The sequence below is a fragment of the Microbacterium hydrothermale genome (assembly GCF_004854025.1).
GTDB classification, from domain to species: domain Bacteria; phylum Actinomycetota; class Actinomycetes; order Actinomycetales; family Microbacteriaceae; genus Microbacterium; species Microbacterium hydrothermale.
Map to the genome: position 1 here is coordinate 565402 of NZ_STGM01000001.1, position 115343 is coordinate 680744.

The 115343-nt window shown below is 71.6% G+C and carries 105 protein-coding genes and 2 tRNA genes (1 of these 107 running past the window's edge); 68 read left to right on the forward strand and 39 right to left on the reverse strand.

Features of this window, described 5'->3' with window-relative positions; genetic code table 11:
- From aroC to FB047_RS02760, 4 genes are all read left to right on the forward strand, one after another.
- Positions 1-836: the 3' portion of a chorismate synthase gene (gene aroC, locus FB047_RS02745; protein ID WP_136585673.1), read on the forward strand. It extends 391 nt beyond the left edge of the window; 836 of the gene's 1227 nt are visible here — the last part of the coding sequence; its start codon lies beyond the left edge, outside the window; the stop codon is at positions 834-836.
- An 82-nt stretch (positions 837-918) separates the two neighbouring features.
- A complete protein-coding gene (locus FB047_RS02750) occupies positions 919-1407 on the forward strand; it encodes a shikimate kinase (protein WP_240752568.1) in 489 nt (162 codons plus the stop codon).
- The gene (gene aroB, locus FB047_RS02755) at positions 1404-2480 is read left to right on the forward strand and encodes a 3-dehydroquinate synthase (protein WP_136585675.1); all 1077 of its coding nucleotides are present in this window, start codon (positions 1404-1406) and stop codon (positions 2478-2480) included. The genes FB047_RS02750 and aroB overlap by 4 nt, the downstream gene beginning before the upstream one ends.
- A 13-nt stretch (positions 2481-2493) precedes the next feature.
- Positions 2494-3048, forward strand: a complete 555-nt coding sequence (locus FB047_RS02760; protein ID WP_205822597.1) for a GNAT family N-acetyltransferase — start codon at positions 2494-2496, stop codon at positions 3046-3048.
- Between the two features lie 136 nt (positions 3049-3184).
- Here the strand turns inward: FB047_RS02760 and FB047_RS02765 are convergent, their stop codons facing one another.
- The 3 genes from FB047_RS02765 to FB047_RS02775 all read right to left on the reverse strand — a co-directional run bounded on the left by FB047_RS02765 (position 3185) and on the right by FB047_RS02775 (position 6264).
- Positions 3185-4504: an MFS transporter gene (locus FB047_RS02765; protein ID WP_136585676.1), complete on the reverse strand. Its 1320-nt coding sequence runs from the start codon at positions 4502-4504 to the stop codon at positions 3185-3187.
- A gap of 14 nt (positions 4505-4518) precedes the next feature.
- Complete coding sequence (locus FB047_RS02770) at positions 4519-5412, reverse strand: shikimate dehydrogenase (protein WP_136585677.1); 894 nt, start codon at positions 5410-5412, stop codon at positions 4519-4521.
- A 219-nt stretch (positions 5413-5631) separates the two neighbouring features.
- A complete protein-coding gene (locus FB047_RS02775; RefSeq protein ID WP_136585678.1) occupies positions 5632-6264 on the reverse strand; it encodes a TetR/AcrR family transcriptional regulator in 633 nt (210 codons plus the stop codon).
- A gap of 63 nt (positions 6265-6327) precedes the next feature.
- Here FB047_RS02775 and FB047_RS02780 point away from each other — a divergent pair, with 63 nt between their 5' ends.
- From FB047_RS02780 to FB047_RS02810, 7 genes are all read left to right on the forward strand, one after another.
- Entirely contained in the window at positions 6328-8133 is a 1806-nt protein-coding gene (locus FB047_RS02780) for a sugar phosphate isomerase/epimerase and 4-hydroxyphenylpyruvate domain-containing protein (protein ID WP_136585679.1), read from the forward strand.
- A 13-nt stretch (positions 8134-8146) separates the two neighbouring features.
- The gene (locus FB047_RS02785) at positions 8147-8605 is read left to right on the forward strand and encodes a type II 3-dehydroquinate dehydratase (protein ID WP_136585680.1); all 459 of its coding nucleotides are present in this window, start codon (positions 8147-8149) and stop codon (positions 8603-8605) included.
- A gap of 72 nt (positions 8606-8677) precedes the next feature.
- On the forward strand, positions 8678-9238 hold the full coding sequence (gene efp / locus FB047_RS02790) for an elongation factor P (protein ID WP_076675522.1): 561 nt from the start codon (positions 8678-8680) through the stop codon (positions 9236-9238).
- Between the two features lie 2 nt (positions 9239-9240).
- Positions 9241-9651 carry a transcription antitermination factor NusB gene (nusB, locus tag FB047_RS02795; protein ID WP_136585681.1) on the forward strand — a complete coding sequence of 137 codons (411 nt, stop codon included), beginning with the start codon at positions 9241-9243 and terminating at the stop codon, positions 9649-9651.
- Positions 9652-9898: 247 nt separating this feature from the next.
- Complete coding sequence (locus FB047_RS02800; RefSeq protein WP_136585682.1) at positions 9899-12859, forward strand: DEAD/DEAH box helicase; 2961 nt, start codon at positions 9899-9901, stop codon at positions 12857-12859.
- A gap of 64 nt (positions 12860-12923) precedes the next feature.
- The gene (locus FB047_RS02805) at positions 12924-13469 is read left to right on the forward strand and encodes a hypothetical protein (protein ID WP_136585683.1); all 546 of its coding nucleotides are present in this window, start codon (positions 12924-12926) and stop codon (positions 13467-13469) included.
- A 91-nt stretch (positions 13470-13560) separates the two neighbouring features.
- Positions 13561-14364: an aspartyl protease family protein gene (locus FB047_RS02810; RefSeq protein ID WP_136585684.1), complete on the forward strand. Its 804-nt coding sequence runs from the start codon at positions 13561-13563 to the stop codon at positions 14362-14364.
- A 22-nt stretch (positions 14365-14386) separates the two neighbouring features.
- On the opposite strand, the gene FB047_RS02815 is transcribed toward FB047_RS02810, so the two are convergent.
- On the reverse strand, positions 14387-14782 hold the full coding sequence (locus FB047_RS02815; protein ID WP_136585685.1) for a tautomerase family protein: 396 nt from the start codon (positions 14780-14782) through the stop codon (positions 14387-14389).
- A 142-nt stretch (positions 14783-14924) separates the two neighbouring features.
- Between FB047_RS02815 and FB047_RS02820 the strand changes: the two genes are divergently transcribed.
- Both FB047_RS02820 and FB047_RS02825 read left to right on the forward strand, forming a co-directional pair.
- Complete coding sequence (locus tag FB047_RS02820) at positions 14925-16508, forward strand: Rieske 2Fe-2S domain-containing protein (RefSeq protein WP_136585686.1); 1584 nt, start codon at positions 14925-14927, stop codon at positions 16506-16508.
- Positions 16509-16511: 3 nt separating this feature from the next.
- Entirely contained in the window at positions 16512-16907 is a 396-nt protein-coding gene (locus FB047_RS02825) for a VOC family protein (protein ID WP_136585687.1), read from the forward strand.
- 336 nt (positions 16908-17243) lie between these two features.
- Here FB047_RS02825 and FB047_RS02830 read toward each other — a convergent pair whose 3' ends face one another.
- Positions 17244-18776: an HNH endonuclease signature motif containing protein gene (locus FB047_RS02830; protein ID WP_136585688.1), complete on the reverse strand. Its 1533-nt coding sequence runs from the start codon at positions 18774-18776 to the stop codon at positions 17244-17246.
- A gap of 155 nt (positions 18777-18931) precedes the next feature.
- Between FB047_RS02830 and pyrR the strand changes: the two genes are divergently transcribed.
- The 29 genes from pyrR (at position 18932) to FB047_RS02975 (ending at position 51221) form a co-directional block, all read left to right on the forward strand.
- Positions 18932-19462, forward strand: coding sequence for a bifunctional pyr operon transcriptional regulator/uracil phosphoribosyltransferase PyrR (pyrR, locus tag FB047_RS02835; RefSeq protein ID WP_136585689.1), 531 nt, complete (start codon positions 18932-18934; stop codon positions 19460-19462).
- Complete coding sequence (locus FB047_RS02840) at positions 19459-20427, forward strand: aspartate carbamoyltransferase catalytic subunit (RefSeq protein ID WP_136585690.1); 969 nt, start codon at positions 19459-19461, stop codon at positions 20425-20427. The genes pyrR and FB047_RS02840 overlap by 4 nt, the downstream gene beginning before the upstream one ends.
- Positions 20424-21746 carry a dihydroorotase gene (locus FB047_RS02845; RefSeq protein ID WP_136585691.1) on the forward strand — a complete coding sequence of 441 codons (1323 nt, stop codon included), beginning with the start codon at positions 20424-20426 and terminating at the stop codon, positions 21744-21746. Before FB047_RS02840 ends, FB047_RS02845 begins: the two co-directional genes overlap by 4 nt.
- Positions 21743-22243 (forward strand): PH-like domain-containing protein, encoded by a 501-nt coding sequence (locus FB047_RS02850; RefSeq protein ID WP_136585692.1) that lies wholly within the window; start codon positions 21743-21745, stop codon positions 22241-22243. The genes FB047_RS02845 and FB047_RS02850 overlap by 4 nt, the downstream gene beginning before the upstream one ends.
- Complete coding sequence (carA, locus tag FB047_RS02855) at positions 22240-23412, forward strand: glutamine-hydrolyzing carbamoyl-phosphate synthase small subunit (protein WP_136585693.1); 1173 nt, start codon at positions 22240-22242, stop codon at positions 23410-23412. Before FB047_RS02850 ends, carA begins: the two co-directional genes overlap by 4 nt.
- A complete protein-coding gene (carB, locus tag FB047_RS02860; protein WP_136585694.1) occupies positions 23405-26692 on the forward strand; it encodes a carbamoyl-phosphate synthase large subunit in 3288 nt (1095 codons plus the stop codon). The genes carA and carB overlap by 8 nt, the downstream gene beginning before the upstream one ends.
- The gene (gene pyrF, locus FB047_RS02865; protein WP_136585695.1) at positions 26689-27549 is read left to right on the forward strand and encodes an orotidine-5'-phosphate decarboxylase; all 861 of its coding nucleotides are present in this window, start codon (positions 26689-26691) and stop codon (positions 27547-27549) included. The genes carB and pyrF overlap by 4 nt, the downstream gene beginning before the upstream one ends.
- Positions 27542-28447 carry a guanylate kinase gene (gene gmk / locus FB047_RS02870; RefSeq protein ID WP_136585696.1) on the forward strand — a complete coding sequence of 302 codons (906 nt, stop codon included), beginning with the start codon at positions 27542-27544 and terminating at the stop codon, positions 28445-28447. Before pyrF ends, gmk begins: the two co-directional genes overlap by 8 nt.
- 202 nt (positions 28448-28649) lie before the next feature.
- Entirely contained in the window at positions 28650-28904 is a 255-nt protein-coding gene (gene rpoZ, locus FB047_RS02875; protein ID WP_055837405.1) for a DNA-directed RNA polymerase subunit omega, read from the forward strand.
- Positions 28905-28997: 93 nt separating this feature from the next.
- Entirely contained in the window at positions 28998-30191 is a 1194-nt protein-coding gene (metK, locus tag FB047_RS02880; protein WP_136585697.1) for a methionine adenosyltransferase, read from the forward strand.
- A 106-nt stretch (positions 30192-30297) separates the two neighbouring features.
- Positions 30298-32280, forward strand: coding sequence for a primosomal protein N' family DNA-binding protein (locus FB047_RS02885; protein WP_136585698.1), 1983 nt, complete (start codon positions 30298-30300; stop codon positions 32278-32280).
- Positions 32281-32326: 46 nt separating this feature from the next.
- A complete protein-coding gene (fmt, locus tag FB047_RS02890) occupies positions 32327-33244 on the forward strand; it encodes a methionyl-tRNA formyltransferase (RefSeq protein ID WP_136585699.1) in 918 nt (305 codons plus the stop codon).
- The gene (locus tag FB047_RS02895; protein ID WP_205822599.1) at positions 33241-34611 is read left to right on the forward strand and encodes an RsmB/NOP family class I SAM-dependent RNA methyltransferase; all 1371 of its coding nucleotides are present in this window, start codon (positions 33241-33243) and stop codon (positions 34609-34611) included. Before fmt ends, FB047_RS02895 begins: the two co-directional genes overlap by 4 nt.
- A 128-nt stretch (positions 34612-34739) precedes the next feature.
- A complete protein-coding gene (rpe, locus tag FB047_RS02900) occupies positions 34740-35411 on the forward strand; it encodes a ribulose-phosphate 3-epimerase (protein WP_136585700.1) in 672 nt (223 codons plus the stop codon).
- Positions 35412-35548: 137 nt separating this feature from the next.
- Positions 35549-35812 carry a phosphoribosyl-ATP diphosphatase gene (locus FB047_RS02905; protein ID WP_094732978.1) on the forward strand — a complete coding sequence of 88 codons (264 nt, stop codon included), beginning with the start codon at positions 35549-35551 and terminating at the stop codon, positions 35810-35812.
- A 79-nt stretch (positions 35813-35891) separates the two neighbouring features.
- Positions 35892-36734, forward strand: a complete 843-nt coding sequence (gene hisG / locus FB047_RS02910) for an ATP phosphoribosyltransferase (RefSeq protein WP_136585701.1) — start codon at positions 35892-35894, stop codon at positions 36732-36734.
- On the forward strand, positions 36734-37498 hold the full coding sequence (gene hisF / locus FB047_RS02915; protein ID WP_136585702.1) for an imidazole glycerol phosphate synthase subunit HisF: 765 nt from the start codon (positions 36734-36736) through the stop codon (positions 37496-37498). Before hisG ends, hisF begins: the two co-directional genes overlap by 1 nt.
- Positions 37495-37833, forward strand: coding sequence for a phosphoribosyl-AMP cyclohydrolase (gene hisI, locus FB047_RS02920; RefSeq protein WP_136585703.1), 339 nt, complete (start codon positions 37495-37497; stop codon positions 37831-37833). The genes hisF and hisI overlap by 4 nt, the downstream gene beginning before the upstream one ends.
- On the forward strand, positions 37833-38420 hold the full coding sequence (locus tag FB047_RS02925; RefSeq protein WP_136585704.1) for a Trp biosynthesis-associated membrane protein: 588 nt from the start codon (positions 37833-37835) through the stop codon (positions 38418-38420). Before hisI ends, FB047_RS02925 begins: the two co-directional genes overlap by 1 nt.
- Positions 38421-38640: 220 nt before the next feature.
- Positions 38641-38871, forward strand: a complete 231-nt coding sequence (locus FB047_RS02930) for a DUF6704 family protein (RefSeq protein WP_136585705.1) — start codon at positions 38641-38643, stop codon at positions 38869-38871.
- 2 nt (positions 38872-38873) lie between these two features.
- Positions 38874-39650: an indole-3-glycerol phosphate synthase TrpC gene (gene trpC / locus FB047_RS02935; RefSeq protein ID WP_136585706.1), complete on the forward strand. Its 777-nt coding sequence runs from the start codon at positions 38874-38876 to the stop codon at positions 39648-39650.
- The gene (trpB, locus tag FB047_RS02940; RefSeq protein ID WP_136585707.1) at positions 39647-40990 is read left to right on the forward strand and encodes a tryptophan synthase subunit beta; all 1344 of its coding nucleotides are present in this window, start codon (positions 39647-39649) and stop codon (positions 40988-40990) included. The genes trpC and trpB overlap by 4 nt, the downstream gene beginning before the upstream one ends.
- Positions 40987-41778, forward strand: a complete 792-nt coding sequence (trpA, locus tag FB047_RS02945; protein ID WP_136585708.1) for a tryptophan synthase subunit alpha — start codon at positions 40987-40989, stop codon at positions 41776-41778. The genes trpB and trpA overlap by 4 nt, the downstream gene beginning before the upstream one ends.
- 10 nt (positions 41779-41788) lie before the next feature.
- On the forward strand, positions 41789-42793 hold the full coding sequence (lgt, locus tag FB047_RS02950) for a prolipoprotein diacylglyceryl transferase (protein WP_136585709.1): 1005 nt from the start codon (positions 41789-41791) through the stop codon (positions 42791-42793).
- Positions 42794-42845: 52 nt separating this feature from the next.
- Positions 42846-47423: a glutamate synthase large subunit gene (gene gltB / locus FB047_RS02955; RefSeq protein ID WP_136585710.1), complete on the forward strand. Its 4578-nt coding sequence runs from the start codon at positions 42846-42848 to the stop codon at positions 47421-47423.
- A complete protein-coding gene (locus tag FB047_RS02960) occupies positions 47416-48882 on the forward strand; it encodes a glutamate synthase subunit beta (RefSeq protein WP_136585711.1) in 1467 nt (488 codons plus the stop codon). The genes gltB and FB047_RS02960 overlap by 8 nt, the downstream gene beginning before the upstream one ends.
- Positions 48883-48937: 55 nt before the next feature.
- Positions 48938-50383, forward strand: coding sequence for a pyruvate kinase (pyk, locus tag FB047_RS02965; RefSeq protein ID WP_136585712.1), 1446 nt, complete (start codon positions 48938-48940; stop codon positions 50381-50383).
- Positions 50384-50460: 77 nt separating this feature from the next.
- Positions 50461-50541 (forward strand) — tRNA-Leu (locus FB047_RS02970).
- A gap of 59 nt (positions 50542-50600) precedes the next feature.
- A complete protein-coding gene (locus tag FB047_RS02975; protein WP_076675473.1) occupies positions 50601-51221 on the forward strand; it encodes an ANTAR domain-containing response regulator in 621 nt (206 codons plus the stop codon).
- 107 nt (positions 51222-51328) lie between these two features.
- On the opposite strand, the gene FB047_RS02980 is transcribed toward FB047_RS02975, so the two are convergent.
- The gene (locus tag FB047_RS02980; protein WP_136585713.1) at positions 51329-51763 is read right to left on the reverse strand and encodes a hotdog fold thioesterase; all 435 of its coding nucleotides are present in this window, start codon (positions 51761-51763) and stop codon (positions 51329-51331) included.
- Between the two features lie 81 nt (positions 51764-51844).
- Between FB047_RS02980 and polA the strand changes: the two genes are divergently transcribed.
- From polA to FB047_RS03005, 5 genes are all read left to right on the forward strand, one after another.
- Positions 51845-54481 carry a DNA polymerase I gene (polA, locus tag FB047_RS02985; protein ID WP_136585714.1) on the forward strand — a complete coding sequence of 879 codons (2637 nt, stop codon included), beginning with the start codon at positions 51845-51847 and terminating at the stop codon, positions 54479-54481.
- A 78-nt stretch (positions 54482-54559) separates the two neighbouring features.
- Entirely contained in the window at positions 54560-56236 is a 1677-nt protein-coding gene (locus tag FB047_RS02990) for a DUF885 domain-containing protein (RefSeq protein WP_136585715.1), read from the forward strand.
- Between the two features lie 98 nt (positions 56237-56334).
- Positions 56335-57405, forward strand: a complete 1071-nt coding sequence (locus FB047_RS02995; RefSeq protein ID WP_136585716.1) for an LLM class flavin-dependent oxidoreductase — start codon at positions 56335-56337, stop codon at positions 57403-57405.
- A complete protein-coding gene (locus FB047_RS03000; RefSeq protein ID WP_136585717.1) occupies positions 57402-58736 on the forward strand; it encodes an MFS transporter in 1335 nt (444 codons plus the stop codon). Before FB047_RS02995 ends, FB047_RS03000 begins: the two co-directional genes overlap by 4 nt.
- Positions 58737-58879: 143 nt before the next feature.
- On the forward strand, positions 58880-59644 hold the full coding sequence (locus FB047_RS03005) for an SGNH/GDSL hydrolase family protein (protein ID WP_205822602.1): 765 nt from the start codon (positions 58880-58882) through the stop codon (positions 59642-59644).
- 4 nt (positions 59645-59648) lie between these two features.
- Here FB047_RS03005 and FB047_RS03010 read toward each other — a convergent pair whose 3' ends face one another.
- Positions 59649-60698, reverse strand: coding sequence for a hypothetical protein (locus tag FB047_RS03010; RefSeq protein ID WP_136585718.1), 1050 nt, complete (start codon positions 60696-60698; stop codon positions 59649-59651).
- A gap of 73 nt (positions 60699-60771) precedes the next feature.
- Here FB047_RS03010 and FB047_RS03015 point away from each other — a divergent pair, with 73 nt between their 5' ends.
- From FB047_RS03015 to FB047_RS03025, 3 genes are read left to right on the forward strand one after another with little or no spacing between them, the layout of a single operon-like run.
- On the forward strand, positions 60772-61575 hold the full coding sequence (locus FB047_RS03015) for an SDR family NAD(P)-dependent oxidoreductase (protein WP_136585719.1): 804 nt from the start codon (positions 60772-60774) through the stop codon (positions 61573-61575).
- Between the two features lie 2 nt (positions 61576-61577).
- Complete coding sequence (locus tag FB047_RS03020; protein ID WP_167494126.1) at positions 61578-62243, forward strand: DUF6578 domain-containing protein; 666 nt, start codon at positions 61578-61580, stop codon at positions 62241-62243.
- Between the two features lie 14 nt (positions 62244-62257).
- Positions 62258-62578 carry a hypothetical protein gene (locus tag FB047_RS03025; RefSeq protein ID WP_136585721.1) on the forward strand — a complete coding sequence of 107 codons (321 nt, stop codon included), beginning with the start codon at positions 62258-62260 and terminating at the stop codon, positions 62576-62578.
- Between the two features lie 46 nt (positions 62579-62624).
- Here FB047_RS03025 and FB047_RS03030 read toward each other — a convergent pair whose 3' ends face one another.
- Genes FB047_RS03030 through FB047_RS03045 form a run of 4 tightly spaced genes read right to left on the reverse strand, consistent with a single transcriptional unit; the run spans position 62625 to position 65081 of the window.
- Positions 62625-63383, reverse strand: coding sequence for an ABC transporter (locus FB047_RS03030; protein ID WP_136585722.1), 759 nt, complete (start codon positions 63381-63383; stop codon positions 62625-62627).
- The gene (locus FB047_RS03035) at positions 63380-64294 is read right to left on the reverse strand and encodes an ABC transporter ATP-binding protein (RefSeq protein ID WP_136585723.1); all 915 of its coding nucleotides are present in this window, start codon (positions 64292-64294) and stop codon (positions 63380-63382) included. Before FB047_RS03035 ends, FB047_RS03030 begins: the two co-directional genes overlap by 4 nt.
- Entirely contained in the window at positions 64291-64518 is a 228-nt protein-coding gene (locus FB047_RS03040) for a PLD nuclease N-terminal domain-containing protein (RefSeq protein ID WP_136585724.1), read from the reverse strand. The genes FB047_RS03035 and FB047_RS03040 overlap by 4 nt, the downstream gene beginning before the upstream one ends.
- Positions 64515-65081 (reverse strand): helix-turn-helix domain-containing protein, encoded by a 567-nt coding sequence (locus FB047_RS03045; RefSeq protein WP_136585725.1) that lies wholly within the window; start codon positions 65079-65081, stop codon positions 64515-64517. Before FB047_RS03045 ends, FB047_RS03040 begins: the two co-directional genes overlap by 4 nt.
- A 495-nt stretch (positions 65082-65576) precedes the next feature.
- Here FB047_RS03045 and FB047_RS03050 point away from each other — a divergent pair, with 495 nt between their 5' ends.
- A complete protein-coding gene (locus FB047_RS03050) occupies positions 65577-66995 on the forward strand; it encodes a ferredoxin reductase family protein (protein WP_136585726.1) in 1419 nt (472 codons plus the stop codon).
- A gap of 176 nt (positions 66996-67171) precedes the next feature.
- On the opposite strand, the gene FB047_RS03055 is transcribed toward FB047_RS03050, so the two are convergent.
- Complete coding sequence (locus FB047_RS03055) at positions 67172-68044, reverse strand: helix-turn-helix transcriptional regulator (protein WP_240752519.1); 873 nt, start codon at positions 68042-68044, stop codon at positions 67172-67174.
- Between the two features lie 143 nt (positions 68045-68187).
- On the opposite strand from FB047_RS03055, the gene FB047_RS03060 reads away from it, so the two are divergent.
- Together FB047_RS03060 and FB047_RS03065 are read left to right on the forward strand one after the other, a co-directional pair.
- Positions 68188-69108 (forward strand): SDR family NAD(P)-dependent oxidoreductase, encoded by a 921-nt coding sequence (locus FB047_RS03060; protein WP_205822611.1) that lies wholly within the window; start codon positions 68188-68190, stop codon positions 69106-69108.
- Positions 69109-69156: 48 nt separating this feature from the next.
- The gene (locus FB047_RS03065) at positions 69157-69588 is read left to right on the forward strand and encodes a hypothetical protein (RefSeq protein WP_136585728.1); all 432 of its coding nucleotides are present in this window, start codon (positions 69157-69159) and stop codon (positions 69586-69588) included.
- A 45-nt stretch (positions 69589-69633) separates the two neighbouring features.
- On the opposite strand, the gene FB047_RS03070 is transcribed toward FB047_RS03065, so the two are convergent.
- Entirely contained in the window at positions 69634-70440 is an 807-nt protein-coding gene (locus tag FB047_RS03070) for a dienelactone hydrolase family protein (RefSeq protein WP_240752521.1), read from the reverse strand.
- A gap of 199 nt (positions 70441-70639) precedes the next feature.
- Between FB047_RS03070 and FB047_RS03075 the strand changes: the two genes are divergently transcribed.
- Positions 70640-71569 carry an AEC family transporter gene (locus FB047_RS03075; RefSeq protein WP_136585730.1) on the forward strand — a complete coding sequence of 310 codons (930 nt, stop codon included), beginning with the start codon at positions 70640-70642 and terminating at the stop codon, positions 71567-71569.
- Between the two features lie 85 nt (positions 71570-71654).
- A complete protein-coding gene (locus FB047_RS03080; protein WP_136585731.1) occupies positions 71655-72206 on the forward strand; it encodes an HdeD family acid-resistance protein in 552 nt (183 codons plus the stop codon).
- A 52-nt stretch (positions 72207-72258) separates the two neighbouring features.
- On the opposite strand, the gene FB047_RS03085 is transcribed toward FB047_RS03080, so the two are convergent.
- Both FB047_RS03085 and FB047_RS03090 read right to left on the reverse strand, forming a co-directional pair.
- Positions 72259-74229 (reverse strand): S9 family peptidase, encoded by a 1971-nt coding sequence (locus FB047_RS03085; RefSeq protein ID WP_136585732.1) that lies wholly within the window; start codon positions 74227-74229, stop codon positions 72259-72261.
- A gap of 2 nt (positions 74230-74231) precedes the next feature.
- Positions 74232-74996 (reverse strand): SDR family oxidoreductase, encoded by a 765-nt coding sequence (locus FB047_RS03090; protein WP_136585733.1) that lies wholly within the window; start codon positions 74994-74996, stop codon positions 74232-74234.
- A gap of 167 nt (positions 74997-75163) precedes the next feature.
- Between FB047_RS03090 and FB047_RS03095 the strand changes: the two genes are divergently transcribed.
- The 4 genes from FB047_RS03095 to FB047_RS03110 all read left to right on the forward strand — a co-directional run bounded on the left by FB047_RS03095 (position 75164) and on the right by FB047_RS03110 (position 77843).
- Positions 75164-75640 carry an NfeD family protein gene (locus tag FB047_RS03095; RefSeq protein WP_136585734.1) on the forward strand — a complete coding sequence of 159 codons (477 nt, stop codon included), beginning with the start codon at positions 75164-75166 and terminating at the stop codon, positions 75638-75640.
- Positions 75637-76584 (forward strand): SPFH domain-containing protein, encoded by a 948-nt coding sequence (locus FB047_RS03100; RefSeq protein WP_136585735.1) that lies wholly within the window; start codon positions 75637-75639, stop codon positions 76582-76584. The genes FB047_RS03095 and FB047_RS03100 overlap by 4 nt, the downstream gene beginning before the upstream one ends.
- On the forward strand, positions 76581-77378 hold the full coding sequence (locus FB047_RS03105) for a glycerophosphodiester phosphodiesterase family protein (RefSeq protein ID WP_136585736.1): 798 nt from the start codon (positions 76581-76583) through the stop codon (positions 77376-77378). Before FB047_RS03100 ends, FB047_RS03105 begins: the two co-directional genes overlap by 4 nt.
- Positions 77379-77471: 93 nt before the next feature.
- Positions 77472-77843, forward strand: a complete 372-nt coding sequence (locus FB047_RS03110) for an RNA polymerase-binding protein RbpA (protein WP_136585737.1) — start codon at positions 77472-77474, stop codon at positions 77841-77843.
- Between the two features lie 26 nt (positions 77844-77869).
- On the opposite strand, the gene lnt is transcribed toward FB047_RS03110, so the two are convergent.
- The 9 genes from lnt to FB047_RS03155 form a co-directional block, all read right to left on the reverse strand.
- Positions 77870-79438, reverse strand: a complete 1569-nt coding sequence (gene lnt / locus FB047_RS03115; protein WP_136585738.1) for an apolipoprotein N-acyltransferase — start codon at positions 79436-79438, stop codon at positions 77870-77872.
- On the reverse strand, positions 79435-81918 hold the full coding sequence (locus tag FB047_RS03120; protein ID WP_136585739.1) for a DEAD/DEAH box helicase: 2484 nt from the start codon (positions 81916-81918) through the stop codon (positions 79435-79437). Before FB047_RS03120 ends, lnt begins: the two co-directional genes overlap by 4 nt.
- On the reverse strand, positions 81915-82676 hold the full coding sequence (tatC, locus tag FB047_RS03125; protein WP_136585867.1) for a twin-arginine translocase subunit TatC: 762 nt from the start codon (positions 82674-82676) through the stop codon (positions 81915-81917). The genes FB047_RS03120 and tatC overlap by 4 nt, the downstream gene beginning before the upstream one ends.
- 63 nt (positions 82677-82739) lie before the next feature.
- The gene (gene tatA / locus FB047_RS03130) at positions 82740-82991 is read right to left on the reverse strand and encodes a twin-arginine translocase TatA/TatE family subunit (RefSeq protein ID WP_136585740.1); all 252 of its coding nucleotides are present in this window, start codon (positions 82989-82991) and stop codon (positions 82740-82742) included.
- Between the two features lie 93 nt (positions 82992-83084).
- Entirely contained in the window at positions 83085-84050 is a 966-nt protein-coding gene (locus FB047_RS03135) for a helix-turn-helix transcriptional regulator (RefSeq protein WP_136585741.1), read from the reverse strand.
- Complete coding sequence (locus FB047_RS03140) at positions 84047-84988, reverse strand: helix-turn-helix transcriptional regulator (RefSeq protein ID WP_136585868.1); 942 nt, start codon at positions 84986-84988, stop codon at positions 84047-84049. Before FB047_RS03140 ends, FB047_RS03135 begins: the two co-directional genes overlap by 4 nt.
- A 173-nt stretch (positions 84989-85161) precedes the next feature.
- On the reverse strand, positions 85162-86109 hold the full coding sequence (locus FB047_RS03145) for an FKBP-type peptidyl-prolyl cis-trans isomerase (RefSeq protein WP_136585742.1): 948 nt from the start codon (positions 86107-86109) through the stop codon (positions 85162-85164).
- 58 nt (positions 86110-86167) lie between these two features.
- On the reverse strand, positions 86168-87187 hold the full coding sequence (locus FB047_RS03150) for a tRNA (adenine-N1)-methyltransferase (protein ID WP_136585743.1): 1020 nt from the start codon (positions 87185-87187) through the stop codon (positions 86168-86170).
- The gene (locus FB047_RS03155) at positions 87184-87882 is read right to left on the reverse strand and encodes an HAD family hydrolase (RefSeq protein ID WP_136585744.1); all 699 of its coding nucleotides are present in this window, start codon (positions 87880-87882) and stop codon (positions 87184-87186) included. Before FB047_RS03155 ends, FB047_RS03150 begins: the two co-directional genes overlap by 4 nt.
- A gap of 142 nt (positions 87883-88024) precedes the next feature.
- Here FB047_RS03155 and FB047_RS03160 point away from each other — a divergent pair, with 142 nt between their 5' ends.
- Complete coding sequence (locus FB047_RS03160) at positions 88025-88891, forward strand: PAC2 family protein (protein WP_136585745.1); 867 nt, start codon at positions 88025-88027, stop codon at positions 88889-88891.
- A gap of 182 nt (positions 88892-89073) precedes the next feature.
- On the opposite strand, the gene FB047_RS03165 is transcribed toward FB047_RS03160, so the two are convergent.
- Both FB047_RS03165 and FB047_RS03170 read right to left on the reverse strand, forming a co-directional pair.
- The gene (locus FB047_RS03165) at positions 89074-89922 is read right to left on the reverse strand and encodes an undecaprenyl-diphosphate phosphatase (protein WP_136585746.1); all 849 of its coding nucleotides are present in this window, start codon (positions 89920-89922) and stop codon (positions 89074-89076) included.
- Between the two features lie 8 nt (positions 89923-89930).
- The gene (locus FB047_RS03170; protein WP_136585747.1) at positions 89931-91232 is read right to left on the reverse strand and encodes a M20/M25/M40 family metallo-hydrolase; all 1302 of its coding nucleotides are present in this window, start codon (positions 91230-91232) and stop codon (positions 89931-89933) included.
- A 163-nt stretch (positions 91233-91395) separates the two neighbouring features.
- Here FB047_RS03170 and FB047_RS03175 point away from each other — a divergent pair.
- Positions 91396-91480, forward strand: a tRNA-Leu gene (locus tag FB047_RS03175).
- A gap of 221 nt (positions 91481-91701) precedes the next feature.
- A complete protein-coding gene (locus FB047_RS03180) occupies positions 91702-92748 on the forward strand; it encodes an isopenicillin N synthase family dioxygenase (RefSeq protein WP_136585748.1) in 1047 nt (348 codons plus the stop codon).
- A 102-nt stretch (positions 92749-92850) separates the two neighbouring features.
- Here FB047_RS03180 and FB047_RS03185 read toward each other — a convergent pair whose 3' ends face one another.
- Both FB047_RS03185 and FB047_RS03190 read right to left on the reverse strand, forming a co-directional pair.
- Complete coding sequence (locus tag FB047_RS03185; protein ID WP_136585749.1) at positions 92851-93930, reverse strand: VIT1/CCC1 transporter family protein; 1080 nt, start codon at positions 93928-93930, stop codon at positions 92851-92853.
- Positions 93931-94267: 337 nt separating this feature from the next.
- Positions 94268-96436, reverse strand: coding sequence for a DEAD/DEAH box helicase family protein (locus FB047_RS03190; protein WP_240752523.1), 2169 nt, complete (start codon positions 96434-96436; stop codon positions 94268-94270).
- Between the two features lie 268 nt (positions 96437-96704).
- Between FB047_RS03190 and FB047_RS03195 the strand changes: the two genes are divergently transcribed.
- Positions 96705-97565 (forward strand): SGNH/GDSL hydrolase family protein, encoded by an 861-nt coding sequence (locus FB047_RS03195; protein ID WP_136585750.1) that lies wholly within the window; start codon positions 96705-96707, stop codon positions 97563-97565.
- A gap of 322 nt (positions 97566-97887) precedes the next feature.
- On the opposite strand, the gene FB047_RS03200 is transcribed toward FB047_RS03195, so the two are convergent.
- Both FB047_RS03200 and FB047_RS03205 read right to left on the reverse strand, forming a co-directional pair.
- Positions 97888-98694 (reverse strand): TrmH family RNA methyltransferase, encoded by an 807-nt coding sequence (locus FB047_RS03200; RefSeq protein ID WP_136585751.1) that lies wholly within the window; start codon positions 98692-98694, stop codon positions 97888-97890.
- A 157-nt stretch (positions 98695-98851) separates the two neighbouring features.
- Positions 98852-100054, reverse strand: coding sequence for an amidohydrolase family protein (locus tag FB047_RS03205; RefSeq protein WP_240752525.1), 1203 nt, complete (start codon positions 100052-100054; stop codon positions 98852-98854).
- 186 nt (positions 100055-100240) lie between these two features.
- Here FB047_RS03205 and FB047_RS03210 point away from each other — a divergent pair, with 186 nt between their 5' ends.
- From FB047_RS03210 to FB047_RS03220, 3 genes are read left to right on the forward strand one after another with little or no spacing between them, the layout of a single operon-like run.
- Positions 100241-101089 (forward strand): Sir2 family NAD-dependent protein deacetylase, encoded by an 849-nt coding sequence (locus FB047_RS03210; RefSeq protein WP_136585752.1) that lies wholly within the window; start codon positions 100241-100243, stop codon positions 101087-101089.
- Positions 101090-101097: 8 nt separating this feature from the next.
- The gene (locus FB047_RS03215) at positions 101098-101586 is read left to right on the forward strand and encodes a hypothetical protein (protein WP_136585753.1); all 489 of its coding nucleotides are present in this window, start codon (positions 101098-101100) and stop codon (positions 101584-101586) included.
- 41 nt (positions 101587-101627) lie between these two features.
- A complete protein-coding gene (locus FB047_RS03220; protein ID WP_136585754.1) occupies positions 101628-102215 on the forward strand; it encodes a histidine phosphatase family protein in 588 nt (195 codons plus the stop codon).
- 66 nt (positions 102216-102281) lie between these two features.
- Here the strand turns inward: FB047_RS03220 and FB047_RS03225 are convergent, their stop codons facing one another.
- From FB047_RS03225 to FB047_RS03245, 5 genes are read right to left on the reverse strand one after another with little or no spacing between them, the layout of a single operon-like run.
- Complete coding sequence (locus FB047_RS03225; protein WP_136585755.1) at positions 102282-103133, reverse strand: HpcH/HpaI aldolase/citrate lyase family protein; 852 nt, start codon at positions 103131-103133, stop codon at positions 102282-102284.
- A 46-nt stretch (positions 103134-103179) separates the two neighbouring features.
- On the reverse strand, positions 103180-103647 hold the full coding sequence (locus FB047_RS03230) for a MaoC family dehydratase (RefSeq protein ID WP_136585756.1): 468 nt from the start codon (positions 103645-103647) through the stop codon (positions 103180-103182).
- A complete protein-coding gene (locus FB047_RS03235) occupies positions 103644-104822 on the reverse strand; it encodes an acyl-CoA dehydrogenase family protein (protein ID WP_136585757.1) in 1179 nt (392 codons plus the stop codon). The genes FB047_RS03230 and FB047_RS03235 overlap by 4 nt, the downstream gene beginning before the upstream one ends.
- Positions 104819-106945: an ATP-binding protein gene (locus FB047_RS03240; protein WP_136585758.1), complete on the reverse strand. Its 2127-nt coding sequence runs from the start codon at positions 106943-106945 to the stop codon at positions 104819-104821. The genes FB047_RS03235 and FB047_RS03240 overlap by 4 nt, the downstream gene beginning before the upstream one ends.
- Positions 106946-106947: 2 nt before the next feature.
- A complete protein-coding gene (locus tag FB047_RS03245) occupies positions 106948-108642 on the reverse strand; it encodes a carboxyl transferase domain-containing protein (protein ID WP_136585759.1) in 1695 nt (564 codons plus the stop codon).
- Positions 108643-108766: 124 nt separating this feature from the next.
- On the opposite strand from FB047_RS03245, the gene FB047_RS03250 reads away from it, so the two are divergent.
- On the forward strand, positions 108767-109624 hold the full coding sequence (locus FB047_RS03250) for a TetR/AcrR family transcriptional regulator (protein ID WP_136585760.1): 858 nt from the start codon (positions 108767-108769) through the stop codon (positions 109622-109624).
- Positions 109625-109763: 139 nt separating this feature from the next.
- Here FB047_RS03250 and FB047_RS03255 read toward each other — a convergent pair whose 3' ends face one another.
- The 3 genes from FB047_RS03255 to pdhA are packed head-to-tail and all read right to left on the reverse strand — an operon-like array spanning position 109764 to position 113490.
- A complete protein-coding gene (locus tag FB047_RS03255; protein WP_136585761.1) occupies positions 109764-111320 on the reverse strand; it encodes a dihydrolipoamide acetyltransferase family protein in 1557 nt (518 codons plus the stop codon).
- Positions 111317-112357: an alpha-ketoacid dehydrogenase subunit beta gene (locus FB047_RS03260; protein WP_136585762.1), complete on the reverse strand. Its 1041-nt coding sequence runs from the start codon at positions 112355-112357 to the stop codon at positions 111317-111319. The genes FB047_RS03255 and FB047_RS03260 overlap by 4 nt, the downstream gene beginning before the upstream one ends.
- Positions 112354-113490 (reverse strand): pyruvate dehydrogenase (acetyl-transferring) E1 component subunit alpha, encoded by a 1137-nt coding sequence (gene pdhA, locus FB047_RS03265; RefSeq protein ID WP_240752534.1) that lies wholly within the window; start codon positions 113488-113490, stop codon positions 112354-112356. Before pdhA ends, FB047_RS03260 begins: the two co-directional genes overlap by 4 nt.
- 176 nt (positions 113491-113666) lie before the next feature.
- Between pdhA and FB047_RS03270 the strand changes: the two genes are divergently transcribed.
- Positions 113667-114140, forward strand: a complete 474-nt coding sequence (locus FB047_RS03270) for an Lrp/AsnC family transcriptional regulator (protein ID WP_136585763.1) — start codon at positions 113667-113669, stop codon at positions 114138-114140.
- A 154-nt stretch (positions 114141-114294) separates the two neighbouring features.
- On the opposite strand, the gene FB047_RS03275 is transcribed toward FB047_RS03270, so the two are convergent.
- Entirely contained in the window at positions 114295-115287 is a 993-nt protein-coding gene (locus tag FB047_RS03275; RefSeq protein ID WP_136585764.1) for an EamA family transporter, read from the reverse strand.
- Between the last annotated feature and the right edge of the window lie 56 nt (positions 115288-115343).

The following is a 115343-nucleotide window of genomic DNA, read 5'->3' on the forward strand; positions in this document are numbered from 1 at the left end:
TCCTCGAGCGCGCCTCGGCCCGCGAGACGGCCGCGCGCGTCGCGCTCGGTGCGGTGGCCCGCTCGTTCCTCGGCGAGCTCGGCATCCGCCTCGTCAGCCACACGCTCTCCATCGGGCCCCTGCGCGTTCCCGACGACGCGGATCTGCCCACGCCCGACGACGTCGACCGCCTCGACGCCGACCCGCTGCGGTGCTTCCACGCCGAGACCAGCGCGGCGATGGTCGCCGAGGTCGACGACGCGAAGAAGGCGGGCGACACGCTCGGCGGCATCGTCGAGGTGCTCGCGTACGGTCTGCCCCCGGGGCTCGGCTCCCACGTGCAGTGGGACCGGCGCCTCGACGCCCGCCTCGCGCAGGCGCTCATGAGCATCCAGGCGATCAAGGGCGTCGAGGTCGGCGACGGCTTCCTCACCACGACGCGCCGCGGTTCGCAGGCGCACGACGAGCTGTTCGCCACCGAGGACGGCATCACGCGCTCCTCCGACCGCGCGGGTGGCACCGAGGGCGGGATGTCCACCGGCACCGTCCTGCGCGTGCGCGCCGGCATGAAGCCGATCGCGACGATCCCCAAGGCCCTGCGCACCGTCGACGTCGCGACGGGCGACACCGCCGCGGCGCACCACCAGCGCTCCGACGTGTGCGCCGTCCCGGCATCCGGAGTGGTCGCCGAGGCCATGGTCGCGGTGACCCTCGCCGACGCCGTGCTCGAGAAGTTCGGCGGCGACAACGTCGCCGAGACGCGCCGCAACCTCGAGACGTACCTCGCGAACCTGCCCCGGACGCTGCGCACGACCGACGCGTCGGATGCCGCGTTGCTCGCGCATGACCTCGCCTGAGCGGGCGTCCGCGCCTGCCGCCGCCGGCGATCCCGTGACCGAGAGCGGTGAGGCGGGTCCCGCCGTCGTGCTGATCGGCCCGATGGGCGCCGGCAAGACGAGCGTGGGGCGACGCGTCGCGCGTGCCCTCGGAGCGTCGTTCAGCGACACCGACAAGATCGTCGTGCGCGACCACGGCCCGATCCGCGACCTCTTCCTCGCGCACGGCGAAGCGCACTTCCGCGCGCTCGAACGCGACGCGGTGGTCGAGGCGCTCGGCCGCGGGGGCGTCGTCGCCCTCGGCGGGGGAGCGGTCCTCGACCCGCTCACGCGGGAGCGGCTCGGCGCCCACCGCGTCGTGCTGCTGACCGTGTCGCCGCAGGTCGTGGCCTCCCGCATCCACGGCGACGACCGGCCGCTCCTGGGGGGAGAGGACCCCGCGCAGCGGTGGCTGCGCATCTATGAAGAACGGCGGCCGATCTACGAGGCCGCCGCCGACATCGCCTTCGACACGTCGTCGGGGCCGCTGTCCCGCGTCGTCGACGACATCGTGACCTGGGCGCGACGCCCCCAGGTCGAGGAGACATCATGACCGACATCACCACCATCAGCGTCGCCGGCGACCCCGGCTACGACATCACCGTCGGGCGCGGCCTGCTGGCGACCCTCGGCGAGAAGCTGCCCCCCGCGGCGCAGAAGGTGCTCATCGTGCACCCGCCGACCCTGGCCGCCCAGGCCGAGGCGCTGCGCGCGCAGCTCATGGGCGACCGCCAGGTGCTGCTCGCCGAGATCCCGGATGCCGAGCAGGGAAAGCGCGTCGAAGTGGCGGCCTTCTGCTGGCAGGTCATGGGCCAGGCCGACTTCACCCGCACGGACGCGGTCATCGGTTTCGGCGGGGGAGCGGTCACCGACCTCGCCGGTTTCGTCGCCGCGACGTGGCTGCGCGGAGTCGCCCTCGTGCAGGTGCCCACGACGGTGCTGGGAATGGTGGATGCCGCGGTCGGCGGCAAGACCGGCATCAACACCGCCGAGGGGAAGAACCTCGTCGGAGCCTTCTGGCCCCCGGTGGCCGTGGTGTGCGATCTCGACCTGCTCGACACGCTGTCGAAGAACGAGGCGACCGCGGGCTTCGCCGAGGTGGTGAAGGCCGGATTCATCTGGCATCCCGAGATCCTCGATCTGATCGAGGCCGACCCGACCGGGATCGTCGACCCCCGCGGCGACGCGTTCCGCCGCTGCGTCGAGCTCGCGATCGACATGAAGGCGCGCGTCGTCGGAGAAGACCTGCGCGAGGCGGGGCTTCGCGAAGTGCTCAACTACGGCCACACGCTCGGGCACGCCATCGAGCACGCCGAGCGCTACCGCTGGCGTCACGGCGCGGCGATCTCGGTCGGCATGGTCTTCGCGGCGGAGCTGTCGCGCCTCGCCGGGCGCCTCCCGGACGACGTCGCCCAGCGTCACCGCACGGTGCTCGAGGCGCTCGGGCTCCCCACGACCTACCGCGCCGGGGCGTTCCAGACGCTGAAGGCGACCATGCAGCGCGACAAGAAGAGCCGCGGCAGCATGCTGCGCTTCATCGTGCTCGACGACCTCGCCCGTCCCACCGTGCTGCAGGCACCCGACGAGTCGCTGCTGTTCGCGGCCTACCAGGAGGTCGGTGCGTGACGCGGAGCGCCTCGTGACGCACGGTCGCGCCGGCGCCCCGACCGTGCGGCGCGTGCGCGCCGGGGAGGGCGCCCGGGTGCGCGAGTTGCGCCTGCGCGCCGTGAGCGACCCCGCGGCATCCATCGCCTTCCTCACCACCTTCGAGCAGGAGCTCGAGCGCGACCAGGCGTTCTGGGACGAGCGCGCGGCGGGAGGAGCGGACGGCGACTCCGCGGCGATGTTCGTGGCCGAGAGCGGAGACGACTGGATCGGCACCTGCACGGTGCTGGTGCGACGCGCGGGCGACCTCGACCACACCGGGCGGCGGTCGACGGCGGACCGCGCGGACGTCGTCGGCGTCTACGTCGACCCGGCGCACCGCGGCAGCGGAGCGATCGACGCGCTCCTCGACGCAGCGGCGCGGTGGTGCGCCGCCCGGGGCTTCGAGACGCTCTCTCTCGACGTCCACGTCGACAACGCCCGAGCCCAGGCGGTGTACCGACGCGCCGGTTTCGTGGCGACGGGGGAGACCTTCACGGGCCCGATCGGCGACGAACTCGCGATGAGCCGGTCGCTGCGCGCTCTCTGAGCGGTCGGCGACGTCACCGCTCGCGCGGCCTCGCGTCCAGCTCGCGCACCCCTCTGCCAGCATCGCCCGCCCGAGGACCTCTCCGAGAACGGAGAAGCCCCGCCTCCCGGAAGAGGCGGGGCTTCTCGGGTACCGGTCAGACCGACACGGGCACGCGGCGTTCGGCGGCCAGACCGAGCTGATCGGTCGGGACGTCCTTGGTCTCGCGCGCCGTCAACGCGCTCACCGAGGCGATCACCGCGATCACCGCGGTGAAGACGCTGATGACGACCCACCCGCCCGCGGCGCCCCCGCCGAGGGCGGCGACGATGCTGGGGGCGAAACCGGCCATCAGGAAGCCGAGCTGCGTCCCGATCGCCATGCCCGAGAAACGCACGCGGGTGCTGAACATCTCGCCGTAGAACGAGGGCCACACGGCGTTGGCGGCGGCGTATCCGCACGAGAAGGTGAGGACGGCGAGGCCGAAGGTCACCAGGTCGTTCCCCGCGCCCATCGACAGCATGTAGAAGGGCATGAACGCCGCCGACGAGAGCGCGCCGTAGATGAACACCGGCTTGCGTCCGACGCGGTCCGCGAGCTTGCCGAAGAGCGGCTGCGTGAACAGCGCCACGACGTTGGCGACCACCACGAGCCACAGCGTGACGCTCGCGGCCAGACCCTGCTCCTTGCCGTAGGCGATGGCGAGTGTGCCGAACACCGTCGAGACGGCCGCGATGAACGCGCAGCAGATGACGCGGAGGACATCGCGCCAGTGGTTCTTCAGCAGCGGGAGCAGCGGCATCCGGGCGATCTGTCCGGTCGCCTTCGCCTGCTCGAATTCGGGGGTCTCGTGCAGGCTCCGTCGGATGAAGAACGCGACGACGACCACGACGGCGCTCAGCCAGAACGGCACGCGCCAGCCCCACGAGAACTTGATCTCGTCGGGCAGGGCGACGACCGGGATGAAGATGAGGGCCGCGAGGATCTGTCCGCCCTGGGTTCCGGTGAGGGTCCACGAGGTGAAGAACGAACGACGCCCGTCCGGGGCGTGCTCGAGGGTGAGCGAGGAGGCGCCCGCCTGCTCGCCGGCGGCCGACAGGCCCTGAGCGAGACGGCACAGCACCAGCAGGGCCGGGGCGAACCAGCCGATCTGCGCGAAACCGGGGAGGCAGCCGATGATGAACGTCGACAGTCCCATCAGGACCAGCGTGAACATCAACACCTTCTGCCGCCCGATGCGGTCGCCGAAGTGACCGAGGATCACGGCGCCGACGGGACGCGCGATGTAGGCGAAGCCGAAGGTGGCGAACGACATCACGAGGGCCGCCTGATCGCCGGACGGGAAGAACACCGTCGGGAAGATGAGGGCCGCGGCCGAGCCGAACAGGAAGAAGTCGTAGTACTCCACGGCGCTGCCCATGAAGCTGGCCGTGGCCGCCTTCACGGGAGTCTTCCGCGTCGTTGCGGGGGTGGACATGGGGTGTCTGCTCCTTAGAGGGGGAGGGCGGGGCTGAGCGGCGCGTCCGCCGCGACCAGGTCGAGGAAATGGGCGGTCATGCGGTCGGGATCGGGTCGCGTCCCGGTGATCAGGGCGAACGCGTCGACGGCCTGGTGGACCGCCATGCGCCCGCCGCTGAGGGTCCGGCATCCGCGCTCGCGCGCGGCGAGGAGGAGTTCGGTGTCGAGGGGGCGGTAGACGATGTCGGCGACCCACAGCTCGGGGCGCAGCAGCTGCGCGTCGAGCGGCAGGCCGGGGTGCTCCGCCATGCCGACCGGCGTGCAGTGCACGAGTCCGTCCGCGTCGCTCAGCACGGCCGCGAGGTCGGTGGGGGAGGCGGTGTCGACGACGGACAGCGGATGCCGCGCCCCCAGGTCGTCGGCGAGGGTGCGGGCGCGCGCGGCGTCGAGGTCGACGACGGTGAGGCGGGCGGTCCCGAGACGAAGCAGGGCATCGGCCACGGCGGAGCCCGCGCCACCGGCGCCGAGCTGGACGACGTGCCGGGTCGCGGCATCCGGAAGCCCGTCGGTGAAGGCGGCGGCGAAGCCGGTGGTGTCGGTGTTGTGGCCGACGCGCCCCGTCGGGGTGAAGAGCACGGTGTTGACCGCTCCGAGGGCGGCCGCGACGGGGTCGATGCGATCGAGGTGCGCCAGCACGCTCTGCTTGCAGGGGTGGGTGACGTTGACGGCGTCGTAGCCGAGACGCTCGGCCCACGCGAGCACCTCGCCGATGCGCGCGGGGTCGATGCCGAGCGCGGTGAGGTCGAGCGGCCGGTAGACGTAGGCGAGCCCGAGGGCGCGCGCCTCGGCCATGTGCATCGGCGGCGTGAGGGAGGGGAGCACACCCGTGCCGATGAGGCCCACGAGGTAGGGGTGCGAGTCGTTCACGGTACTCCTTCGTCTCCGCGCGACCGGGTTATGTACTAACCGGTACGTTCAGAGGAAACCACGGTCGCGCCGCGGTGTCAACGACGGATTCCGGATGCCGGGGACCCCGAGCCCGACGACGGGCCCGGCACCCGCGACGACCCGGCGGCCTCGACAGGCTCAGCCACCTCGGACGCGAGGACCCTGAGCCCGCCGAAGGGTCCGGGGCCGGGTGCGCGGTCAGAGCGCCGGGGCCGTGAGCCACCCCACGACGACGTCGCCGATGACGGAGCGCAGGTGCGAGCGGCGGTCGGGGGCGGAGAGGTCGACGTCGAACAGGTAGCCGAAGGTGTACTGGTTGGCGACCTGGAACACGCAGTAGGAGCTGATCACGAGGTGCACGTCGATGGCATCCACGTCGGCGCGGAAGAGGCCGGCCGCGCGCCCCCGCTCGAGGATCTCGTCGAGCAGTCCCTTCGCGGGCTGCGACTGCGTGCGCAGCCCCTCGATCTGGCGGATGAAGACCCCGCGGTGGATGTTCTCGATCGCGACGAGACGGATGAAGGCGTCGTGGCCGACGTGGTGGTCGAAGGTGAGCTCGGCGAGGGCGCGGATGGCATCCACGGGGTCGGCATGGTCGACGTCGATCGCCCGCTCGGCCTCGCGGATGCCGCGGTACGCCTCCTCGAGCACGGCCCGGTAGAGCCCCTCTTTGCCGCCGAAGTAGTAGTAGATCATCCGCTTCGTCGTGCGCGTGCGGGCGGCGATCTCGTCGACCCGCGCCCCGGAGAAGCCGTCTTCGGCGAACACCTCGGTCGCCACCGCGAGCAGTTCGGAACGCGTGCGCTCGGCGTCTCGACGTGCCTCGACCATGGGCCCAACCTACTGGACCGCCGGGGTGGACCCGGTTTGTACTAACTGGTACATTCGGCCGCCATGAAGACCTCGATGGCGACCGTCTGCATCAGCGGCACCCTGGCCGACAAGCTCCACGCGTGCGCGGCGGCCGGATTCGACGGCGTCGAGATCTTCGAGCCCGACCTGCTCGCCGCCCCCGAGAGCCCCGAGGAGATCGCGGCCCTCGCCGCCCGCCTCGGCCTCACGCTCGACCTGTACCAGCCGATGCGCGACGTCGAAGGTGTCGACGACGAGGCGTTCGCCGCCGTCCTGCGCCGCGCGGAGGCGAAGTTCCGGCTCATGAACCGCCTCGGCATCGACCTGGTGCTGTGCTGCAGCAACGTCGCCACGGCGACGATCGACGACGACGACGTCAGCGCCGCGCAGCTGCGGCGTCTGGGAGACCTCGCCGAGGGATTCGGCATCCGCATCGCCTTCGAAGCCCTCGCGTGGGGCCGTTTCGTCGACGACTACCGCCGCGCGTGGCGCATCGTCGAGCTCGCCGACCACCCGGCGGTGGGGGTGTGCCTCGACTCGTTCCACATCCTCTCGCGCGGACACGACCCCGCCGCGATCTCCGGCATCCCGGGGGAGAAGATCTTCTTCGTGCAGCTCGCCGACGCCCCGCGCCTCAGCATGGACGTGCTGTCGTGGAGTCGCCATCACCGTCTCTTCCCCGGCGAGGGCGAGTTCGACCTCGCCGACTTCACCGCGCGCATCGTGGATGCCGGCCACACCGGGCCGTGGTCGCTCGAGGTGTTCAACGACACCTTCCGCCAGACCGACCCGCGCCGCACGGCCCTGCACGCGCGCCGCTCGCTGCGCTGGCTCGAGGACGCGGTCTCGCGCACCCTCTCCGACGCCCCGGACGCGTTGCAGATGCTCCCCGACTCCGCCGCTCCGTCGGCCGTCGACTTCGTCGAGATCAAGGCGGAGGACACCTCCGCGGTCGAGGAACTGCTCGGCCAGCTCGGCTTCACCCCGCGCGGCCGCCACCGCACCAAGCCCGTGACGCTGTGGACGGCCGGACGCGCCCGCGTGGTTCTGAACGAGCAGCACGCGAGGGGGTGGGAGCCGCGGCTGGCCGCGATCGGCCTCGAGGTCGACGACGCCGAGGCCGTCGACCTCCGCATGCACGAGCTGCGCGTGCCGCGGGCGTACCGCCGCACCTACGCCACCGAGGAGCGTCTCGACGGCGCCGTCGCCCCCGACGGGACCGAGGTGTACTGGGCGCAGGCCGCCGACGAGGGCGAACCGGTCTGGGTGGCCGAGTTCGAGCACGGGGAGGCCGAGACCCCGACCGTCGTCGAGGGCGTCGACCACGTCAGCCTGTCGCAGCCCTGGCAGGCGATCGAGGAGGCGACACTGTTCTACACCGCCGGTTTCGCGCTGCGCGTCGACAGCAGCACCGAGGTGCCGGGGCCCCAGGGCCTGGTGGCCAGTCGCGTGCTCGGCTCGCCCGGCGGCGAGGTGCGCCTGCCGCTGAACGTCGCACCCCCGATCCTCGCCGGCGAGAGGGCCGCCCTGCCCCAGCACGTCGCCTTCCACTGCGCCGACGTGCGCGCGCTCGCCCGCGCGGCGCGCGAGCGGGGCTTCGTCCCGCTGTCGATGCCCGGCAACTACTACGACGACATCGCGGCGCGCTTCGACCTGCCCGCCGAGGCCGTCGCCGAGCTGCGCGAGCTGCACCTCGGATACGACCAGGATGCCGCGGGCACCTACCTGCACTTCTACACGCGCACCATCGGCGAGGTGTTCCTGGAGTTCGTCGAGCGCGTCGACGCCTACGCCGGCTACGGGGCGGGCACGGCTCCCGTGCGACTGAGCGCGCAGGGGCGGCGCTGATAGCGTGCGGGACATGACCACGCCCCGCCGCCTGTTGCTCGTGAACGGCCCCAACCTCAACCTGCTGGGGACCCGCCAGCCCGAGATCTACGGGCGCGACACGCTCGCCGACGTCGAGCGCGTCACGGCCGAGGCGGCGGGCCGTCACGGCATCGACGTCCGGGCGATCCAGAGCAACCACGAGGGCGTTCTCATCGACGCGATCCACGCCGCCCGCCTCGACTGCGCCGGCATCGTGATCAACGCCGGGGGACTCACACACACCTCCGTCGCGCTGCGCGACGCCCTGGCATCCGTCGACCTCCCCGTCGCCGAGGTGCACATCTCGAACATCAAGGAGCGGGAAGCGTTCCGGCACTTCTCGTACATCGAGGACGTCGCCGTCGTGCACGTCATCGGCGAGGGCGTGCCCGGCTACGCGCGCGCCGTCGACCTGCTCGTCGAGGTGATCTCGGGCCGCGCCGACGGCTGAGGGCGCGGATCACGTAGACTTTGACGTCGGGCTCTCGCCCACTTCGACTCACGAAACGGAATATCGGCACTCATGGCATCCACCGCAGACATCAAGAACGGCGTCGTCCTGAACATCGACGGTCAGCTCTGGAGCGTCGTGGAGTTCCAGCACGTCAAGCCCGGCAAGGGCGGCGCGTTCGTGCGCACCAAGCTCAAGAACGTCATGAGCGGCAAGGTCGTCGACCGCACGTTCAACGCCGGAGCCAAGGTCGACCTCGAGAACGTCGACCGCCGCGACTTCACCTACCTCTACAACGACGGCGAGGGCTTCGTCTTCATGGACGTCGCCGACTACGACCAGATCACCGTGGGTGCCGCCACCGTCGGCGACGCGGCGAACTTCCTGCTCGAGAACCAGCAGGTGCAGATCGCGCTGAACAACGGCAACCCGCTCTACATCGAGCTCCCGCCGTCGGTCATCCTCGAGGTCACCTACACCGAGCCGGGCCTGCAGGGCGACCGCTCGTCGGCCGGCACCAAGCCCGCCACCGTCGAGACCGGGTACGAGATGCAGGTTCCCCTGTTCCTCGAGACCGGCACCAAGATCAAGGTCGACACTCGCACGGGCGAGTACCTCGGCCGCATCAGCTGATCTTGAGCGCCCGTACCAAGGCGCGCAAGCGCGCCCTCGACATCCTCTTCCAGGCCGACGTGCGCGGTGAGGACCTGCCCGTCATGCTGGCCACCGAGGCCAAGCGCGCGGCATCCGAGCCCGACCGCCAGGCCTCGTGGCTGTACGCCCGTGACATCGTCGACGGGGTGATCGACAACCGCGACGCGATCGACGAGCAGATCACCACCTTCGCGAAGGACTGGTCGCTGCAGCGCATGCCCGCGGTCGACCGCGCCCTGCTGCGCATCGGCACGTGGGAGATCCTCTACAACGACGAGGTGCCCACGGCCGTCGCGATCGACGAGGCCGTCGAGCTGGCGAAGGAGTTCTCGACCGACGACTCCGGTTCGTTCGTGCACGGCGTGCTCGCGCGCATCGCCCGCTCGTCCTGAAGGCGCTCGACCCCGTGCGACGCGGCCCCGGCCCTCGGCCGGCGGCCGCGTCGCCGCGTTCGCGGGCGGGATGCCGTCACCGGGGGAGCCGTTCGCGGCCGGAGGGCGGCGCGAGAGACGCTCTTCGCGTCGAGAAACACGACGTCGCCGCGTTTCTCAGCAGAGAGGGCGTTCATCGGCGTGCGGGGCACGGCCCCGCGTGCGCGGCGCACCGGCCGATGTCGGAGGCCCGGGTCAGGATGCTGCCGTGACCTCGTGGCGCGACCTCCTCCCCGGCACCCCGCCGCGGACGTTCGACGCGCTCGCCCTCGGCATCGAACTGCGTCAGCGCGAGGCGTACGACCCCGCCCGATGGGAGGCCCGCGCGGTCGTCCCCGTGACGCCCCGCCTGCTCGCCCGCCGACAGGACGACCTGCAGCTCGTCGCCCGTCCCCTCGTGCGCGGCGCCCGCGACGCCTGGATCCGCGCGGATGCCACGTGGGACACGGTCCGTCGCAGCGCCGGCCGATTCGAGCCCGCGCAGGTGCGCTGGTTCGCCGAGCTGCACGCCCTCGCCCAGGCGCTGCGCACGAGCGGACCCTTCGCCCCGTCCGGCGACACCGTCGCCCTCGACGCCGTCGACTCGCCCCTGCTGTGGCCCCACCTGGCGGCCGCCGAGGCGCTCGGCATCCCTCTCGTCGCCATGAACGCCCAGCAGCGCGTGCGTCTCGCGCGGGGCGCGACCGCGCGCGTGACCCTCGACGCGGTCGGCGGGGGAGCCCTGCGCGTCTCGGCCGACCTCGAGATCGACGGGCAGCCGACGGATGCCGCCCACGCACGCGCCCTCGGAGACGCAGGGCTCTTCGCGTTCGCGATCGAGGTCGATCCCGTGCCGATCGTGCTCGCTCCGGTCGCCCTGCCCGACCCCCTGCCGTCGCTGCTGGGGACGCCCCCGGTCGAGGTGCCCCCGGCGGAGGCGGCGGAGTTCGTCGCCGAGGTGTACCCGCGTCTCGCTCGACGCGCCCCGCTGTCGGTGGGGGCGGGGGTCCCCGCTCCGCCGCCCGCCCGCCCCACCCTCGAGGTGGCCGTGACCTACGCCGACGACGACGTGGACTACGCCCTGACCTGGGTCTACCCGGGTGGACTCCGCCTCGCGTACGACGCCGATGACACGGGCGGCCACGGGGGAGTCGACCGCGACACGCGCGCCGAGGCGCAGATCGGCGAGCGCGTCGAGACGGCGTGGTCGGCGGCATCCGATCTGCCGGTCGCGGCGCGCGCGACCCTGCGCGACGCCGATGCCGCGGTGTTCGCCACCCGTGTGCTTCCGGCGCTCGACGTGCTCGACGAGGTGCGCGTGCGCACGAGCGGAACCGCTCCGTCGTTCCGCGAGTTGCGGGGCGATCCTCGACTGCGCATCACCGCCGTCGAATCCGCCGACCGCGACTGGTTCGACCTCGGGATCGTCGTCACCATCGACGGGCGCACGATCCCGTTCGGGACGCTGTTCTCCGCCCTGTCCCGGGGACGCACGCGCATCAAGCTGTCGGACGGCGCGTGGTTCTCGCTCGCCCACCCGGCGCTGCAGCGGCTGCGCGAGCTGCTCGACGAGGCGGCGGGCCTCGACGAGTGGGAGACCGGTCCGCGCCTGCCGCGCACCCACCTCGCCCTGTGGGCGGAGTTCGAAGACCTCGCCGACCAGTCCGAGGCCGCCGTCGAGTGGCGCGGTCTCGCCCGGGCACTGCGCGAGGTCGGCGAGATTCCCGAGGTGGCGCCCCCGCCCGGATTCCTCGCCGACCTGCGTCCGTACCAGCGCGAGGGCCTGTCGTGGCTCGCCCTCCTGCACGCGCACCGGCTCGGCGGCATCCTGGCCGATGACATGGGGCTCGGCAAGACGCTCCAGCTGCTCGCCCTCATCGCGCACGCGCGCTCGCGCGGCGACACCCGTCCGTGGCTGGTCGTCGCCCCCACCTCCGTGCTGCCGACGTGGCGCGACGAAGCCGCCCGGTTCGTCCCCGACCTGCGGGTGCGGGTGGTCGAGGCCACCGCGGTGCGTCGGACGACGTCGATCGCCGAGGTCGCCGCGGAAGCCGACGTCGTGGTCGCCCCCTACGGAGTGGTGCGGACGGATGCCGCGGAGTTCGCGGTGCCGCACTGGGCGGGCGTGGTCCTCGACGAGGCGCAGTTCGTGAAGAACCCGGCGACGCGCATCCACCGGGCGATCGCGGCGCTGCGCACCGACGCGGTGTTCGCGGCGACGGGCACGCCGCTCGAGAACGGACTCGACGACCTCTGGGCGTTGCTGTCGCTCACGGCGCCGGGACTGTTCCCCTCGATCCGGCAGTTCCGCGAGGACTACACCCGCGCGATCGAGCAGGTGCCCTCCGATGCGCCGACCGCCCTGTCCGCGGCCGCGGCGAGCGCGCACCGCGACAAGATGCTCGACCGCCTGCGCCGGCGGGTGCGGCCGTTCCTGCTGCGGCGCACGAAGGACGTCGTGGCATCCGATCTTCCTCCCAAGCAGGAGCAGGAGCTCGTCGTCGCCCTCGGGCCCGCTCATCAGGAGCTCTACGACCGGGTCCTGCAGCGCGAGCGGCAGAAGGTGCTGGGGCTTCTCGACGACCTCGACCGGCAGCGGTTCATCGTGTTCCGCTCGCTCACGCTGCTGCGCATGCTGGCGCTGGCCCCGGGGCTCGTCGACGAGCGCGACGCGCACCTGGGGTCCGCGAAGCTCGACGCACTGCTGGAGCGCCTCGTCGAGGTCGCGGCGGAGGGGCATCGCGCCCTGGTGTTCAGTCAGTTCACGTCGTTCCTCGATCTTGCGGCCGAGCGATTGGATGCCGCGGGCCTGGCGTACGCGCACCTCGACGGTTCGACGGCCCGGCGGGGAGAGGTGATCGAGGGTTTCCGTGGGGGAGAGGCTCCGGTCTTCCTCATCAGCCTGAAGGCGGGCGGGTTCGGCCTGACCCTCACCGAAGCGGAGTACGTGTTCGTGCTCGACCCCTGGTGGAACCCCGCGGCCGAGAATCAGGCGATCGATCGGGCGCACCGCATCGGACAGACCCGGAGCGTCTTCGTCTACCGACTGATCGCCGCCGGAACGGTGGAGGAGAAGGTGCGCGAGCTGCAGCACCGCAAGGCCGCGCTGTTCGATGCGGTGATCGACGACGGCGAGGCGTTCGCGTCAGCGCTGGATGCCGACGACATCCGGCAGTTGCTGGGGCCGTGACACGCACCCGGATAGGGTCGGAGCTCCGTCACCGGTCGACGGGAGGGAAGAGGCGGACGACGTCATGACGCGAACCGAGGGGCCCGAGCCCGGCTACCATCCGCCCACCTTCGTCCTGTACGAGGCGGTGTTCGGCGAAGGGGGAGTGCGGCGGTGGCTGCGCGGATGGAACGGGCTGGTGACCGCACCCGCCACCGATGTGACGCTCGCCGCCCGGACCGAGCGCGGCGCCGCGCTGGTGACCTCGGCTCGATTCAGCAAGGCGACGGAGGCCCGCGCCACGGCGGCCTTGCTGCTCTCGGCGTTCCGCGTCTTCGCCCCGTCGACCCCCGTCGTCGAGATCCTGAGGATCGCCGACGATGACACCCGATGGGAGGCCGCGACCCTGATCGTCGACGGTCGACCGTCGCCGGCCGAGACCGCGGTCGTCGGCGGGGTGACGCTCATGTGCTGCGTCGATCGCTCCGCGGGCGTGCACGTCGCCGTCGCCGCGACCGGCGCGGTCGGCGTGCGCCGCCTGATCGAGGGCCGGAACGACGCCTATCCGGCCGATCCGTTCGTCGCGCACGCGTACGCCGACCTGCCGCCGGTCGACGACATCGTCGACTGACGACCGCGGACCGGTGCGGGTATGCTCACGGCTCACCTCCGCTCGCCCGTGACGAACGGGACCGTGGTGCGATGATCCCCGGGGAGGGACGATGACGGCATCCGTGGCGATCGAGGTGATCCCGGATGCCGAGATCTCCGACGCGGCGAGCGTCCAGGTCCTGATCGACGTCGACGGGACGGCGCGACGCCTGGTCCTGGACACGGGCGGCGCGACCAGCGGTCTTCGCGCCGTCGATCTTCCGCCGACCTCGTCCACGGTGGCGCGGAGCAGCCCGGGTGGGCGCGGCGCGTTCGCCCCGGGCGGCGCGAGCCGCCAGGTCGAGGTCGAGGTGTTGACGCTCGGCGACCTGCGCGTGCGCGGCCTGCTGCTCGACGTCGAGGACGACCCTCGAGCGCGCTCGATCCTCGGCCTCGACGTGCTCGGGGGCCACCGCCTGGACATCCGCTTCGGGCGGGGCACCCTGACCCTCGACGGCGACGCGGCGGTCGCTCACCGGCATCCGCTCATCCGATCGGCCCACGGTCACCCGTTCGTCCGCGCGTCGTGGGGCAGCGTCGAGACCGACGTGCTCTGGGACTCCGGCGCCGAGGTCACCGTCATCGACGAGACGTTCGCCGACCGGCACGCGCACCTGCTCCACCCCCTCGGCGCGGCGGACGCGGGAGACGCCCGCGGGGCGAGCCGTCGCGTGGACCTCGTCCGCATGGCGGCGGTGACGATCGGCGGACGCTCCTTTCCGCCGAGCACGGCCGTCGTCACCCCGCTCGCGGGGATGCGACGCCCCGGCGAGCCGCCCCTGGACGTCATCCTGGGGATGCCGGTGCTGCGCCGGGCGGACTGGACGCTGCACCTCGCCGAAGGCTGGTGGGGCTACCCGTCGGCATCCGCGTGAACGGTCGAGGTGCCTCGCCGGGTCAGCCCAGCTCGCCGCTGAGGAACTGCGCCGTGCCGTGCCCGAACGACCAGTCGGCGTCGCCGTTCTCGGTGATGCTGACGACGAGGTCGTTCCCCTCCACTCCGACGCGGTCGTTCAGGTTCTCCGCCAGCAGCCGGTACAGCTGGACCTTGGCGTCCTGCGTGCGCTGCTTCGACGCAAGGCGCACGATGACGAGGCGCTCGCTGCGCTCGATCCCCAGACCCGTGTCGAGAGCGACGAGCTCGAACGGCTCGTGCTGCGTGAGGATCTGGTAGCGGTCGGTCTCGGGGACGCCGAACGCCTCGACGACGGCATCCTGCACGGCATCCATGATCGTGCGCAGTTCGGTCTCGTCGTAGCGTCCGCGGATCGTGTCGATCATCACCAGGGGCATGGCAATCCTTTCGTGGGGGTCCGCACGTTACCCGCGCCGATGGTGCGGGCGGGCGGCTTGACGCGGACACCCCCGCCGCTCCCAGGCCTCTCGCCGGAGCCCCGCGTAGACTCGTCTGGTTCGCCAACGACACAGGAGCGGCATGAAGATCACCGGCCTCGGCCACGCGGGAATGTTCATCGAGACGCGCGGCGGCAGCATCATCTGCGACCCCGTCCTCGGTCCGAGCTTCTTCGGGTCGTGGTTCCCGTTCCCCGACAACCGTGCTCTCGACTGGGAGCGCTTCGGTAAGGCGGACTTCCTCTACATCTCGCACCGGCACCGCGATCACTTCGACCCGGCGCTGCTCGAGCGGTACGTGTCCAAGGACATCAAGGTCCTGCTGCCCGAGTACCCGACCGACGACCTCGAGCAGGATCTGATCGCCCTCGGCTACACGAACCTCGTCCGCACCGAGGCGGGCGTCCCCCTGCAGTTCGGCGACCTCAAGCTCATGGTCACTCCGCTGCGAGCCCCCTCCGACGGGCCGATCGGCGATTCGTCGCTGTCGCTCGACGACGGCACGGCATCCGTTCTCAACCAGAACGACTCCCACCCCCTCGATCTCGAGAAGCTGTTCGCCTTCGGCAAGCCCGACGCGTACTTCACGCAGGTGTCCGGGGCGATCTGGTGGCCCATGGTCTACGACCTGCCCCAGGATGCCAAGCAGAACTTCGCCCAGCTCAAGCGCGACGCGCAGAACAAGCGCGCGATGTACTACATCGACAAGGTCGACGCGGAGCACGTCTTCCCGATGGCCGGTCCGCCGATGTTCCTGCGCGAGGAGCTGTTCCGGTACAACGGCACGGGTCTCGAGGGCGACTCGATCTTCACCGACCAGCGCGAGTTCCTCGCGCACATGGCGGAGCAGCGCCCCGACCAGAAGGGCTACCTGTTCCTCCCGGGCACCGAGGTCGAGGTGCAGGGGTCGGACGTCACCGTGACGCAGACGCTGTACACCGACGCCGAGATCGAGCGGGTCTTCGGCGACAAGTGGAACTACCTCGCCGAGCAGCGCGACAGCCGCCAGGACGAGATCCGCGCCGAAGAGGCGACCCGCGCCGAGGTCATCCCCCCGGCCGAGATGCTCGCCGCGCTGAAAGAGTGGTGGGAGCCGCTGCTGCGCCGCGCCCGCACGATCCGCAACGGCGTCGGCGGCATGGTGCGCTTCCGCATCGGCGAGCTCGACATGGTCGTGGACTTCCCCAAGGCGAAGCTGCGCGAGTACGCGGGGGAGGAGTGCATCTACTGGTACACGATCCCCGCCGATCTCGTATCGACGAACATTCGCGACCACGAGATCGACTGGTCGAACTCGATCTTCCTGTCGATGCAGTTCGAGGTCGGCCGCTCGGGCAAGTTCAACGAGTTCCTCACAACGTTCCTCAAGTGCCTCTCGCGCGACCGCATCGAGTACGTCGAGAACTGGTACGCCGAGCAGAGCGATCAGACCGAGGATGCCGAGATCGAGGGCTGGACCGTGCAGCGTCGCTGTCCGCACCTTCGCGCCGACCTCACCAAGACCGGAAAAATCGAGGACGGCGTGCTGACCTGCTCGCTCCACGACTGGAAGTGGGACCTGGAGACGGGTCGCTGCCTGACGACGACGGGTCACCCGATCCGGTCGTCGCGCGTGCGCACCACCCCGAGCGGAGAGCGCGCCGCCGCTGAGGTCGCCGCGGGCTGACCCGTGCCCGGCTTCCATCACGTCGAGGTGTGGGTCGCCGACCTGACAGCGGCGCAGTCCGAGTGGGGCTGGCTGCTCTCCGCGGTCGGTTTCGAGCGAACCGCTCACTGGGCGGACGGCGAGACGTGGAGCGCGGGTGACGGTCCGTACCTGACGCTGACGACCTCGCCGAACCTGTCGCGGCTCGACCACGACCGGCGCGCTCCGGGCGTGAACCATCTCGCTTTGCTCGGCGGCTCTCGCGGGCAGGTGGATGCCGTGATGGCCGCGGCGAGCGCCCACGGGTGGCGCCCGCTGTATCAGGATCGGTACCCGTTCGCCGGCGGCCCGTCGCACTATGCCGGGTGGCTGGAGAACTCCGCGGGCTTCAAGGCGGAGATCGTCGCGGACGCGGACTGACCCGACACGGGCGTTCCGGCGGCCCCGCGGTGGTGCGCGCAGCGGATGCCGCGGGGCTCACGAAGCAATCCTCCGGGACCCGCCCGCGCGCGCGCGGTAACGCGCAGCGGATGCCGCGGGGCTCACGAAGCAATCCTCCGGGGCCCGCCCGCGCGCGCTCGGTAGCGCAGCCGTGCGCGAGCCACGGATGCCGCGGGGGCTCACGACGCGATCCTCCGGAAACCGACCGTGCGCCTACGGTTGCGCAGCGGTGCGCGAGCAGCGGATGCCGCGGGGCTCACGGTGCGCCCTGCACGGCACCATTCCCCGGGATCATCCGCATCCACCCGTGCCCCTTCACGCCGCGCCGAAGCGACGCGGGGATCTCGACCGCAGCAGCACCGGCGGCCTCACCTCGCCGGTGAGCGGGTCGGGCGGCGCATGCAACCAGTACGCGTCCCGCCCGGTCACGGGATCTCGCTCGCGCACGATCTTCTCGCCCCGATTGTGGAGTCCGAGGTGGTGATTCCGGCAGAGCGGAACGCCGTCGTCGACGTCGGTTCTGCCGCGATCCGCCGCCCAGTGGTCGATGTGGTGCATCTCGCACTGCGAGATCGGGGCACGGCATCCGATCCCGACGCACCCTCCATCGCGCACCGCGATCGCGATCCGCTGGGCACGGGTGAACAGACGCTGATGTCGGCCGACGTCGAGTGGCCGACCCGCGTCACCGAGAGTCACCCGCACCGCACCCGCATCGCACAGGTAGCTCTCGACCACCCCGCCGGGGAGGGCTCCGCCACCGTCTTCGAGGTGCCCGACCCCGCACACTTCGGTCTCCACATGCGTCGCCCCGCCGGCATCGGCGGCCAGGCGCGGAACCCCGACGGCCGGGCTACCGCCGGCGCTTCCGCTCCCGGCAGTCCCCAGCGCTGACGCCCCCACCACGATCCGCACCCCGGGTTGCCGGTCGCCGAACGCCTGCGCCGGATCCGCGGCGGCGCCCGTCCGCAGGACGGCCATCAGCGTGTCGTAGGCGATCTGCTCACCCGACCGCTCGTCGGAGGTCTCGGCGACCAGGGCGGCGGGGTCCACGAACCGCGGGCCCCGCCGCGGACGCAACGCCGCCTGCAGCACGGCGTCGACCCACGCCGCCGCATCGTCGTCGAAGACGAACCGTCCGTGCCTCTGCCCGTGCTCGTCGATCCACGACCGGAACGACCGGGCCGCGAAGCGCTCCTCGAACCGCAGCGTCACGCCGACGGGATCGAGGCGATCCCGGGCGATCCGAGCGGACGCCCGCAACTCCTCGACCGGCAGGTGGGGCGCCTCGTCGATCAGCCGCTCGACGGCGGCCTCCCAGGCCCGGGGGAGGAAATCCGGATCGAGCTCGGGATACCTCTGCACCGGCGGCTCACCGAGACCGACGCGGATCGCCTGGAACTGCGCGTGACCGAGCACCCCGTCGCGAAGCGCCCCGCTCATGCGGTCGAGCCACGCCCCGCCGGCATCCTGGGTCACGACGACGGACACGGCCGGAGAACCTTCGCCATCGGGCCTGACCGCGGGGAGCAGATCGCCCCCGGTCTTCACGGACCGGATCACCTCCCTTCGCGGCAGCCCCGTCAGCGACTGCAGCAACTCGGTCGCATTGCGGTGACCCGTCTTCTGCGCCAGGCCCGCACCGCCCCACTCGCGCGAAGAACGCTCGTCGATCACACGCGCCGCGCAGGCCGCCAGCACGTCGAGCGCATTCCGCGCCGCCGTGATCTCGCTCATCAGCCCCACGAGCTCTCGATCATCGAGCGCCTCGACTGCCCGCCCCGTCAGCAGCTCGACGACACGCGCCGTCGCCACCCGCAGGCGGTCGGTCGGCGCTCTCATATCCATAGAACAAATGTACGAATGATCCGATCCCCCCGCCAGCCGCGGAGCACGACACCATCCGCCGTCGCCCAGAATTCACCCCGCCCCACCCGCTAGACTCGACGGAGAACCACAGCAACCTTTAACCCCGTCCCGTGAGGCGGAGAAGGGAGCGGCGGATGAATACGCGCACCGTCATGCACGATGCCGATATCGCCCGCGCTTTGACGCGCATCTCGCACGAGATCCTGGAGTCCAACAAGGGACCGGAAGGACTCGTCCTCCTCGGCATCCCGACCCGCGGCGTCACGCTCGCGAATCGGATCGCCCCGATGATCAGCGAGTTCGGCGGCGCACAAGTCCCGGTCGGCTCCCTCGACGTGACGATGTACCGCGACGATCTGCACCGCAACCCCACCCGGGCCCCGCGCCGCACCGAGATCCCCGCCGGCGGCATCGACGGCAAGACCGTCGTGCTCATCGACGATGTGCTGTTCTCGGGTCGCAGCATCCGCGCCGCCCTCGACGCCCTGCAGGACATCGGGCGCCCCGCGGCCGTCCGCCTGGCGACGCTGATCGACCGCGGTCACCGCGAGCTGCCGATCCGCCCCGACTTCGTGGGCAAGAACCTCCCCAGCGCGCGCGACGAGCGCGTCAACGTGCGCCTCGCCGAGATCGACGGCGTCGAGGAGGTGACGATCGAGTCATGAGGCACCTCCTCGACACCCAGCACCTCTCGCGCGCCGAGGCCCTCGAGATCCTCGACGTGGCCGAAGACATGGCAGACACCCAGCGCCGCGAGGTCAAGAAGCTCCCGACGTTGCGCGGCAAAACGGTCGTCAACCTCTTCTTCGAGGACTCCACGCGCACGCGCATCTCCTTCGAGGCCGCCGCGAAGCGCCTGAGCGCCGATGTCATCAACTTCTCGGCGAAGGGCTCGAGCGTCAGCAAGGGCGAGTCGCTGCAGGACACCGCGCAGACGATCCAGGCGATGGGCGCGGATGCCGTGGTCATCCGCCACGGCGCATCCGGCGCCCCGCGCACCCTCGCCACCAGCGGCTGGATCAGCGCGGGCGTGGTCAACGCGGGCGACGGCACGCACGAGCACCCCACGCAGGCCCTGCTCGACGCCTTCACGATCCGCAAGCGCCTGCACGGCGACGCCAGCCGCGGGCGCGACCTCGACGGCATCCGGGTGACGATCGTCGGCGACGTGCTGCACTCGCGCGTCGCCCGCTCGAACGTGTGGCTGCTGCACGCGCTCGGGGCGCACGTCACCCTGGTCGCCCCGCCCACCCTCGTCCCGCAGGACGTCAGCGGCTGGCCGGTCGAGGTGGACTACGACCTCGACCACGCGATCGCGGCCGGACCCGACGCGCTCATGATGCTCCGCATCCAGCTCGAGCGCATGTCGGCCGCGTATTTCCCCACTGAGCGGGAGTATTCCCGCCGGTACGGCCTCGACGCGCGGCGTTTGCAGGCCCTGCCGGGCGGTAGCATCGTTCTACACCCCGGTCCGATGAACCGGGGCCTGGAGATCTCCGCCGAAGCCGCCGATTCCCCGCGCTCGACGGTGCTCGAGCAGGTCACGAACGGTGTCTCCGTGCGGATGGCCGTGCTGTACCTGCTGCTGGCGGGCGAGCGGCCCGACAGCGAGAGAGAGGACCTCCGATGAGCGACGCCACCCCCCAGACCCTTCTGGTGCGCGGCGCGCGCGTCGAGGGGCGGGATGCCACCGACCTCCTCGTCCGCGACGGCGTCATCGCCGAGACCGGGTCGGGCCTGTCTCACGCCGGCGCGACCGTCGTCGACGCCGACGGGTTGATCGCCCTCCCGGGCCTGGTCGACCTGCACGTGCACCTGCGCGAGCCCGGCTACGAGGCATCCGAGACGATCCTCACCGGCTCGCGCGCCGCCGCGGCGGGCGGCTTCACCACCGTCTTCGCGATGCCGAACACCTCGCCCGTCGCCGACACCGCCGGCGTGGTCGAACAGGAGCTCGCGCTGGGCGAGGCGGCGGGGTACGTGCACGTGCAGCCGATCGGCGCCGTCACGGTCGGGCAGAAGGGCGAGCGGCTCGCCGAGCTCGGGGCGATGGCCGACTCCCGCGCCCGCGTGCGCGTCTTCAGCGACGACGGCTTCTGCGTGTTCGACCCGCTGATCATGCGGCGGGCGCTCGAGTACGTGAAGGCCTTCGACGGCGTCATCGCGCAGCACGCGCAGGACCCGCGCCTCACCGACGGCGCGCAGATGAACGAGGGCGCCGTCTCGGCCGAGCTGGGTCTGACCGGCTGGCCGGCCGTCGCCGAGGAATCGATAATCGCGCGCGACGTGCTGCTGGCCGAGCACGTGGGCTCGCGCCTGCACGTGTGCCACCTGAGCACCGCCGGGTCGGTCGACATCATCCGCTGGGCCAAGAAGCGGGGCGTCAACGTCACCGCCGAGGTCACCCCGCACCACCTGCTGCTGACCGACGAGCTCGTGCGCGACTACGACGCCCGCTTCAAGGTCAACCCGCCGCTGCGTCGTGAAGAAGACGTGATGGCCGTGCGCGAGGGCCTCGCCGACGGCACGATCGACATCGTCGCCACCGACCACGCCCCGCACCCGACCGAGGCGAAAGCCTGCGAGTGGGCCGCCGCGGCGAACGGCATGGTGGGGCTCGAGAGCGCGCTGCGCGTCGTGCACCACGCCATGGTCGAGACGGGGCTGCTCGACTGGGCCGACGTCGCCCGCGTGATGTCGGCGACCCCCGCGCGCATCGGCCGCCTCGACGGACACGGCACGCCGGTGGCCGCGGGACAGCCCGCGACCTTCACGCTCTACGACCCGCGTCCGCAGCGCACGTTCGGCCTCGACGACCTGCGCGGGCGCAGCACGAACTCGCCGTACCTGGGTCGGGAGCTTCCCGGCGAGGTGCGCTGGACCGTGCGCTCCGGCATCCCCACCGTCGTCGACGGGTCGGTCCTCGACGCTCCGGGAGTTCTCGCGTGAGCAGAGAAGGCGCCCTCGTCGTCATGATCGGCGTGGCCGTCGTGCTGCTGGCCGTGCTCGCGTGGGCGTGGGTGCGACGAACGCGGCGCGATGCGCGCTACTCCGTCCCGGTGGGGGAGCTGCCCGCGGATGCCGTCGACACGGCGGTGTTCTCGGGACTCTACGTCGCCACGACCCGTCACGATGAGCCGCTCGAGCGTCTCGCCCTGAAGGGCCTGGGCTTCCGCTCCCGGGTCGACGTCACGGTCACCACCGCCGGCGTCGCCCTCGACCTCCCGGGCCAGCCCCGCATCGCGCTCACCCGCGACCGCCTCGTCGATGCCGCTCAGGCCACCGTCGCGATCGACCGCGTGGTCGAGCGCGACGGCCTCGCGCGCATCACCTGGCGCCTCGACGACGACACGGTCGTCGACACCTACCTCCGTCCTCAGGAGGCCTCGGCCAAAGCCCTGGCCGACGCCATCCGCCCCCTCACCTCGACAGGAAGCGACTCATGACCTCCCTGATCCCCTCCGCGCTCTCCGCGCGGGAACCCGCCGTCCTCGTGCTCGAAGACGGCACCCGCTACACCGGTCGCGCCTACGGCGCTCGTGGCGAGACCCTCGGCGAGGTCGTCTTCGCCACCGGCATGACCGGCTACCAGGAGACGATCACCGACCCCTCGTACGCGGGCCAGATCGTGCTGCAGACCGCGCCGCACATCGGAAACACCGGTGTGAACGACGAAGACCCCGAGTCGCGTCGCATCTGGGTCGCCGGCTACGTCGTGCGCGACCCCTCGCGCATGGTGTCGAACTGGCGCGCGAACCGCTCGCTCGACGAAGCTCTCGTCGAAGACGGCATCGTCGGCATCTCCGGCATCGACACCCGCGCCGTCACCCGCCGCATCCGTTCCGAGGGCAGCATGCGCGGCGGTGTCTTCTCGGGCGAGGCCGCGAACCTCGACGCCGACGAGCAGTTGCGCCGCGTGCGCGAGGCGCCGGGCATGGCTGGCCGCAACCTGTCGGCCGAGGTCTCGGTCCGCGAGGTCGAGGTCACGCCCGCGACGAGCGAGCGCATCGGCAACCTCGCCGTGCTCGACCTGGGCGTGAAGACCTCGACGATCACCAACCTCGCGGCGCGCGGCTTCGACGTGCACGTCTTCCCGCAGTCGGCGACGATCGACGAGATCCGCGCGATCGAACCCGTCGCGGCGTTCTACTCCAACGGTCCGGGCGACCCCGCGGCATCCGACCAGCACGTCGAACTGCTGCGCGCGGTGCTGGGGGACGGCCTGCCCTTCTTCGGCATCTGCTTCGGCAACCAGCTGCTCGGCCGCGCGCTCGGCTTCGGCACCTACAAGCTGCCGTTCGGCCACCGCGGCATCAATCAGCCCGTGCTCGACAAGACCACCGGTCGCGTCGAGATCACCTCGCAGAACCACGGCTTCGCCGTCGAGGCGCCGCTCGATGAGATCGTCGACAGCCCCGCCGGCTTCGGACGCGTCGAGGTCAGCCACATCGGCCTCAACGACAACGTCGTTGAGGGCCTCCGCGCCCTCGACATCCCCGCGTTCAGCGTGCAGTACCACCCCGAGGCCGCCTCGGGACCGCACGACGCCAACTACCTGTTCGACCGCTTCCGCGAGATGGTTCTCGCGACGATGGAGACCAAGAAGAATGCCTAAGCGCGACGACATCCACTCCGTCCTCGTCATCGGCTCCGGCCCGATCGTCATCGGTCAGGCCTGCGAGTTCGACTACTCCGGCACCCAGGCGTGCCGCGTCCTGCGCGAAGAGGGGGTGCGCGTCATCCTCGTCAACTCCAACCCGGCGACGATCATGACCGACCCCGACTTCGCCGACGCGACCTACATCGAGCCCATCACCCCCGAGGTGATCGAGTCGATCATCGCGAAGGAGAAGCCGGATGCCGTGCTCCCCACGCTCGGTGGGCAGACGGCGCTGAACGCGGCGATCCAGCTGCACAAGCGCGGCATCCTCGAGAAGTACGACGTCGAGCTCATCGGCGCCGACTTCGACGCGATCAACCGCGGCGAGGACCGCCAGATCTTCAAGGAGCTCGTCATCGAGGCGGGCGCCGATGTCGCGGCATCCGTCATCTGCCACTCGATGGACGAACTCCTCGCCGGCGCCGAGAAGCTCGGCTACCCGCTGGTCGTCCGGCCGAGCTTCACGATGGGCGGCCTCGGCTCGGGCTTCGCGTACGACGAGGCCGACCTCCGCCGCATCGGCGGCGCGGGCCTGCACGACTCGCCCACCAACGAGGTGCTGCTCGAGGAGTCGATCCTCGGGTGGAAGGAGTACGAGCTCGAGCTCATGCGCGACACCGCCGACAACACGGTGGTCGTCTGCTCGATCGAGAACGTCGACCCCGTCGGCGTGCACACCGGCGACTCGATCACGGTGGCGCCCGCGCTCACGCTGACCGACCGCGAGTACCAGCGCCTGCGTGACATCGGCATCGACATCATCCGCGCCGTGGGCGTCGACACCGGCGGCTGCAACATCCAGTTCGCCGTCGACCCGAAGACCGGCCGCATCATCGTCATCGAGATGAACCCGCGCGTCTCCCGCTCGAGCGCGCTGGCGTCGAAGGCGACGGGCTTCCCGATCGCCAAGATCGCCGCGAAGCTCGCGATCGGCTACCGCCTCGACGAGATCCCGAACGACATCACCAAGGTGACCCCGGCGAGCTTCGAGCCGACGCTCGACTACGTCGTGGTCAAGGTGCCGCGGTTCAACTTCGAGAAGTTCCCCGCCGCCGACACCACCCTCACCACCACCATGAAGTCGGTGGGCGAGGCGATGGCGATCGGCCGCAACTACACCACCGCCCTGCAGAAGGCGCTGCGGTCCCTGGAGAAGCGCGGCTCGAGCTTCCACTGGGGCGAGGAGTCGCGCTCGGTGGAAGAGCTGCTCGAGATCGCGAAGACCCCGACCGACGGCCGCATCGTCGTGCTGCAGCAGGCGCTGCGCAAGGGCGCCACGGCCGAGCAGGCGTTCGACGCGACGGCGATCGACCCGTGGTTTATCGACCAGATGGTGCTGATCAACGAGGTCGCGGAGTTCATCGCGCAGGCCGACGAGCTGGATGCCGACACCCTCCGCGTCGCGAAGGAGCACGGCTTCAGCGACGCCCAGATCGCCGAGATCCGCGGTCTCGGCGAGGCCGAGGTGCGCGAGTCGCGCTACGCGCTCGACGTGCGCCCGGTCTACAAGACGGTCGACACGTGCGCGGGGGAGTTCCCGGCCCTGACGCCGTACCACTACTCGTCGTACGACGCCGAGACGGAGGTCACCCCCTCCGACCGCACGAAGGTCGTCATCATCGGCTCGGGCCCGAACCGCATCGGCCAGGGCGTCGAGTTCGACTACTCGTGCGTGCACGCGTCGTTCGCGCTGTCGGATGCCGGGTACGAGACCGTGATGGTCAACTGCAACCCCGAGACCGTGTCGACCGACTACGACACGAGCGACCGCCTGTACTTCGAGCCGCTGACGCTCGAGGATGTGCTCGAGGTGCTGCACGCGGAGTCGCAGTCGGGCACGATCCTCGGCGTGGTCTGCCAGCTCGGCGGACAGACGCCCCTGGGCCTGGCCAAGGGGATCGAGGCCGCCGGCTACACGATCCTCGGCACGAGCCCCGAGGCGATCGACCTCGCCGAGGAGCGCGAGCTGTTCTCGCGCCTGCTCGACGACGCCGGACTCGTCGCGCCCCGCAACGGCACCGCGATCGACGTCGAGGGGGCCGTGCAGGTCGCCGAGGAGATCGGCTACCCGGTGCTGGTGCGCCCGAGCTTCGTGCTCGGCGGCCGCGGCATGGAGATCGTCTACTCGACCGAGGCGCTGCGCGACTACTTCGTGCGCGTGGCCGACCAGGCGATCATCGGCCCCGGCCTTCCGCTGCTGGTCGACCGCTTCCTCGACGACGCGATCGAGCTCGACGTCGACGCGCTGTACGACGGCACCGACCTTTACATCGGCGGTGTCATGGAGCACCTCGAGGAGGCCGGCATCCACTCCGGCGACTCGTCCTGCACCCTGCCGCCGGTCTCGCTCGGCCGCACCGAGGTCGACCGCGTGCGCGAGGCGACGCTCGCAATCGCGAAGGGCGTCGGCGTGCGGGGTCTGCTGAACGTGCAGTTCGCGATCTCCGCCGGTGTGCTGTACGTCATCGAGGCGAACCCCCGCGCGAGCCGCACGGTTCCGTTCGTGTCGAAGGCCCTCGGCATCCCCCTCGCGAAGGCGGCCAGCCGCATCATGGCCGGAAGCTCGATCGCCGAGCTGATCGCCGAGGGAATGCTGCCCGCGCAGGACGGCTCCCGCGTGCCGCTCGACGCGCCCGTCGCCGTCAAGGAGGCCGTGCTGCCGTTCAAGCGGTTCCGCACCGCCGACGGTCACACGGTCGACAGCGTCCTCGGACCCGAGATGCGCTCGACCGGCGAGGTCATGGGCCTCGACCGCGACTTCCCGACCGCGTTCGCGAAGTCGCAGGAGGCCGCGTACGGCGGCATGCCGACCTCGGGCACCGTGTTCATCTCGGTCGCCGACGCCGACAAGCGCGCCGTGATCCTGCCGGCCCACCGCCTGCAGGAGCTCGGTTTCTCGCTGCTCGCGACCGAGGGCACCGCCGAGATCCTCGCGCGCAACGGCATCCGGGTGAAGGTCGTCGAGAAGTACTCCGAGACGCAGGGCTCCGGCCAGCAGAACGTGGTCGACCTGATCAACGCGGGCGAGATCGACATGATCGTCAACACGCCCTCGGGCGGCACGGCTCGTGCCGACGGTTACGAGATCCGCGCCGCCGCGGTGGCCGCCGACAAGGCGCTGTTCACCACGATGGCCGTCCTCGGCGCCGCGGTGAGCGCGTTGGGAGCCATGAAGGACGGTTTCGCGGTGCGCAGCCTCCAGGAGCACGCCACCGACCGCGCGGGACGCTTGTGAGCGACACCTTCGGTCAGCGCCTGTCCGCCGCCCTCGACCTCCACGGCGCCCTGTGCGTCGGCATCGACCCCCACGCCGCCCTGTTGTCGGCGTGGGGGCTGGATGCCACGGCCGAGGGCGCGCGGGAGTTCGGCCTGCGCACGGTCGAGGCCGCTCGCGGCCGCGTCGGCGTGGTCAAGCCGCAGGTGGCGTTCTACGAGCGGTACGGCTCGCGCGGCTTCGCCGCTCTCGAGGACGTGATGGCCGCCGCCCGCGACGCGGGCCTGCTGGTGATCGCCGACGCCAAGCGCGGAGACATCGGCACGACGATGGAGGGCTACGCCCACGCGTGGCTCGAGCCCGGTTCTCCTCTCGAGGCGGATGCCGTGACCCTGTCGCCGTACATGGGTGCCGACTCGCTGAGCGACACGCTGTCGCTGGCGGTTCGCCACGGCAAGGGCGCGTTCGTGCTCACGGCGACGAGCAACCCGGAGGCGCGCGCGCTGCAGAGCGCGATCGTCGACGACGCCCTCGCCGTGGGCGATCACGAGCACGTCGCCGCCCGCGTGGCGCACGACGTGAACCAGGCGAACATCGGCGCTCCCGGGGCCCTGGGCCCCGTGGGGGTCGTCGTCGGCGCCACGGTCGATCGCGCGGCCTTCGGGCTCGGCGACGTGGCGCTGGCCGGTATGCCGATCCTCGCACCCGGCTTCGGCGCGCAGGGGGCCGCGCCGGCCGACCTCGGCCGCCTGTTCGGCTACGTCGCCTCGGCGGTCGTCGCGAACGAGAGCCGCAGCATCCTCGCGGTCGGACCCGACCGCCTCGCCGCCCGCATCGACGAGCGCGCCGCGCTCTACCGGGAGTCCCTGCATGGCTGAAACCCGTCGTCCGCCCGAGGTCGATCGCGCCGCCGCCTCGCGCCGCGCCGTCGAGGCCCGTCGCGAGCGCGCCGCGCTCAAGCGCGACGTGTCGACCCGCGTCATCTCTCCGCAGGAGCTGCTGCGGCGCGGTCTCGCCGACCCGCTGTCGGCGGCCGGGGCGATGCGCGTGACCGAGTTCCTCACGGCGATCCCCGCGATCGGCGAGAGCAAGCGCGACCGCATCCTCGCCTCCCTGTCGATCTCTCCGGTCAAGCGTCTCGGTGGTCTGGGCTCGCGTCAGCGCGACGCCCTGCGCGACTTCCTCGACTCCCGATGGCCCGAGCCGGGCCCGCGGGAGGGCCGCAGCCGCCTGATCGTGCTGGCCGGTCCCACGGCGGTCGGCAAGGGCACGGTCGCCGCGCACATCAAGGAGAACTACCCCGAGATCCACCTCTCCGTCTCGGCGACCACCCGCGCGCCGCGCCCGGGCGAGGTCGAGGGAGAGCACTACTTCTTCGTCGACGACGCCGAGTTCGACCGACTCGTCGCGGCGGGGGAGCTCCTCGAGTGGGCCGTCGTGCACAACAAGAACCGCTACGGCACGCCGCGGGCGCCCATCGAGCGCGTGCTCGCCGAGGGCGGCACCGCGCTGCTCGAGATCGACATCCAGGGTGCCCGCCAGGTGCGCGCGGCCGACGCGTCGGCGACCCTCGTCTTCCTCCTCCCGCCCAGCTGGGACGAGCTCGTCCAGCGCCTGGTCGGCCGGGGGACCGAGGATGCCGAGGAGCGCGCGCGACGCCTGCGCACGGCCCGCGTGGAGCTCGCCGCCCAGAACGAGTTCGACTACCGCGTGGTCAACGACGAGGTGGCGCACGCCGCCGCCCAGGTCGTGGCTCTCGCCGCCGCGCAGCACTGAGCCGGGCCTCCCGTGTTCGGGGCGGGATCTTCCGCGTGGAGCGTGAAAGGTACGCCCCGAGCGTCGTGATCCGCCCCGAATCCGCGCGCACGACCCACCCGATACCCCTCGGCACAGCCCGAGCGGGCGTCGGCTAGAATAAGAGGATGCTTCGGCGCTCCAGCGCCGCATCCACCCCATCCGCCGAACCAGGAGGTTCCCCATGGCCGGACGTGACAAGGGCATCATCGACCCGCCCATCGACGCTCTGCTCGACAAGGTCGACTCGAAGTACCAGCTCGTCATCTACGCGTCCAAGCGTGCGCGTCAGATCAACGACTACTACTCCGACCTCCACGAGGGCAACCTCTTCGACAACGTCGGGCCGCTCGTCGACTCCACCGTCGAAGACAAGCCGCTCACCATCGCTCTGCACGAGATCCACGAGGACAAGCTGCGCCTTCGCGCCGCCGAGTGATCTGTTCACAGATGTGACGATGCCCCGGGCGGCCACGCGCCGCCCGGGGCATACTTGTGCCCGTCCCCACCCCTTCAGCCCTCCGGAGTCGCCTTGACCGACCTGCGCCTGTTCACGTCCGAGTCCGTCACCGAAGGACACCCCGACAAGATCTGCGACCAGATCTCCGACAGCATCCTCGACGCGATCCTCACCGACGACCCGACCGGCCGCGTGGCCGTCGAGACCCTCGTGACGACGGGACTCGTGCACGTCGCCGGCGAGGTGTCGACCAGCGCGTACGTCGAGATCCCCGCGATCGTGCGCGACGTCGTGAACCGCATCGGGTACACCTCGAGCGACACCGGGTTCGACGGCGAGTCGTGCGGCGTCAGCGTGTCGATCGGCGCGCAGTCGTCCGACATCGCGGCGGGCGTGAACAAGGCCTTCGAGCAGCGCGAGCGCGGTTCCGTCGACCCGCGCGACCTGCAGGGCGCCGGCGACCAGGGCATCATGTTCGGTTTCGCCACCAACGAGACCCCCCAGCTCATGCCGATGGCGGCCTGGACCGCCCACCGCATCGCCGAGCGGTTGGCATCCGTCCGCAAAGACGGCTCGCTGCCGTTCCTCCGCCCCGACGGCAAGACGCAGGTGACCCTCGGCTACGACGGACTCGTTCCGCGCAGCGTCGACTCGGTCGTGCTGTCGACGCAGCACCACCCCGACATCTCGCAGGAAGACCTGCGCGCCCAGGTGCAGGCCGCGGTGATCGATCCCGTCCTCGCCGAGACCGGGCTCGACCTGCCCGAGGTGAAGTACTACATCAACCCGGCCGGGCCCTTCGTCATCGGCGGCCCCAAGGGCGATGCCGGCCTGACCGGTCGCAAGATCATCATCGACACCTACGGCGGGGCCTCGCGCCACGGCGGCGGCGCGTTCAGCGGAAAGGACCCGTCGAAGGTCGACCGCTCCGCCGCGTACGCCATGCGCTGGGTCGCCAAGAACGCGGTCGCCGCGGGCCTGGCCGACCGCCTCGAGGTGCAGGTGGCCTACGCGATCGGCAAGGCGAACCCCGTCGGCCTGTACGTGGAGTCCTTCGGCACGGCGCACGTCGCCGACGACGTGATCGTGCGCGCGATCCGCGAGGTGTTCGACCTGCGTCCCGCCGCGATCGTCGAGCAGCTCGACCTGCTGCGCCCGATCTACGCGCGGACGGCGACCTACGGCCACTTCGGGCGCGAACTGCCCGACTTCACGTGGGAGCGCACCGACCGCGTCGACGAACTGCGCACGGCCGCCGGACTCTGACGGTGCGCGGGGGAGAGCACCCCGCGCGCGTCGGGTCGGCGTGCGGGGACGGCGCGGGCGGCGGCGTCCTCTCGACGACGCGCGCGCGCCTTCAGGGCGCTCCCTCGTGAGCGAGCGCCGCGTCGCGCGCGTGCAGCTCGAGTCGCCCGTTCCCCAGCTCGACCGCCTCTTCGACTACGCCGTCCCGCACCCCCTCGTCGCCGAGGTCGCCCCGGGCGTGCGGGTGAAGGTCCCGCTGCGATCCGCGGGTCGCATGATGGAGGCGTTCGTCGTCGAGGTCGTCGCCGACGACGGCACGGAACGCCCCCTGTCGTCGGTCGAGGCGGTGGTGTCGACGACGCCCGTGCTGCCCGCCTCGCTCTACACGCTCGCGCGGCGCGTGGCCGACCGCGCAGCGGGCTCGGTCAGCGACGTGCTGCGTCTCGCCGTCCCCAAGCGCATGGTGCGCGCCGAGAAGGCATGGGCGGCGGCCCCCGCTCCCGAGACGCCCGACGTCGTGCCCGCCGCCCGCGCGCACGCCGACGCCGTGCTCGGCGCCTACCCCGGCCTCGCCGCGGCGATCGACGCGGGGGAGCGCCTCGCGGTCGACGCGCCGCCGCATCCGCATCCCGAGCTGCCGCGCGGCGCCTGGGCCGATCTCCTGGCCGCGGCCGCCACCCGCACGCTCGCCCGGGGCCGGAGCGCCGTGCTGGTCGTCCCCGACTACCGCGACCAGGCGCAGCTGCTGGCGGCCCTGACCGAGCTCGTGCCGGCCGACGCCATCGTGCGCGACGACGCCGACCAGTCCGGCCCCGCGCGTTACGCGCAGTACCTGCGCACCCTCGCCCCCGTTCCGTGCATCGTGGTCGGACGACGCTCGGCCGTGTACGCCCCGGCGCACGACACGGGCCTGGTCGCCCTGTGGGACGACGGCGACTCCCTGCTCGCCGAACCCCTGTCGCCGGGGGTGCACGCGCGCGATGCCGCCCTCGTGCGCCAGGAGCTCGAACACTCCGCCCTCGTCTTCGCGGGGCACACCCGCACGACCGACGTGCAGCGTCTCGTCGACGTCGGCTACGTGCGCGAGGCCCCTCAGGCACGGCGTCCCAGTCCGCGCGTCGTGCTCAGCGCGACGCGCGAGGGCGAGCAGCGCCAGTCGCGCGTGCCGTCGTCGGCCTTCGCCGCCGCGCGCGAGGCGCTGCAGCACGGTCCCGTGCTCGTGCAGGTCGCCCGGCCGGGGTACGCGCCGTCCCTCGTGTGCGCCGACTGCCGGCGCCCCGCGCGGTGCGCGCACTGCGCCGGTCCGCTGCGGGCCGCCCGTCCGGGCGCCACGCCGGTGTGCGCCTGGTGCGGACGCAGCGCGCACGCGTGGACGTGCGGGCACTGCGGGTCGGCGAAGCTGCGCATGGCCTCCTCCGGAAGCGAGCGCACCGCCGACGAGCTGGGCCGCGCCTTCCCGAACACCCGGGTGATCGTGGCCGACGGCGCGCATCCCGTGGCCGAGGTCGACGCCGCACCGGCCCTCGTCATCGCGACGCGCGGAGCCGAGCCTCTCGCTCGCGGCGGCTATCGCGCGGTGATCCTCCTCGACGGCGACCGCATGCTGCAGAACGAGGCCCTGCGCATCGGCGAGCACTGCCTGCGGTGGTGGTCGAATGCGGCCGCCCTGGCCGCCCCCGGCGCCCCGGTGCACCTGGTCGGCGTCGCGGGACCCGTCGCGCGGGCGCTCGCGACCTGGACCCAGCCCGCGTACGCGCGCGCGGAGCTCTCCGACCGCGTCCCCCTGCGGATGCCGCCCGCCGTGCGCGTCGCGAGCGTCGACGGACACGCCCGGAGCGTCGACACCCTCCTGGCCTCCCTGCGCGAGACGGTTCCCGATCTCGACGCCCTCGCGGTGCTCGGTCCCGTCGACACCTCGACCGACCCCGACACCTCGACGGCCCGCGCGCTGGTGCGCTTCGACTACGCCCACGGGCGTGCCGTCGCCGAGGCCCTGCGGGCCGGCGTCATCGCCGACGCCCTCCGCGCTCGCAAGCCCCGCAAGGATCGGGGTCCGCGCCCGCGCAGTACGCTCAGAGTCCGCCTCGACATCCCCGAGCCCGACCTCTGAGCGCGCCCGCACCCGTCCGCCCGCTCCCGAGAGTCTGAGGAGACCCATGCGCCTCGTCTTCGCCGGCACCCCCGCCGTCGCCGTCCCCTCGCTGCGTGCCCTGGCATCCGGCCCGCACGACGTCGCCGCGGTCGTCACCCGCACCGACGCCCCGCTCGGACGCAAGCGCGTCCTCACCCCCTCGCCGGTCGCGCAGGCCGCCGACGAGCTCGGCCTGCCCGTCGTCAAGACCGACCGCCTCGACGCCGACGCGACCGCACGCATCGCCGCCCTCGAGCCCGAGCTCGGCGTGATCGTGGCGTACGGCGGTCTCGTGCGCGAGCCGCTGCTGTCGATGCCCGCGCACGGCTGGATCAATCTGCACTTCTCGCTGCTGCCGCGGTGGCGGGGCGCCGCCCCGGTGCAGCGCGCCCTGATGGCCGGCGACCCCGTGACGGGAGCGAGCGTCTTCCAGCTCGTCGCCGCCCTCGACGCGGGAGACGTCTTCGCCGAGGAGCGCTACGAGGTCCCGACGGGGGCGACCTCGGCCGACGTGCTCGACGCCCTCGCCGAGATCGGCGCGCCGCTTCTCGCCCGCGTCGTCGACACGATCGCGGACGGCACCGCCGTCGCCGTCCCGCAGGTCGGGGAGCCGACCCTCGCCCCGAAGCTCACCCTCGACGACGGAGCGCTCGACCTCACCCGCGATGCGGCGGCGCTGCTGCACCAGATCGCGGGCGTCACCCCCGAACCCGGCGCCCACACGCTCTTCGAGGGCGCGCGGTTCAAGGTGCTGCGCGCCTCGGCGTCGGATGCGTCGTCGATCCCGCCCGGTCGGGTGGTGGCATCCGGCAAGGAGGTCCTCGTCGGCACTGGCACCGCTCCGCTGCGCCTCGACACCGTGCAGCCCGCGGGCAAGGGCGCGATGAACGCGGGCGACTGGCTGCGCGGCCTGCGCGTCGACCAGCCGGTGCTCGGCGCATGAGCGTGCAGGGAGCCCGGGCGGCCGCCTACGAGGTGCTGCGCGCCGTCTCGGGAGACGAGGCGTACGCGAATCTGCTGCTGCCGCACGCGATCTCGCGGCAGGGCCTGGATGCCAAGGACGCGGGCCTCGCGACGGAGCTGACCTACGGCACGCTGCGCCGCCGAGGCACGTACGACGCGATCATCGCGATCGCCGCCGACCGCACGGTCGACCGGATCGACCCCGCGGTCCTCGACGCGCTGCGCCTGGGCGTGCACCAGCTGCTCTCCACGCGCGTGGCCTCGCACGCAGCGGTCAACGAGTCGGTCGAGCTCGCCCGCCGTCACGGCGGCGGGCGCGGAGCCGCCGGTTTCGCCAACGCCGTCCTGCGCCGCGTCTCGCGCGACAACCCGGGTCACTGGATGGAGCGCATCGCGGCGGGGGCGCGCAGCGACGATGAGCGCATCGGTCTCACGACCTCGCACCCGGTGTGGATCGTGCGGGCTCTGCGCCGCGCCCTCACCGCGGAGGGACGCGCCGACGAGCTCCCCGGTCTGCTCGAGGCCGACAACGTCGCCCCGCGGGTCGCGATGATCGCCCTGCCCGGGCTGGCGGAGGTCCCCGACGACGCCACTCCCGCGCGCTTCGCGCCGACGGCGTTCACCACGCGCGGGGGCGACCCCGAGCACCTCATCCGCGAAACGGGCGGGCGCGTCCGCGTGCAGGACGAGGGCTCGCAGCTCGCCGCCCTCGCTCTCAGCCGGGCCGTCCCGGTGCGCGCGGGGGAGCGCTGGCTCGACCTGTGCGCGGGACCGGGCGGGAAGACCGCGCTTCTGGCCGCGGAGGCACTCGCCCACGGTGCCCGACTGGATGCCAACGAGATCGCGCCCGCGCGAGCGGGACTCGTGCGCCAGGCCGTGGCATCCGTGCCCCTCGAGGTCGAGGTCAGCGAAGAGGACGGGCGCGAGCGCGCGGCCCGCGCGGCGGGGGAGTACGACCGCATCCTCGTCGACGCCCCGTGCACCGGGATCGGGGCGCTGCGCCGCCGACCCGAGGCGCGTTGGCGCAAGACGCCCGCGGACGTGCCCGATCTGACCGAGCTGCAGCGCGAGCTCGTGCTCTCCGCGTTCGAGGCGCTCGCTCCCGGCGGGATCCTGGCGTACGTCACGTGCTCGCCGCACCTGGCCGAGACCTCCGGCGTGCTCGCCGAGGTGACGCGCACGCTCGGCGATGCGGTCGAGGAGCTCGATGCGCGCGCCGTCGTGCGGGAGGTGGCGGTGGACGACATCGACCTGCCCGCCCAGGCCGACGGCTCGCTCCGCGCCCAGCTGTGGCCGCACCGGCACGGGACGGATGCGATGTCGATCGCCCTGCTGCGCAAGCGCTGACGCGCCCGCGCGCACGGCATCCGTGCTCCTGAACGCTCCCGCAACGCATTCTCGAGCACGGATGCCGTTCACCGACCCGGAAGGCGACGGAACCGGCGCATACGGGGTCACGCGCCCATAATGGTCGGGTGCCTACCGACGCCCCGCGCATCAACCCGAGCATCCTGGCCGCCGACTTCGTGAACATGGAGGCCGAGCTCGCCCGCATCGCGGGAGCCGACTTCGTCCACGTCGACGTGATGGACAACCATTTCGTGCCGAACCTCACGTTCGGACCGCAGATGGTGGGTCGCATCCAGGAGACGAGCCCCGTGCCCCTGGACGTGCACCTGATGATCGACGACCCCGACCGCTGGGCTCCGGCGTACGCCGAGCTGGGCGCGGCATCCGTCACCTTCCACCTCGAGGCCGCGGCCTCGCCCGTCGCCCTCGCCCGTCAACTGCGCGCGATCGGCGCGCGCGCCGGCGTCGCGGTCAAGCCGGGGACCCCCGTCGAGAACCTCTTCGACGCGCTCAACGAGTTCGACCAGATCCTCGTCATGACCGTGGAGCCGGGCTTCGGCGGACAGTCGTTCATGCCCGAGACGATGCCGAAGCTGCGCGCCCTCGCCGACGAGGCGAAGCGCCGCGGCTCGAGCGTCTGGCTGCAGGTCGACGGCGGGATCGGCGAGTCGACCATCGCTCAGGCCGCCGAGGCCGGGGCCGACACGTTCGTCGCGGGATCCGCCGTGTTCGGCGCCGACGACCCCGATCGCGCGATCCAGTCGCTGCGCGCCTCCGCCGCCCGCCACCGCCACTGACGCGCCGCCCCAGCCGTCCCCGCCGAGGAACGCCGCCTCGCCGCGTGTCTCGCACGGAACGGCGTTCCTCGAGGCCGGACACCGTCGGCGCCGCTCCGCGGACGACCCCACCCCCGCCGACCCGATACCCTGGAGGGGTGAAGACCTTCGACGACCTGTTCGCGGAACTCAGCGCCAAGGCCGTCGAGCGACCCGAGGGGTCCGGCACCGTGGCGCAGCTCGACGCGGGCGTGCATGCCATCGGCAAGAAGATCGTCGAAGAGGCCGCCGAGGTGTGGATGGCCGCCGAGTACGAGTCCGACGAGGCCGCGGCCGAGGAGATCTCGCAGCTGCTGTACCACCTGCAGACGCTCATGCTCGCGAAGGGCCTGTCGCTCGAAGACGTCTATCGACATCTCTGAGCCCGGCTCTCCGCCCCCTCGTCGCCGCCTGACGCGGCGCGAGTCGCCCACACGCTCACCCCACACGAAAGCCCCCGTCATGCTGCGAATCGCCGTGCCGAACAAGGGGTCGCTCGCCGAGACCGCCGCCGAGATGCTCTCGGAGGCCGGATACACCGGACGACGCGACTCGAAAGACCTGTACACCGTCGACCCCGTCAACGAGGTCGAGTTCTTCTACCTGCGCCCCCGCGACATCGCGACCTACGTCGGCTCCGGCGCGCTGGATGTCGGCATCACGGGCCGCGACCTGCTGCTCGATGCCCGCATGCCCGGTGCCCGCGAGATCGAGTCGCTCGGCTTCGCCGGCTCGACGTTCCGCTTCGCCGGCCGCCCCGGTCGCTTCACCGACATCGCCGACCTCGAGGGCCTGCGCGTCGCGACGGCCTACCCGGGCCTGGTCGACGCCTTCCTCGACGATCGCGGCATCGCCGTCGACATCGTGCCGCTCGACGGCGCGGTCGAGTCCGCCGTGCAGCTCGGAGTCGCGGATGCCGTCGCCGACGTCGTCTCGACCGGAACGACGCTCCGCCAGGCGGGGCTCGAGATCTTCGGTCCCGTGCTGCTCGAGAGCGACGCCGTCCTCATCGCCGGCCCCCAGGAGGCCGAGGGCACCGAGACGCTGCTGCGGCGCCTGCGCGGCGTGCTCGCCGCCCGCAAGTACGTGCTCATCGACTACGACCTGCCCGCCGCCCTCGTCGAGCAGGCGGTGGCCGTGGCCCCGGGCCTGGAGTCGCCCACGATCTCGCCGCTGCGCGACCCCGAGTGGGTCGCCGTGCGGGTGATGAGCCCGCGCCGCGACGTGAACCAGGTCATGGACGCGCTCTACGCGATCGGCGCGCGCGCGATCCTCGTCACCGAGATCCTCGCCGCGAGGCTCTGATGACCCTCGCGCGTCGCGTCATCCCCTGCCTCGACGTCGCCGCGGGCCGCGTCGTCAAGGGCGTCAACTTCCTCGACCTGCGCGACATGGGCGACCCGGTCGAGCTGGCGAAGCTGTACTTCGACCAGGGCGCCGACGAGGTCACCTTCCTCGACGTCACGGCCACGGTCGACGAGCGCTCCACCACCTACGACGTCGTGCGCCGCACCGCCGAGCAGGTCTTCATCCCGCTCACGGTCGGTGGCGGAGTCCGCTCCGCCGACGACGTCGCGCGCCTGCTCGCCGTCGGCGCCGACAAGATCGGCGTCAACTCCGCCGCGATCGCGCGCCCGGCCCTGATCGACGAGATCGCCGATCGCTTCGGCGCGCAGGTGATCGTGCTCTCTCTCGACGTCAAGCGGGCGGCATCCACGCCCTCCGGCTTCGTCGTGACCACCCACGGCGGGCGCACCGAGACCACCCTCGATGCCCTCGAGTGGGCGCGCGAGGCCGTCGAGCGCGGAGCCGGCGAGCTGCTGGTCAACTCGATCGACGCCGACGGCACCAAGCAGGGCTTCGACCTCGAGCTCGTCCACCTCATGCGCCAGGTCGCCGCGGTCCCCGTGATCGCGTCGGGCGGGGCGGGAGCCCTCGAGCACTTCGCCCCGGCCGTGCAGGCCGGCGCGGACGCCGTGCTCGCGGCATCCGTGTTCCACTCCGGTCAGCTGACCGTGGGACAGGTGAAGGACGCCATGGCCGCCGAAGGGATCGAGGTACGCCGATGAGCGTCGACCGCGTGACGTACAACGCCGACGGCCTGGTGCCGGCGGTCATCCAGCAGTTCGACTCGCGCGAGGTGCTGATGATGGGGTGGATGGATGCCGAGGCCCTGAACCGCACGCTCACCTCCGGCCGCGTGACGTTCTGGTCGCGCTCGCGTCAGGAGTACTGGCGCAAGGGCGACACCTCGGGCCACATCCAGCTCGTGAAGGGCGCGCGGCTCGACTGCGACGGCGACACGCTGCTGATCGAGGTCGACCAGATCGGCGCCGCGTGCCACACCGGCGATCACACCTGCTTCGACGCCGACGACCTGCACCCGGTCGTGGGGGAGCGCTGATGCGACGCGCCCGGTCCGCGGCGGTGCTGGCGATGCTGGCCGCCGGGGCGATCGGCGTCATCGCGTCGACCCAGACCTGGATCGACGTCACCCTCGACGACGGCGCCCAGCAGACCATCGCGGTCTCGGGCGCCGACGCCCTGCCCGTGCTCACCCCGCTGAGTCTCGCCGCCCTCGCCCTGGGTGCGGCGCTGTCGATCGTCGGCCCCGTGCTGCGGTACCTGTTCGGGGTGCTCGGCATCCTGATCGCGGGTCTCGTGGGAGCCGGCACCGCGCAGCTGCTGTTCGCCACGCCCGTGTCGGCGACGGCCGCGGCGGTCACCGAGGCGACGGGGATCTCGGGAACGGATGCCGTCGCCTCGCTCGTGAGCGGGCTGTCGCTGACCCCGTGGCCCGCCGTGACGCTGCTGGCCCAGGTCGTGCTCGCCGCCGCCGCCGTGTTCACGCTCGTCACCGCCCGTCGCTGGGCCTCGGGCGCGAGCCGCAAGTACCGTACGGCCGAGGAGGCCGGCGTCGCCGCGGACCGCCCCCACGACGCGATCGACTCGTGGGACGACCTCTCGCGCGGCGACGACCCCACCGCCTGAGCCGAGCCCGCTGCGGCTCGAGACGCGCCGTTCCGCGCGAGACACGCCACGACACCGCGTGTCTCGGACCGATCAGCGTTTCTCGACGGTCGGCGAGGCGACGACCCCACCGCCAGAGCCCGACCTCGCGACATCGAGACGTCGGCGGGAGACACGCACCGCGCTTCGATAGACTGGGCGAACGCTTTCCCCGCGCTCGCGCGCGACTGTTAGGAGTCCCATGAGCAACCCCATCGGCGATCCCGGCCACGGACACTCGCCCGCCGCCTGGACGGCCGTGATCATCATGCTGCTCGCGATCACGCTCGGCACGCTGTTCTTCTGGTTCGACATGCCCGTTCTGGTGTGGGCGTCGGTGGGTCTGCTCGTCGTCGGTGCGATCGTCGGCTGGGTCATGACCAAGGCCGGTTACGGCGCGAACGGCGCGAAGTCCAACCCGAAGGCGCACTGACCGTGCTGGCCGATCTGACGGCCGGAGCGGTGGAGGATGCCGAGCAGCGCGCCCAGTCGCGCCCGCTCGCGGAGGTCGAACGCGACGCCCTCGCGCAGACCCCGGCCCGTGACGCACTGGCCATGCTGGCCCCCGCCGATCGCGTGAAGATCATCGCGGAGGTCAAGCGGGCGAGCCCCTCGCGCGGCGACCTCGCGGCGATCCCCGACCCCGCTCGGCAGGCGCGCCTGTACGAGGAGGGCGGCGCGTCGGCGATCTCGGTGCTCACCGAGGGACGCAAATTCAAGGGCAGCCTCGCCGACCTCGAGGCCGTCCGCGCCTCGGTGAGCGTCCCGGTGCTGCGCAAAGACTTCATAGCCACGCCCTACCAGGTACTCGAGGCGCGCGCGTCAGGTGCCGACCTGGTGCTGCTCATCGTCGCGGCCCTCGACGACAAGACCCTCGGCGAGCTCTACGCCCTCGTCACCGACCTGGGCATGACCGCCCTCGTCGAGACGCACTCGGCCGACGAGCTCGAGCGCGCCGCGCAGCTCGGGGCGAAGCTCATCGGCGTCAACGCCCGCAACCTCTCCACCTTCGAGCTCGACCGCGACCTGTTCGGGTCGCTCGCCGAGCGCTTCCCGGCCGACGCGATCAAGATCGCCGAGTCGGCCGTCCTCGCCCCCGCCGACGTCGCCCACTACCGCGCAGCGGGAGCCGACGTCGTGCTCGTGGGGGAGGCCCTCGTGACCGGAGACCCGGTCGCCACCCTCCGTGCGTTCCTCCAGGAGACGTCATGAGCACCGCTCCCACCCAGACCCTGCGCGATCAGAAGGGGCCGTTCTTCGGCGACTTCGGCGGCCGCTACATGCCCGAATCGCTCATCGCGGCGATCGACGAGCTCACCGCGGTCTACGAGTCGGCGATGGCCGACCCGGAGTTCCACGCCGAGCTGCGCGCGCTCCTGCACGACTACGCGGGGCGCCCGTCCGTGCTCACCGAGGTCCCGCGCTTCGCCGAGCACGCCGGGGGAGCGCGCGTCTTCCTCAAGCGCGAAGACCTCAACCACACCGGCTCGCACAAGATCAACAACGTGCTCGGCCAGGCGCTGCTCACCAAGCGCCTCGGCAAGACGCGCGTGATCGCCGAGACCGGCGCCGGCCAGCACGGGGTAGCCACCGCGACCGCGGCGGCGCTGTTCGGGCTCGACTGCGTCATCTACATGGGCGAGGTCGACACCGAGCGCCAGGCCCTCAACGTCGCGCGCATGCGCCTGCTGGGCGCCGAGGTCGTGCCGGTCACGACGGGCTCGCGCACCCTCAAGGACGCCATCAACGAGGCGTACCGCGACTGGGTCGCCTCGGTCGAGACGACCAACTACATCTTCGGCACCGCCGCGGGTCCGCACCCGTTCCCGGCGATGGTGCGCGACTTCCAGAAGATCATCGGCGAAGAGACCCGCGCCGAGTTCCTCGAGCGGCTCGGCCGCCTCCCCGACGCCGTCTTCGCGTGCGTCGGCGGCGGCTCCAACGCGATCGGCATGTTCGATGCGTTCCTCGACGACGAGGGCGTGGCCCTCTACGGCGTCGAGGCGGCCGGCGACGGCGTCGACACGCCCAAGCACGCGGCCTCCATCGGTCGGGGGCGCCCAGGCGTGCTGCACGGCGCGCGCACGTACGTGCTGCAGGACGAAGACGGACAGACCACCGAGTCGCACTCGATCTCGGCGGGCCTCGACTACCCCGGCGTCGGTCCCGAGCACGCGTGGCTCGCCGACATCGGGCGCGCCCAGTACATCCCGGCGACCGACGACGAGGCCATGCAGGCCCTGCGACTGCTGTCGCGCACCGAGGGCATCATCCCCGCGATCGAGTCCGCCCACGCCCTCGCCGGCGCCCTGCGCATCGGTCGCGAGCTGGGCCCGGATGCCGTGATCGCGATCAACCTGTCCGGTCGCGGCGACAAAGACATGGACACCGCCGCCCGGTACTTCGACCTGTACGACGCCGAGCACGCCCCCGAGACCGTCGAGGGTCGGGCGCAGACGCGCGCGGCCGAGACCGTGGCATCCGCTCCGGGATCGCCGGTCGACGTGACGGCGGCGCCCGACGCGGCCAGCGGAGCGGGGGTCGAGCTGTGACCTCCCGCATCGCCGCGGCGATCGACGCCGCCCACGCCGAGGGGCGCGGGGCGTTCGTCGGCTACCTGCCCGCCGGGTACCCCGACGTCGCCACCAGCATCGAGGCGGCCGTCGCCCTCGCCGAGGCCGGCGCCGACGTCATCGAGCTCGGCCCGCCCTACAGCGATCCGGTGATGGACGGCCTGGTCATCCAGGAGGCCACGCAGACGGCGCTCGCGAACGGGTTCCGCATGCGCGACCTCTTCACGATCATCCGCGAGGTCACGGCGCGCACCGAGGTGCCGATCCTCGTCATGACGTACTGGAACCTCGTCGAGCAGTACGGCGTCGACCGCTACGCCGACGAACTCGTCGCCGCGGGCGGTGCGGGCCTGATCACGCCCGACATCACCCCCGACGCGGGAGCCGCGTGGATCGCCGCGAGCGAGCGCACCGGCCTCGACCGCGTCTTCCTCGCCGCGCCGACCTCGTCCGACGAGCGGCTCGAGATGATCGTCGAGGCCTCCACGGGCTTCGTATACACCGTCTCGACCATGGGGATCACGGGGGAGCGGGCCTCGCTCGACGCCGCCGCGCGCGGTCTCGTGGAGCGCCTGCGGGCCTTCGGGGCGCAGCACGCGTGCGTGGGCATCGGCATCTCGAACGCCGAGCAGGTCGCCGGCGTCGTGGAGTACGCCGACGGGGCGATCGTGGGCACGGCGCTGGTCAAGGCGCTACGCGACGGCGGCGTCGAGGGCCTCTCCTCGCTCGCGAGAGAGCTGTCCACGGGCGCCGTTCAGCGCGCCTAGACTCGTCTGCATGACGTTCGCCCTCTCGAGCGCCGCCTCCGGCGTGCTCGCCAGCATCCCGAGTCCGTCGATCTCCTACGTCGACCTCGGTCCGCTCCGCATCCACTTCTATGCCCTGTGCATCGTCGCGGGCATCATCGTCGCGGTGCTCCTCACGAACGCCCGTCTGACGCGACGCGGCGCCGAGAAGTGGGTCGTCATCGACATCTGCCTCCTGGCGGTGCCGCTCGCGATCATCGTCGCGCGCATCTACCACGTGGTCACCCACCTGGGCTTCTACTTCGGCCCCGGCTCCAACCCGTGGAACATCACGCAGCCGGGATCCGTGTGGGCGATCTGGGAGGGCGGCATCGCGATCTACGGCGCCCTCATCGGCGGCGCGATCGGCGCGATCCTCGGATGCCGCTGGACCGGCATCCGCTTCTGGACCTTCGCCGACGCCCTCGCCCCGGGTCTCATCATCGCCCAGGCCATGGGCCGCTTCGGCAACTGGTTCAACCAGGAGCTCTTCGGCCAGCCGACCGACGCGCCCTGGGGCCTGGAGATCGCCGCGGGCAACCCGGCCATCCCCGTCGGACTGCCGGCAGGCACTCTTTTCCAGCCGACTTTCCTCTACGAGGTCATCTGGAACCTGCTCGGCGCCGCGGTGATCCTCTACGTCGGAAAGCGCTTCACCCTGCAGTGGGGCAAGCAGTTCGCGATCTACCTCGTCTGGTACTCCGCGGGCCGCATCGTCTGGGAATCCATCCGCATCGACCCCAGCGACATCATCCTCGGCCTGCGCACGAACGTCTGGGCCGCGATCTTCGGCGTCATCCTCGGCATCGTCATCTTCGCCGTGCAGTCGCGCCGCCACCACGGTCTCGAGCCCTCGCCGTACGTGCCCGGGCGCGAGTCCAAGGCTCCGGGGGCTGTAGACTCAGGCGACCCCTCTGACTTCGTCGACGTGAGCGAGCCGCCCGCGACGAGCGACACCGTCGGCACCAGCGCCACAAGCAGCCCCGCCACGAACTAACTCTCTGGGCCGACGTCGTCCCATTCGAAGCATCAACGTGAGGACGGTTGATATGGCTTCCAGCCTGCGCTCCGACACCGTCGGAGGAGCATTCCCCGCCCGGCAGGGAATGTACGACCCGTCGTTCGAGAAAGACGCCTGTGGCCTCGCCATGGTCGCCACTCTCCGCGGCGAAGCCGGTCACGACATCATCGACCTGGCGCTGACGGCGCTGCGCAACCTCGAGCACCGCGGCGCCATCGGCTCCGACGCGGGCACCGGTGACGGTGCCGGCATCCTGACCCAGATGCCCGACGCGTTCCTGCGCGCCGTCGTCGACTTCGACCTGCCGCCGGTGGGGGAGTACGCCGCGGGCATGGTGTTCCTGCCGCTCGGTCACGACGAGCGAACCGGGATGAAGGCCGGCATCGAAGAGATCGCGCGTCACGAGAACCTCGAGGTCCTCGGCTGGCGCGAGGTGCCCGTCGACACAGAGAACCTCGGCAAGCTCGCCTACGAGGCGCGGCCCGCGTTCGAGCAGCTCTTCGTGTCGCGGCCCGCGGTCGGCGACCAGCCCGCGCTGTCGGGCATCGCGCTCGACCGCCGCGTCTACCGTCTGCGCAAGCGCGCGCGTCACGAGCTCGAGGCGTACTTCGTCTCGCTCTCGAGCCGCACCCTCGGCTACAAGGGCATGGTCACGACGCTGCAGCTCGAGCCGTTCTACCCCGACCTGCAGGACGAGCGCTTCGCGTCCGAGCTCGCCGTGGTGCACTCGCGCTACTCGACCAACACCTTCCCGTCGTGGCCGCTCGCGCAGCCGCTGCGCATGCTCGCCCACAACGGCGAGATCAACACCGTCAAGGGCAACCGCAACTGGATGCGCGCGCGTCAGTCGCAGCTCGAGTCCGAGCTGATCGGCGACGTGCGTCCGCTGCTGCCGATCTGCACCGAGGGCGCCAGCGACTCGGCATCCTTCGACGAGGTGCTCGAGCTGCTGACTCTCACCGGTCGCAGCCTCCCGCACGCGATCATGATGATGGTGCCCGAGGCCTACGAGAAGCAGGCCTCGATCGACCCCGACCTGCGCGCCTTCTACGACTACCACTCCATGCAGATGGAGCCGTGGGACGGCCCCGCCGCGCTCATCTTCACCGACGGCACGCTCGTGGGCGCCACGCTCGACCGCAACGGTCTGCGTCCCGGCCGGTGGACCGAGACCACCGACGGCCTCGTCGTGATCGGGTCCGAGACCGGCGTGCTCGACTTCGCGCCCGAGCGCATCAAGCGCCGCGGTCGTCTGCAGCCGGGTCGCATGTTCCTCGTCGACACGGCGCAGCGCCGCATCGTCGAGGACGACGAGATCAAGGCCGACCTCGCCGCGCTCCAGCCGTGGGGCGAGTGGGTCGACAAGGGCCGCGTGAAGCTCAGCGAACTCCCCGAGCGCGAGCACATCGTGCACCCCATCGCCTCGATCACGCGGCGCCAGCGCACCTTCGGCTACACCGAAGAAGAGGTGCGCATCCTGCTGACGCCGATGGGCCAGGGCGGCACCGAGCCGCTCGGCGCGATGGGCAGCGACGCGCCCGTCGCTGTGCTGAGCGATCGCCCGCGCCTGCTCTTCGACTACTTCTCGCAGCAGTTCGCGCAGGTCACCAACCCGCCGCTGGACTCGATCCGCGAAGAGGTCGTCACCTCGCTGTCGCTGGGTCTCGGCCCCGAGCGCAACCTCCTCGACTGGGGCCCCGAGCACACCCGCACGGTGACGCTCGACTTCCCCGTGATCGACAACGACGAGCTCGCCAAGATCCAGCACATCGACACGGCCCTGCCGGGGCGCTCGTCGGTGACGATCCGCGGCCTGTACCGCGTCGAGGCCGGCCACAAGGGCCTGCAGAAGCGCCTCACGCAGATGTGCACCGAGGTCGACCAGGCCATCGAGGACGGCGCCGAGTTCATCGTGCTCAGCGACCGCGACTCCAACAAGGACCTCGCGCCGATCCCGTCGCTGCTCATGCTCGCGGCCGTGCACCACCACCTCATCCGCAAAGAGACCCGCATGAAGGTGGGCCTCGTGGTCGAGGCCGGTGACGTGCGCGAGGTGCACCACGTCGCCACCCTCATCGGATACGGCGCCTCCGCGGTCAACCCGTACCTCGCGATGGAGACCGTCGAGTACCTCGTGCGCGCCGGCTTCATCACCGGGGTGACGCCCGAGAAGGCCGTCAAGAACCTCATCTACGCCCTCGGTAAGGGCGTGCTGAAGATCATGTCGAAGATGGGCATCTCCACGGTGTCGTCGTACGCGGGCGCCCAGGTGTTCGAGGCCGTCGGCCTCTCGCGCGAGTTCATCGACGCCTACTTCACCGGCACCGAGACCAAGCTCGGCGGTGTGGGACTCGACGTCATCGCCGCCGAGAACGCCGCTCGTCACGAGTACGCCTATCCCCAGGATGCCGCGGCCCGCGCGCACGAGCGCCTGTGGACCGGCGGCGAGTACCAGTGGCGTCGCGACGGCGCCCCGCACCTGTTCAACCCCGACACGGTGTTCCGCCTGCAGCACGCCACGCGCGAGCGCCGGTACGACATCTTCCGCGAGTACACGCAGCTGATCGACGACCAGGCGCACGAGCTGAAGACCCTGCGCGGCCTGTTCGGTCTGCGCACGGGGACGCGCCCGGCCGTGCCGATCGACGAGGTCGAGCCGGTCTCGGCGATCGTCAAGCGCTTCTCGACGGGGGCGATGAGCTACGGCTCGATCTCCCAGGAGGCGCACGAGGTCCTCGCCGTCGCGATGAACCGGATCGGCGGCAAGAGCAACACCGGTGAGGGCGGAGAAGACGTCGACCGTCTGCTCGACCCGACGCGGCGCAGTGCCATCAAGCAGGTGGCATCCGGTCGCTTCGGCGTCACGAGCCTGTACCTCACCGAGGCCGACGACATCCAGATCAAGCTCGCCCAGGGCGCCAAGCCCGGCGAGGGCGGTCAGCTGCCGCCGACCAAGGTGTACCCGTGGGTGGCGCGCACGCGTCACGCGACCGCCGGCGTGGGACTCATCTCGCCGCCGCCGCACCACGACATCTACTCGATCGAAGACCTCAAGCAGCTCATCTTCGACCTCAAGCGCGCCAACCCGAAGGCCCGGATCCACACCAAGCTGGTCAGCCAGTCGGGTATCGGTGCGGTCGCGGCGGGCGTCGCGAAGGCGTTGAGCGACGTCATCCTGGTCTCGGGTCAGGACGGCGGCACGGGCGCGAGCCCGATGAACTCGCTCAAGCACGCGGGCACCCCGTGGGAGCTGGGTTTGGCCGAGACGCAGCAGACGCTCATGCTCAACGGCATGCGCGACCGCGTCGTCGTGCAGGTCGACGGGCAGATGAAGACCGGCCGCGACGTCATCATCGGGGCCCTCCTGGGCGCCGAGGAGTTCGGCTTCGCCACCGCGCCCCTGGTCGTCTCGGGCTGCATCATGATGCGCGTCTGCCACCTCGACACGTGCCCCGTGGGCGTGGCGACGCAGAACCCCGTCCTGCGCCAGCGCTTCACGGGCAAGGCCGAGTACATCGTGAACTTCATGGAGTTCATCGCCCAGGAGGTGCGCGAGTACCTCGCCGCCCTCGGCTACCGCTCGATCGACGAGATCGTCGGCCGCGCGGAGCTGCTCGACGCCAACGAGGCGATCCAGCACTGGAAGGCGCGCGGCCTCAACCTCGCGCCGATCCTCGAGGGACCGCGCTTCGCCGACGACGAGCCGCGCCGTCACGCGCGCAACCAGGACCACGAGCTCGAGGACCACTTCGACGTGCAGCTCATCGAGCGCGCGCAGGACGTCATCGCGCACGGCGGTCAGCTCACGATCGACCTGCCCATCCGCAACACCGCCCGCGCGGTGGGGACCATGCTCGGCCACCACGTCACCAAGGCGCACGGCGAGCACGGGCTGCCGGAGAACTCGATCGACGTGCGCCTGACCGGTTCGGCCGGGCAGTCCTTCGGGGCGTTCATGCCCGCCGGCATCACGCTGCGCCTCGAGGGCGACTCCAACGACTACGTCGGCAAGGGACTCTCGGGCGGAACGATCGTCGTGCGCCCGCCGCGCGGATCGACCTTCGCGGCCAGCGAGAACGTCATCGCCGGAAACGTCATCGGCTACGGCGCCACGCAGGGGCAGATGTTCCTGAACGGCGTCGTGGGGGAGCGCTTCCTCGTGCGCAACTCCGGTGCCACCGCGGTCGTCGAGGGCGTGGGCGACCACGCGCTCGAGTACATGACCGGCGGACTCGCCGTGATCCTCGGCGCCACGGGCCGCAACCTCGGCGCGGGCATGTCGGGCGGTCAGGCGTACGTCTACCGACTCGACCGCGACAAGGTGAACCGCGAGGCCCTGGCATCCGGTGAGCTCGTCCTCGGCGCCCTCGGATCGGGGGATGCCGAGATCCTTCGCGACCTGCTCGCCAAGCACGTCGCGGAGACCGATTCCACGCTGGCCCGTCGTCTGCTCGACGACTTCGAGGCCGAGGTGGACAACTTCGTCCGGGTGCTGCCGCGCGACTACGCCGCCGTGCTGCAGACCCGCCAGGAGGCTGTCGCCGAGGGGCTCGACCCCGACGGCGACGTCGTCTGGACGCGCATTCTGGAGGTGACGGGTGGCTGACCCGAAGGGCTTTCTCAAGACCACGGAGCGCGAGCTCCCGAAGCGTCGACCGGTGCCCGTGCGCATCATGGACTGGAAAGAGGTGTACGAGCCGGGTGACTCGGCCGTCATCAAGCGCCAGGCCGGACGCTGCATGGACTGCGGCATCCCGTTCTGCCACAAGGGGTGCCCGCTCGGGAACCTCATCCCCGAGTGGAACGACCTGACGTGGCGCGGCGAGGGCCGCGCTGCGATCGAGCGCCTGCACGCGACGAACAACTTCCCGGAGTTCACCGGACGCCTGTGCCCCGCCCCGTGCGAGAGCTCGTGCGTGCTCGGCATCAACCAGCCGGCCGTCACGATCAAGCAGGTCGAGGTCTCGATCATCGACGAGGCGTTCGGCAACGGCTGGGTCGAGCCCGAGCCGCCGGAGCGTCTCACCGGCAAGACGGTCGCCGTCGTGGGGTCCGGTCCCGCCGGTCTCGCGGCCGCCCAGCAGCTCACGCGAGCGGGGCACACGGTCGCCGTCTTCGAGCGCGACGACCGCATCGGCGGCCTGCTGCGCTACGGCATCCCCGACTTCAAGATGGAGAAGCGCCACCTCGAGCAGCGGTTGCGCCAGATGCAGGCCGAGGGCACCCGCTTCCGCGCGGGCGTCGAGATCGGCAAGGACATCTCGTGGAGCGACCTGCGCGCCCGCTACGACGCGGTCGTGGTGGCCACGGGGTCGACCGTGCCGCGCGACCTGCCCATCCCCGGTCGCGACCTCGACGGCGTGCACTACGCCATGGAGTACCTGATCGAGGGCAACAAGGCCGTCGCGGGCGACCAGATCCCGCAGCAGATCAGCGCCTCGGGCAAGCACGTCGTCGTCATCGGCGGCGGCGACACCGGCGCCGACTGCATCGGCACGGCCCACCGTCAGGGGGCGCTGAGCGTCACGAACCTCGCGATCGGCAAGCAGCCGCCCTCCGAGCGTCCGGCCGAGCAGCCGTGGCCGATGATGCCCAACCTCTTCGAGATGGCCTCCGCCCACGAGGAGGGCGGGGAGCGCACGTTCCTCGCCTCGACCGTGGAGTTCCTCGGCAACGCCGCGGGAGAGGTGCGCGCCCTGCGCGTCGCCGAGACCGAGTACGTCGACGGACGGCGCGTGCCCAAGAGCGGCACCGAGCGCGAGATCCCCGCCGACCTCGTGCTCATCGCGATGGGCTTCACCGGCCCCGAGCGCGAGCTGCTCGAGAGCCAGCTCGGCACGCAGTTCACGAACCGCGGCAACCTCGAGCGCGACGCGACCTACGCCACCACGACGCCCGGCGTGTTCGTCGCCGGCGATGCCGGTCGCGGACAGTCGCTCATCGTGTGGGCCATCGCCGAGGGCCGCGCGGCCGCCGCCGAGGTCGACACCTTCCTGATGGGCGAAACGGTGCTCCCCGCGCCGGTGCGCCCGACCGATGTCGCCATCGGCCTCCTGCCCGCCTAAGCTGGCAAGGGCCGATCGGCCACTTCCCGAAAATCCTCACGGAGCTTGAAAACGGATGAGACGCGCCAAGATCGTCGCAACACTCGGGCCCGCCACGTCGTCGTATGAGATGGTTCGCGCCATCATCGACGCCGGGGTGGACGTCGCCCGCCTCAACCTGAGCCACGGAGATTACTCCGTGCACGACGCCAACTTCGCCAACGTGCGCAAGGCCGCGGAGGACGCCGGTCGCCCGGTCGCCGCTCTCGTCGACCTGCAGGGCCCGAAGATCCGCCTCGGCAAGTTCGAGAACGGTCCCCACGACCTGCTGCCCGGCGACATCTTCAAGATCACCATCGAAGACATCCTCGGCACCAAAGAGATCGTCGGCACCACGTTCAAGGGCCTGCCCCAGGACGTCCGCCCCGGCGACTTCCTGCTGATCGACGACGGAAAGGTGCGCGTCGAGGTCGTCGAGACCGACGGCACCGTCGTGACCACCAAGGTCATCGTCGGCGGCCCGGTGTCGAACAACAAGGGCATCAACCTCCCCGGCGTGGCCGTGAACGTCCCCGCGCTGAGCGAGAAGGACGAAGCCGACCTGCGCTGGGGCCTGAACGCCGGCGCCGACCTCATCGCCCTCTCGTTCGTCCGGGATGCCAAGGACATCGAGCGCGTGCACGAGATCATGGCCGAAGAGGGGCGCTACGTCCCCGTCATCGCCAAGATCGAGAAGCCGCAGGCGGTCGACAACCTCGAGGAGATCATCGACGCGTTCGACGGCATCATGGTCGCCCGCGGCGACCTCGGCGTGGAGCTTCCGCTCGAGGCCGTGCCGATCGTGCAGAAGCGCGCGGTCGAGCTCGCCCGCCGCATGGCCAAGCCCGTCATCGTCGCGACGCAGATGCTCGAGTCGATGATCACCAACCCCGTCCCCACGCGCGCCGAGACCTCCGACGTCGCCAACGCGGTGCTCGACGGCGCCGACGCGGTCATGCTCTCGGGCGAGACCAGCGTGGGCACGTACCCGGTCGTCGTGGTCGAGACCATGGCCCGCATCGTCGAGTCGACCGAGGAGCACGGTCTCGAGCGCATCGCGCCGCTGACCAACAAGCCCCGCACGCAGGGTGGCGCCATCACCCTCGCCGCCGTCGAGGTCGCCGACTTCGTCGAGGCGAAGTACCTGTGCGTCTTCACCGAGTCGGGCGACTCCGCGCGTCGCATGTCGCGCCTGCGCTCGACCATCCCGATGATCGCCTTCACGCCGGAGCCCGGCATCCGCCGTCGTCTGGCGCTCACCTGGGGCGTGCGCTCGACGCTCGTGGAGCACGTGTCGCACACCGACAAGATGTTCCTGCAGGTCGACGACTACCTGCTCACCCACGACCTGGCCAAGGTCGGTGACAAGGTCGTCGTCATCTCGGGATCCCCTCCCGGAATCGCCGGGTCGACGAACGACCTGCGCGTGCACCGCGTGGGCGATGCCGTGCACGGCGCGGCCCCCGGGTACCAGGAAGTCTGAGCCCTCACGACGCGCGCCGGTGACCCCGGCGCGCGTCGTGTCGCGTTCCCGCCCGGTACATTGGGAACGCAACACCTGCCGGTGTGGCGGAATGGCAGACGCGGGGCACTCAAAATGCTCTGTCGAAAGACGTGTGGGTTCGAGTCCCACCACCGGTACGCCCTATCGCATCCGCGGCTTCCCGTGGGTGCGCGAATCCACGTTCTAGGATGGTCCCGTGACTGATCAAGAAGCCGCCCCCGCCACCGCGCCGACCGCGCCGCGTCGCGTCGTCGTCGCGGAAGACGAGTCGCTGATCCGCCTCGACATCGTCGAGATCCTGCGCGACAACGGCTTCGACGTCGTCGGCGAGGCGGGCGACGGCGAGACCGCCGTGCAGTTGGCCACCGAACTGCGTCCCGACCTCGTGATCATGGACGTCAAGATGCCGCAGCTCGACGGCATCAGCGCCGCCGAGAAGCTGAGCAAGAACCACATCGCGCCCGTCGTGCTGCTGACCGCGTTCAGCCAGAAGGAGCTCGTGGAGCGCGCGAGCGAGGCCGGCGCGCTGGCCTACGTCGTCAAGCCCTTCACCCCGAACGACCTGCTGCCCGCGATCGAGATCGCCCTCGCCCGCTACGAGCAGATCATCACGCTCGAGGCCGAGGTCGCCGACATGGTCGAGCGCTTCGAGACCCGCAAGCTCGTCGACCGGGCCAAGGGCCTGCTCAACGAGAAGATGGGCCTGAGCGAGCCCGAGGCCTTCCGCTGGATCCAGAAGGCGTCGATGGACCGCCGCCTGACCATGCAGGACGTCGCCAAGGCGATCATCGAGCAGTTGGCCCCGAAGAAGGGCTGACCGCAGCACTTTTCGAGATTGGATGCCACTTCGGTGGCATCCATTTCTCGTTGGGGCCGGACCCGTGGCTGAGCGCGTCGAAGCCACCGGCACCCGCGCGACGAGCGTCAGGCCGCGGGAGCGTCCTTGATCATGTTCGTGATGCGGATCGTCGAGCACCGGCGCCCCTGCTCGTCGCTCACGGCGATCTCGTGGACCGTCAGCGAGCGCCCCAGGTGCACCGGGGTGCACACGCCCGTGACGATCCCCGAGGTGGCCGAGCGCGTGTGCGTGGCGTTGATGTCGATGCCGACGGCGAGCTTGCCCGGCCCGGCGTAGAGGTTGGCGGCCATCGACCCGAGCGACTCGCCGAGTACGACGTACGCGCCCCCGTGGAGCAGTCCCACCGGCTGGGTGTTGCCCTCGACGGGCATCGTCGCGACGCTGCGCTCGACCGAGAACTCGACCCACTCGATGCCCATCTTCTCGGCGAGGGCGCCCATTCCGCGCTCGCGCGCCCAGTCGAGTCCGGTGCGGGTGTCGGGGGTGGGGGAGCTGCTCATCGTCGCCTTCGTCGTGCCGTGCGGGCGGCCGTGTTCGGGCCGAGCCGGGGGAGTGTCCGTGGTTCTCGTTACGCTGGGGGAGTGACGGATGCCGAAAAGCCTACTCTCCTCGTCGTCGACGGCCACTCGCTGGCCTACCGGGCGTTCTACGCCCTGCCGGTCGACAATTTCTCGACGAAGGACGGCCAGCACACCAACGGCATCTACGGCTTCCTGTCGATGTTCGTCAACCTCGTCAAGGCCGAGAAGCCGACGCACCTCGCGGTCGCGTTCGACACGTCGCGGCAGTCGTTCCGCACGCGCGAGTACACGGAGTACAAGGCCAACCGCAGCGAGTCGCCCGCCGAGTTCAAGGGGCAGATCCCCCTGCTGCAGGAGTGCCTCGCCGCCATGGGCGTGCCGGTGCTGAAGAAAGAGGACTTCGAGGCCGACGACATCCTGGCCACGCTCGCCACGCAGGGGGAGCAGCAGGGCTACACGGTGCTGGTGTGCTCGGGCGACCGCGACACGATCCAGCTCGTCACCGACGACGTCACGCTGCTGTATCCGAACGTGCAGGGGGTCTCGCAGCTCAAGCGCTACGACACGGACGCCGTGATCGAGAAGTACGGCCTGCCGCCGGCGCAGTATCCCGAGATCGCCGCCCTGGTCGGTGAGACGAGCGACAACCTCCCCGGCGTGCCCAAGGTCGGCGAGAAGACCGCGGTCAAGTGGCTGACGCAGTGGGGATCGCTCGAGGCGCTGCTCGAGAACGCCGACAAGGTCACCGGGGTGGTGGGCAACAACCTGCGCGAGCACCTCGACGATGTCCGGCGCAACCGGGCGCTGAACCGGCTGCTGCGCGACGTCGAGCTGCCGGTCGGTCCGGGCGACCTCGCGGTCCAGCCGCTCGACGCCCAGGCCGTGCGCGACATCTTCGCGCGCCTGGAGTTCCGCACGCTCCTGCCGCGTGTGTTCGACGCCCTGGGCGGCGAGGGCGGGATTGTCGAGGAATCGAAGCCCACCGCCACGGCCCCGGCTCCCACGCGTCTCGACGCCGACGCCCTCGCGGCCTGGGCCGAGGCGGCCACGGGCGAGATCGGCGTGACCGTCGGTCTCGAGGGCGCGACCCCCACCGCGATCGGACTCGCCTCGGCCGACGAGGCCGTCGAGGCCACCTGGTCGCCGGCCGTGCGCGACGCGATCGCCGGGTGGATGGCATCCGATGCTCCGAAGGTGTTCGCCGACGCCAAGCCCCAGATCAAGGCCCTGGCCCGCGAGGACGTCCCGGTGGGCGGCGTCGCCTTCGACGTCATCCTCGCCGGGTGGCTGGTGCGCCCGAGCTTCCCCGACAAGACGCTCGCCGACCTCGTTCAGCGCGAGCTCGACGAGAAGCTGCCCGTGGCCGACCCGACGCAGCTCGTCCCCGAGACCGAGGGGGCGACTCCGAGCCAGCTGTCGTGGTTCACCCGCCGCGTGGCCGAGGCGCAGCGGGCGGCGATGCCCGAGAAGGTCGCGAGCGTGCTCGACGACATCGAACTGCCCACTCTCACCGCCCTCGCCGACATGGAGCTCGCCGGCGTCGCGGTGTCGCACGAGAAGCTCTCGAGCTTCTCGACCGAACTCGGCGCGCGGGCCGACGCCCTCGCCCGCGACGCCTACGCGGCCATCGGGCACGAGGTCAACCTCGGTTCGCCGAAGCAGCTGCAGGAGGTGCTGTTCGACGAGCTGCAGCTTCCCAAGACGCGCAAGACGAAGAGCGGATACACCACGGATGCCGCCGCCCTCGCCGATCTGCAAGAGAGCGCGCCGCACCCGTTCCTCGACCTGCTGCTGCGCCACCGCGAGGCGACGAAGCTCAAGCAGATCATCGACGCCCTCGACACCGCGACCGGCGCCGACGGGCGCATCCACACCACGTACGTGCAGACCGGCAGCCAGACCGGTCGCCTGTCGAGCACCGATCCGAACCTGCAGAACATCCCCATCCGCACCGAGGAGAGCCGTCGCATCCGCGCCGCGTTCGAGGTCGGCGAGGGCTACGAGACCCTGCTGACGGCCGACTACTCGCAGATCGAGATGCGTATCATGGCGCACCTCTCGGGCGACCCGGGGCTGATCGAAGCGTTCAACTCCGGCGAAGACCTGCACCGCTTCGTCGGGGCGCGCGTCTTCGGCGTCGAGCCGCAGGACGTCACCCCCGCCATGCGCACCAAGGTCAAGGCGATGTCGTACGGCCTCGTCTACGGACTGTCGGCCTTCGGCCTCTCGAAGCAGCTGCGCATCGAGCAGTCCGAGGCGAAGAAGCTCATGCTCGAGTACTTCGCCCGATTCGGGGCGGTGCGCGACTACCTGCGCGGCTCGGTCGAGCAGGCGCGTCAAGACGGCTACACCGAGACGATCTTCGGTCGTCGGCGTCCCTTCCCCGACCTGACGAGCATGAACCGCGTCCTGCGCGAGAACGCCGAGCGCGCGGCGCTGAACGCCCCGATCCAGGGCAGCGCCGCCGACATCATGAAGGTCGCGCTCTTCCGCATCCGCGACGAGCTCGCCGCCGGCGGCCTGCGCTCGCGCGTGCTGCTGCAAATCCACGACGAACTCGTCGTCGAGGTGGCGGCGGGGGAGTGGGATGCCGTCGAGAAGATCGTGCGCGCGCGCATGGCCGACGCCGCCGACCTGTCGGTGCCGCTCGACGTGCAGATCGGCCGCGGCGGCGACTGGGACGAGGCGGGGCACTGATCCCGGCGCGCCCCGCCTCGACGCGTGCGCCGGCGGGGGCGGGGTGCGCCATCCCCGCGCCTTCCCTAGGCTCGGAACATGACTGACGCACAGCGCACACCCACGCCGATCGACACGATCGCCGACGCGTGGGTGGACACCCTGGCCGAGCACGACCCGACGTTGGCGACCTACATCGGGCGGTTCGAGCACAACGGCCGCTTCGGCGACTACAGCCCCGAGGGCGCCGAGGCCCTCATGTCCGACGCCCGCGCGACCCGCTCGGCGCTCGACGCGGCCGAGCCCGTCGACGCGATCGACACGGTCACGAAGATGGACCTGGTCCGCGAGCTCGACCTGATGCTCGAGCAGCACGAGGCCAAGACCCACCTGCGCGACCTCAACGTCATCGCCTCTCCCGCGCAGGACATCCGCTCGACCTTCGACCTCATGCCCACCGCCACGGTGGACGACTGGTCGACCATCTCGGAGCGCATGAAGGCCCTGCCGGCCGCGATCGACGGCTACGTCGCCACGCTGCGTCGCGGTATCGCCGAGGGCGTGGTGCCGGCTCGCCGTCAGGTGAGCGAGGTCGTGACACAGATCGCGCGGTACACCGCCGACAACGGCTTCTTCGCCGAGTTCGTCGGCGACGCCGCCCCCGAAGAGGGCCAGTTGCCGGCATCCCTCGCCCGCGACCTCTCGACCAACGCCAACGCCGCGCGCGTGGCGTACGACGCTCTCGCGTTGTTCCTCTCGTCGGAGCTCGCGCCGGCCGCGGGAGAGACCGACGCCGTCGGGCGCGAGATGTACGCCCTGCACTCGCGGCGCTTCCTCGGCGCCGAGATCGACCTCGACGAGACGTACGAGTGGGGCGTCGAGGAGCTCGCGCGCATGGTCGCCGAGCAGGAGGCGATCGCGAACGAGATCCTCCCCGGCGCGAGCGTCGAAGAAGCCGTCGCCTTCCTCGAGAAGGACGAGTCGCGCAAGCTCCGCGGCACGCAGGCCCTGCAGGAGTGGATGCAGCGCACGAGCGACAAGGCCGTCGAGGAGCTCGGTCGCACGCACTTCGACATCGCCGAGCCCATCCGCCGCCTCGAGTGCATGATCGCGCCGACCAATGAGGGCGGCATCTACTACACCGGCCCCACCGACGACTTCTCCCGGCCGGGTCGCATGTGGTGGTCGGTGCCCGAGGGCGTCGACTCGTTCGACACGTGGCGCGAACTCACGACGGTGTACCACGAGGGTGTTCCCGGTCACCACCTGCAGATCGCGCAGGCGGTGTACAACCGCGCCGAGCTGAACTCGTGGCGCCGCCTGCTGGCGGGCACGAGCGGCCACGCCGAGGGGTGGGCCCTCTACGCCGAGCGCCTCATGGAGCAGCTGGGCTACCTCGACGATCCCGCCGACCGTCTGGGCATGCTCGACGGACAGCGCATGCGCGCCGCCCGCGTGGTGCTCGACATCGGCGTGCATCTGCAGAAGCCGCGTCTCGACGGCAGCGGCACGTGGGACCACGAGGACGCGCTCGCGTTCATGCTGAAGAACGTCAACATGAGCGAGGAGTTCGTGCGGTTCGAGGTGAACCGTTACCTCGGCTGGCCGGGCCAGGCGCCGTCGTACAAGGTCGGTCAGCGCATCTGGGAGCAGGTGCGCGAGGAGGAGCAGGAGCGTCGCGGCGCCGACTTCTCGATGAAGCAGTTCCACACGCGGGCCCTCGACATCGGCGGCGTCGGTCTCGACACGCTGCGCGCGGCCCTGGCATCCGCCTGATCTCCCCGAGGGGCGTCGCCGCGGCGGCGCCCCTCGTCGATGCGGGGGAATACCCCGGGCTCGCGTAAAGTTCATTCATCCGAATGCAAGGAGACCTCATGGACGTTCGCCCCCTCGAGCTCGGCCTCGACACCTTCGGAGACATCTCGCGCGGCCCCGACGGGTCGCTGCTGAGCGATGCCCAGACCATCCGCAACGTCGTCGATCAAGCGGTGCTCGCCGACGAGGTCGGCCTGTCGTTCTTCGGGGTGGGGGAGCACCACCGCAAGGACTTCGCGGTCACGAGCCCCGAGATCGTGCTGGCCGCGGCCGCCGCCCGCACGAAGGACATCCACCTCGGCACCGCCGTCACCGTGCTCTCCAGTGACGACCCCGTGCGCGTGTACGAGCGGTTCGCGACCCTCGACGCCATCTCGAACGGTCGCGCCGAGGTCATCCTGGGCCGCGGCTCGTTCATCGAGTCGTTCCCCCTCTTCGGCTACGACCTCGCCGACTACGAGCAGCTCTTCGAGGAGAAGCTCGAGCTGTTCTCACTGCTGCTCGACGAGAAGCCCGTCACCTGGTCGGGCCGCACGCGCGCCGCACTGCAGGACGCCGACGTGTACCCGAAGACCGAGAACGGCCTGAAGGCCTGGGTCGGCGTCGGCGGCTCCCCGGAGTCGGTCGTCCGCACGGCGCGCTACGGCTACGGCCTCGTGCTCGCGATCATCGGGGGATCGGCGGCCCGCTTCCGGCCCTACGCCGATCTGTACCGCCGCTCGCTCGCCGAGCTCGGCACGCCGCAGATGCCGATCTCGGTGCACTCGCCCGGGCACATCGCCCCCACCGACGAGCAGGCCTGGGAAGAGGCGTACGAGGGCGTGGCGGAGCTGAACAACACCATCGGACGCGAGCGCGGATGGCCGGAGTACAACCGCCTGCGCTTCCAGCACGACGTCGGACCCGAGGGGTCGATGTACGTCGGCTCGCCCGAGACCGTCGCGCGCAAGATCGCCGCGACCGTGCGGGCGCTCGGCAATTCGCGCTTCCAGATGAAGATCGCGAGCGGGTCGATCTCGCACGACCGGCTGCTGTCGAGCATCGAGCTGTACGGCACGAAGGTGCGCCCCCTCGTCGAGGAGATGCTCGCCGAGACGCCCGCCGCGGTCGACGCCGCCGGCATCCGGTGACCACGACCACCGACACCGTCCGGGTGTCCGAACGCCTCGACGCCCTGCCGTTCACCCGTCGGCACGCCCGGATCCTGGGCGGATCGGGTCTGGGATGGGCCCTGGATGCCATGGACGTGGGGCTCATCTCGTTCGTCATCGCCGCCCTCAGCGTGCAATGGCAGCTGGCGCCGACGCAGGCGTCGTGGATCGCCTCGGCCGGTTTCGCCGGCATGGCGATCGGCGCGAGCCTCGGCGGCCTGCTGGCGGACCGGTTCGGACGGCGGCACGTCTTCGCGCTCACGCTGCTCGTCTACGGCGTCGCGACCGGCGCGAGCGCCCTGGTCGGCGGTCTCGCCGCCCTGCTCGTGCTGCGATTCGTGGTGGGCCTGGGTCTCGGCGCGGAACTGCCCGTGGCGTCGACCTACGTGAGCGAGTTCGCCCCCGCGCGCATGCGCGGTCGGCTGATCGTCTTCCTCGAGGCGTTCTGGGCGGTCGGGTGGACCGCGGCCGCGGTGATCGGGTACCTCGTGGTCCCCGCGTCGGCCGACGGATGGCGCTGGGCGTTCGCCCTCGGCGCGATCCCCGCGGTCTACGCGCTGGTGGTGCGCTGGGGGCTTCCGGAGTCGCCGCGCTGGCTCGCGTCGCGCGGCCGCAACCCCGAGGCGATCGTGATCGTGCGCGATCTGGAGGCCGCGGCCGGTCGAGTCGCTCTCGAGGCGTCGACCGAGGGGGTCGCGGCATCCGCTCCCTCGCCGCGTCCCCGCGTGAGCGCGCTGTGGGCGCCGGCGCTGAGGGCGCGCACGGCCGCCCTGTGGGTGCTGTGGTTCTGCGTGAACTTCTCGTACTACGGGGCCTTCATCTGGATCCCGACGATCCTCGTCGCCCAGGGGTACGACCTCGTGCGCTCGTTCGGTTTCACGCTGATCATCACGCTCGCGCAGCTGCCCGGCTACGCCGTGGCCGCGTGGCTCATCGAGGCGTGGGGGCGGCGCGCGACGCTGGCGACCTTCCTCGCCGGGTCGGCGGTGGCCGCCGTGCTGTTCGGCACCGCGACCGGCGAGGCGGGCGTCATCGCCGCGGGCATGGCACTGTCGTTCTTCAACCTGGGGGCGTGGGGCGCGCTGTACGCCGCGACGCCCGAGACGTACCCCACGGCCCTCCGAGCCACGGGAGCCGGCTGGGCGGCGGGCGTGGGGCGCATCGCCTCGATCCTCGCGCCGTTGGCCGTGCCGCCGCTGCTCGGCGTCGGGGGAGCCCCCCTGCTGTTCGTCGTCTTCGCCGCGTTCTTCGCCGTGGCGGTGGTGGCCGCACTGTTCCTGCGCGAGCAGCGCGGCCGCTCTCTGGCGTAGCCCCTCGCGGGCACGGACCGCATCCTGTGTCCGGGTCAGGGCGTTCGGGGAGCGCGACATCCGCCCCGAACGTCCGGATGCGCCCCGAACCGGTGGGTGCGGCGGGCGACGGTCGGAGCATCGCGCGCGCGTAGGCTCGGGACATGGCATCCGTGCGCTACGTCGCGATCGGCGACTCGTTCACCGAAGGGGTCGGCGACGAACTGCCCGACGGCACCGTACGAGGGTGGGCCGACCTGGCCGCTCAAGGATGGGCGGATGCCGCGGGCGAGCCGATCGAGTACGCGAACCTCGCGATCCGCGGCAAGCTGATCGAACCGATCGTCGCCCAGCAGCTCGAGCCGGCGCTCGCGCTGGGACCGACCCACCTGTCGTTCAACGGGGGCGGCAACGACATGCTGCGCCCGCGCACGGGGATCGACCGCATCGTCGATCTGTTCGAGCACGTCGTGCGCCGCTGCGACGAGGAGGGCGTGCAGCTCATCGTGCTGTCGGGCGCGAACCCATCGGCGGGACTCCCGCTCGGCAAAGTCATCGAGGCCCGCGGGGACCGCCTGTCGCACGCGGTCGAAAAGCGCCTCGCGGCGCGCCCCGACGTCCTCACCGCCTACAACTGGTTCGACCGCGAGCTGGCGGGCGGGGAGTTCTGGTCGGTCGACCGCCTCCACATGAACGCGCGCGGTCACCACCGGGTCGCGGCCCGCGTGATCGAGGCCGTCGGCCTCACCCCGCCGTCGGAGTGGTGGCGCCTCCGCGAGATCCCCGAGACGCAGCGCCTGAAGGGCACCGCCTACTATCGCGAGCACGTCGCCCCCTGGGTGCGCCGCCGTCTGACCGGCACGTCGTCGGGCGACGGACGCCAGCCGAAGTTCGGCGGGGGATGGGTCGAGCTCACGCCGCGCGGCTGAACGCTCAGGGCGCGCGGCAGTCCGCGGTCAGCGAGAAGTGCATCAGCCCGTCGATGCTCGAGCGATCGCGGGCCGACAGGCGGACGACGCCGTTGTACCGCAGGTCCTCCTGCATGGCCCGGTCCTTCGCGTAGCCCTCCGCGGTCCACGCATCGAGGATCGCCGCGTACGAAGCGGCGTTGTCGCCGGTGCGGATGGCGAGGTCGTACGCGGTCGTTCCGTCGCACGGGAGGGTGGATGCCGCCGGTGCCGACACCGGTGCTCCGGCGGCATCCGTGACCGGCCCCGTCGCGGCATCCACAGTCACCTGCACCATTCGGGCCACCTCCGCGCGCGTGTCGCCGGGGAGCGGAACGGGGGCGGGCCCCTCGTCGGCTTGTCGTGCCGCCGGTTCCGCCGTTGGGGTGGGGAGGGGGCCCTGCCCATCCGGCACACCACACGACGCGGATACCGGGTCGGCGACCACCGGAAGGACGAAGGTCGGGCCGGTGAGGCGAGACGATCGCACGCGCAGGTTCTGGCCGTCGCTCTCGACCCGGTAGTCGCCCTCGGCGAACGGGTGCCCGCCATCGCGAGCCGTCCCGCTCGCGACAAGGGTTCCGGTCAGCCCGTCGATCCGGAGCACCCGCACCACGGTCTCGTCCCACGGCCGACGTTCGCTGACGACGTAGCCGCTCCGGCATCCGTCCGCGACGAGGGGCACGACGGTTCCCCCCGTCTTGAAGGCCGCGAGCAGCAGCGCGCCCAGCAGCACCACGCCCGCCGCCAGGCGCAGCGGCACGAAAAGCAGCAGCCACCAGCGCGAAGCCCGGATCGCGCACAGCACGATCAGCAGGAGCAGAGCGGATGCCGGTCCCGTCGCGGCGAGGATCGCGTCAGTATCCCACGATCCGACGACGACCTCGGTCATCCCGTCGCCGCGCGTTCCGACGGTGATCACGATCGTCATCACCGCGAGACACAGGACGAGCAATCCGGTCGCGACGAGGGCGACGGCGGCCCGCGGGCGGCGCTTCACGGCGCGGCGGAGGCCTCGCCCCCGATCGATGGTCATCGCGCCAGCCTCTCAGCGTTCGCTGGATGAGAACCCCACGTTCCTCCCGCGTGGACGGGAGCAGACTGAGCACATGACTCTCGCGATCGTCACCGGCACCTCCAGCGGCATCGGCCTGCACACGGCCATCGGACTCGCACAGACGGGGGTGACGGTCATCGCCACGGTGCGCGACACCGCTCGTGCCGACGCGCTGCGTTCCGCGGCATCCGAGGCGGGGGTGGAGCTCGACATCCGCGCCCTCGAGGTGACGGATGCCGCCGCGGCCGAGGCCCTGATCGAGGCCGTCGGTCCCGTCGACATCCTCGTCAACAACGCCGGGCGGGGCGCCGTCGGCACGCTCGAGCAGATGTCGGACGCCGACCTGCAGGCCCAGCTCGACACCAACTACCTCTCCGTCGCCCGTCTCACGCGCCTCGTCCTCCCCGGGATGCGCGAACGCGGCCACGGGCGCATCGTCACGGTCACCAGCGTCGGGGGAGCGGTCGGCCAGCCGTTCGCCGACGCGTACTGCGGCGCGAAGTTCGCCGTGGAGGGGCTCATGCAGTCCCTGGCCCCGGTCGTCGCGCCCTTCGGCGTCGACGTCGCGATCGTCGAGCCCGCGGCGGTGGCGTCGTCGTTCACCGACTCGGTGCACCGCGCTCCGGCCGGTCCCTATGCCGAGCTGCAGCAGGCCTACCTCGACCGCACGGCCGCGTCGTTCGCGGCGGCGCAGTCGGCGGAGGATGCCGCGAAGACCGTCGTCGAGGCGGCGACCACGTCGCAGCCGAAGTTCCGGTGGCAGACGTCGGAGGCCGCCGTGCGTTTCGCCGGTCTGTCGCTGGGCGATCTGGACGGGTCGCGGGTGATCGGGGTGACGTCGGAGTGGATCCGCTGATCGTGCCCGCGCCCGGAATCACGCGCGTCTGGCTCGACACGTGGGAGTGGGCGTGCTGCGGCGAGCCGTTCGGGGTCGGCGACGAGGTCGATCTGCTGATCGCGACGCGCGCGCCATCGGCGGCGTTCATCGAGGGCGTCGGACCCGAGCTCGCTGCGACGGTCGACGCAATCGAATCCCACCACCAGGAGACGCCGTCGACGCCGGAGGACCGGGTGCGCGGTCGGGTCCGCGCCATCCACGGGGTCGCCCAGGACCACGTCGAAACCCGCCACCTGCGCCGTCCGGGCTTCGGCGCGCCCCCGGATGCCGAGATGCCCGCGGAGGGGGAGGAGTGGCCGTTCAGCGGTCGCGATCTGGGCAACGGGATGCTGATCGGGTCCCGGCCATCGAGGTGGATGATCGAGAGCGTTCCGGTGCCCGGCGCCGTGACCCTCGTGCCGCGGGATCGCGTGCCGAGGAAGGCGACGGGGGAGGAGGGGGAGGAGGCGCCACCCATCGAGGACGCGGAGCCCCCTGCCGAACGTCGGACGACGTCGGTGATCGCGTGGGTGGTCGATGTCGTGCCGGAGAGGTCCGAGGAGGAGGGAGACCTCAGCTCGCAGCGAGAGCCTGACCCGTCGCGACGTCCGGGGCGCGGGGGATGGTTGCACTCACGACGCCCCTGAGGTTGCCTGGAGGCATGGCCCTCGTTCTCTCGACGACCCTGCTCCTGCTCGGCGCCACCGCCTTCCTCGGCTCGGTGCTGGTCGTGACCACGGCGGCACCCGACGAACGGTTCCCGGTGTGGTCGAACCCGACCACGCGCCGCGGAGCGAGTATCGGGTTCCGATTACTCGGCGTCGTGCTCGTGTCCTTCTCGGTCCCGTGGGGGGTGGGCGCCGCCGTCGGCCCGTGGGTGGCCGTACCGCTCGCGGCGGTGTTCGCGCCCAGCGCCGCGGCGATCTTCGTGCACAACCGCGCGGTCGGTCGACGAGAGCGGGTCCGCCTGCCTGTGGCGTGAGCGGACGGAGGCAGCGCATCGCATCGCGCGGCACCGATCGGGAGGATCACGCGTCGCGCCGCAACCCCTGCCGTCGGCACACCTCGTTCGCGACGACCACGCACACGACCGTCGTCAGCGCCGCGATGATCGCGGGGATCACGATGCTCCCGCCATCCGATCGCGCTGCGGTCAGCAACGCCGTCGGCGCCCATCCCGCCGCGCCGACGCTGTTGAGTAGCGGGAGAACGAGCATCACCACCGTCGACATCGCCAGGGCCGACGCCGTGCGTCGCGAACACGTCATCACCAGATGGCCCACGCTCATCGCCATCACGAGGTACAGGCAGGACGCGAAGCCGACCCTGACGACGGTGCCCTGGGCGAGGGGGCCGATGGTCGCGGCCGTCGTCACCGCGGCGAGCAGGAGTCCGACGAGGTAGCTCGCCGACACGCTCAGGCAGACGACCGCGAGGCGGGGGAGCGCGAAAGCGGCGAGCGAACGGACGCGCGTGCGATAGAAGATCGACGAACCCGGACGCGCATCCCATCCGAGAGCGGTGACGGCCGTGGCCACCGCGAAAACGAGCCCGAGTTGCATCGCGCTCTGGGTGAACAGCGCTATCCCGTCCTCGGGCGTGGCCCGCGTTGCGGAGATCGTCAGCTGCTCGGTTCCGGCCGCCGCACGGAGCATGTCGGGGAGGTGAGCGGCCAGGACGGGTCCGGAGAGGCCGAAGAAGGCGAAGACGAGGACCAAGCCGATGAGCAGGCCCGAGCGGGACAGGCGTCGCATCTCGATGCGCGCGGCGACGAGGGCGACGGTCATGCACGGGCCCCGTCGAGCAGGCGGGCGAAAAAGGAGTCGAGGTCGCGACCGCACGGAGCGATCTCGAGGACGGGGACGCCCACCTCGCTCACGACGGGGAGGAGATGAGAAGCGGCATCCGCGAACGTCGCGAACTCGAGGATGAGCTGGTCGCGTGCGACTCGCGTGAGTCTCATACCGGGAGCAGGGGTCAGCCCCTCGCAGACCGACTCTGAGATCGGGGCGTCGAAGCGGACGGCCCACACAGGCTTCCGCCCCGCACGCATGAGCTCCGCCGGAGTTCCCTGCCCCACGACCGTGCCACCGTCGAGGACCACGATGTGGTCGGCGAGCACCTCCACCTCGCTCAACAGGTGGCTGGAGAGCACGACGCATCGCCTCGTCTTCTCGACCTCGACGAGCGCACGGACGTCTGCCCGTCCGACCGGGTCGAGCGCACTGCTCGGTTCGTCGAGGATGAGGATGTCCGGGTCCGTCACCAGCGCCGCGGCGATCCCGAGACGCTGGAGCATTCCGCGGGAGAACGCCGCGATTCTCCGCTGCGCCACAACCGTCAAGCCGCACGCGTCGAGCGCCGCGTCGACGCGCTCCGCTGCGCGGGCGCCGCCCCTGCGCGGAGCGCGTTGCGTCAGCTCCAACGACGCGCGGACCACCTCAGATGCACTCAGCCAGGGCTCGAACTGGGGCACGTCGGGGCAGAAGGCGACTCTCGCGTCCGGTTTCCCGAATCGCACCGAGCCGCTCTGCGGGGAGCTCAAGCCCGCCAAGATGCTGAAGAGCACCGTCTTGCCGGCGCCGTTCGGGCCGATCACCGCGGTCACCGCTCGGTCGGCGGCTTTCATTGAGACCGTGCGCACTCCGCCGCCGCCGTCGTAGGTGAGCGTGAGGTCGTCGACGATCATCGCGCTCATCGGAGGTCCGCGTCTCGCAGTCGTGGGCCGCGACCGCGGCCGAGGACGAGGTAGAGGATCGCGCCGGCGGGGATGAACAGCAGCACGACGATCGCCCAGACGATCTTCGACAGATGCTGCACCGGTCCTCGCGCGATGTCGACGAGCGCCCAGCCGATGAGGATGATGAGCAGGACGAACACCGGCAGGAGGGGGAGGAGCGCGTCTGCGGGGAGGAGGTTCACGACGCGTCACCGGGCTCCGCGGCACGGGGGACATGCTCGTCCGCCTGCGGGAGGAGCACCGTGGTGAGGGTGCGTCGACGACGATCGGGAGTGGGCTCATTGCGGAGGAGCGGCGTCAGCGCCTCCATCAGGGCTCGCCCGAAGGCATCGACCTCGGCGGCGCTGGCCCAGAAGGGGGCTTGCGCGAAGCTCACACGATCGGCGTGCAGGTCGTGATCTCCGGATGCGAGATAGGCGGCGAAATCGCGGATCACCCCGGAGGTGAACACGGTGAAGGCGGTGAGCGTCTCGTCGGGGCTCAGTTCGCTGACGTGGTCGGCGGACGGATTCTCCAGTCCCGGCCTCAGCCGGTACGCCTTCTCACTCGCTCCGCGAACCTGCCGTTCATCGACGACCTCGATGACGTCGTGTGCGACGAGGTGCGCGACGTGGCGATAGAGCGTCGCGATGGGGACGTCGGGCAGCATCTCGTGCAGTCGCCGAGTCGTTCGACTCTCGGCACCGAGGAGAGCCTGCACCACGCGCAATCGCACCGGGTGGAGAAGGGAAGAGGGGTCGCTCATGTCTCGACCGTATCAGTATTGATAGTGATAACGGTAGGGAAGTCACGCGGGGCGGAGTCGATCGCGGGCATCCACCTACGCCGGTCGCCCCCGGAGGCGCACCTCCCGCCGACGACCACCCGGATCATCCGAGGGAAGCGCGGGAAGGCCGAGGGCGAACAACCCGGCATCAACTCGTGGACGGGCGAAGCCGAGCGCCCTGAGGGGAGGTCCGCAATCTTTAACTGACATAATGTGCATTATCGGCTGTCTCTCGATCGCGCGTTTGGTCCGCTGTAGGGGCTGGCCCACGGTGCGTCAGCCTCAGTCGCTTGTCTGAGCGGAGAAGTTTGTCAGTGACGCGACACCTCCTACCGGCGCAGCGCGCGTACGGGCCTCATCGCCTCCTCGCCACAGTTGTCCGCCCGTTCGGATCCCGCCGTTTGCGGAAGTGAGAGGCTGAAGGGACATCGGCGCCCCTGCCGAGCCCCGAAGGAGGCAGCCGTGAGGAACCGAATGGTGCCCGCGAGCACGTCGGATCCTGTGCCTGCTCCCTCACCCCGCCCGCAGCAGGAGGATCGCGACCGATCTTCGCGTCGCCGGCAGCGGTCCGCAGTCATTCTGAGCGCCGCTTGTTGGGTTTCCGTCGTCGCCGCGGTGGTGGTGTTCCTCGGGTCGGGGAAGCCGGCGCAGGTCACCGATGTCGCCGGGGCGATCACCGCCGCGGGCATCGTGACGGGCCTCGTCGGCACCGATCTGTTACTCCTGATGCTCGTCCTCGCCGCCCGCATCCCCTGGGTGGACCGTACCTTCGGCCCGGACGTCACGATGAATTTGCATCGCCGACTCGGCAAGCCCGCGGTCTACCTGATTCTGGGCCACGGCGCCCTGCTCACCGTCGGATACTCCCTCCGAGATGGACTCTCGCTCTGGCACCAGACCCTGTCGATCTACTCAGGCGGCGACATGCTCCTGGCGCTCCTCGGCAGCTGCCTCCTGGTGCTCGTCGTGGTGACGTCCCTCGTTGCGGTGCGCCGCGCGCTCGCCTATGAGGCCTGGCATGCCATCCATCTCGTCAGTTACGCAGCCATCCTTGTCGCCTTGCCCCATCAGTTCTCGGCCGGACGGGTGCTCGCCGAGACCTCGCCGCAAGGCGTCTACTGGATCTGCCTCCACATTTTCGCGTTCGGGTCCATCGCTTGGTTTCGCGTGGCGGCCCCGCTGTTCGCCACCGACGCGCATCAGCTCCGCGTCGCCCGCGTGGAGACCCTCGGACCGGACGTCTTCTCGATCCACCTGTCGGGCCGCGACCTCTCGCGGCTGCACGTCCGCGGAGGCCAGTACGCGATCTGGCGCTTCTGGAGTCGCGGGACGTGGTGGCATGCGCATCCGATCTCGTTCTCCGCGGTCCCCACGGACACCGGCATCCGCGTCACCGTCCGCGCATCCGGAGCCGGGACGAGACGTCTCGCCGGGCTGCGGCCCGGAACACGGGTGTCCTTCGCCGGCCCCTATGGCGTCTTCACGGCCGCAACGCGCACGGCCCCGCGCCTGGCCATCGTCGCGGGCGGCATCGGAATCACCCCCGTCCGCGCTCTACTGGAGGATCGCGATCTGGGCCCCGGCGAGACGACGGTGATCCTGAGAGCCACCGACCGTTCTCACGCCTTCCTCTGGGACGAGGTACGAGCGCTCGTCCGCGCACAGGGCGGCACGGTCATCGAGATGCTGGGTGGACGAGCCGCAGGAGCACCGTCATGGATGTCCGCCGCCGCGGCGCACGGCCAGGCGACGATCCACTCGCTCCTGCCAGACCTGCACGCGTCCGATCTATTCGTCTGCGGCCCCGCCGCCTGGACCCGTCTCGTCGTTCATGACGCCAGAGCCGCAGGGCTTCCCGACGGGCGCATCCACGTCGAGAACTTCACCGGGTGAGGCACGCGCCGGCGAGCGAGAAACGGGCCGTCGCGACGACGCAGCTCGTCGCCGTGCGGGACATCAGGCGAACGGTGGCCCCGGCGCGGTCATTCTCCATCGCCGTGGATGATTCTGCGTCGACCCTGCGGGCCGTGTGCCGGGCCATTGGTTTCACGCAGGTGAGGAATGAGCGCTCAGCCTGTAGTGCGGGAGACGGCTTCCGTGACTCCCCGGGTGATCCGAAGGAATTCGAGTTTCTCCGCGTCCGGGCTGCCGGTGGGTGTGGAGTAGACGACGAGTTTGAGGTCTGATCCGGGGACGGTCAGCACGTCGCAGTCGAGGGTGATTGTTCCGACGTCGGGGTGGGTGATCGTCTTCTGGTCGGTTGTGTGGTGGCCGACAACCCCACGGGTCCAATATTCCTCGAAGACGGGGCTTGTCTTCCTGAGTTCGCGGATGAGGCTACGCAGACCAGGATCGTCCGGGTAGGTGCTCGAAGCGGTTCGGAGGTCTGCCACGATCGCGGCCCCGAACTGGTCCGCGCCGTTCGCGGACATCGACGGTCGCAGGTATCGACGAGTGTCGACATTCCCGAAGATCAGCCGGGCGAGGTTCCGTTGCGCCGTCGGCATCACGATGGGGTCGCCCTGGAGAGCTGACCAGAGCGGATTCCACGACAGCAGGTTCCAGTCGGCGGTGAACGCGGCCAAGGGGTTGTCGCCGAGGCGGGCGATGAGGCGCTGCACACCGGGCGGGATGTGGGCGCTGATCTGACTCTTCAGCGGCGGAAGCAGGCCGGCGGCCCGGTAGAGGTGGTCTCGTTCCGCGTCGTTCAGGTGCAGCGCCCGAGCGAGGGCGCCGATGACCTGGACGGAAGGGTTGGTGGCGCGGCCTTGTTCGAGTCGGACGATGTAGTCGACCGACAGCCCTGCGAGGTCGGCGAGTTCTTCCCTCCGTAGCCCCGCCGCGCGCCGGGTGCGGCTGGCGGTGATGCCAGCGTCCGCAGGCGACAGACGATCCCGCCATGCACGCAGCAAGCTGCCCAGGGTGTCAGTACTCGTATCCACACTCCTAGCTTGCTCCTGCCGCTTGTTTTCTGGCTGGTACCGCTGGTCCCACTGTCGTGTAGAGCACTGGCTGACCTTCGTCTGCGCTGGAAAGGTCATTCGAGCACCGACCGGTGTAACGCATTCCATTGAAAGGGCCTGACATGGCTGCCACCCACACACTCGTCATGACCGGCGCAAGCCGCGGCATCGGACGCATCGCCGCCGAAACGATCCTGAAGAACGACCCCACAGTTCACCTCGTCGTCGTGGCCCGAGGAGACAGCGGTCGTGCCGTCGCCTCGGAGCTCAGCGCGGGCGGTCGCTCGGTGTCGTCGGTGTCGGCCGACCTCGGCTCTCTCAGCAGCGTCCGGTCCGCAGCGGCCGAGATCGCCACCCAACTTCAGCGCGGGGAACTGCCGCCACTGCGCGGTTTCGTCGGCAACGCCGGAATCCAGTACACCAACGCCCTCACCAAGGGAGCCGACGGGCATGAGGCCACCTTCACCGTCAACGTGCTCGCCAATCATGTCCTCATCCGCGCCCTCGAGAAGCATTTCTCAGCGGACTCGCGGATCACCATCACCGTCAGCGACACCCACTTCGGCGACTTCAAGCACAACATGGGCATGGTCCCCGGACCGATCTGGCAGGCGCCGGAGAAGCTCGCGAAGACGGCGGCGTTCGACAAGCCCGCCACCACAGCCGCCGGCCGCACCGCATACTCGACCAGCAAGCTGGCAGCGATCTACCTGGTGCACGAGTACGCCCGTCGCCTCCCGAACGGCATCGATGTCGTCTCGTACAACCCCGGGTTCGTTCCCGGCACGGGCCTGGCCCGCAACGCCGACGCCGTCTCGAGATTCATGATGAGCCGTGTCATGCCCCTCATGGCTCTCACCTCGATGGCGACCAGCCAGAAGGACGCCGGTCGCTACCTCGCCGACGTCGTCCTGGGGAAGACCCAGGCGCCGACCGGTTCCTACGTCGACCGCGCAACGGTCGAACCGTCATCGGACGAATCATACGACCGCGCCCGCGAGGCAGAGCTGTGGGATGCCGTCGAAAAACTCACCGCAGCGTGAACCTCCACACCACATCACCACGTCAGATTCGACGGGAAGGAGGCGATCGTGAGATCCCTCCTGGACCAGCGAGGAGACGAAGCCGAAGACCTCCTCGCCTGGGTGCGCACCCAGCCTCCCACTCCGACCCTGATCGTCGAGGCCGTGTCGCGGTGGGTCGACTCGTTCACGGAGGAGAAGCTGAACGGCATCCGCTTCATCAGCGCGAACCCGTTGCTCATCTCCGGGCTGACGGGCCGCGATGAGCAACCTCGGGTCGGCGCGGGACTGTCGCTTCTCGCCGACGAGCTGGGTCGCCTGCTCCCCCGCCGCTCGCCGGAGGCGATCGTCCGACTCCGGATGGCGCTCCTGTCGATCAACGCGGCCGTCGCGGCCGCCGCGGCCACCGACGCGCCCGACTCCGCCGTCGTCGGCGCCGCGCGGCGGACGGCGCGCCTTCTGACCCACGACCTCGTCGCCGACGGAGAGCGCGACGGTTGACCGGCACCGGACCCGCTCCCCACCCGAACCGGCCCGCCCCGCACGTCACCCCCTGCCTGCTCCCGTCCCGGCCGGGGCGAAATCGAACACCTCCGCCAGGAACGCCTTCATCGCCGCCCAGCTGCGCCGTTCGGCCGTGGCCTGGAACTGCGCGCCCTGCTCGGGTGCGTCGGCATCCGGGAGCGTGAAGGCGTGCATCGCGTTCGCGTACGACACGAGCTGCCAGTCGACCGCCGGGGCGGTGCGCAGATCGTCCTCGAACGCCAGCATCGCGTCGTCGGGGGCGACGGGATCGGCCGCTCCGTGCAAGACGAGCACCTTCGCCGTGATGCGCGCCGCCTCGCCCTCGGGCCCCGTGAGCAGGCCGCCGTGGAAGCTCACCACCGCGTCGACATCCGCGCCCGTGCGCGCGAGCTCGAGCACCGACGAGCCTCCGAAGCAGTAGCCGATGGCCGCGGTGCGAGCGGGATCGACCGACGGCTCGCCGCGCAGGTGGGCGAAGGCCTCGACGAGGCGCTTCCGCCAGAGCGGCCGATCCTGGTAGAAGCCCCCGGCGACGGCCGCGGCTTCTTCGGGGCTCGGGCGCACGTCCGCTCCGAAGACGTCCGCGGCGAAAGCGACGTAGCCGAGCCGGGCGAGCATCTCGCAGCGCATGCGCACGTAATCGGTCACCCCGAGCCAGTCGTGCACGACCATCACGCCGGGGTGCCGCCCCTCCCCCGCGGGCCGTGCGAGGTAGCCGCTGTAGGCGACGCCGTCGGCCTCGTAGGCGACGTCACCGGATTCGATTCCGGATGCCGGGACGGGCTCGCGATCGAGGATGGCGGTGAGGTTCGGAGCGTAGGTGGGCACGCGGGCCTCCTGGGGGTCGGGGGAACGGCCGCACCGGCCGATGACCGGAACGATAGACCGCCGACCTCTGCCGCACCGGGGTCTTGCCCTCGCCGCCGGGGAGCGATCCATCCTCGACGCGTCCGGACCGCCGGCTCTCCCCCGCTACGCTCGAACCGATGCCTCCGTTCCGCGCCCGCACCCCCCGGCGGGGTCGCGCGTGAGCGGCATCCTCACCGGTTTCGCCGTCGTCGGTCTCGCGGTCGTCGTGGGATACGTCATCGCGCGCATCGATCTGCTCGGGCCGCACGCGCGCCCGGTCCTCGGCCGGCTGACGTTCTTCGTGCTGTCGCCGTTCCTGCTGTTCACCGTGCTCGCCCAGGCCGACGTCGCGACGCTCTTCTCGGCGCTGCTGCCGGTGTCGATGATCACGGCCGCCGTGATCATCGCCGTCTCGGTGCTCGTGTCGGCGCTGATCCTTCGGCGGCCGGTGGGCGAGACGGTGATCGCGGCGCTGTCCGCCGGCCAGGTCAACAGCAACAACATCGGCATCCCGATCTCGCTCTACATGCTCGGAAACGCCGCGTACTCGGCGCCCGTGATCCTGTTCCAGCTGCTCGTGCTGATGCCGATCGCGTTGGCCGTCCTGGATGCCGCGACCTCGGGCTCGCGCAACCTGGGGCGGATCGTGCTGCAGACGGCGAAGAACCCGATGCTCATCGCCTCGGCGCTCGGAGTGGTCGTCGCCCTGCTCGACGTCGATCTGCCGCCGATCGTCTTCGATCCCCTTCACCTCATCGCGGGCGCGTGCGTGCCGGTGCTGCTGATGTCGTACGGCATGTCGCTGTACGGCCAGCGCGTGCTCACCGAACCCGGGCGGCGCCTCGACGTCGTGATCGCCTCGGCGCTGAAGCTCGTCGTCATGCCGGCGGTGGCGCTGGCGGTCGCGCTGCTCTTCGGACTGCCCGACGACCAGGTCTTCATCGTGGTGGTGCTGGCCGCCCTGCCCACCGCGCAGAACGTATTCAACTTCGCGCAGCGGTACGGGGTGGGCGAGATCCTCTCGCGCGACGTCGTCTTCATCTCGACCGTGGGGTGTCTGCCCGTTCTGTTCGCGGTGGCGCTGCTGCTCGAGCACTCCCCCGCGTGACGCCGCGTCGCGGTGCGCTCGCGGGACTTTCACCGTCGGGTCTAGGGTGAGGGTTGTTCCCAGCAATCACACAGAAAGGCTCGCCATGTCGTCCTCGTCCACGACGAATCCCGCCGTCGGAGCCGTGCGTACCGCGCTCGGCATCAGCGGCGCCCTCTCGCTCGTCATCGGTCTCCTGATCCTTCTCTGGCCCGGACGCACCGCCCAGGTCGCCGTCGGGATCATCGCCGTCTACGTCATCATCGCCGGACTGGTGAACATCGGGATCGGCCTGTTCTGGCGCTCCGGTTGGGCTCGGATCGGCTACATCGTCCTGGGCGTGCTGTTCATCGTCGCCGGGATCTTCTCCTTCACGAACCTGCCGGCCACCGCGGCCTGGTTCGGGGTCTTCATCGGCACCCTGGTCGGCATCCTGTGGATCGTCGAGGGCGTCGTCTCGCTCACCACCGTCGGGCACAGCTCGAAGGCGCGCGCCTGGACGATCTTCTTCGCGATCGTCAGCATCATCGCCGGCGTCGTGCTGCTGTTCTCGCCGCTGCTGGGAGCCGTGACGCTGTTCCTGCTGATCGGCATCTCGCTGGTGATCCTCGGCGTCTTCCAGATCGTGCGTGCGATCCAGTTCGGCAAGGCCGCCTGATCGCGAACGCAAGAGGGGTCGGATGCCGCGGCATCCGACCCCTCTTCGTGTCTCAGCCCACCGGCAGGTGACGGCTCCACCACTCGAGAACGGCGTCGAAACGCTGGACGCGGTGCTGCGGGCGGCCGGCGCGGGTGAGCTCGTGGTCTTCGCCGGGGAAGACGAGCATCTCGGCCTCGACGCCACCGCTCTTCAGCGCGGCGTAGTAGCGCGTCGCCTGATCGAGCGGGCAGCGCAGATCGCGCTCGGAGTGCAGCACGAGCGTCGGGGTGCGCACTCGGTCGACCACCGCCATCGGGCTCTGCGCGGCGATTCGCGCCGGGTCGGTGCCGACGTACTCCTGACCGAAGAACGAGCCGATGTCGCTCGAACCGGGGAAGGCCGAGGGGTCGAGGAAACCGCGTTCGACGATCGCCCCGGCGAAGCGGTGATCGTGGGCGATGATCCACGCCGTGAGGTAGCCGCCGTACGAGCCGCCCATGACACCGGCGCGATCGCCGTCGAGCCGGGGGTCGTCCGCGACGACGGCGTCGAAGAAGTCCATGACGTCGGCGAAGTCGAGGGTGCCCATGCGTCCACGGATGGACCGGCCGTGGGCACGACCGTACCCGGCGCTCCCCCGCGGGTTGGCGTACAGCACCGCGTACCCGGCATCCACGAGCACCTGGGTCTCGTCGAAGAGATGCACGCCGTAGGCGGCATACGGGCCGCCGTGGATCTGCAGGACGACCGGGAACGGCCCCTCGCCCTCGGGCACCGCGACCCACCCGTGCACGGGGTACCCGTCGCGGCCGGTCACCTCTCGCTCGACCGGCACGACGACACCGCGCTCGCGCGCCGCCGCACCGAACGACGTGAGCGCCCGCATCTCCCGCCCGTGCACCATCACGAGTTCGCCGAACGACTCGGGAGAAGCGACGGATGCCACCACCCGGCCCGCCGCCGCGGCGTGGCCGTTCACCTCGAGGTCGCCGCCGAGCACCTCGCTCACGGCGCCGGTCCGGGTCACCCGCAGTAGGCGCACCCGCCCGCGCGCGCGGTCCTGTACGAGCACCTCGTCGCCGTCGAAGGTCAGGTGGCTGCCCACCTCGCCGAGGTCGATCGTCTCGGCATCCGTCAGCGCCCGCGGCCCGCCCGCCTCGACGGCGAACAGCGCGACACCGGGGGCGACGAAGTCGACGCCGCCCTCGCCCACGTCGTTCGCGAGCGCGAAGACGGTGCCGTCCGGCGCGACGTCGACCGAGGCGATCGAGAGGTTCTCGGCGGTGCCCAGCACCTCGCGCTGCGCTCCCCCGTCGACGGCGATCGCGACGACGCGGTCACGCAGGTCGCGGCGCCGGGACTCTATCTCGTCGGGGACGCTGAGCAGTTCGGCGCCGTCGGCCGTCCAGGCCACGCCGCTCCAGTCCGCGTCGCCGCGCGTGAGCTGCGTCGCCGACCCGGCGACGACGCGCGCTCGCAGCTCGTCGAGCGCCGGCGCGGGCGGGTAGAACGGCTCGGCGTCGGTGGCGGGCACGTCGACGACGAACAGCTGCGCGGGGCGATCGAGATAGCCGAGGCCGTTCGCGTGCCAGCGGATGCCGGTGATGCGGCGCGGCGGTTCGGCCGCGGCATCCCTGCCCTCGACCGTGCCGTAGCGCCCGGGCTCCGGCACGCGCGCCGAGAAGGCGAGGCGCCCTCCCTCGGGGGAGAAGGCGAGGTCGGTCACTCCCCCGGGCTGGTCGGTGACCTGGACGGGCTCACCGCCGCCGGCATCGACGACGAAGATCTGCGCGCGCCCCCGCGCGTCCTCGCGCAGGAAGGCGACGACGGCGTCATCGGGCGACAGCCGGGGCGACCGATCGTGCATCCCGCGCGTGAGACGGCGCGTCGTCCCCGCGGCGAGGTCGACCCGCCACAGCTGCCCCACCGTGCGGTCGGCGGCGAGATCGGGACGGGAGGACGCGAAGACCGCGAACGATCCGTCGGAGGAGATCGCGGGCCGACCGACCCCGATCAGGGATTCGATGTCGGTCGGCCGCATACTCACTCGCCCCCGAACGAACCCGTGTCTCCGACGAGGCGGGTGTTGTCGGCGGGCACCGGGTCGACGGCCGCGCGAGCGACCTCGGCGGCGAACTCGGCGACGTTGTAGAGCTTGCCGGCGTCGTCGCGACGGGCGGCGATCGCGCCCGGGTTCGCGCGCTCGAGCAGGGTCGCGGTGATCGTGCCCTCGATCATGTCGCCCGAGACGACGGTGAAGCCGATCCCGCGCTCCTCGAGGGCCGGGATCTTCTCGCGCAGCGCGTCTTCGCCGGCGCGCTTCGAGAGGGCGACCGGCTCGTACTCGGGCATGGTCGGGGTCGTGCGGATGAAGTGCGCCTGGTGGCTGGTGACGAAGACCACGCGCGCGTCGTCCTTCAGCAGCGGGAGGGCCGTCTCGAGCACGTTCACCTGGGCGTCGCGGTTGAGCAGCAGGGCGTAGTCCTCGGCCATGCCCGACTCCATGCCGCCCGAGGCGTTGAGCACCAGGATGTCGAGTCCGCCGAAGGTGCGCTCGACCTCGTCGAACATCGCCTTCACCGACTCGGGGTCGGTGAGGTCGGCACCGACGACGAGGGCCTCGACGCCGAGCTCGCGCAGCTGGGCGGCGAGCTTCTCGGCGCGGGGCGCCTTGTTGCGGAAGTTGATCACCACGTTGGCGCCGGCCTCGGCGAAGTAACGGACGGTGTCGGCGCCGATGCCGCGCGACGAGCCGGTGACGAGGGCGGTCTTGCCGCTCAGCGAGCCGGACGGGAGGGTCTGGGACACGGGAGTACTCCTGACGATTCGTGGATCCGTTCCCAGCCTACCGATCCCTCTCTTGCGAGCCGGGAGCCGCTCCCCGCTCGGAGTCTCCGAAGCCGTCCCTGTGGGGTCGTCGGGTTTCGGCCGCGGTGTCGCGAGCCGGTGCTACCGTCGGCCTCAGGAGGTGCGACATGGACGTTGTCTCCACCATCGCCGCGTGGGCCTGGATCGCCTGGCTCGTGGCGATCCTGGTCTTCCTGGTCGTCGAGATGCTCACGGGCGAGCTGACGTTCCTCATGTTCGCCGGCGGCAGCGTCGCCGGACTCGTCGCCGAGGTGCTCGGCGCTCCCCTGTGGGTGCAGGTGATCGTCGCCGCCCTCTCGGCCGTCGCCCTCCTCGCCTTCCTGCGTCCGCCGCTGCTGCGGCGCCTGCACCGCGGCGCCGACTCCCGCCCCTCCAACATCGAGGCCCTCCTCGGCCTCGAGGGGCTGGTGATCACCCGCGTCTCCCCCGCCGTCGCCGGTCAGGTCAAACTCGCCAACGGCGACGTGTGGACCGCCCGCAGCGACACCGACACCCGACTCGACCCCGCCACGCGCATCGAGGTCGTCCGTATCGACGGCGCCACGGCCGTCGTCCGCGCGCGCAGCCAGGAGGCGACATCATGAACGATCTGATCCCCGTCACGATCGGCTGGATCGTCGCCGGCGTGGTGGCCGTCTTCGTCATCGTCGTGCTGCTGCGCGCGATCCGCATCATCCCGCAGGCGCGGGCGGGGGTCGTCGAACGCCTCGGCCGCTATCACAAGACGCTCTCGCCGGGACTGAATCTCGTCGTGCCCCTCGTCGACCGCGTGCGCCCGCTCATCGACATGCGCGAGCAGGTGGTGTCGTTCCCCCCGCAGCCGGTGATCACCGAAGACAACCTCGTGGTCTCGATCGACACCGTCGTGTACTTCCAGGTGACCGACGCGCGCGCCGCCACGTACGAGATCGCCAACTACCTCGGTGCGGTCGAGCAGCTCACCACCACGACCCTGCGCAACGTCGTGGGCGGGCTCAACCTCGAGCAGGCGCTGACCAGCCGCGACAACATCAACGGGCAGTTGCGCGTCGTCCTCGACGAGGCGACCGGCAAGTGGGGCATCCGCGTCGGGCGCGTCGAGCTCAAGGCGATCGATCCCCCGCTGTCGATCCAGGACTCCATGGAGAAGCAGATGAGGGCCGAGCGCGACCGCCGCGCCGCGATCCTCACCGCGGAGGGCTCGAAGCAGTCGCAGATCCTCGAGGCCGAGGGGCGACGCCAAGCCGCGATCCTCGAGGCCGAGGGCGACAAGCAAGCGGCTGTGCTGCGCGCGCAGGGCGAAGCGGAGGCGATCTCGTCGGTCTTCGGCGCGATCCACGCGGGCCGCCCCGACGACAAGCTCCTCGCCTATCAGTACCTGCAGACGCTGCCGAAGATCAGCGACAGCGCCTCCAGCAAGCTGTGGATCATCCCGAGCGAGTTCACCGAGGCGCTGAAGGGCATCTCGGGAGCCTTCGCGGCACGCCACGACGACTCCGGCGAGACCCCTCCGCCCGCCGTCGACCCGCACCCGGCCGCGCCCCGATGACGCGGCACCCGTACCTCTCCCCCGACGCCCCGCGCGTGCTCGCGCACCGGGGGCTGGTGACACCGGATGCCGCCGCGCTCGGCGTCGTCGAGAACTCCTTCGCCGCGGTCGCCGAGGCGCACGCCGCGGGAGCCCTATACGTCGAATCGGACTGCCACGCGACGGCCGACGGGACGATCGTGCTCTTCCACGACGACGACCTCCAGCGGGTCGCCGACGACCCCCGCGCGATCGCCGACGTGCGCCTGCCCGAGCTCGAGGAGATCATGGCCGAGCGGGGCGGGCTCATCACTCTCGCTCAGGCCCTCGACGCCTTCCCCGACCTGCGTTTCAACCTCGACGTCAAAGCCGCCGCCGCGGCGGAGGGGGTCGGCCGACTCGTCGCCGCCCACGCCGAGCGGGTGCTCGTGACGAGCTTCTCCGACGACCGTCGCCTCGAGGCGCTCGCAGCGGCGCGCGCGGCCGGCGCCGCCCGGCCCCCCGCGACCTCGCCGGGATCGGCCACGGTCGCACGGCTCGTCGCGGCTCGCGCCCTGCGACGAAAGGGCCGCGTGCGCGCCCTCCTCGACGGACTCGACGCCCTGCAGGTCCCCGAACGACAGGGACCGTTGCGCATCGTCACGCGGAGCTTCGTGCGCGACGCGCACGCCCGCGGCGTCGAGGTGCACGTGTGGACCGTCAACGACGACGACGACATGCGTCGACTGCTCGATCTCGGCGTCGACGGGCTCGTCACCGACCGCGCCGACGCCGCCCTCGCGATGGTGAACGGCCGGGGAACCACGGCTGACTGAGCATCCTCTGTGAAAGCCGTCGCGATGCCCGGAGTTCGAATAAAGCGCACAGGTGCGAGCGTTATACATGGTGACCGACGAGAGGACCACACAATGGCAGACCGCAGTCTCCGCGGCATCCGACTCGGCGCCCAAAGCCTCCAGAGCGAAGACGGCGTCGTGTTCCACGACCGTGCACAACACACCTACACCTGCAGCACCTGCGGACGAGACACCGTCCTGACCTTCGCTGCCGATGCCGAGGTTCCGGAGTCCTGGGAGTGCCGCACGTGCGGCGCCGAAGCACTGCTGCGCATCGGCGACGGCACCGCGACCGTCGACCACTCGGGCGACAAGGCCGCCCGTACGCACTGGGACATGCTGCTCGAGCGCCGCACGATCCCCGAGCTCGAAGAGCTGCTCGAGGAGCGCCTCGCGTTCGTGCGTGCACGTCGCGGCGCGGGCAACGAGAAGCTCAGCGCCTGACGTCCTGATCAGGACGTCTCGAGAACTCAGACGCCGGTCCCCTCGGGGGCCGGCGTCTTCTCGTGCGCCCGGCGACGCACGAAGACGACGACTCCCGCCGCGAGCAGACCGAGGAGGCTCCCCGCGCCGACGACGATCTTCACGGCGGGACCGATGACGACCGCGGGAGTGAGCCCGGTGCGCAGCGGCACGTCGGTCAGCATGTGGCCGGCCGTGTCGATCGGCAGGGCGTCGAGGGTCGAGCCGTCGGGGGCGATCACCTGGCTCGTGCCGACCGTGGAGAGGTTGACCACCGAGCGGCCCGTCTCGATCGCGCGCATCTGCGCGAACGCGAGCTGCTGCAGGTTCTCGTCGGTCCCGCGGAAGTCGGCGTTGTTGGTCTGGAACATGTAGACCTCGGCGCCCGCGTCCGCACCGTCCCAGACGACGTCGTCGTAGATCACGTCGAAGCAGATCGCGAGCCCTACGCCGACGCCGTTCAGGTCGATGAGCGGCGTCGCCGTCCCGGGGGTGTACTCGCGCCCGATCAGCCCGATGAGGTCGGGCGCGAACGGCTCCCAGAACGCCCGGTCGGGCACGTACTCGCCGAACGGCACCGGATGCCGCTTGTCGTACGTCGGCCCGCTCTGCCCGTCGGGCGTCCACAGCAGCGCGGAGTTGAACAGCTCCGACCCCCGCTCGGTGACCGCCGAGATCAGCAGCGGGGCGTCGACGCGCCGCGAGAGCTCCTCGAGCACCGCCGAGGTCGCGCCGTTCGCGGTGGGGTCGGAGTCGACGCCGCCCTCGGGCCACAGCAGCACGTCCATCCGCTGGCCGAAGAGCGGGGCGGATGCCGCCAGCTGGGCGTTCAGCACGGCGTTGCGCGCGCGCTGGTCGAAGTATCCGGCCGGTCCGTTGCCCTGGACCGCACCGACGCGGAGCGAGCCCGCCGCCGTCGTCGGGAATTGCGGCAGGAGCAGCAGCACGGCCACGAGAGCCGCGGCGGGAAGGATAACGATCCCGCGTCGGACGCGCCGATGCCGTACGAGCTCGATCACCATCGCGCACAGCAGCACGACGAGGAACGACAGCCCCGACATCCCGACCCACGACGCGACCTCGGCGAACGGCCCGTTCACCTGCGAGACGCCGATGCGCCCCCACGGGAAACCGCCGTACGGCCACGAGCCGACGATCTGCTCGCGCAGCACCCACAGCCCCGCGACCAGCGCCGGGAGAACCATCAGCCGTCCGAGAGCCCCGGGAACCACGCGCGGCATCCACCGGTACGCGAGGGCGATCGGCACCGCGAACACCGCGGTGAGCAGGGACTCGAGCACGAACAGGGCCGCCCACGGGATCGGGCCCAGGTAGCGCGCGGTGAAGAGCAGGTTGACGGAGAAGAACGCCACCCCGAAGAGGAAGCCCACCAGCACCGCCGACCAGAACCGCCGACCGATGAGCGTGAGCAGCGCGAGGGCCACGGCGGGCAGGGCCATGGGCCACCACGCCAGCGCCGGGTAGGCGGTGACGAGCAGCAGGCCCGCCACGACCGACAGCGGCGCCGCGAAGGCCAGGCGCAGCAGGGGCTGCGCCGCCGGGGTCGCGGTGCTCATGCCGACGTGTACGCCACGATGCCGCGGCGCACGTTGTCCAACGCCGTCCGCGCCGTCTTCGCGAGCGGGGGTTCGGCCACGAGGGAGATCTGATCGAGCAGGTCGATCGTCTGCTTCGCCCAGCGCACGAAGTCGCCGGCCGCCATGTCGGCCAGGCCCAGCACGGTGTCGAGCGGGAGTCCGCGCGCCCACGCGTGCATCGCCGGAGCCAGGCCCGAGGCGGGGCTCTCGGAGCCGGGCAGGCGGTGGTCGCGTTCGAGGTCGTCGAGCTCCTGCCACAGCGTCTGCGTGGCATCCAGGGCTCCCCGGAACGCCCCGCGCGGCAGTCCGCGCTCGCCCGGGCCCGCCTCGTCGCGCCGCGGCTCGTAGACCAGGCAGCACGCGAGGGCGGCGAGAGAGGGGGCGTCGAGACCCGCCCACAGTCCCTGGCGCAACGACTCGGCGACCAGCAGATCGCGCTCGCCGTAGATGCGGCGCATGGTGCGCCCCGCGCGGGTGAGCACCGTCGCTCCGTCGTCGTCGATCGCGACGTACTCGAGCGCCGCGAGCACCTCGACGACCCGGTCGAACACGCGCGCCACGGTGCCCGTGCGCTGATCGATCTGATGACGCGTCTTGTCGGTGGAGCGCTTGAGCTTCCAGTACCGCTCCGCCCAGCGCGCGTGCGCCTCGCGATCGGGACACGAGTGGCAGGGATGCCGCTGCATCCGCTTGCGCAGCGACTGGATCTGCTGCTGCCGCTCATCGCGGAGGCGGCGGGGCGCTGTGGCGTCGCGGCGGTTGATCTTCTCGAGGTCGCTCAGTTCGCGGCGGATGGTGGAGTACTCGCGGAAGTCGCCGCGATCGCACGTCATCGCCTGTTCGTATCCGGAGAGCGACTCCTCGGCATCCTTCACCTGACGCGCGAGACCCACGACCGAGCGGTCGGCCTGGAACTGGGCGAACGAGGACTCCAGGATCTCGCGCGCGCGGGCCCGGCCGAACTGGTCGATCAGGTTCACGGCCATGTTGTAGGTGGGCCGGAAGCTCGAGTTCAACGGATAGGTGCGGCGCGAGGCGAGGGCCGCGACCGACTGCGGGTCGAGCCCCTCGGTGAACTGCACGACCGCGTGGCCCTCGACGTCGATGCCCCGGCGACCGGCGCGACCGGTGAGCTGGGTGTACTCCCCCGAGGTGATCGCCACGCGGGCTTCGCCGTTGAACTTCTCGAGCTTCTCGAGCACGACCGTCCGCGCGGGCATGTTGATGCCGAGAGCGAGGGTCTCGGTCGCGAAGACGACCTTGACGAGCTTGCGGCGGAACAGCTCCTCGACCACCTCTTTGAAGGCCGGGAGGAGCCCCGCGTGGTGCGCGGCGACGCCGCGCTCGAGGTTGTCGCGCCACTCCCAGAAGTGCAGCACGGCGAGGTCCTCGTCCTTGAGCGTGAAGGTCAGCTCGTCGACGATCTGCCGGATCTCGACGCGCTCCTCGGCCGAGGTGAGGCGGACGTTCGCGCGGCGCAGTTGCTGCACGGCGGCGTCGCAGCCGGCGCGGCTGAAGATGAAGAAGATCGCGGGCAGCAGGTGGTTGCGCTGCAGCAGCTCGACCACCTCGGGGCGGTCGATGCGCTCGATGCGGGGGCCCTGCTGCGCCCGCAGCGGCTTGTGTCCACCGCGGCGCTGGTGAGCGTGTCGCGGTCCCCCGGCGTGCCGCGCCGAGCGGTACTCCTGGGCGCGTCGGTTGTTCTCGTACCCGCCCGCGTTCCCGCCGCGGATGCGCAGCAGCTCCTGATTGACCTGCGCGGTGGCCACCCCCGCGCGGTCGTCGAACAGCGGCAGCAGGTCGCCGCGGACCAGCACGTGCTGCTCGAGCGGCACGGGGCGCGTCTCGGACACGATCACCTCGGTGTCGCCGCGCACGGTGTCGAGCCAGTCGCCGAACTCCTCGGCGTTCGACACCGTCGCTGACAGCGAGACGAGCTTGACTGACGGCGGGAGGTGGATGATGACCTCTTCCCACACGGCGCCGCGGAAGCGGTCGGCGAGGTAGTGCACCTCGTCCATGACGACGAACCGCAGACCCCGCAGCGCCGGGGAGTCGGCGTACAGCATGTTGCGCAGCACCTCGGTGGTCATCACGACGATGCGCGCCGAGGCGTTGATGTTCGTGTCGCCGGTGAGCAGGCCGACCTCGTCGTCGCCGTACACCTCCTGCAGTTCGTGGAACTTCTGGTTCGACAGCGCCTTGATCGGCGTGGTGTAGAACGCCTTGTCGCCGGGTTCGAGCATCGCGAGGTGGATCGCGAACTCGCCGACGATGGTCTTCCCGGCCCCGGTGGGGGCGGCCACCAGCACGCTCCGCCCGTCCTCGAGGGCGTGGCATCCGGCGATCTGGAAGTCGTCGAGCTCGAAACGCTGCATCTCGGCGAAGTCGGCCGTGTGCGGGTGCGACGAACGGGCACTCGCCCGGGCGAAACGCTCCGCGGGACTGGGCGAACTCACGCGATGGGCCCCGACGGCATCTCGGTCGCGGAGAGGCGACGGGCCTTGCGCCGGTCGAACAGCAGCGAGACGCCCGCGGCCGCGAAGAACAGCACGGTGAGGATCCCGGCGAGCAGGAACATGCTGATGATGTCGGCGGCCGGGGTCGCGAGGGCCGAGAACAGGGTGGCGATGAGGATCGCCACGCGCCAGCCCTTGAGGATCGCCCGGCCGCTCATGACTCCCGCCACGTTCAGGGCCACCAGGAACACGGGCAGCACGAACGCGACGCCCACGACGATCAGCAGCTTGAACACGAAGTCGTAGTAGTCGACGGCGTTGTAGAAGTTCACGCCGCCCTCGGGGGTGAATCCCCACATGAGCTCGATCACGTGCGGGACGATGAGCAGGCCCACCCAGCAGCCGGCGAAGAAGAGGGGGACGGCGGATGCCACGAACCCGACCGTGTAGCGGATCTCTTTGCGCGTGAGCCCGGGCACGATGAACGCCCAGATCTGCCACAGCCAGATCGGCGCCGACAGGAAGATGCCGATCGTGAAGGCGATGCGCATGCGCAGGTCGAACGCCGAGGTCACCGACGTGAAGTTCAGCGCCGAGAAATCATCGCCGCGGCGCTCCGCGATCACGCGGATCGGCTCGGTGATGAGGTGGATGATCGGGTCGGTGATGACGAAGGCCACCACCATGCCCACGACCAGAGCCGCGGCCGCGATCATCAGCCGCTTGCGCAGTTCGACGAGGTGCGCCCCGATCGACATGCGCTTGTCGCGACGCGGCCCCTCGGGCACGTCGATGCGCGGCGGTCCTGCCGTCGCCACCGCTTAGACGGTGGGGTCGGTCGACCTGCGCGGCTCGGGGGCGACGGACGGCGCAGTGCCGACGTCGGTGGCGCGCGGGGCTTCGGGGGCGGCGGCGACCTCGTCGTCGCGCTTCATCTCTTTCATCTCGCTCTTGAACACGCGAGCCGACTGGCCCACGCTCTTGGCGAGCGCCGGAAGCTTGGCGGCACCGAAAAGCAGGAGGATGACAGCGAGAACGGCGAGCAGGTGCCATCCGGTCAGACCTTGCAACATGAGGACTCCTCGACTCGTTCGGGCGGAACTCCAGTCTAACCCGCGTGGTTGCGACGGGCTTCAGCCACGGCGGGCGGGCGGGAACGACCGCGATCAGCGGTATTGGGCCAGACCGGCCGCGGCCCAGTCGGCCGCCGCGCGACGCGCCCCCGCCGGCTCGAGCAGCTCGACCTCTCCCCCGCGGCGGGCGGCGAGCCGCTTGAGGCTCTGCTCGTCGGCGAGGCGGAGGGATGCCACCGCGGTGCCGTCGCCCTCGTCGTCGATCTCGGCGCGCTCGAGGTAGTCGGCCAGCAGCGGCGCGACGGCGCGCGGGAAACGGAAACGCGCGACCACCTCGTCGTCGCTCGGGGCGAAGAGCTCGGGCACAGGGTCGGCTCCATGGATCGCCGGAGTGTCGGTGAGGCGGGGCGCGCTCACGCGATCGAGGTGGAACGTGCGCACCGCCTGCCGCAGGTGGTCCCAGCCCTGCAGGTACCACTGGTCGTTCGCGATGTGCACCTTGATCGGATCCACGGTGCGCGTGATCGGATCGGCCCCCGGAGCGCGGTAGGTGAAGGTCACGGCCACGCGGGCGCGCAGCGCGCGGTCGACCACGTCGCGCACGCCGTCGACGGGGCCGGGCGCCACGATCACCGGCGGTGGAGCGGTGGCCGCCCCGCGGGCGAGCTTGGCGAGCAGCGCCGTGACGAGCTCGCTGTCGCCGAAGCCCGGCAGGCTCCGCGCGAGCTGGAGACCGGCGAGCAGAGCCGCCGCTTCGCGCGCCGTCAGCCGGGGCGAGCGCTCGAGGCCCACGGTGTTCGTGATCGCGATGACATCGTCGCGATCGAGCAGGTCCCAGTCGATGTCGAACAGGTCGTGCGGCAACTGCCAGTAGCCGCGCTCGCCGGGCAGCCCGATCACCGTGAGTCGCTCGACCATCGCGCGCATCTCGTCGACGGTCACGTCGAAGTCGGCCGCGGCCTCGGCCACGGGCACCTCGCCCTTGCCGAGGAGATAGGGCACGAGCTGCAGCAGAAGGGCCGCCCTGTCGAGGGCGGCGACGGGGCGTTCGGGATTCACGCGGCACCCCCGTGCAGCACGACGGTCGCCTCGAGCCGGCGGATGACCTCGGCCCGCAGATCGGCGGGCTCGACCACGCGCACCTCGGGACCGTACGACGCCAGCTCGTCGGCGAAGACGTGCAGGTCGACGTAGGGCACGACGATCCCCTGCGGAACATCCTGCGGCGCCTCCTGGGCGCGCCGGGCGAGGCGCAGCGACGCCTCGGTGCCGGGGTGCACCTCGAGCAGGGCGCGCTGGCGGGCGGCGACGGCGCGCAGTCCCTCCACCGCGCGCTCGCCCGCACCCTCGAGGAGCTCCGGGGCGAACTTCTCGCGACGCAGGGTCACGTCGCCGACGATGCGAGAGAGCAGGAACGTGCGGTCGGCGTCCATGATGAGGTCGAACCCGTACACGTGCCAGCGCGCCTCGTACTCGACGAGCGCGAGGGGGCGGATGCGCCGCTCGCGCGGCTGCGCCTCGCCCGGCCGCAGGTAGGTGAAGGTCACGACGCGGTTCTGCTCGATCGCCCGCTGCAGCGTCGGGAAGGAGGAGTCGCGCACGCGGATGCGCGGGGCATAGCCGATGATCGGTTCGTCGACGGGGATGCCGAGGGCGCGGATCTTGCGCAGGCCGCTGCGGGCGTCCGCCGAGAGCGACTCGCTCCCCCACACGCCGCCGGCGATGTTGAGCAGGGCGACCTCGGCCGGGCTGAACGAGATGTCGTCGGGGAGGGCGTACTCCGCCGTCGGCACCCGGTAGCGGGCCTCGCGCAGGTCGTCGGGGTCGGCGCGGTTGCCGATGGTCTCGATCGGCACGCCGAGTCCGCGGAGGTTCTCTTTGTCGCGCTCGAACATCTTCTCGAGAGCGTCCTTCGAGGCTCCGGCCTCGAGCTGCTCGCGGTAGCCGGCCACCGAGGAGAGGATCGTGTCCTTGGTCAGCCCCTGCTCGGTCGCCATGAGCGCGACGACGAGGTTCACCAGACGCTCCTCGGGAGCGTTTCGGGAAGCGGCGGCCACCCGCCCATCCTAGGCCGGGGCCCCGCCCCGAACGACGACACCGGCCCGCGGACGCTCGCGCGTCCGGGGCCGGCGCCGGAGGTCGTGACCGGTCGGTGCTCAGCCGACGGCGCTCAGCCGACGGTGCCGAGGATGTCGACGACGTACACCAGGGCGGTGTTCGCGGGAGCCTGCAGCGCCTGCTGGTCCTGCTGGCTCTGGTCGGCGGGGACGACGACGAGGATCTGCGAGCCGACCGGCTGCCCCTCGAGGGCCGAGGCGAGGGCCGGGGGCAGGGCCGAGACCTTCGCCTGACCGGGGGCGCCGTTCTTCCAGGTGGAGGCGAAGGTCGTCTTGGCGCCCCAGGCGATGCCCTGCACGTGGATCACGGCGGACGAATCGGCGGTCAGCACGTCGCCGTCGCCCTTCTTGATGACCTGCGAGCGCACCTCGGTGGGGGCGTCGCCCGCGGGGATCACCACGCCGGGCTGGCCGTCGGGCGCGCGCACGACCGAGGGCATCCCCGAGTCGGCGTTGTACTGGTCGGCGCCGTTCGCGGCCGGGAGGAACACCTTGCGCACGTCGAAGACGAACACCGCGCCGTCGCCCTCGGTGACGCCGAGGGCCTGGGCACCCTGGGCGCCGAGGTCGGAGCCGGGGATCGCCACGGCGACGCGCGAACCCTCGGACACGCACTCCAGCAGCGGGGCGATCGAGGGAACGGCCTGGGTCAGCCGCGGCAGGGGCGTCGCCGTGGTGAGGTCGGCGTCGTACTTCGTGGCGACGAGCTGCTCGCCCGTCGCGGCGTCGAGCACGGTGACGTCGACCAGCGCGAGCTGCTTGTCGCTCGTGATGCGCGGGCCGTCGCCCTCGACGAGGGTCTGGGTGCCGGCCTGGGCGGGCACGAAGGGCGAGCGGACGGTGACGGACGGGGCCGAGCCGAGGTCGCCGGTCGCCTCGACGACCGAGGCGATCGCGCTGTCGGTGGGGGTCGGGCACGACGACGCGGCGGATGCCGAGCACCCGACGAGGCCGAATCCGGCCAGAGCGGTCACGGCCACGAGAGCGGGGAGTCTGCGCACCGGAACAGTTTAGGCGCTCCCGCGGGCCTCCCCCGCCGCCCCGACGGGCGCGGTCGGCTCAGGCGGGATCGTCCTGCCCGCGCCCGGGGGCACCGGCCACCGACTGCCGCACGCCCTCGGCGGACTTCTGCGCTTCGCGCACGCGCTTGCGCAGGTTCTTGTCGGTGATCTCGCGGTCGCCGACGGCGCCCGGCGTCCACAGCTCCACGTCCTCGTCGCCGTAGCTCGACTTCGAGGCGCGACGCTTCACCTCGGGCGGGATCGCGCCCGGCGCGAGGCGACGCGCCGTGATGAGGAAGCCCGTGTGGGCGACCATGCGGTGGTCGGGGCGCACCGCGAGGCCCTCGACGTGCCATCCGCGGACCATCGTCTCGCTGGCATCCGGCTCGGTGAACAGGCCGGTGCCGCGGATGTACTCGGCCACGCGGCTGAGCTGCGTGGCGGTGGCGATGTAGCAGAGCACCACGCCGCCGGGGGTGAGCGCGTCGGCGACGGCGTCGATGCACTCCCAGGGGGCGAGCATGTCGAGGACGACGCGGTCGACGGATGCCGGGGCCACCGCCTCCGGGAGGCTCTCGACGAGGTCGCCGACGACGACCTCCCACGTCGCGGGGTGCTCGCCGTGGAAGGTCTCGACGTTGGCGCGGGCCACCTCGGCGAACTCCTCGCGACGCTCGAACGACAGCAGGCGGCCGGCGGGGCCGATCGCGCGCAGCAGCCAGAGCGACAGGGCGCCGGAGCCGACACCGGCCTCCACGACCGTCGCGCCGGGGAAGACGTCGGCCTGCGCGAGGATCTGGGCGGCGTCCTTGGGGTAGACGATCGCCGCTCCGCGCGGCATCGACATCACGAAGTCGCGCAGCAGGGGGCGCACGGCCAGGTAGTCGTGCCCGGAGCTGTTGGTGACGACGCTGCCGTCGGGCTGCCCCACGAGGAGCGCGTGCTTCAGCACGCCGTTGTGGGTGTGCAGCTCGCCCGCCTCGCGCAGCGTGATCGTGTGCATGCGGCCCTTGGGGCCCGTCAGCTGCACGCGGTCGCCGATGCGGAAGGGTCCGCTCAGGTGGGGGGTCTCGCTCATCGGTTCGCTCGCGTTTCGGAGGGTCGGGTCGGGGTGTGCGCGCCGTGGAGGGCGCGGAGATCGGCGGCGGTCCGCCCCTCGAGGCTGGGCCACAGGGCGTGGGCCCCGACGCCGTCGAGCGGGACCATCAGCGGCACCCCGAGCGAGACGGCGCCGCTGGCGATCGCCGACCGGAGGCCGTTGGGGCTGTCTTCGATCGCGACGGCGTCGCGGATGTCGACGCCGAGCGCCTCCGCCGCCTGCAGGTAGGGATCGGGATACGGCTTCGGGCGCTCGACGTCGTCGCCTGCGACCACCACGTCGAAGGCCGGGAAGTCGATGAGCTCGGCGATCGAGAGGGCCATGCGCCGCATCGACATCGTCACGAGCCCGGTCTTGACGCCGTGCGCCTTGAGGTCGGCGAGGAGCTCGCGCGCGCCCGGTCGGAACGGCACGCCCGTGCTCGCGAGCTGGCGCAGCACCTCGTCGGTCAGGTGCGCGATGATCTCGTCGACGCCCCACGGCACCCCGGCGTTCTGCAGGAGCCGAGCGGAGTCCTCGAGGGCGAGGCCCACCATGCCGAGGGCCTGTTCGTGCGACCAGGTGCCCCCGAACCGCTCGACGAGGGGCACCTCGGCCGCCATCCAGTAGGGCTCGGTGTCGACCAGGGTGCCGTCCATGTCCCACAGGACCGCAGCGAGGGCGGAAGAAGTCATCGTTCCATCTTATGGAAGGCCGGGCTTCCCCCCGCTCCCGCGGGGCGGGGGCCTCCCCGGCTCGCGGCGCGGCGGGGTCCGACCGCCCCCGCACGCGTGCGCCTATCCTGGAACGAAGCCCCGACGGGGCAGAGGAGGTTGCGTGGACGCACTGGGTCGCCGGATCATCGTCGCCGCGTTCGACGGCTGGAACGACGCCGGAGAAGCCGCGTCCGCCGCGGCGGCGCTGCTGCGCGCCGACGCGGAGTACGAGGTCGTGCACACGGTCGACCCCGAGCTCTACTTCGACTACCAGTACACGCGCCCGCAGATCGGCCTCGACGCCGAGGGGCGGCGCACCCTGACGTGGCCCGAGGCGAAACTGCTGCGGCCGATCGAGCGCTCCACCGACGCCGAGATCTGGCTGCTCGTGGGCGTGGAGCCCGCGCGCGCGTGGCAGGCGTTCGCGGCGGAGTTCATCGACGTGGCCCTGCGCGAAGACGTGACCGGTTTCGTCGCCCTCGGGTCGATGATGTCGGACGTTCCGCACACCCGCCCCATCTCGGTCTTCGCCGGCAGCGACAACGACGCGGTCCGTCAGACGCTGGGGCTCGAGCGGAGCCTGTACGAGGGGCCCGTCGGCATCCTGAGCGCGATCGGCCACGCGGCCGAGCAGGTCGGCATCCCGACCGCGAGCCTGTGGGCCAGCGTCCCGCACTACGTCGCGGGCCACACGCCCTCGCCCAAGGCCACCCTGGCGCTGCTCGAGAAGCTCGAGGGCATCACCGGCATCACCGTGCCCCACGGCGACCTCGAGGCAGAGTCGCGGCAGTGGGAGGCGTCGATCGACGCCGCCGCCGCCGACGACGAGGAGATGAGCGACTACATCCGCCAGCTCGAGCAGACCCGCGACACGTGGGACTCGCCGGAGGCGTCGGGGGATGCCATCGCCCAGGAGTTCGAGCGGTACCTGCGCCGCGGCGGCGACGGCCCCACCAAGCCCGGTCGCGACGACCCGCCGCGTCGCTAGGCGGCGCTCCGGGCCGCGCCCGGTCCCTCCGACGGGCTCAGGGACCTCCCCTCCGTCACGAGGGTTGCGTGTGCGCGGAACGAGGTGGCTGAGCTCGTCGAAGCCACCGCAACCCTCCGCCTTCGCCCGCACACGACGACGGCGCCGCCCCGAGTGGGACGGCGCCGTCGTGCCATCCGGGATCAGCTGGTGATGACCGTCGACACGGCGGGGATGACCCCGGTCAGCAGCAGGACGATGATCAGCAGGCCCAGCGCGATGCGGTAGATCACGAACGGCAGGAAGCTGCCGCGCTTGAGGTACTGCATGAGGAACGCGATCACGAGGTAGCCCACGACGAACGCGATGACGGTCGCGATGGCGGTCTCGCCGAGGTTGTACGGGCCGGTGCCCTCGTCGAAGCTCTTGTACAGCTCGAACAGACCGCTCGCGAAGACCGCGGGCACGGCGAGCAGGAACGAGTACTCCGCCGCGGCGGTGCGCTTGTAGCCGAGCGCGCGACCGAGCGTCGTCGTCGCTCCCGAGCGCGAGACGCCGGGGACGAGGGCGAGGGCCTGCGCGAAACCGTAGGCGATGCCGTGCGGGTAGGTGAGGTCGTCGAGGTCGCGACGGCGCTTTCCGTAGTGGTCGGCGAGACCCAGCAGGATGCCGAACACGATCAGCACGATCGCGGTGATCCACAGGCTCCGGAAGTTGTCGCGGATGAGGCTCTGCAGCAGCACGCCCAGCAGCGCGATGGGGATCGTGCCGATGATGACGAGCCAGCCCATGCGGGCGTCGGGGTCGTTGCGCGGGACCTTGCCCGTGAGCGAGCCGAACCAGCGCGAGATGACGCGCCCGATCTTCTTGCGGAAGTAGATGAGCACGGCGAGCTCCGTGCCGATCTGGGTGATTGCGGTGAACGTCGCCCCGGGATCGGTCTGCGACGGGAGGAACTCGCCCACGATGCGCAGGTGCGCGCTGGAGGAGATGGGGAGGAACTCGGTGAGGCCCTGGACGAGCCCGAGGATGATGACCTCGAAGATATGCATGCGGTCCTTCAGTACGTCCGGAGGAGGTCGGCGAGAACACGTCGACCGAACTCGAGCGCGTCGACGGGGACGCGCTCGTCGACACCGTGGAACATCCCGGTGAAGTCGAGACCGGCGGGGAGTCGCAGCGGCGCGAATCCGTAGCCGGAGATTCCGAGGGCCGACAGCGCCTTGTTGTCGGTGCCGCCTCCCATGAGGTACGGCACGACGGGCACGCCGGGGTCATGCCGGTCCAGCTGGGCGACCATGGCGTCGACGAGGTCGCCCGAGAACGGCACCTCGAGGCCGATGTCGCGGTGCACGATCTCGATCTCGACGTCGTCGCCCACGATGCGGCGGATGTCGGCGAGGGCGGCGTCCTCGGTGCCGGGCAGCACGCGCACGTCGATGAGCGCCTCAGCGCGGTCGGGGATCACGTTGTGCTTGTACCCGGCGGTCAGACCGGTGGGGTTCGTCGTGGTGCGCAGCGTCGAGCGGATGAAGCTGGATGCCGCGCCGGTGCGCAGGGCGAGCGCGTCGGGATCGCCCGCGTTGTCACCCGTGATCTCTGCCAGGCCCGCCAGCAGCTTTGTCGTCGTGTCGGTCAGCCGGATGGGCCATTCGGTGCGACCGAGGGCGTCCACGGCCGTCGCGAGCTTGGTCACCGCGTTGTCGGCGTGCAGCCCGCTGCCGTGACCCGCGCGACCGCGGGCGACGAGCTTGATCCACAGGAGGGCCTTCTCGCCGACCTGCAGCAGGTACGCGCGCCGGTCGCCGACCGCGATGGAGTAGCCGCCGACCTCGCTGATGGCCTCGGTGGCGCCGGCGAACCACTCGGGCCGGTCCCGCACGACGCGCGCCGAGCCCTCGACGCCGCCGTTCTCCTCGTCGGCGAAGAACGTCACGATCACGTCGCGCTCGGGCTGCTGCCCCGCGCGCAGGATGTCGGCGACGGAGGTGAGGATCATGGCATCCATGTCCTTCATGTCGACCGCTCCGCGGCCCCACAGGATGCCGTCGCGGATCTCTCCCGCGAAGGGGTCGACGCTCCAGTCCTCGGCGACGGCGGGCACGACGTCGAGGTGTCCGTGCAGGATCAGCGCCGGCTTGTCGGGGTTGCGGCCGGGCACGCGGGCGCAGACGTTCGTGCGCCGCTCGACGGGCTCGTAGTACGCGGTCTCGAGGCCGAGCCCCTCGAGGTAGGCGCCGACGTACTCGGCCGCCTCGCGTTCGCCGTTCGCGCGACCCCCGCCGTAGTTCGAGGTGTCGAAACGGATGAGGTCGGATGCGATGCTGGCGACCTCGGGGACGTCGGTTTCGAGCTCGGGCATGCGCACTACGGTACCGGCGGCCGAGGTGCTCCCCCGACGCGTGTCGTCGTGAGACGGGTGTTATTCCGGGGTCGGACGCGCCCGGGCGTCACCGTCGGTTCGAGGCGGGGCTTCGGGCGTGGTAATGTCGTTCCTCGTTGCGAAAGCAGCGAAACACCCAGATGCGCGGGTGGCGGAATAGGTAGACGCGCTAGCTTGAGGTGCTAGTGCCCGTATAGGGCGTGGGGGTTCAAGTCCCCCCTCGCGCACAGAACGAAGAAGGCCCCGGATTCATCCGGGGCCTTCTTCGTTGTCTGCGGGAGCGGGAGGGCTGCGAACCCATGTGGGGTTGGGCCCACGCCGCCGGAGAGCGGCGCCGTGCACCCGAATGCCGCATCCACCCTTCGCCGCGCGAACCGTGACGCCGCAGAAACACCGGCGTAGCATCGCGCACTTAGCGTCGAGGCGTCCCCGGCAGATCGGATCACGCATGCCCCGCTTCCACGTCCCCACCATCGACATCTCGGCCTGGGTCGGGCCCGGCTCGCCCGACGCCCGCGCCGCCGTCGTGGCGGCCGTCGACCACGCGTGTCGCACGGTCGGGTTCATGCAGGTGGTGGGTCACGGCATCCCTCAGGCGGTCATCGACGACCTGCGCAACGGTCTCGACGAGTTCTTCGCGCTCCCCCTCGACGCGAAGAAGCGCTACGTGCGTCCCGCGGCCGAGAACCGGGGGTACAGCCCGCCCAAGAGCGAGTCGCTGAGCTACAGCCTCGGCGTCGATCCGGTCACGCGGATGAACGACTTCTTCGAGGCGTTCAACGTCGGGACGTCCTGGCGCGAATACCCCGGAACGGCGGCCACGGCCGACGACTACGCCGAGAACACGTGGCCCGACGACACCGAGCTGTTCGAGCCCGCCGTCTCGACTTACTACGGCGAGGCGCGCCGCGTGGCGCAGACCCTCACGCGCGTCTTCGCGGCGGCTCTGCGCGTGCCCGACGACTTCTTCGGCGACGTCACCGATCACTCGATCGACGTGCTGCGCATGAACAACTACGCCCTGCCGCCGGGCTCGATCGAGCTGGGCGCCGAGCTGACGGGCATGGGCGAGCACACCGACTTCGGCCTCGTGACGGTGCTGTGGGCCGACCGCGTGGCGGGGCTGCAGGTGCTGGGCCTCGACGGGTCGTGGAACGACGTGGTCCCGGCCGAGGGCGCCCTGCTGGTCAACCTCGGCGATGTCGCCGCCCGGCTCACCAACGACAAGTGGCTGTCGACGCTGCACCGGGTCAAGCCCCCGGTGATCGACGGGTCGATCGAGCGGCGCCGATCGGCGGCGTTCTTCCACGACGGGAACGCGGATGCCGTGGTGGGTCCCCTGCCGCACTTCGTCACGCCCGAGGCCCCCGCGGTGTACGAGCCGGTCACGGTGCGCGACCACATCGCCGCGAAGCTCGCCGGGTCGCGCGCCGGACGCAAGAACGTCGGCGCGGTCCGCGAGGCTGCGCGGGTGGCTGCGGCGGGGCGAGGCTGAGGCAAGGGGTCTGCGCGGGCCGGACGCCAACGGCGCGGCGCGGAACACGGGGCGCGACGCGGCCCGCCGTCGCAGCGAACCGCGCCGCGCCGCGGCCCGGGGTCAGGCCGCCGACACCCCGAACAGCAGACCGAGAACGTACGTCACCGCGGCGGCGCCGAAGCCGATCGCGAGCTGGCGCAGGCCCCGCTTGAGCGGCGAGGCACCCGAGAGCAGACCCACCATCGCACCGGTGGCCAGCAGCGCGATGCCGACGAGGCCGAGGGCGAGCGCCACGGCGCCGAAGCCGCTCATGCCGAAGATCCACGGCAGCACGGGGATGATCGCGCCCGAGGCGAAGAACAGGAAGCTCGACAGGGCCGCACCCCACGCGCTGCCGACGACCTCGTGCGAGGACTCCCCCGGTGCCGCGGCGACCGGGGCCGACCCGGCCTGGGCGGCCGTGACGACCTCGCGCGCCTTCGCGAGCGCGTCGTCGGAGTCCATGCCGCGCGTGCGGTACACGAGGGCGAGCTCGTTGGCATCCAGGTCGAGGTGGGGAAGGGCGGAGTCGGCGAAGTCGCTCTCCTCGGTGGCCTCGAGCAGCTCGCGCTGCGAGCGGACGGAGACGAACTCGCCGGCGCCCATCGACAGGGCGCCCGCGAGAAGGCCCGCGATGCCGCTGAACAGCACGAAGCTCGGCGCCACGCCCGTCGCCCCGACGCCCATCACGAGCGCGAGGTTGGACACGAGGCCGTCGTTGGCGCCGAAGACGGCGGCCCGGAAGGTTCCGGAGAGGCGCCGACGACCGCGGGCGGCGAGACCGCGCACGACCTCGTGGTGCACGCGCTCGTCCGCGGCCATCGCGGCGGTGGCGTAGGGCTCGTCGGCGTAGGGCGAGCGCGCTTCGGCGTTCTGGGCGAGGGCGAGCACGAAGATCGACCCGAACCGCCGGGCCATCCACGCCAGCAGTCGCGTGCCGATGCCGGGCGACGGCAGGCGCTTCGGCGTCTCCCCCAGCAGGTCGATCCAGTGCTGCTCGTGACGCCCCTCGGCCTCGGCGAGCTCGAGCAGGATGTCACGCTCTTCGCCCGTGCGGCGTGAGGCGAGCTCGCGGTAGACGCGGGCCTCGGCGCGTTCGTCGACGAGATAGCGCGCCCAGCGGCGGCGATCACGGGCGGTGGGTGTGGCGAGGTTCGTCACGGGTCTCCTTCGGGTCGTCCCCCACCGTAATGAGGGCCCTCGCCTCCCCCGGGCGCGTCGACCGATACTGACAGCATTTCGGCCCTCCGAAGCCCGGAACGACGCGGATGCCGAGGGGCGGATGCCAGCATTTCGGGGCCGCGAAACCGAGGTCGCGGCCGCCCTCCGCCGGCGGTCGCGCGGGCCACCCGGCGGCGTCCGGGGCGCGAGACTGCGCGCGGCCGACGAGACGGTTGCAGCGTGACGCCGGGTTGTCAGCGCGATGCAGTCTCAAAGTGTGGAACGGCCGAGCACGGGACGGCGCGGGACGCGCGCGCCGGGCGGCAGCCCCCGTGGGTCAGGAGCGCACGCGCTTGCGCAGCAGGTCGATGCGCGCCTGCAGCTGGGCGACCGTGGCGTGCGAGACGGCGGGGCCCCCGCACAGCCGGCGCAGTTCGGCGTGCACGAGTCCGTGCGGTTCGCCGGTCTGGCGGGCGTACAGCCCCACCATCGTGTTGAGCAGTTGGCGCTGCTCCTTGAGCGTGCGGTGCAGGGGGCCGGGCAGCCCGCCCTCGTCGACCGACGGCGGCTCGACGCCGTTCTCCTTCTCGTGCGCCTCCCGCGTCGAGCGGTGACGCGATTGCCGCGTCGCCCGCGACATGAGCACCTCGTGCACCTGCTCGGGCTCGAGAAGGCCCGGGATGCCGAGGAACTCCTCCTCCTCGATGGTTCCCGGAACAGCGAGCTGACCGAACTCCTGCCCGTCGAACATCACGCGGTCGAAGTGCGCGAGAGAGCCCAGCGCCTGGTACTCGAACTCCTGCTCGAGCGCGTCGGAGGCTTTGTCCTCGCGCTCGGCGGCATCCATCATGTCTTCTTCGGCGTTCCACTGGTCGTCCGCGTCGCTGTCGCGGTCGAGCGCGTGCTCGCGTTGCGCCTCCATCTCGCCGGCGAGGGCGAGCAGCTGCGGCACGTTCGGCAGGAACACGCTCGCCGTCTCACCCCGGCGCCGGGCGCGCACGAAACGACCGATGGCCTGCGCGAAGAACAGCGGGGTGGAGGCGCTCGTGGCGTACACGCCGACGGCGAGACGCGGAACGTCGACGCCCTCCGACACCATGCGCACGGCCACCATCCAGCGGGTCGTGCCCTTCGAGAACGTCTCGATGCGGCCCGAGGCCTCCGCTTCGTCGGAGAGGACGACGGTGACCTTCTCTCCGCTGATGTCCTCGAGGATGGCGGCGTAGGCGCGTGCGGCGGTCTGGTCGGTCGCGATGACCAGGCCCCCGGCATCCGGGACCGTCTCGCGAACCTCGGTGAGGCGACGGTCGGCGGAGCGGAGGACCGCGGGGATCCAGTCGCCGTTCGGGTCGAGCGCGGTGCGCCAGGCCTGCGAGGTGATGTCCTTGGTGTTGTCCTGACCGAGCTGGGCCTCCATCTCCTCCCCGGCCTTCGTGCGCCAGCGCATCTGCCCGGCGTAGACGAGGAAGAAGACGGGCCGGACGACGCCGTCTTCGAGGGCGCGCTTGTAGCCGTAGGCGTAGTCCGTGCGCGAGAGGCGGATGCCCTTGGAGTTGGGGTGGTACTCCACGAACGGGATGGGCGCGGTGTCGCTGCGGAACGGCGTCCCCGACAGCAGCAGGCGCCGGGTCGCGCGGTTGTACGCCTCGCGCAGGGCGTCGCCCCAGCTGAGCGCGTCGCCGCCGTGGTGCACCTCGTCGAGGATGACGAGGGTCCTGGCATCCATCGTCAACCGCTGATGCACCTCGGCCTTGACCGCGACCTGCGCGTACGTGACGGCGACGCCGTGGTACTGCCGGGACGGGGTGGCGTGCCGGTTGGAGAAGTACGGATCGAGACGGATGCCGACGCGCGCGGCCGCCTCGGCCCACTGGGTCTTGAGGTGCTCGGTGGGGGCGACCACGACGATGCGGTCGACGACGCGACGACGCATGAGCTCGGAGGCGAGGCGGAGGGCGAAGGTCGTCTTACCGGCGCCGGGGGTGGCCGCGGCGAGGAAGTCGCGCGGGCCCTTGCCGACGCCGTCGGGTCCGTCGGAGCCGAAGTACTGATCGAGCGCCTCGGCCTGCCACGCGCGCAGGCGCTGCGCGGTTCCCCACGGCGCGCGCTGCGGGAACGACGGGGAGAGGTGCTCGGCGGCGAAGGAGCCGAAGTGCGGCTCGGTCCCGTCGAGGGCGCCGTCGAACGCCGGGTCGGGGATCGCCCCCGGGGCGGGTGCGTCGGCGACCGGGGCGGTGGCGTGAGACGGGTCGAGGGGGGTGGACGGAGGGGCGACGGATGCCGCGGCCTCGGGCTCCGCGCGCGGGGTGGGGACCGGGCCGGGAGCGGCGACGGGGCCGGGGCTCGCGACCGGACCGGGGCTGGCGACCGGACCGGGACTCGCTATCGGCCCGGGACTCGCGACCGGACCGGGGCTCGCGACCGGACCGGGACTCGCGATGCGCGGCGTGGCCGTCGCGGCATCCGCCTGCGGGGGGTTCGAGGTGCGGGCTTCTTCTTCCAGCATCGAACCTCCATCCCTCGCGAGCGCGAACATCAACGATAGGCGAACGCGGAGTCCGCCACGCCCGGGTTGGGGATGGATCGCCCTCCCACCGGGCATAAACGCGATTCGTGCCGAGAAACGCGGCGACGCGGCATTTCTCGGCACGGACGGCGTTCATCGGGGCGTTGAGGTGGGGATTGCCGCGACCGGCGCCGCGCGGGAGCAGGCCGTCCGGCATCCCCCCTCGCCATGTCGGAGGCCCGGGGTAGCGTGGGGGACGGAGGTTTCGATGACTCTCGATCCGCGCTCGCCCCGCACCCCGTCCTCGCCCGACAACGCCGGACCCCACCCCTGGCGCCGCTTCGTCGCCCTGGGCGACTCGTTCACCGAGGGCATCGGCGACCCGCTACCCGACGGCGGACACCGCGGCTGGGCCGACCGCGTCGCCGAGGTGCTCGGCGCGCAGGTCGACGACTTCGCGTACGCCAACCTCGCCGTGCGCGGCAAGCTCATCGGCCAGATCGTGGCCGACCAGATCGAACCCGCCCTGGCGCTCAAGCCCGACCTCATCACGATCTCGGCAGGTGGCAACGACGTGATCCGCCCGGGCAGCGATCCCGACGCGGTCTCCCGCCAGTTCGAAGACGCCGTGGCGCGGCTGAGCGCCGACGGCGCCACCCTCGTGGTGTTCACGGGAGTCGACACCGAGTTCACGCCCGTGTTCCGCGGCATCCGGGGCAAGGTCGCGATCTACAACGAGAACATCCGCTCGATCGCCGACCGCTACGACTGCGTCGTCGCCGACCAATGGGGGCTGAAAGAGGTGCAGGACATGCGCTTCTTCGACGATGACCGCCTGCACTACAACTCTCTCGGGCATCACGAGGTCGCGCGCATGGTGCTGCGCGCGCTCAACGTGCCCAACGACCTCGAGCCCCTGCAGGCCGAGACCCAGGCGATCACCACGTGGCGCGCCGCGCGCGAGAAAGACCTCGTGTGGGCGCGCGAATACCTCGTGCCCTGGGTCCTGCGACGGCTGCGCCATCAGTCGTCGGGCGATCACATCCAGGCGAAGCGACCCGACCCCCTCCCGGTGGTGACGCTCGCCCCCGGTCCGGATGCCGCCGGCTCACGCGAGACGCAGGTCTGACCGCGACCGGTCGAGGTCGCTCCGCCGGCTCAGGTTCGAGTCACGCAGAGCCGGGTACGGCGACGTCAAGCCGAACCGCCGCGCGATCCGCCGGCTCAGGTTCGCGTCGCGCGGAGCCGAGCACGGCGACGCCGAGCCGAACCTCCACGCGTGCGGAGCCGTATCGCACTTCCCTCCCGCACGTGCGCACCGGGCGCGTCAGCCTCGCCCGTCCGACGGACCGCCCCTGCCCGCTCGCTCCGTCTCCCGCGCGCCAGCGACTCCCGCGCGCCAGCGCCTCCCGCGCGCCAGCGCCTCCCGCGCGCCAGCGCCCGCCCGCGCGTCAGCGCCTCCCGCGCCCCAGTTCCCACAGCGCCGCCGCGCTCGCCGCGGCGACGTTGAGCGAGTCCACTCCCCCGGCCATCGGGATCGTCACGACCGTGTCGGCCGCGGCGAGCGCGTGACGGCTGAGCCCGTCTCCCTCCGATCCCATCAGCAGCGCGACGCGCTCGTGGCCGGCGGCCGAGAAGGCGTCGAGGGTGACCGCGTCGTCCGACAGGGCGAGGGCGGCGAGGTGGAATCCGGCGTCGTGCAGGAGGGGCGCGGCATCCGACCACTCCGGCAGTCGCGTCCACGGCACCTGGAAGACGGTGCCCATGCTTACGCGCACGCTGCGGCGGTAGAGGGGATCGGCGCAGCGCGGCGTGACGAGCACGGCATCCGCGCCGAGGGCTGCCGCGGAGCGGAACGCCGCCCCGATGTTCGTGTGGTCGACGATGTCTTCGAGTACGACCACGAGCCGCGCGTCGCGCACGACGTCGGCGACGGATGCCAGGACCGGACGATGCATCGAGGCGAGAAGCCCGCGGTGCACGGTGTACCCCGTCACCTGTTCGGCGATCTCGGCCGGGACGACGTAGACCTCGGCATCCTCCCCCACCAGGGCGAGGGCGTCGGAGAGGAATTTCTCCTGCACGAGGACCGAGCGGGGGCGGTGCCCGGCCCGCAGCGCGCGGTCGAGCACCTTGGCCGACTCGGCGATATACAACCCGCCCGCGGGCTCGGACACGCGTCGCAGCGACACGTCGGTGAGATCGCGGTAGTCGGCGAGGCGCGGATCGTCGGCGGAGTCGAGGGGGATGACGGGCATCGTCCCATCCTCGCAGCACGTCCTCCTCGCACGCCCCCTACGGAATCGACTGTCCGGAACACCCGGACGAGGTGACGGAAGCGTCCGGGTTTCTCGGACACCCGGCGGGGGCGCTCGGGGGGGCGGGCGCGCGGGGGCGGGGGCGCGGGCCCGGGGCTCACGCCACGTGCAGCGCCTTGCCGCCGGCGATGACCAGGGCCCGCTCGGGCAGACGCACGAGCGCGTCCATCGGGTTCTCGGCATCCATCAGCACGATGTCGGCGCGCGCGCCCTCGACGAGATCGTGCACCTCGCGGCCCACGGCCCAGGCTCCCGCGCTCGTGGCCAGGCGCACCACGCGCTGCAGCTCGTCGTCGCGCACGAGGCCCCCGGCGCGGGCGTACTGCCACGCGATGCCGAGGGTGTCCCCGGTTCCGTAGGGGCTCCACAGATCCCGGATGCCGTCCGTGCCGAGGCCCAGCGGGATTTCGGCCGCGTCGAGCTCGGCGAGGGGCAGCTGAGCTCCGCGCAGGGGCGCCACGGTGGTCATCGTCATCCCGGCGTCGGCCATGACCGCCAGCAGGTCGCGGCGGCGAGCGGGATCCAGCTGGGCGACGGCGAAGCCGTGGGCGACGTTGACGCGGCCGTGCAGGCCGAGCCGCGCGGTGCGCTCCGCGAGCAGCTCGATCTGGAACGCTCCGAGCTCGGCGGGGTCGTGCAGGTGGATGTCGAGGCCGACCCCGGTCTCGGCGGCGAGCGCGGTGAGGGCGTCGATCTGACCCACGGGGTCGCGGTCGATCGAGGCGGGATCCAGACCGCCGATGGCGCGCACGCTGTCGCGGCCGGCTGCCTCGCGGAGCAGCTCGAGCACACCCGGTCGGCGCAGGACGCCGTCCTGCGGGAAGGCGACGAGCTGCACGTCGAGCGCGCCGCGGTACGCCGCGGCGGCTTCTTCGACGGCCTCGATCCCGCGCAGTCCGACGCCCGGATCGACGTCGACGTGCGTGCGGATGGCGGTGGTGCCGTGGCGCACGAGCTCGCGCAGCACGAGGGCGGACCGTTCGAGCGAGGGGATGCCGAGGGCGTCGCGCTGCGCGCGCTCGTGGCGGATGCGGCCCTCGGTGGAGCCCTCTCCCCCGTACGACTGCCACGGCAGTCCCCACCACGACTTGTCGACGTGGGCGTGGGCGTTGACGATCCCGGGGAGGGCGAGCAGACCGCGGCCGTCGAGTTCGCGCACCCCGATGGGGGCGGTGCCCGCGGGGCGGATGCCGGTGATGACCCCGTCGGCGATGTCGATGTCGACCGGGTCGGCGCCCCAGGGGCGTACGCGGCGGAGGCAGGTGACGTCGAGCATGGCGGGTGCAGCTGTGGGGGGCATGGGCTCAGTATCGGCGCGGCACGCGGGTGAATCCGGGTGCCGCGCGCGGGTCGGGGCGATCCGGCGCAGTGACTGGGCGTCGCGCCACGACGCGCGGGAGGGGACGCCCGTCGCGAGACCTCGACGCCCGCCGGGCGGGCCGGGGTGTCAGCGCCCCGCCATAGACTCGATGCGACGGAGGTGCGCATGACCGACACGGTGCAGGATGCCGAGTTCTCGGCATCCGTCGATCGTGCCGTCGAGGTTCTCGCGGGCCGTCGTGTGGCGGTGCTGACCGGGGCGGGCGTGTCGACCGATTCGGGGATCCCCGACTATCGCGGCAAGGGTGCACCCACGCGCACGCCCATGACGGCGCAGCAGTTCCTCTCCAGCCCCGAGGCGCGGCGCCGCTACTGGGTGGGCAGTCACCTGGGCTGGAAGGTGTTCGCCGCGGCCGAGCCGAACGGCGGTCACCGTGCGCTCGCGGCCCTCGAAGCGGCGGGCGTCGCGAACGGCGTCGTCACGCAGAACGTCGACGGCCTGCACGTGCGCGCCGGGAGCGGGCGCGTGGTGGAGCTGCACGGAACCCTGCGCCGCGTCGGGTGCCTGCACTGCGGGCAGGTGTTCGACCGCCGCGACCTCGCGGAGCGCGTCGAGGCCGACAACCCGTGGATCACCCTCCCCGAGAACGTCGAGCTCGGCCCCGACGGCGATGTCACCCCGGCCTCTGCCGAGGGCTTCGTCGTGCCGGTGTGCTCGGTGTGCGGGGGCACGCTCAAGCCCGACGTGGTGTTCTTCGGCGAGTACATCCCCGTCGAGAGGTTCCGCGAGGCGGAGCAGCTGGTGCACACGAGCGAGGCGCTCGTGGTGGCCGGATCCTCGCTCGTGGTGAATTCCGGCATCCGTCTGGTGGAGCGCGCGCGGCGCAAGCGCCTGCCGGTGGTCATCGTCAACCGCGGCGAGACCCGCGCCGATCAGCGCGCGAGCGTCAAGATCGACGGGAGCACGACCGAGGTGCTGCAGGCGTTCGCCGACCGGCTGCCGGGACTGCTCTGAGCGTTCGCGTGCCTCCGCCTTCCGCCGTCACCGTTCCCGGTGCACGCCGACCGGACTCTCGACGCCGTGCGGCCACGATCGCGGCGCTGCTCGCCATCCTGGTCGGACTCGTCGTGGTGGGGCGGGCCTTCGGGGGCACCCCGAAGGTGATCGAAGACGAACAGGCGGCGGGCTTCGCCGACGGGTCTCTGCTCGCGGCGATCACGGCCTTCGCCGAGACGAGCTCCGACCCCCGCGCGGCAGTGGACGCAGCTCTCGAGAGCGGGAAGCTCGCGGAGCGCACAGCTGAGCTGCCGTACGTGTGGCGCGTGATCTCGGACGACGGTGGGGCCCTCTCGGTCGTCACGTACGCGTACGCGAATCCGCAGGCCGCCGATGGGCCCTTCGCACGGCGCGGGTGGGGACGAGCCTGCCGGTCGTACGACATCCGCGTCGACGGCGTCGGGGCCCGTCCCATCGAGTGCCCTGCCGGAACCCCCGAGCAGGTCGGCGACTGAACCGGAGACCCCCACCACCAGCCGCCGGTTAGGCTCGGACGGTGACGATCCTGACTCTTGTGCGACACGGTGAGACGGCCTGGAATCACGGGGGCCGCATCCAGGGCTCGACCGACATCCCCCTCAACGACACGGGCCGCATCCAGGCGCAGGGCATCGCCGAGACGCTCGCTGCGGAGTACGCCGGTCGCGAGGTCGTCGTCGTCTCGAGCGACCTGTCGCGCGCGGCCGAGACGGCCGACGTGATCGCCGCGGCCCTGGGCACCACGGTGAGCCGACGGATGCCGGGGCTGCAGGAGCGCTCCTACGGCGAGGCCGAGGGCATGGACGCACCCACCTTCTACGACACGTACGGTCCGTGGCACGCGGCCGACGTCCCGGGCGCGGAGGCGTGGCCGGTCGTGCGCGAGCGCGCGCTGGCCGCGATCGCCGAGGTCGTCGCCGAGACCCCCGACGGCGTCGACGTGATCGCCGTCGCGCACGGCGCGCTGATCCGCGAGGTCATCATGTTCGCCACCGACGGGGAGTTCCCCCGCGAGGGCGAGCGTCTGCCGAACTGCTCGGCGACGACGTTCCGCCTCGACGGCGACGCGTGGGAGATGCTCGCCTACGCGGGCGTCGCGAGCTGACCCGCGGGCTTCATTCGCGCGCGCACGGCCCCGACGCGGGGCCCGGGCGCCGCGACCCCCGGGCGCTCATCCGCGCCCCGGCTCCGCCCCGGCCCGCGCGATCAGCGCGCGCGCGTGCCGCAGGATCGGCTCGTCGATCATGCGCCCCTCGAAGCGGAACGCGCCGCCCTCGGCCTCGGCGAGCACTTCGTGCGCCCACCGCAGCTGTTCCTCCGTCGGCGCGTAGGCCTCGCGGATCGTCGCGACCTGACCCGGGTGGATGCACGCGGTGGCCGCGAACCCAGAGGCGGCGGCATCCTGAGCTTCGAGGGAGAGACCCTCGAGATCGCCGATGTCGACGTGCACCGCGTCGATCGCGCGCTTGCCGACGGCTCCCGCGGCCAGCAGCACGCGCGCGCGAGCGAGGCGCGCGACGTCGCGATAGGTGGCGTCGGCGAATCTGCTGGAGGTGCCGCCGAGACTGGCGACGAGGTCTTCGGCTCCCCACATGAGCGCGACGACCTGGGGGACGGCGGCGAGCTGCTCCGCGTGCACCACCCCCCGGGCCGTCTCGCAGAGCGCGATGACGTCGTATCCCGCCAGCGGGGCGAGGGATGCCGGGTCCTCGGCCTTGGCGACCATGACCGTGCGGATGCGGGTCTGCGCGAGAGCGGCGAGATCCCGCGAGAACTCCGGAGTCTCGGGACCGTTGACCCGCACGATGACGCGGTCGGGGTCGGGATCCGCGGCGATCATCGCCTCGCGCGCGACGGACTTGGCGTGTCCGGCGACGGCGTCCTCGAGGTCGAGGATCGCGGCATCCGCCCGCTCGAGGGCTTTGGGCAGCCGCTCGGGGCGATCGGCGGGGACGAACAGCAGCGCGGGGCCGAGGGCGAACGGTCGCGTCCCCTCGCGGGAGTCGGGGTGCGCGCCGCTCATGCCCGCAGCCCCTCGTCGTTCCGGGCGGCGCTCGTGTTGACGACGCTCACGCCGCCGCCTCCTGGGCCCACACGAGCACCGTGCGCGTCGCCGTGGCGACGACCTCGTCGTTCTGCGAGCGACCCGTGTGCGCCATCACGACGACGCCCTGACCGGGGCGGGAGGCCGAGGGTCGCACCGACACGATCTCCGTCTCGGCCGTCAGGGTGTCGCCGACGAACAACGGCGCCGGGAAGCTCACGTCGGTCAGGCCGAGCTGCGCGACGAGCGTGCCCTGCGTGAGCTGACCGACGGACAGCCCGACGAGGGTCGACAGCGTCCACATCGAGTTCACGAGCGGCCGCCCGAACGGCTGGGACGCCGCGTACGCGGCATCCAGGTGCAGCGCCTGCGGGTTCATCGTGAGGGTGGTGAACAGCACGTTGTCGGCGTCGGTCACCGTCCGCCCCGGGCGGTGCGCGTACTTCTCCCCCACGACGAATTCCTCCAGATACAGGCCCCGCTGCTCGATCATGCGGCCACGGTACCGGTGAGTCCCAGCGCGCGCGAGATCACCATGAGCTGCACCTCGGTCGTCCCCTCGCCGATCTCGAGGATCTTCGAATCGCGGTAGTGCCGGGCGACGGGGTACTCGTTGATGAAGCCGTTCCCCCCGAACACCTGCGTCGCATCCCGGGCGTTGGCCATGGCCGCGTCGCTCGCGGTCATCTTGGCGACCGCGGCATCCACCGAGAACGGCTTGCCTGCGTCGCACAGGCGCGCGGCGTGCACCCACGCGAGGCGGGCGGTGTGCACGCGGGCGTGCATGCGCGCGAGCAGGAACTGCATGTTCTGCCGGGTCGAGAGGCGCTCGCCGAACACGGTGCGGCTGCGGGCGTAGTCGACCGCGGCCTCGAGGCACCCCTCGGCGGCTCCCGTGGCGAGGGCGGCGATCGCGACGCGCCCCTCGTCGAGCGTGCGCAGGAAGTTCTTGAACCCGTGCCCGCGCTCACCGAGCAGATTCGCCTCGGGTACCCGCACGCCGTCGAAGGCGAGGGGGTGCGTGTCGCTGGCGTTCCAGCCGACCTTGTCGTAGGCGGGACCCACGGTGAACCCGGGCGTGCCGTTCGGGACGATGATCGTGGAGATCTCGGGGCGGCCCGCGTCGGTGCGCCCGGTCACCGCCGTGACGGTGACGAAGCGGGTGATGTCGGTGCCCGAGTTGGTGATGAACTGCTTGGTGCCGTCGATCACCCACTCGCCGCCCTCGAGGCGCGCGGTGGTACGGGTCGCTCCGGCGTCGCTTCCCGCCTCGGCCTCGGTGAGCCCGAACCCGGCGAGCGCGCGACCCGCGACGAGGTCGGGCAGATACTCGGCCTTCTGCGCGTCGGTGCCGTAGCGGTGGATCGGCATGGCACCCAGGCCCACTCCCGCCTCGAGGGTGATCGCCATCGACTGGTCGACGCGGGCGACGCCCTCGATCGCGACGCAGAGGCTCGCGTAGTCGCCGCCCTGCCCGCCGACCTCCTCGGGGAAGGGCAGGCCGAACAGACCGAGCTCGCCCATCTGCGCGACGAGGTCGAGGGGCAATTCGTGGGCGCGGTCGGCCTCGTACGAGCGCGGCGCGATCACCTCGTCGGAGAACTCGCGCACCATCGCGCTCAGTTCGCGTTCGTCGTCGGTGAAGGCCTGCTGGCTGTCGATGCTCACGAGAGGGTCTCCTCGGGGGATGGGGTGGGGGCGGATGCCGGGGTGTCGGCGGAATCGTGCGGTTCGGGGTGGTCGCTCGGCGTCGGCGTCGGCTCAGCGATTCGCGCATCCCCAGCCGCACCTCCCGCATCTGCGTCGGAGGTTGCGCGGATCTCTGAGGTCGTGCGCGTGGGAGCCGGATCATCGCTGCGATCGCGCGGCTCACCGACCTCTGGCACCAGCGTCGCGACCACCGCGTCTCGTGCGACCTGCGCACCCGCGGACGTGCGCAGCCGCACCGTGCCGGCGTGCGGCGCGGTCACCGTGTGCTCCATCTTCATCGCCTCGATCGTGACGAGCCGGGCACCGGCTTCCACGGTGTCGCCGTCGGCGACATGCACGGCCACGACGGTTCCGGGAAGCGGGGCGAGCAGGTCGGGGTCGACGGCACCCGGTTCGCGGTGCGCCGCGGCCCGGCTCCGCGCGGCCGCGTCTCGTCGCGACACCACCCGCAGCCGGTGCGCTCCTCCGTCGGCGTGCACCCAGTACTCGACCGGGCCGCCCGCCACGACGGCGTCCTCCGCCGCGCGCGGCGCGACCGCGTGCACGCGCCCCGCGTCGTCTTCGAGGAACACCGTGCGAGCGGCCGTCGCTCCCCCGGCGCGCCAGGCCCCGACGCCACCCCAGACCGAGTCGTCCGCAGGGGTCCCGGCATCCGCCACCGCCCTGTCGGCGACCGCGGCGAGCGCGGCCCGGGGCGGCTCCGGAGCGTCGGGGATCCCCCGGCGATCGAGCAACCCCGTGTCGAGGTCGCCCGCGCGCACGGCGGGGTCGGCGAGCAGGGCCCGCAGATCGGCGATGTTCGTGTCGACGCCGAGCACGACGGTGTCGGCGAGCGCCGCGTCGAGGCGGGCGAGGGCCGTCTCACGGTCGGGACCGTGGGCGATGACCTTCGCGATCATGGGGTCGTACAGGGCGCTGACGACCGTTCCGGTTTCGACGGCGCCGTCGACGCGGGCACCGTCGACGCGGGCGGATCCCGGATGCCAGAGACTCACGGTCCCGGTCGCGGGCAGGTAGCCGCGGGCGGGCGTCTCGGCGTACACGCGCGCCTCGACCGCGTGCCCGTCGAGGCGGATCTCGCCGACCTCGAGCGGGAGGCCGGCGGCGACCCGCAGCTGCTGCTCGACGAGGTCGATGCCCGTGACCATCTCGGTGACGGGGTGCTCGACCTGCAGGCGCGTGTTCATCTCGATGAAGAACGGCTCGTCGAGGCGGTCGCCCGCGACGAGGAATTCCACGGTCCCCGCGCCGAGGTAGCCGACGCTGCGGGCGGCGGCGACGGCGGCCTCTCCGAGGAGGGCGCGGGTCGCGGCATCCACCACGGGCGAGGGGGCCTCCTCGATGACCTTCTGATGCCGCCGCTGCAGGGTGCACTCGCGCTCGCCGAGCGAGAGGGTCGTGCCGTGCGCGTCGGCGAGAACCTGCACCTCGATGTGGCGGGGGCGCTCGAGCAGCCGCTCGAGCAGCAGCGTGTCGTCGCCGAACGCGGCGCGCGCGACCCGGCGCGCGGTGGCGAGCGCGTCGGCGAGGTCGGCGGGCGCGGTGGCGATCGTCATCCCCTTGCCGCCCCCTCCCGCCGAGGGCTTGACGAGCAGCGGGTATCCGGCGCGCGCGGCCGCCGCGGCGATCTCGTCGTCGTCGAGTCCCACCGCCGAGAACCCCGGCACGGTCGGCACCTCGTGCGCCGCGACGTGCTCTTTCGCGCGGATCTTGTCGCCCATGACCTCGAGCGCCTCGACGCCCGGCCCGACGAACACCACCCCGGCCGCGGTGCACGCGCGCGCGAACGCGGCGTTCTCGCTGAGGAAGCCGTATCCCGGGTGCACGGCATCCGCCCCGCTCGACACCGCGGCGGCGATCACCGCGTCGACGTCGAGGTACGAGGCCACGCGCACGGCGTGGTCGGCCTCGCGGGCGTGTGGGGCGTCGGCATCCGCGTCGGTGTACACGGCCACGGAGCGGATGCCGAGCCGGCGGAGCGTGCGGAACACGCGGCGGGCGATCTCGCCGCGGTTCGCGACCAGCACGCGGGTGAAGAGGGGACCGCTAGACCGGGGGGTGGTGAAGACAGGAACGCTCATGATCACATCCGGAAGAGGCCGAAGCCCCGGTCGGCCAGCGGCACGCGGCTGACGACGTCGAGCGCGAGGCCCAGCATCGTGCGCGTGTCGACGGGGTCGATCACCCCGTCGTCCCACAGGCGGGCGGTGGCGTAGTAGGGGCTGCCCTGCTCGTCGTAGCGGGCGCGGATGGGGTCTTCGAACGCCTGGCGCTCGGCATCCGGCCACTGCTCACCTCGCGCGGAGCGCTGATCGCGCTGCACGGTCGAGAGGACGGATGCCGCTTGCGCGCCGCCCATGACCGAGATGCGGCTCGCGGGCCAGGTCCACAGGAACCGCGGGTCGTACGCGCGACCGCACATCGCGTAGTTGCCGGCCCCGTACGAGCCGCCGACGAGCACGGTGAGCTTGGGCACGCGGGTGGTGGCGACGGCGGTGACCATCTTGGCTCCGTCTTTCGCGATGCCCCCGGCCTCGGCGTCGCGCCCGACCATGAAGCCGGTGATGTTCTGCAGGAACAGCAGGGGGATGCCGCGCTGGTCGGCGAGTTCGATGAAGTGCGCCGCCTTGAGGGCCGACTCGCTGAAGAGCACGCCGTCGTTCGCGATGACCGCGACCGGGTGGCCGTGCAGGCGCGCGAACGCGGTGATGACGCTCTCGCCGTAGAGCGCCTTGAACTCGTGCAGCGAATCCGCGTCGACGAGGGTGTCGATGACGGCGCGCATGTCGACGGGCTGCGCGACGTCGACGGGGAGGAGGTCGTACAGATCGTGCGGGTCGCGGACGGGCTCGGCGGTCTCCGCGACCTCCCACACCGGCGCGGGCGTGGGCGGGAGGGTCGCGACGATGTCGCGGACGATCTCGAGCGCGTGCTCGTCGTCGTCGGCGAGGTGGTCCACGACTCCCGAGCGGCGCGCGTGCAGGTCGCCGCCGCCGAGCTGCTCGGCGGTGACGTCTTCGCCGATCGCGGCTTTCACCAGCGGCGGGCCCCCGAGGAACACCGTGCCCTGGCCCCGCACGATGACGCTCTCGTCGCTCATCGCCGGCACGTAGGCCCCGCCCGCGGTGCACGAGCCCATCACCGCGGCGATCTGCGGGATGCCGCGGGCCGACAGCTGCGCCTGATTGCGGAAGATGCGGCCGAAGTGGTCGCGGTCGGGGAACACCTCGTCCTGCATCGGGAGGAAGGCTCCGCCCGAGTCGACGAGGTAGACGCACGGGAGCCGGTTGTCGAGGGCGATCTCCTGCGCGCGGAGGTGCTTCTTGACGGTGAGGGGGAAGTACGCCCCGCCCTTCACGGTGGCGTCGTTGGCGACGACCATCACGTGGCGTCCGTGCACGAGGCCGATGCCGGCGACGACCCCGGCTCCCGGCGCTCCTCCGTCGTAGAGACCGTGGGCGGCGAGCGGCGCGACCTCGAGGAAGGGACTGCCCTCGTCGAGCAAGCGGTCGATGCGGTCGCGGGCGAGGAGTTTGCCGCGTGCCGTGTGGCGGGCGCGCGCGGCGTCCGATCCCCCGCGGGCCGTGCGCGCGAGCGTGGCGCGCAGGTGGTCGGCGAGGTCGCGCTGGGTGGGCGCAGGGGTGGCGCCCGGCGCGGGGGTGGCGCCCGGCGCGGCGGCTGCGCCCGGCGCGGGGGCTGCGCCCGGCGCGGCGGCTGACGGCGCCGTGTCCCGCGCGGGGGCGTCGGGTGCGGGGTCGGTGACCGGTGCTGTGCTCATGGCGGCTCCGTCTCGGCGCCGCATCGTCGACGGCGCCGTCGTCTCCCGCGGGGTCGTTCCCTCGGGAAGGGGTTTCAGTTAATGTTGGCTAACTGAGATGCCAGGCTAACCCGAGCGGATGCCGATGACAAGAGTTTCCGAAGACCCCCTCGACCCGCCCCGCGCGGCCGTCGACCCTCCCGTCACGGCACCTCTCGACCCGCCGCCCGCCGACGTCGCGCCCGACAGCACCCCGTCGTCGAACCGCTCCCTGACACCCGAGCGCTCTCCGACACCCGACGGCTCCCCCGCCACCGCGCGCGACGGCTCCCCCGCCACCGCACGCGACCGCGCGAAAGCCGACCGACGCGCCGCCCTGCTCGCCGCCGCGGCGCGCCTGTTCGCCGAGCGCGGATTCGACGGCGTGACCCTCGGCGACATCGGCGAGGCCGTGGGCGTCAGCGGACCCGCCGTGTACCGGCACGTGACGGGCAAGCAGGCTCTCCTCGGCGCGATCCTCGTCGACGTCAGCGAGCGCCTGCTCGAGGGAGGGCGCCGAGTCGCCGCCGCCGCGGCATCCCCCCTCGACCGTCCCGCGGAACTCCCCGCCGACACGCCGCCCCCACCCACCCCCGGCCGGCGTGTCGCCACCGACATCCGCGCGACGGCAGACCCCGCCGCGGCGCTGCGGGCGCTCGTCGATTTCCACGTCGCATTCGCGCTCGCCGAGGCCGACGTCATCCGGGTACAGGACCGCGACCTCGACCGGCTCTCGCCCCACGACCGCCGGACGGTGCGCACCCTTCAGAACGCGTACGTCGCCGTGTGGACCGAGGCCCTCGCCGCGGCGCTCCCGGATGCCGAGGACGCCGCCGCGCGGCGCGTGCGCGCCCTCGCCTGCTTCGGGCTGATCAACTCGACGCCGCACAGCGTGCGCGGCGTGCCCGCGGCTCGCGTGCGGCCGACCCTGACCCGCATGGCGCTGGCGGCGTTGACGGCCTGAGCGCCGGCATCCGCCCCACCCCCGGTCACCGTCGAGCGACGCCTCCTCGGGTGTCCAGAACACCCGGAGGTGCCGAGGGCGACCACTCCCCCGGCACCCGGCCCGTGTACCCACCGTGTCGTGCCGGTGGGAATCCGTCTCAGCGCAGCAGCATCGCCCGCCCGGGCTCGCGCAGCACGCCGGCGACGTCGGTCAGGAAGCGCGCGGCCTCCGCCCCGTCCACGACGCGATGGTCGAACGACAGGCTGAGCGTGAGCACGTCGCGCAGCGCGATCTCGCCCCGATGCTCCCAGGGCGTCCGCCGCACGGCGCCGACCGCGAGGATCCCGGCCTCGCCCGGATTGAGGATGGGCGTGCCGGCATCCACCCCGAACACCCCGACGTTGGTGATCGAGAACGTCCCGCCGGTCATGTCGGCGGGGGCCGTCCGTCCGGCGCGGGCGGTGCCGGCGAGCTCGGCGATCGCGTCGGCGAGGTCGACGAGCGGCAGGCGGTCGGCATCCCGGATGACGGGCACCACGAGACCGCGATCGGTCGCGGCCGCGATGCCGAGGTCGACGTAATGGTGCTCGACGATCTCGAAGGCGTCCTCGTCCCACCGCGCGTTCAGCGCCGGCGTGCGCCCGAGGGCGAGGCACACCGCCTTGGCGACGATCGCGAGCACGCCGATGCGGTGCCCGTCGAGGGCGCGGTCGGTCTTGAGGGATGCCAACAGCTCGGTCGTCGCGGTCACGTCGACCGTGAGGAAGGTCGTCGCGTGCGGAGCGGTGAAGGCACTGTGCACCATCGCGGCGGCGGTGTGCTTGCGCACGCCCCGGATGGGGGTGCGCGTGACGCGATCGCCGGTCGCGGAGCCACCGGCCGGGGGGACCGTCGACGCGGGAGCGGGAGTGGAAGCTGTGGCCGGCACGCGCGCCGCGTACTCCTCGACGTGCGCGCGGGTGATGGTCTCACCCGGGTGGGCCGCGGCGACGAGCACGAGGTCGACGCCGAGGTCTTTCGCGAGCTTGCGCACCGGGGGCGTGGATCGCGGCCGCTCCAGCGGCAGGTCGATGGGTCCCGTGCGCACGACGTCGTGCGGAGCCGCCTCCCGCACGGCCGTATCGAGGTCGAGTGTCGTCGTCGCCCCCGCCCCTCGGGCACGCCGCCGCGGCCGCGCGCCCGAGCTCGGTGCGGCGCCGTATCCGACGAGGTTGGGGGTCGCGCGTTCGGGTTCGGTGGCGGCGGCCGCCGTCGTGCGGACGTCGCCGCCGCTGCGCCCGACAGGCACCGCCCGTTCCGGCGCGACGGACTCCGACTCCGCAGGACCGTCAGCTCCGGCGGTCGCCCCGACCGCCGTCGTGCGGACCTCGCCGCCGCTGTGCCGGGCCGGCACCGCCCGCTCCGGCGCGGCGGACTCCGACTCCGCAGGCCGGTCGGTCCGGCCCTCTCCGGATGCCGGGACCTCGGCATCCGGCCCGCCGACGGCGAACGACACCAGGGGTGACCCGACCAACACCACGTCTCCCGCGGCGGCGTGCAGCCCCTGCACGGTCCCGGCGTAGGGCGAGGGGATCTCGACGACGGCCTTCGCGGTCTCGACCTCCGCAATGGTCTGGTTCAGCGCGACCTCGTCGCCCTCGGCGACCAGCCAGGCCACGATCTCGGCCTCGGGCAGTCCCTCCCCGAGGTCGGGCAGAAGGAATTCGGCGATCATCGCACGCCCCCTTCCACGGTCGACGCGCTCGCCCCACCGGGCATCCCGGGCGTCTCGCGCTCGAGCACCCGGTCGACCGCGAACAGGATGCGATCCAGGTCGGGCACGTGGTGCTTCTCGAGCTTCGACGGCGGATACGGGATGTCGTGTCCGGTCACGCGCTGCGGGGGCGCCTCGAGGTACGCGAAGCACTGCTCGGTGATGCTCGCGACGAGCTCCGCCCCGACCCCCGCCTGCCGCGCGGCCTCGTGGGTCACCACGACGCGTCCGGTCTTGCGGACGGATGCCGCGACCGTGTTCATGTCGATCGGCGAGAGGGAGCGCAGGTCGATGACCTCGAGGGACAGGCCCTCGTCCTCCGCGGCGAGGGCTGCGTCCAAAGCCGTTCGCACCTGCGCGCCGTAGGTGACGATCGTCGCGTCGGTGCCCTCGCGGGCCACGCGGGCGAGGTGCATCGGCGGGGCGTCGGCGGGATCGGCATCCAGGTCGACCTCGCCCTTGGAGTGGTACAGGCGCTTGGGCTCGAAGAAGATCACCGGGTCGTCGGACGCGATCGCCTGCTGCAGCATCACGTAGGCGTCCTGCGGGGTGCTCGGGGCGACCACGCGGAGTCCCGCGGTGTGCACGAAGTACGCCTCGGGCGACTCGGAGTGGTGCTCGGCCGCGCCGACGCCGCCGGCCCACGGGATGCGGATGACGAGCGGCATCCGGATGCGCCCGTTGCTGCGGTAGTGGAGCTTCGCGACCTGGCAGACGATCTGGTCGAACGCGGGGTAGACGAAGCCGTCGAACTGGATCTCGACGACCGGTCGGTAGCCGCGCAGGGCGAGGCCGACCGCGGTGCCGACGATCCCGGCCTCGGCGAGGGGGCTGTCGATCACGCGCTGGGCGCCGAAGCGCTGCTGCAGCCCGTCCGTCACGCGGAAGACGCCGCCGAGCTTGCCGATGTCCTCGCCCATGAGCAGGACCTTGTCGTCGTTCTCGAGCGCCTGCGACAGGCCCGCGTTGATCGCGGAACCGAGCGTGAGCGCGGTCACTTCTCGAACCCCGCGAGGTAGTCGACGTACTCGGCCTTCTGACGGTCCAGACCCGCGTGCGGCTCGGCGTAGACGTGGTCGAACATCGTCTCGGGAGAGCGCGTGGTCGCCCCGATGCACGCGGAACGCACCTCCGCGGCGAGGGCGTCGGCCGCGCGGGCCACCTCGTCGAGGGCGGAGTCGTCGAGCACGCCCTCGGCGCGCAGGTACGCCTCGAGGCGCGCGATGGGGTCGCGGCGGGTCCACGCCTCGACCTCGTCGGCGTCGCGGTAGCGCGTGGGGTCGTCGCTCGTGGTGTGCGGTCCCAGGCGGTAGGTCACCGCCTCGATGAATGAGGGTCCCTCTCCGCGCCGAGCGCGGTCGAGGGCCCACCTCATCGCGGCGACGCACGCGAGGGCGTCGTTGCCGTCGATGCGCATGCTCGGGATGCCGAACCCCGGCGCCCGACCCGCGATCGGGTACTTCGCCTGCACGGTGACGGGTTCGCTGATCGCCCACTGGTTGTTCGAGCACACGAAGACGACCGGGGCGCGGAACGAGGAGGCGAACACCATCGCCTCGTTGACGTCGCCCTGGCTCGTGGCGCCGTCGCCGTAGTAGGCGACGGCGACGTCGGTGGACCCGTCACGCTGGGCGCCCATCGCCCAGCCGGTGGCGTGGAGCGACTGCGCGCCGATGATGATCTGCGGCGGGGCGGCGTTGATCGTGCGGTGGTCGTAGGCGGAGTGCTCCTCGCCGCGCCACGCCAGCACGTAGTCGGCGGGCTTCGCGCCCCGGCCGAGGAGCACGCCGTGCTCGCGGTAGCTGGGGAAGACGAAGTCGCCCGGGGCGAGGGCGTGCGCGGTACCGACCTGCACGGCCTCCTGACCGCGACAGGGCGCCCACAGCGCGAGCTGGCCCTGGCGCTGCAGGGCGACGCCCTCGGCGTCCACGCGCCGGGTGAGGACCATGTCGCGGTGGAGGGCGCGCAGCTCGTGGGGCGAGAGGTCGGTGATCCAGGGGTCGAGGTCGGCGTCGGGGACGCGCGTTCCGTCGGGCTCGAGGAGGCGCGCGACGTCGTCGACGTCGCCGCGGGTGCCGGTGGGTCCGCGGTCGGCGGCTCCCTGCTCCGGCGTGGTCTGGGTGTACGTCATCGTCATCCCTCCAGGTGCGGCCCGGGCTCCTCGTGAGAGCGGGGGCGGTCCGGGTGCCGGCAACAGCGCCGACGAGGCCGACCGTACGCGCGGAATGCACCCCGCTCAAGACCTCGCCGTCATATTGAGCACAGTGCACGTTGCGCGGCACAGAGGCACTGCTAATGTTTCGCAGCATGAGCAAGCTCGACGCGGTCGACCTCGACCTCCTCCGCGCCCTGTCCGCCGATCCGCGCGCCACCGTCGTCGCGCTCGCCGAGAAGCTCGGCCTCTCGCGCAACACCGTTCAGGCGCGCATGAGCCGCCTCGAACGCGGGGGCGTCTTCCTCTCGTTCGAGCGCACGCTGTCGGCCGAGGCCCTCGGTTTCCCGATCGAGGCGTTCCTGCAGGTGACGGTGCGTCAGGCCGAGCTGCCCGCGATCCGCGAGGAGCTCGCGAAGGTCCCCGAGGTGCTGCAGGCGCACGGCCTGAGCGGTCAGGTCGACCTGCTCGTGCGGGTCGCGTGCCGCGACACGCAGCACCTGTTCGACACCGACGCCCGCATCCTCGCGATCGAGGGCGTGGAGCGCACCGAGACGTCTCTCGTGATGGGCGAGGTCATCGGCTACCGGGTGGGTCCGCTGATGCAGCTGGCCCGCGAGGAGATCTAGCGGGCGCGAGCCGGTCGCGGAACCCCGTCCCGCATCCCGGCCCCGAGCCCCGAGCCCTGGGCCCCGAGCCCCGAGCCCCGAACCCGCCTGCTCGCATCCGCCCGGGCCCCGAGCCGGCCCCGGCCCCGTCCCCGCGATCGGACGCCGAGTTCCCCTAGGGCGCCGGCACCACCGGGATGCTCGCGGTCTCGGTCTTCGGTTCGGCCGGGCTCCCGGCATCCAGGCGCACCAGCACCACCCCGACGAGGATCAGCGCCCCGCCGACGAACTGGATCGGCGCCGGCGTCTCGCCCAGCAGCAGCCAGGCGAAACCGAGGGCGAACAGCACCTCGCTGAGCCCGACGAACGACGCCAGACGCGAGCCGATGAGCGGCACGGCGATGACTCCCAGCGCGTATCCGAGGGTCGTGGCGACCGCGCCCACCCAGAGCAGAGGCAGGATGCCGGGAACCTGCAGCCCCGCGAGCGACACCGTGATCGAGGGCGCGGCGAACGGCAGCACACCCACGCCCACGAGGGCGCCCATCAGCAGCGTGCCGACGACCAGCCCTCCGGCGGCTAGGGCGAGGGGCGGTAGGTCGTCGCCCGCGCGCCCGGCGATGACGAAGTACGCGGCGGCGCAGACGGCGGCGCACAGGGCGAACAGCGTCCCGAGCAGGTCGAAGCGCGCTCCGCTGATGTCGACGACGAGCACGAGCCCGGTCATCGCGACGACCGATCCGATGAGCACGGCCTTCGACGGCGCGCGGCGCGTGCGCACCCACACGGCGATCACGATGAGCACGGGCGCGATGTACTGGATCAGGAGGGCGACCGCGACCGGCATCCGCTGCATCGCGGCGAAGTAGAACAGCTGGCATCCGGCGACCGCGGTGAGTCCGAACGCCGCGATGAGGAGGCCGTGTCGCCGCAGGAATCCGCGCTGGCGTCGGATCGCCGCGATGAGCGCGGGCGAGAGCAGCAGCGCCGCGACCCCCATGCGCACGAGGAGCACGGCGCCGAGCGACCAGCCCCCGTCGAGGAGGGGTTTCACGAACGGGCCGCTGGAGGAGAAGGCCAGCGCCGAGGCGACGGCGATGAGGAGTCCCGTGACGGCTCCGGAGCCGCGGTGCGTGGGACGGGGAAGGGTGACGGACGACGTGGTCATGCGGGCCTGCTGTCAGGGGTCAAGAGTGATTACACTCGTGACAGTACGACCTGAGA

What these genes read in the sequence shown, in the direction of transcription:
- FB047_RS02750 (WP_240752568.1), top strand. Translation starts at nt 919, where the DNA reads ATGGGCGCCGGCAAGACGAGCGTGGGGCGACGCGTCGCGCGTGCCCTC.
- aroB (WP_136585675.1), top strand. Translation starts at nt 1,404, where the DNA reads ATGACCGACATCACCACCATCAGCGTCGCCGGCGACCCCGGCTACGAC.
- FB047_RS02765 (WP_136585676.1), bottom strand. Translation starts at nt 4,504, where the DNA reads ATGTCCACCCCCGCAACGACGCGGAAGACTCCCGTGAAGGCGGCCACG.
- FB047_RS02775 (WP_136585678.1), bottom strand. Translation starts at nt 6,264, where the DNA reads ATGGTCGAGGCACGTCGAGACGCCGAGCGCACGCGTTCCGAACTGCTC.
- FB047_RS02780 (WP_136585679.1), top strand. Translation starts at nt 6,328, where the DNA reads ATGAAGACCTCGATGGCGACCGTCTGCATCAGCGGCACCCTGGCCGAC.
- FB047_RS02785 (WP_136585680.1), top strand. Translation starts at nt 8,147, where the DNA reads ATGACCACGCCCCGCCGCCTGTTGCTCGTGAACGGCCCCAACCTCAAC.
- efp (WP_076675522.1), top strand. Translation starts at nt 8,678, where the DNA reads ATGGCATCCACCGCAGACATCAAGAACGGCGTCGTCCTGAACATCGAC.
- FB047_RS02805 (WP_136585683.1), top strand. Translation starts at nt 12,924, where the DNA reads ATGACGCGAACCGAGGGGCCCGAGCCCGGCTACCATCCGCCCACCTTC.
- FB047_RS02810 (WP_136585684.1), top strand. Translation starts at nt 13,561, where the DNA reads ATGACGGCATCCGTGGCGATCGAGGTGATCCCGGATGCCGAGATCTCC.
- FB047_RS02815 (WP_136585685.1), bottom strand. Translation starts at nt 14,782, where the DNA reads ATGCCCCTGGTGATGATCGACACGATCCGCGGACGCTACGACGAGACC.
- FB047_RS02820 (WP_136585686.1), top strand. Translation starts at nt 14,925, where the DNA reads ATGAAGATCACCGGCCTCGGCCACGCGGGAATGTTCATCGAGACGCGC.
- FB047_RS02830 (WP_136585688.1), bottom strand. Translation starts at nt 18,776, where the DNA reads ATGGATATGAGAGCGCCGACCGACCGCCTGCGGGTGGCGACGGCGCGT.
- pyrR (WP_136585689.1), top strand. Translation starts at nt 18,932, where the DNA reads ATGAATACGCGCACCGTCATGCACGATGCCGATATCGCCCGCGCTTTG.
- FB047_RS02840 (WP_136585690.1), top strand. Translation starts at nt 19,459, where the DNA reads ATGAGGCACCTCCTCGACACCCAGCACCTCTCGCGCGCCGAGGCCCTC.
- FB047_RS02845 (WP_136585691.1), top strand. Translation starts at nt 20,424, where the DNA reads ATGAGCGACGCCACCCCCCAGACCCTTCTGGTGCGCGGCGCGCGCGTC.
- carA (WP_136585693.1), top strand. Translation starts at nt 22,240, where the DNA reads ATGACCTCCCTGATCCCCTCCGCGCTCTCCGCGCGGGAACCCGCCGTC.
- carB (WP_136585694.1), top strand. Translation starts at nt 23,405, where the DNA reads ATGCCTAAGCGCGACGACATCCACTCCGTCCTCGTCATCGGCTCCGGC.
- gmk (WP_136585696.1), top strand. Translation starts at nt 27,542, where the DNA reads ATGGCTGAAACCCGTCGTCCGCCCGAGGTCGATCGCGCCGCCGCCTCG.
- rpoZ (WP_055837405.1), top strand. Translation starts at nt 28,650, where the DNA reads ATGGCCGGACGTGACAAGGGCATCATCGACCCGCCCATCGACGCTCTG.
- fmt (WP_136585699.1), top strand. Translation starts at nt 32,327, where the DNA reads ATGCGCCTCGTCTTCGCCGGCACCCCCGCCGTCGCCGTCCCCTCGCTG.
- FB047_RS02895 (WP_205822599.1), top strand. Translation starts at nt 33,241, where the DNA reads ATGAGCGTGCAGGGAGCCCGGGCGGCCGCCTACGAGGTGCTGCGCGCC.
- hisG (WP_136585701.1), top strand. Translation starts at nt 35,892, where the DNA reads ATGCTGCGAATCGCCGTGCCGAACAAGGGGTCGCTCGCCGAGACCGCC.
- hisF (WP_136585702.1), top strand. Translation starts at nt 36,734, where the DNA reads ATGACCCTCGCGCGTCGCGTCATCCCCTGCCTCGACGTCGCCGCGGGC.
- hisI (WP_136585703.1), top strand. Translation starts at nt 37,495, where the DNA reads ATGAGCGTCGACCGCGTGACGTACAACGCCGACGGCCTGGTGCCGGCG.
- FB047_RS02925 (WP_136585704.1), top strand. Translation starts at nt 37,833, where the DNA reads ATGCGACGCGCCCGGTCCGCGGCGGTGCTGGCGATGCTGGCCGCCGGG.
- FB047_RS02930 (WP_136585705.1), top strand. Translation starts at nt 38,641, where the DNA reads ATGAGCAACCCCATCGGCGATCCCGGCCACGGACACTCGCCCGCCGCC.
- trpB (WP_136585707.1), top strand. Translation starts at nt 39,647, where the DNA reads ATGAGCACCGCTCCCACCCAGACCCTGCGCGATCAGAAGGGGCCGTTC.
- lgt (WP_136585709.1), top strand. Translation starts at nt 41,789, where the DNA reads ATGACGTTCGCCCTCTCGAGCGCCGCCTCCGGCGTGCTCGCCAGCATC.
- gltB (WP_136585710.1), top strand. Translation starts at nt 42,846, where the DNA reads ATGGCTTCCAGCCTGCGCTCCGACACCGTCGGAGGAGCATTCCCCGCC.
- pyk (WP_136585712.1), top strand. Translation starts at nt 48,938, where the DNA reads ATGAGACGCGCCAAGATCGTCGCAACACTCGGGCCCGCCACGTCGTCG.
- FB047_RS02980 (WP_136585713.1), bottom strand. Translation starts at nt 51,763, where the DNA reads ATGAGCAGCTCCCCCACCCCCGACACCCGCACCGGACTCGACTGGGCG.
- FB047_RS02990 (WP_136585715.1), top strand. Translation starts at nt 54,560, where the DNA reads ATGACTGACGCACAGCGCACACCCACGCCGATCGACACGATCGCCGAC.
- FB047_RS02995 (WP_136585716.1), top strand. Translation starts at nt 56,335, where the DNA reads ATGGACGTTCGCCCCCTCGAGCTCGGCCTCGACACCTTCGGAGACATC.
- FB047_RS03005 (WP_205822602.1), top strand. Translation starts at nt 58,880, where the DNA reads ATGGCATCCGTGCGCTACGTCGCGATCGGCGACTCGTTCACCGAAGGG.
- FB047_RS03010 (WP_136585718.1), bottom strand. Translation starts at nt 60,698, where the DNA reads ATGACCATCGATCGGGGGCGAGGCCTCCGCCGCGCCGTGAAGCGCCGC.
- FB047_RS03015 (WP_136585719.1), top strand. Translation starts at nt 60,772, where the DNA reads ATGACTCTCGCGATCGTCACCGGCACCTCCAGCGGCATCGGCCTGCAC.
- FB047_RS03025 (WP_136585721.1), top strand. Translation starts at nt 62,258, where the DNA reads ATGGCCCTCGTTCTCTCGACGACCCTGCTCCTGCTCGGCGCCACCGCC.
- FB047_RS03030 (WP_136585722.1), bottom strand. Translation starts at nt 63,383, where the DNA reads ATGACCGTCGCCCTCGTCGCCGCGCGCATCGAGATGCGACGCCTGTCC.
- FB047_RS03035 (WP_136585723.1), bottom strand. Translation starts at nt 64,294, where the DNA reads ATGAGCGCGATGATCGTCGACGACCTCACGCTCACCTACGACGGCGGC.
- FB047_RS03045 (WP_136585725.1), bottom strand. Translation starts at nt 65,081, where the DNA reads ATGAGCGACCCCTCTTCCCTTCTCCACCCGGTGCGATTGCGCGTGGTG.
- FB047_RS03050 (WP_136585726.1), top strand. Translation starts at nt 65,577, where the DNA reads ATGGTGCCCGCGAGCACGTCGGATCCTGTGCCTGCTCCCTCACCCCGC.
- FB047_RS03060 (WP_205822611.1), top strand. Translation starts at nt 68,188, where the DNA reads ATGGCTGCCACCCACACACTCGTCATGACCGGCGCAAGCCGCGGCATC.
- FB047_RS03080 (WP_136585731.1), top strand. Translation starts at nt 71,655, where the DNA reads ATGTCGTCCTCGTCCACGACGAATCCCGCCGTCGGAGCCGTGCGTACC.
- FB047_RS03085 (WP_136585732.1), bottom strand. Translation starts at nt 74,229, where the DNA reads ATGCGGCCGACCGACATCGAATCCCTGATCGGGGTCGGTCGGCCCGCG.
- FB047_RS03095 (WP_136585734.1), top strand. Translation starts at nt 75,164, where the DNA reads ATGGACGTTGTCTCCACCATCGCCGCGTGGGCCTGGATCGCCTGGCTC.
- FB047_RS03100 (WP_136585735.1), top strand. Translation starts at nt 75,637, where the DNA reads ATGAACGATCTGATCCCCGTCACGATCGGCTGGATCGTCGCCGGCGTG.
- FB047_RS03105 (WP_136585736.1), top strand. Translation starts at nt 76,581, where the DNA reads ATGACGCGGCACCCGTACCTCTCCCCCGACGCCCCGCGCGTGCTCGCG.
- FB047_RS03110 (WP_136585737.1), top strand. Translation starts at nt 77,472, where the DNA reads ATGGCAGACCGCAGTCTCCGCGGCATCCGACTCGGCGCCCAAAGCCTC.
- lnt (WP_136585738.1), bottom strand. Translation starts at nt 79,438, where the DNA reads ATGAGCACCGCGACCCCGGCGGCGCAGCCCCTGCTGCGCCTGGCCTTC.
- tatC (WP_136585867.1), bottom strand. Translation starts at nt 82,676, where the DNA reads ATGTCGATCGGGGCGCACCTCGTCGAACTGCGCAAGCGGCTGATGATC.
- tatA (WP_136585740.1), bottom strand. Translation starts at nt 82,991, where the DNA reads ATGTTGCAAGGTCTGACCGGATGGCACCTGCTCGCCGTTCTCGCTGTC.
- FB047_RS03140 (WP_136585868.1), bottom strand. Translation starts at nt 84,988, where the DNA reads ATGGCGACCGAGCAGGGGCTGACCAAGGACACGATCCTCTCCTCGGTG.
- FB047_RS03150 (WP_136585743.1), bottom strand. Translation starts at nt 87,187, where the DNA reads ATGAGCGAGACCCCCCACCTGAGCGGACCCTTCCGCATCGGCGACCGC.
- FB047_RS03155 (WP_136585744.1), bottom strand. Translation starts at nt 87,882, where the DNA reads ATGACTTCTTCCGCCCTCGCTGCGGTCCTGTGGGACATGGACGGCACC.
- FB047_RS03165 (WP_136585746.1), bottom strand. Translation starts at nt 89,922, where the DNA reads ATGCATATCTTCGAGGTCATCATCCTCGGGCTCGTCCAGGGCCTCACC.
- FB047_RS03170 (WP_136585747.1), bottom strand. Translation starts at nt 91,232, where the DNA reads ATGCCCGAGCTCGAAACCGACGTCCCCGAGGTCGCCAGCATCGCATCC.
- FB047_RS03180 (WP_136585748.1), top strand. Translation starts at nt 91,702, where the DNA reads ATGCCCCGCTTCCACGTCCCCACCATCGACATCTCGGCCTGGGTCGGG.
- FB047_RS03190 (WP_240752523.1), bottom strand. Translation starts at nt 96,436, where the DNA reads ATGCTGGAAGAAGAAGCCCGCACCTCGAACCCCCCGCAGGCGGATGCC.
- FB047_RS03195 (WP_136585750.1), top strand. Translation starts at nt 96,705, where the DNA reads ATGACTCTCGATCCGCGCTCGCCCCGCACCCCGTCCTCGCCCGACAAC.
- FB047_RS03200 (WP_136585751.1), bottom strand. Translation starts at nt 98,694, where the DNA reads ATGCCCGTCATCCCCCTCGACTCCGCCGACGATCCGCGCCTCGCCGAC.
- FB047_RS03205 (WP_240752525.1), bottom strand. Translation starts at nt 100,054, where the DNA reads ATGCCCCCCACAGCTGCACCCGCCATGCTCGACGTCACCTGCCTCCGC.
- FB047_RS03210 (WP_136585752.1), top strand. Translation starts at nt 100,241, where the DNA reads ATGACCGACACGGTGCAGGATGCCGAGTTCTCGGCATCCGTCGATCGT.
- FB047_RS03225 (WP_136585755.1), bottom strand. Translation starts at nt 103,133, where the DNA reads ATGAGCGGCGCGCACCCCGACTCCCGCGAGGGGACGCGACCGTTCGCC.
- FB047_RS03230 (WP_136585756.1), bottom strand. Translation starts at nt 103,647, where the DNA reads ATGATCGAGCAGCGGGGCCTGTATCTGGAGGAATTCGTCGTGGGGGAG.
- FB047_RS03240 (WP_136585758.1), bottom strand. Translation starts at nt 106,945, where the DNA reads ATGAGCGTTCCTGTCTTCACCACCCCCCGGTCTAGCGGTCCCCTCTTC.
- FB047_RS03245 (WP_136585759.1), bottom strand. Translation starts at nt 108,642, where the DNA reads ATGAGCACAGCACCGGTCACCGACCCCGCACCCGACGCCCCCGCGCGG.
- FB047_RS03250 (WP_136585760.1), top strand. Translation starts at nt 108,767, where the DNA reads ATGACAAGAGTTTCCGAAGACCCCCTCGACCCGCCCCGCGCGGCCGTC.
- FB047_RS03255 (WP_136585761.1), bottom strand. Translation starts at nt 111,320, where the DNA reads ATGATCGCCGAATTCCTTCTGCCCGACCTCGGGGAGGGACTGCCCGAG.
- pdhA (WP_240752534.1), bottom strand. Translation starts at nt 113,490, where the DNA reads ATGACGTACACCCAGACCACGCCGGAGCAGGGAGCCGCCGACCGCGGA.
- FB047_RS03270 (WP_136585763.1), top strand. Translation starts at nt 113,667, where the DNA reads ATGAGCAAGCTCGACGCGGTCGACCTCGACCTCCTCCGCGCCCTGTCC.
- FB047_RS03275 (WP_136585764.1), bottom strand. Translation starts at nt 115,287, where the DNA reads ATGACCACGTCGTCCGTCACCCTTCCCCGTCCCACGCACCGCGGCTCC.